At 68.0% G+C, this 112,797-nt stretch carries 106 protein-coding genes and 1 pseudogene (1 of these 107 only partly in view); 49 read left to right on the forward strand and 58 right to left on the reverse strand.

Annotated features, from left to right (window positions below; genetic code table 11):
* From oxlT to ASF34_RS07935, 5 genes and pseudogenes are all read left to right on the forward strand, one after another.
* A partial coding sequence (gene oxlT / locus ASF34_RS07920) for an oxalate/formate MFS antiporter (protein WP_244478937.1) occupies window positions 1-1,022 on the forward strand: 1,022 nt, incomplete at both ends.
* An 82-nt stretch (window positions 1,023-1,104) separates the two neighbouring features.
* A pseudogene (locus tag ASF34_RS23415) lies at window positions 1,105-1,326 on the forward strand (oxalate/formate MFS antiporter); the annotation flags it as partial.
* 3 nt (window positions 1,327-1,329) lie between these two features.
* On the forward strand, window positions 1,330-2,106 hold the full coding sequence (locus tag ASF34_RS07925; RefSeq protein ID WP_018045824.1) for a fumarylacetoacetate hydrolase family protein: 777 nt from the start codon (window positions 1,330-1,332) through the stop codon (window positions 2,104-2,106).
* 48 nt (window positions 2,107-2,154) lie between these two features.
* Complete coding sequence (locus tag ASF34_RS07930) at window positions 2,155-3,165, forward strand: ketopantoate reductase family protein (RefSeq protein WP_056160415.1); 1,011 nt, start codon at window positions 2,155-2,157, stop codon at window positions 3,163-3,165.
* Between the two features lie 116 nt (window positions 3,166-3,281).
* Window positions 3,282-4,820, forward strand: coding sequence for an acyl--CoA ligase (locus tag ASF34_RS07935; RefSeq protein ID WP_056160417.1), 1,539 nt, complete (start codon window positions 3,282-3,284; stop codon window positions 4,818-4,820).
* Between the two features lie 132 nt (window positions 4,821-4,952).
* Here ASF34_RS07935 and ASF34_RS07940 read toward each other — a convergent pair whose 3' ends face one another.
* Window positions 4,953-6,101, reverse strand: coding sequence for a sensor histidine kinase (locus ASF34_RS07940; protein WP_056148540.1), 1,149 nt, complete (start codon window positions 6,099-6,101; stop codon window positions 4,953-4,955).
* A gap of 335 nt (window positions 6,102-6,436) precedes the next feature.
* Here ASF34_RS07940 and ASF34_RS07945 point away from each other — a divergent pair, with 335 nt between their 5' ends.
* Window positions 6,437-6,745 (forward strand): hypothetical protein, encoded by a 309-nt coding sequence (locus ASF34_RS07945; protein WP_018045828.1) that lies wholly within the window; start codon window positions 6,437-6,439, stop codon window positions 6,743-6,745.
* On the opposite strand, the gene ASF34_RS07950 is transcribed toward ASF34_RS07945, so the two are convergent.
* From ASF34_RS07950 to ASF34_RS07970, 5 genes are all read right to left on the reverse strand, one after another.
* The gene (locus tag ASF34_RS07950; RefSeq protein ID WP_244478963.1) at window positions 6,746-8,605 is read right to left on the reverse strand and encodes a potassium transporter Kup; all 1,860 of its coding nucleotides are present in this window, start codon (window positions 8,603-8,605) and stop codon (window positions 6,746-6,748) included.
* A gap of 373 nt (window positions 8,606-8,978) precedes the next feature.
* Window positions 8,979-9,662 carry a dethiobiotin synthase gene (bioD, locus tag ASF34_RS07955; protein ID WP_056160421.1) on the reverse strand — a complete coding sequence of 228 codons (684 nt, stop codon included), beginning with the start codon at window positions 9,660-9,662 and terminating at the stop codon, window positions 8,979-8,981.
* Window positions 9,659-10,432 carry a ferredoxin--NADP reductase gene (locus ASF34_RS07960; protein ID WP_018045831.1) on the reverse strand — a complete coding sequence of 258 codons (774 nt, stop codon included), beginning with the start codon at window positions 10,430-10,432 and terminating at the stop codon, window positions 9,659-9,661. Before ASF34_RS07960 ends, bioD begins: the two co-directional genes overlap by 4 nt.
* Before the next feature lie 345 nt (window positions 10,433-10,777).
* A complete protein-coding gene (locus ASF34_RS07965) occupies window positions 10,778-12,463 on the reverse strand; it encodes a methyl-accepting chemotaxis protein (RefSeq protein ID WP_244478938.1) in 1,686 nt (561 codons plus the stop codon).
* 572 nt (window positions 12,464-13,035) lie between these two features.
* Window positions 13,036-13,971 (reverse strand): ring-cleaving dioxygenase, encoded by a 936-nt coding sequence (locus ASF34_RS07970; RefSeq protein WP_056160424.1) that lies wholly within the window; start codon window positions 13,969-13,971, stop codon window positions 13,036-13,038.
* Window positions 13,972-14,125: 154 nt separating this feature from the next.
* On the opposite strand from ASF34_RS07970, the gene ASF34_RS07975 reads away from it, so the two are divergent.
* Window positions 14,126-14,749 carry an FMN-dependent NADH-azoreductase gene (locus ASF34_RS07975; protein WP_056160426.1) on the forward strand — a complete coding sequence of 208 codons (624 nt, stop codon included), beginning with the start codon at window positions 14,126-14,128 and terminating at the stop codon, window positions 14,747-14,749.
* Window positions 14,750-14,759: 10 nt separating this feature from the next.
* Here ASF34_RS07975 and ASF34_RS07980 read toward each other — a convergent pair whose 3' ends face one another.
* The 4 genes from ASF34_RS07980 to secB form a co-directional block, all read right to left on the reverse strand.
* Window positions 14,760-15,356: a HupE/UreJ family protein gene (locus tag ASF34_RS07980; RefSeq protein ID WP_026176273.1), complete on the reverse strand. Its 597-nt coding sequence runs from the start codon at window positions 15,354-15,356 to the stop codon at window positions 14,760-14,762.
* A 280-nt stretch (window positions 15,357-15,636) separates the two neighbouring features.
* Entirely contained in the window at window positions 15,637-17,175 is a 1,539-nt protein-coding gene (hisS, locus tag ASF34_RS07985) for a histidine--tRNA ligase (RefSeq protein ID WP_056160428.1), read from the reverse strand.
* Between the two features lie 99 nt (window positions 17,176-17,274).
* Window positions 17,275-17,760, reverse strand: a complete 486-nt coding sequence (locus ASF34_RS07990; protein WP_056160430.1) for a DUF3429 domain-containing protein — start codon at window positions 17,758-17,760, stop codon at window positions 17,275-17,277.
* Window positions 17,761-17,960: 200 nt separating this feature from the next.
* The gene (gene secB, locus ASF34_RS07995) at window positions 17,961-18,470 is read right to left on the reverse strand and encodes a protein-export chaperone SecB (protein ID WP_018045838.1); all 510 of its coding nucleotides are present in this window, start codon (window positions 18,468-18,470) and stop codon (window positions 17,961-17,963) included.
* A 437-nt stretch (window positions 18,471-18,907) separates the two neighbouring features.
* Here secB and ASF34_RS08000 point away from each other — a divergent pair, with 437 nt between their 5' ends.
* The 5 genes from ASF34_RS08000 (at window position 18,908) to mnmE (ending at window position 24,672) form a co-directional block, all read left to right on the forward strand.
* The gene (locus ASF34_RS08000; protein ID WP_056160432.1) at window positions 18,908-19,633 is read left to right on the forward strand and encodes a Tim44/TimA family putative adaptor protein; all 726 of its coding nucleotides are present in this window, start codon (window positions 18,908-18,910) and stop codon (window positions 19,631-19,633) included.
* Between the two features lie 16 nt (window positions 19,634-19,649).
* Entirely contained in the window at window positions 19,650-20,840 is a 1,191-nt protein-coding gene (gene mltA / locus ASF34_RS08005; RefSeq protein WP_026176274.1) for an MltA domain-containing protein, read from the forward strand.
* Entirely contained in the window at window positions 20,837-21,505 is a 669-nt protein-coding gene (locus ASF34_RS08010) for a Smr/MutS family protein (protein WP_056160434.1), read from the forward strand. The genes mltA and ASF34_RS08010 overlap by 4 nt, the downstream gene beginning before the upstream one ends.
* 267 nt (window positions 21,506-21,772) lie before the next feature.
* The gene (rho, locus tag ASF34_RS08015; protein WP_056160436.1) at window positions 21,773-23,116 is read left to right on the forward strand and encodes a transcription termination factor Rho; all 1,344 of its coding nucleotides are present in this window, start codon (window positions 21,773-21,775) and stop codon (window positions 23,114-23,116) included.
* 248 nt (window positions 23,117-23,364) lie between these two features.
* Entirely contained in the window at window positions 23,365-24,672 is a 1,308-nt protein-coding gene (gene mnmE, locus ASF34_RS08020; RefSeq protein ID WP_056161127.1) for a tRNA uridine-5-carboxymethylaminomethyl(34) synthesis GTPase MnmE, read from the forward strand.
* A gap of 103 nt (window positions 24,673-24,775) precedes the next feature.
* Here mnmE and ASF34_RS08025 read toward each other — a convergent pair whose 3' ends face one another.
* The 7 genes from ASF34_RS08025 to leuS all read right to left on the reverse strand — a co-directional run bounded on the left by ASF34_RS08025 (window position 24,776) and on the right by leuS (window position 33,620).
* Complete coding sequence (locus ASF34_RS08025; RefSeq protein WP_018045844.1) at window positions 24,776-25,669, reverse strand: ParB/RepB/Spo0J family partition protein; 894 nt, start codon at window positions 25,667-25,669, stop codon at window positions 24,776-24,778.
* A gap of 54 nt (window positions 25,670-25,723) precedes the next feature.
* Window positions 25,724-26,566, reverse strand: coding sequence for a ParA family protein (locus ASF34_RS08030; protein WP_018045845.1), 843 nt, complete (start codon window positions 26,564-26,566; stop codon window positions 25,724-25,726).
* The gene (gene rsmG / locus ASF34_RS08035; protein ID WP_156465670.1) at window positions 26,563-27,204 is read right to left on the reverse strand and encodes a 16S rRNA (guanine(527)-N(7))-methyltransferase RsmG; all 642 of its coding nucleotides are present in this window, start codon (window positions 27,202-27,204) and stop codon (window positions 26,563-26,565) included. Before rsmG ends, ASF34_RS08030 begins: the two co-directional genes overlap by 4 nt.
* Window positions 27,194-29,083, reverse strand: coding sequence for a tRNA uridine-5-carboxymethylaminomethyl(34) synthesis enzyme MnmG (mnmG, locus tag ASF34_RS08040; protein WP_056160442.1), 1,890 nt, complete (start codon window positions 29,081-29,083; stop codon window positions 27,194-27,196). The genes rsmG and mnmG overlap by 11 nt, the downstream gene beginning before the upstream one ends.
* Window positions 29,084-29,243: 160 nt before the next feature.
* Complete coding sequence (gene holA, locus ASF34_RS08045; RefSeq protein WP_056160444.1) at window positions 29,244-30,275, reverse strand: DNA polymerase III subunit delta; 1,032 nt, start codon at window positions 30,273-30,275, stop codon at window positions 29,244-29,246.
* Window positions 30,272-30,757 carry an LPS assembly lipoprotein LptE gene (gene lptE / locus ASF34_RS08050; RefSeq protein WP_443136532.1) on the reverse strand — a complete coding sequence of 162 codons (486 nt, stop codon included), beginning with the start codon at window positions 30,755-30,757 and terminating at the stop codon, window positions 30,272-30,274. Before lptE ends, holA begins: the two co-directional genes overlap by 4 nt.
* 271 nt (window positions 30,758-31,028) lie before the next feature.
* Window positions 31,029-33,620 (reverse strand): leucine--tRNA ligase, encoded by a 2,592-nt coding sequence (leuS, locus tag ASF34_RS08055; protein WP_056160445.1) that lies wholly within the window; start codon window positions 33,618-33,620, stop codon window positions 31,029-31,031.
* A gap of 193 nt (window positions 33,621-33,813) precedes the next feature.
* Here leuS and ASF34_RS08060 point away from each other — a divergent pair, with 193 nt between their 5' ends.
* Entirely contained in the window at window positions 33,814-34,533 is a 720-nt protein-coding gene (locus tag ASF34_RS08060; RefSeq protein ID WP_018045851.1) for a YggS family pyridoxal phosphate-dependent enzyme, read from the forward strand.
* Window positions 34,534-34,585: 52 nt separating this feature from the next.
* Here the strand turns inward: ASF34_RS08060 and ASF34_RS08065 are convergent, their stop codons facing one another.
* Entirely contained in the window at window positions 34,586-37,477 is a 2,892-nt protein-coding gene (locus tag ASF34_RS08065; protein ID WP_156465694.1) for a phosphoenolpyruvate carboxylase, read from the reverse strand.
* A gap of 502 nt (window positions 37,478-37,979) precedes the next feature.
* Here ASF34_RS08065 and ASF34_RS08070 point away from each other — a divergent pair.
* Both ASF34_RS08070 and ASF34_RS08075 read left to right on the forward strand, forming a co-directional pair.
* On the forward strand, window positions 37,980-38,648 hold the full coding sequence (locus ASF34_RS08070; RefSeq protein WP_056160447.1) for a hypothetical protein: 669 nt from the start codon (window positions 37,980-37,982) through the stop codon (window positions 38,646-38,648).
* 25 nt (window positions 38,649-38,673) lie between these two features.
* Entirely contained in the window at window positions 38,674-39,102 is a 429-nt protein-coding gene (locus ASF34_RS08075) for a cupin domain-containing protein (RefSeq protein WP_056160449.1), read from the forward strand.
* Between the two features lie 138 nt (window positions 39,103-39,240).
* Here ASF34_RS08075 and ASF34_RS08080 read toward each other — a convergent pair whose 3' ends face one another.
* The 3 genes from ASF34_RS08080 to ASF34_RS08090 form a co-directional block, all read right to left on the reverse strand.
* On the reverse strand, window positions 39,241-40,545 hold the full coding sequence (locus ASF34_RS08080) for an HlyC/CorC family transporter (protein WP_056160451.1): 1,305 nt from the start codon (window positions 40,543-40,545) through the stop codon (window positions 39,241-39,243).
* Window positions 40,546-40,745: 200 nt separating this feature from the next.
* Window positions 40,746-41,864: a 3-dehydroquinate synthase gene (gene aroB / locus ASF34_RS08085; protein WP_056148616.1), complete on the reverse strand. Its 1,119-nt coding sequence runs from the start codon at window positions 41,862-41,864 to the stop codon at window positions 40,746-40,748.
* Complete coding sequence (locus ASF34_RS08090; RefSeq protein ID WP_018045857.1) at window positions 41,861-42,484, reverse strand: shikimate kinase; 624 nt, start codon at window positions 42,482-42,484, stop codon at window positions 41,861-41,863. The genes aroB and ASF34_RS08090 overlap by 4 nt, the downstream gene beginning before the upstream one ends.
* Window positions 42,485-42,805: 321 nt before the next feature.
* Between ASF34_RS08090 and ASF34_RS08095 the strand changes: the two genes are divergently transcribed.
* Window positions 42,806-42,958, forward strand: a complete 153-nt coding sequence (locus ASF34_RS08095; protein ID WP_018045858.1) for a hypothetical protein — start codon at window positions 42,806-42,808, stop codon at window positions 42,956-42,958.
* Window positions 42,959-42,981: 23 nt separating this feature from the next.
* The gene (locus ASF34_RS08100; RefSeq protein WP_373321267.1) at window positions 42,982-43,950 is read left to right on the forward strand and encodes a site-specific tyrosine recombinase XerD; all 969 of its coding nucleotides are present in this window, start codon (window positions 42,982-42,984) and stop codon (window positions 43,948-43,950) included.
* 29 nt (window positions 43,951-43,979) lie between these two features.
* Here ASF34_RS08100 and ASF34_RS08105 read toward each other — a convergent pair whose 3' ends face one another.
* The 3 genes from ASF34_RS08105 to ASF34_RS08115 form a co-directional block, all read right to left on the reverse strand.
* Entirely contained in the window at window positions 43,980-45,011 is a 1,032-nt protein-coding gene (locus ASF34_RS08105; RefSeq protein WP_056160453.1) for a helix-turn-helix domain-containing protein, read from the reverse strand.
* A gap of 368 nt (window positions 45,012-45,379) precedes the next feature.
* Window positions 45,380-46,546 (reverse strand): AI-2E family transporter, encoded by a 1,167-nt coding sequence (locus tag ASF34_RS08110; protein WP_056160455.1) that lies wholly within the window; start codon window positions 46,544-46,546, stop codon window positions 45,380-45,382.
* Between the two features lie 136 nt (window positions 46,547-46,682).
* A complete protein-coding gene (locus ASF34_RS08115) occupies window positions 46,683-47,174 on the reverse strand; it encodes a molybdenum cofactor biosynthesis protein MoaE (protein ID WP_018045862.1) in 492 nt (163 codons plus the stop codon).
* A 225-nt stretch (window positions 47,175-47,399) separates the two neighbouring features.
* Between ASF34_RS08115 and ASF34_RS08120 the strand changes: the two genes are divergently transcribed.
* Both ASF34_RS08120 and ASF34_RS08125 read left to right on the forward strand, forming a co-directional pair.
* Entirely contained in the window at window positions 47,400-48,419 is a 1,020-nt protein-coding gene (locus ASF34_RS08120; protein WP_056160457.1) for a gamma carbonic anhydrase family protein, read from the forward strand.
* A 124-nt stretch (window positions 48,420-48,543) separates the two neighbouring features.
* Window positions 48,544-49,416: a DUF3108 domain-containing protein gene (locus ASF34_RS08125; protein ID WP_056160459.1), complete on the forward strand. Its 873-nt coding sequence runs from the start codon at window positions 48,544-48,546 to the stop codon at window positions 49,414-49,416.
* Window positions 49,417-49,543: 127 nt separating this feature from the next.
* On the opposite strand, the gene ASF34_RS08130 is transcribed toward ASF34_RS08125, so the two are convergent.
* The 4 genes from ASF34_RS08130 to ASF34_RS08145 form a co-directional block, all read right to left on the reverse strand.
* Window positions 49,544-50,113 (reverse strand): pyridoxamine 5'-phosphate oxidase family protein, encoded by a 570-nt coding sequence (locus tag ASF34_RS08130; RefSeq protein ID WP_056160461.1) that lies wholly within the window; start codon window positions 50,111-50,113, stop codon window positions 49,544-49,546.
* A gap of 19 nt (window positions 50,114-50,132) precedes the next feature.
* Window positions 50,133-50,495, reverse strand: coding sequence for a helix-turn-helix domain-containing protein (locus ASF34_RS08135; RefSeq protein WP_056160463.1), 363 nt, complete (start codon window positions 50,493-50,495; stop codon window positions 50,133-50,135).
* Window positions 50,465-50,746 carry a BrnT family toxin gene (locus ASF34_RS08140; RefSeq protein WP_056160464.1) on the reverse strand — a complete coding sequence of 94 codons (282 nt, stop codon included), beginning with the start codon at window positions 50,744-50,746 and terminating at the stop codon, window positions 50,465-50,467. The genes ASF34_RS08135 and ASF34_RS08140 overlap by 31 nt, the downstream gene beginning before the upstream one ends.
* Before the next feature lie 149 nt (window positions 50,747-50,895).
* A complete protein-coding gene (locus tag ASF34_RS08145) occupies window positions 50,896-51,513 on the reverse strand; it encodes a TetR/AcrR family transcriptional regulator (RefSeq protein ID WP_056148659.1) in 618 nt (205 codons plus the stop codon).
* 184 nt (window positions 51,514-51,697) lie between these two features.
* Between ASF34_RS08145 and ASF34_RS08150 the strand changes: the two genes are divergently transcribed.
* Window positions 51,698-55,123 (forward strand): acyl-[ACP]--phospholipid O-acyltransferase, encoded by a 3,426-nt coding sequence (locus ASF34_RS08150; protein WP_056161130.1) that lies wholly within the window; start codon window positions 51,698-51,700, stop codon window positions 55,121-55,123.
* On the opposite strand, the gene ASF34_RS08155 is transcribed toward ASF34_RS08150, so the two are convergent.
* Together ASF34_RS08155 and ASF34_RS08160 are read right to left on the reverse strand one after the other, a co-directional pair.
* Window positions 55,060-56,295: an aminotransferase class I/II-fold pyridoxal phosphate-dependent enzyme gene (locus ASF34_RS08155; RefSeq protein WP_056160466.1), complete on the reverse strand. Its 1,236-nt coding sequence runs from the start codon at window positions 56,293-56,295 to the stop codon at window positions 55,060-55,062. The genes ASF34_RS08150 and ASF34_RS08155 overlap by 64 nt on opposite strands.
* Window positions 56,296-56,345: 50 nt before the next feature.
* Window positions 56,346-57,911 carry a hypothetical protein gene (locus ASF34_RS08160; protein ID WP_244478939.1) on the reverse strand — a complete coding sequence of 522 codons (1,566 nt, stop codon included), beginning with the start codon at window positions 57,909-57,911 and terminating at the stop codon, window positions 56,346-56,348.
* A 145-nt stretch (window positions 57,912-58,056) separates the two neighbouring features.
* On the opposite strand from ASF34_RS08160, the gene ASF34_RS08165 reads away from it, so the two are divergent.
* The 3 genes from ASF34_RS08165 to ASF34_RS08175 all read left to right on the forward strand — a co-directional run bounded on the left by ASF34_RS08165 (window position 58,057) and on the right by ASF34_RS08175 (window position 60,708).
* A complete protein-coding gene (locus tag ASF34_RS08165; protein WP_056160468.1) occupies window positions 58,057-59,325 on the forward strand; it encodes an adenosylmethionine--8-amino-7-oxononanoate transaminase in 1,269 nt (422 codons plus the stop codon).
* 81 nt (window positions 59,326-59,406) lie between these two features.
* Entirely contained in the window at window positions 59,407-59,796 is a 390-nt protein-coding gene (locus ASF34_RS08170; protein ID WP_056148853.1) for a response regulator, read from the forward strand.
* A 357-nt stretch (window positions 59,797-60,153) separates the two neighbouring features.
* Window positions 60,154-60,708, forward strand: a complete 555-nt coding sequence (locus ASF34_RS08175; protein ID WP_051074442.1) for a MarR family winged helix-turn-helix transcriptional regulator — start codon at window positions 60,154-60,156, stop codon at window positions 60,706-60,708.
* A gap of 66 nt (window positions 60,709-60,774) precedes the next feature.
* Here the strand turns inward: ASF34_RS08175 and ASF34_RS08180 are convergent, their stop codons facing one another.
* Window positions 60,775-60,975, reverse strand: coding sequence for a hypothetical protein (locus ASF34_RS08180; protein ID WP_244478941.1), 201 nt, complete (start codon window positions 60,973-60,975; stop codon window positions 60,775-60,777).
* A 181-nt stretch (window positions 60,976-61,156) separates the two neighbouring features.
* Window positions 61,157-61,423 carry a hypothetical protein gene (locus ASF34_RS08185; protein WP_018045876.1) on the reverse strand — a complete coding sequence of 89 codons (267 nt, stop codon included), beginning with the start codon at window positions 61,421-61,423 and terminating at the stop codon, window positions 61,157-61,159.
* 436 nt (window positions 61,424-61,859) lie between these two features.
* On the opposite strand from ASF34_RS08185, the gene ileS reads away from it, so the two are divergent.
* The 5 genes from ileS (at window position 61,860) to ASF34_RS08210 (ending at window position 69,219) form a co-directional block, all read left to right on the forward strand.
* Complete coding sequence (ileS, locus tag ASF34_RS08190) at window positions 61,860-64,844, forward strand: isoleucine--tRNA ligase (RefSeq protein WP_056160470.1); 2,985 nt, start codon at window positions 61,860-61,862, stop codon at window positions 64,842-64,844.
* Window positions 64,845-64,906: 62 nt separating this feature from the next.
* Entirely contained in the window at window positions 64,907-65,407 is a 501-nt protein-coding gene (gene lspA, locus ASF34_RS08195; protein WP_056160472.1) for a signal peptidase II, read from the forward strand.
* A 215-nt stretch (window positions 65,408-65,622) separates the two neighbouring features.
* Window positions 65,623-66,252 (forward strand): hypothetical protein, encoded by a 630-nt coding sequence (locus ASF34_RS08200; protein WP_018045879.1) that lies wholly within the window; start codon window positions 65,623-65,625, stop codon window positions 66,250-66,252.
* A 215-nt stretch (window positions 66,253-66,467) separates the two neighbouring features.
* Window positions 66,468-67,853 (forward strand): M16 family metallopeptidase, encoded by a 1,386-nt coding sequence (locus ASF34_RS08205; RefSeq protein ID WP_018045880.1) that lies wholly within the window; start codon window positions 66,468-66,470, stop codon window positions 67,851-67,853.
* A 64-nt stretch (window positions 67,854-67,917) separates the two neighbouring features.
* Window positions 67,918-69,219: a M16 family metallopeptidase gene (locus ASF34_RS08210; protein WP_056148857.1), complete on the forward strand. Its 1,302-nt coding sequence runs from the start codon at window positions 67,918-67,920 to the stop codon at window positions 69,217-69,219.
* Between the two features lie 36 nt (window positions 69,220-69,255).
* On the opposite strand, the gene ASF34_RS08215 is transcribed toward ASF34_RS08210, so the two are convergent.
* Window positions 69,256-69,681 (reverse strand): MarR family winged helix-turn-helix transcriptional regulator, encoded by a 426-nt coding sequence (locus tag ASF34_RS08215; RefSeq protein ID WP_056160474.1) that lies wholly within the window; start codon window positions 69,679-69,681, stop codon window positions 69,256-69,258.
* Window positions 69,682-69,838: 157 nt separating this feature from the next.
* Here ASF34_RS08215 and ASF34_RS08220 point away from each other — a divergent pair, with 157 nt between their 5' ends.
* Window positions 69,839-71,161 carry an MFS transporter gene (locus tag ASF34_RS08220; RefSeq protein ID WP_056160476.1) on the forward strand — a complete coding sequence of 441 codons (1,323 nt, stop codon included), beginning with the start codon at window positions 69,839-69,841 and terminating at the stop codon, window positions 71,159-71,161.
* A gap of 11 nt (window positions 71,162-71,172) precedes the next feature.
* Here ASF34_RS08220 and ASF34_RS08225 read toward each other — a convergent pair whose 3' ends face one another.
* Window positions 71,173-71,709, reverse strand: coding sequence for a L,D-transpeptidase family protein (locus ASF34_RS08225; protein ID WP_056161134.1), 537 nt, complete (start codon window positions 71,707-71,709; stop codon window positions 71,173-71,175).
* Between the two features lie 271 nt (window positions 71,710-71,980).
* Between ASF34_RS08225 and ASF34_RS08230 the strand changes: the two genes are divergently transcribed.
* Window positions 71,981-72,667: a response regulator transcription factor gene (locus ASF34_RS08230; protein WP_018045885.1), complete on the forward strand. Its 687-nt coding sequence runs from the start codon at window positions 71,981-71,983 to the stop codon at window positions 72,665-72,667.
* Between the two features lie 3 nt (window positions 72,668-72,670).
* Here ASF34_RS08230 and ASF34_RS08235 read toward each other — a convergent pair whose 3' ends face one another.
* Window positions 72,671-72,892 carry a hypothetical protein gene (locus ASF34_RS08235; protein ID WP_018045886.1) on the reverse strand — a complete coding sequence of 74 codons (222 nt, stop codon included), beginning with the start codon at window positions 72,890-72,892 and terminating at the stop codon, window positions 72,671-72,673.
* Between the two features lie 176 nt (window positions 72,893-73,068).
* On the opposite strand from ASF34_RS08235, the gene ASF34_RS08240 reads away from it, so the two are divergent.
* The 5 genes from ASF34_RS08240 (at window position 73,069) to ASF34_RS08260 (ending at window position 76,903) form a co-directional block, all read left to right on the forward strand.
* Window positions 73,069-73,521, forward strand: coding sequence for a cyclic nucleotide-binding domain-containing protein (locus ASF34_RS08240; RefSeq protein WP_056148680.1), 453 nt, complete (start codon window positions 73,069-73,071; stop codon window positions 73,519-73,521).
* A 96-nt stretch (window positions 73,522-73,617) separates the two neighbouring features.
* Window positions 73,618-73,881, forward strand: coding sequence for a YARHG domain-containing protein (locus ASF34_RS08245; RefSeq protein WP_056160477.1), 264 nt, complete (start codon window positions 73,618-73,620; stop codon window positions 73,879-73,881).
* A gap of 88 nt (window positions 73,882-73,969) precedes the next feature.
* A complete protein-coding gene (dapD, locus tag ASF34_RS08250; protein ID WP_056160479.1) occupies window positions 73,970-74,812 on the forward strand; it encodes a 2,3,4,5-tetrahydropyridine-2,6-dicarboxylate N-succinyltransferase in 843 nt (280 codons plus the stop codon).
* A 173-nt stretch (window positions 74,813-74,985) separates the two neighbouring features.
* The gene (locus ASF34_RS08255; protein WP_018045890.1) at window positions 74,986-75,867 is read left to right on the forward strand and encodes an alpha/beta fold hydrolase; all 882 of its coding nucleotides are present in this window, start codon (window positions 74,986-74,988) and stop codon (window positions 75,865-75,867) included.
* Between the two features lie 145 nt (window positions 75,868-76,012).
* Entirely contained in the window at window positions 76,013-76,903 is an 891-nt protein-coding gene (locus ASF34_RS08260; protein ID WP_056160481.1) for an acid phosphatase, read from the forward strand.
* A 175-nt stretch (window positions 76,904-77,078) separates the two neighbouring features.
* Here the strand turns inward: ASF34_RS08260 and ASF34_RS08265 are convergent, their stop codons facing one another.
* Together ASF34_RS08265 and ASF34_RS08270 are read right to left on the reverse strand one after the other, a co-directional pair.
* The gene (locus ASF34_RS08265; RefSeq protein ID WP_018045892.1) at window positions 77,079-77,822 is read right to left on the reverse strand and encodes a TerC family protein; all 744 of its coding nucleotides are present in this window, start codon (window positions 77,820-77,822) and stop codon (window positions 77,079-77,081) included.
* A gap of 45 nt (window positions 77,823-77,867) precedes the next feature.
* Window positions 77,868-78,782: a lipid kinase gene (locus ASF34_RS08270; RefSeq protein ID WP_056161136.1), complete on the reverse strand. Its 915-nt coding sequence runs from the start codon at window positions 78,780-78,782 to the stop codon at window positions 77,868-77,870.
* Between the two features lie 647 nt (window positions 78,783-79,429).
* Between ASF34_RS08270 and ASF34_RS08275 the strand changes: the two genes are divergently transcribed.
* From ASF34_RS08275 to ASF34_RS08290, 4 genes are all read left to right on the forward strand, one after another.
* Window positions 79,430-80,233, forward strand: a complete 804-nt coding sequence (locus ASF34_RS08275) for a hypothetical protein (protein WP_244478942.1) — start codon at window positions 79,430-79,432, stop codon at window positions 80,231-80,233.
* A gap of 15 nt (window positions 80,234-80,248) precedes the next feature.
* Window positions 80,249-81,697 carry a hypothetical protein gene (locus ASF34_RS08280; RefSeq protein ID WP_056160485.1) on the forward strand — a complete coding sequence of 483 codons (1,449 nt, stop codon included), beginning with the start codon at window positions 80,249-80,251 and terminating at the stop codon, window positions 81,695-81,697.
* Between the two features lie 76 nt (window positions 81,698-81,773).
* A complete protein-coding gene (locus ASF34_RS08285) occupies window positions 81,774-82,766 on the forward strand; it encodes an SPFH domain-containing protein (RefSeq protein ID WP_018045896.1) in 993 nt (330 codons plus the stop codon).
* On the forward strand, window positions 82,763-83,197 hold the full coding sequence (locus ASF34_RS08290; protein WP_056148690.1) for an NfeD family protein: 435 nt from the start codon (window positions 82,763-82,765) through the stop codon (window positions 83,195-83,197). The genes ASF34_RS08285 and ASF34_RS08290 overlap by 4 nt, the downstream gene beginning before the upstream one ends.
* Window positions 83,198-83,251: 54 nt before the next feature.
* Here the strand turns inward: ASF34_RS08290 and ASF34_RS08295 are convergent, their stop codons facing one another.
* Window positions 83,252-83,674, reverse strand: a complete 423-nt coding sequence (locus ASF34_RS08295) for an organic hydroperoxide resistance protein (RefSeq protein ID WP_056148692.1) — start codon at window positions 83,672-83,674, stop codon at window positions 83,252-83,254.
* Window positions 83,675-83,964: 290 nt separating this feature from the next.
* On the opposite strand from ASF34_RS08295, the gene ASF34_RS08300 reads away from it, so the two are divergent.
* On the forward strand, window positions 83,965-84,477 hold the full coding sequence (locus tag ASF34_RS08300) for a MarR family winged helix-turn-helix transcriptional regulator (protein ID WP_018045899.1): 513 nt from the start codon (window positions 83,965-83,967) through the stop codon (window positions 84,475-84,477).
* Window positions 84,478-84,641: 164 nt separating this feature from the next.
* Here ASF34_RS08300 and ASF34_RS08305 read toward each other — a convergent pair whose 3' ends face one another.
* Window positions 84,642-85,010, reverse strand: coding sequence for a c-type cytochrome (locus ASF34_RS08305; RefSeq protein WP_018045900.1), 369 nt, complete (start codon window positions 85,008-85,010; stop codon window positions 84,642-84,644).
* A 303-nt stretch (window positions 85,011-85,313) separates the two neighbouring features.
* Here ASF34_RS08305 and ASF34_RS08310 point away from each other — a divergent pair, with 303 nt between their 5' ends.
* Window positions 85,314-86,747 (forward strand): FAD-linked oxidase C-terminal domain-containing protein, encoded by a 1,434-nt coding sequence (locus ASF34_RS08310; RefSeq protein ID WP_056160487.1) that lies wholly within the window; start codon window positions 85,314-85,316, stop codon window positions 86,745-86,747.
* A 106-nt stretch (window positions 86,748-86,853) separates the two neighbouring features.
* The gene (locus ASF34_RS08315; RefSeq protein ID WP_026176297.1) at window positions 86,854-87,141 is read left to right on the forward strand and encodes a hypothetical protein; all 288 of its coding nucleotides are present in this window, start codon (window positions 86,854-86,856) and stop codon (window positions 87,139-87,141) included.
* On the opposite strand, the gene ASF34_RS08320 is transcribed toward ASF34_RS08315, so the two are convergent.
* From ASF34_RS08320 to ASF34_RS08340, 5 genes are all read right to left on the reverse strand, one after another.
* A complete protein-coding gene (locus ASF34_RS08320) occupies window positions 87,135-87,875 on the reverse strand; it encodes a spermidine synthase (RefSeq protein WP_056160490.1) in 741 nt (246 codons plus the stop codon). The two genes, ASF34_RS08315 and ASF34_RS08320, sit on opposite strands and share 7 nt — an antisense overlap.
* Before the next feature lie 26 nt (window positions 87,876-87,901).
* A complete protein-coding gene (locus ASF34_RS08325; protein ID WP_056160491.1) occupies window positions 87,902-88,747 on the reverse strand; it encodes a 23S rRNA (adenine(2030)-N(6))-methyltransferase RlmJ in 846 nt (281 codons plus the stop codon).
* An 18-nt stretch (window positions 88,748-88,765) separates the two neighbouring features.
* Complete coding sequence (locus ASF34_RS08330; RefSeq protein ID WP_018045905.1) at window positions 88,766-89,425, reverse strand: ribonuclease T2 family protein; 660 nt, start codon at window positions 89,423-89,425, stop codon at window positions 88,766-88,768.
* Window positions 89,422-89,889, reverse strand: a complete 468-nt coding sequence (locus ASF34_RS08335; RefSeq protein WP_056160493.1) for a hypothetical protein — start codon at window positions 89,887-89,889, stop codon at window positions 89,422-89,424. Before ASF34_RS08335 ends, ASF34_RS08330 begins: the two co-directional genes overlap by 4 nt.
* Window positions 89,890-90,017: 128 nt before the next feature.
* Window positions 90,018-91,064, reverse strand: coding sequence for an extensin-like domain-containing protein (locus ASF34_RS08340; protein ID WP_056160495.1), 1,047 nt, complete (start codon window positions 91,062-91,064; stop codon window positions 90,018-90,020).
* Window positions 91,065-91,253: 189 nt separating this feature from the next.
* On the opposite strand from ASF34_RS08340, the gene ASF34_RS08345 reads away from it, so the two are divergent.
* Window positions 91,254-92,015, forward strand: a complete 762-nt coding sequence (locus ASF34_RS08345; protein ID WP_056161139.1) for a methyltransferase — start codon at window positions 91,254-91,256, stop codon at window positions 92,013-92,015.
* A gap of 186 nt (window positions 92,016-92,201) precedes the next feature.
* On the opposite strand, the gene ASF34_RS08350 is transcribed toward ASF34_RS08345, so the two are convergent.
* From ASF34_RS08350 to metX, 4 genes are all read right to left on the reverse strand, one after another.
* The gene (locus ASF34_RS08350) at window positions 92,202-92,462 is read right to left on the reverse strand and encodes a hypothetical protein (RefSeq protein ID WP_018045910.1); all 261 of its coding nucleotides are present in this window, start codon (window positions 92,460-92,462) and stop codon (window positions 92,202-92,204) included.
* Window positions 92,463-92,705: 243 nt separating this feature from the next.
* A complete protein-coding gene (locus ASF34_RS08355; RefSeq protein ID WP_244478943.1) occupies window positions 92,706-93,932 on the reverse strand; it encodes an adenylate/guanylate cyclase domain-containing protein in 1,227 nt (408 codons plus the stop codon).
* A 185-nt stretch (window positions 93,933-94,117) separates the two neighbouring features.
* A complete protein-coding gene (gene metW / locus ASF34_RS08360) occupies window positions 94,118-94,801 on the reverse strand; it encodes a methionine biosynthesis protein MetW (RefSeq protein ID WP_051074443.1) in 684 nt (227 codons plus the stop codon).
* A gap of 5 nt (window positions 94,802-94,806) precedes the next feature.
* A complete protein-coding gene (gene metX / locus ASF34_RS08365) occupies window positions 94,807-96,015 on the reverse strand; it encodes a homoserine O-acetyltransferase MetX (RefSeq protein ID WP_018045913.1) in 1,209 nt (402 codons plus the stop codon).
* Between the two features lie 303 nt (window positions 96,016-96,318).
* On the opposite strand from metX, the gene ASF34_RS08370 reads away from it, so the two are divergent.
* The 3 genes from ASF34_RS08370 (at window position 96,319) to ASF34_RS08380 (ending at window position 99,446) form a co-directional block, all read left to right on the forward strand.
* The gene (locus ASF34_RS08370) at window positions 96,319-97,182 is read left to right on the forward strand and encodes a chorismate mutase (protein WP_056160498.1); all 864 of its coding nucleotides are present in this window, start codon (window positions 96,319-96,321) and stop codon (window positions 97,180-97,182) included.
* A gap of 190 nt (window positions 97,183-97,372) precedes the next feature.
* Window positions 97,373-98,494, forward strand: a complete 1,122-nt coding sequence (locus ASF34_RS08375; protein WP_056160500.1) for a pyridoxal phosphate-dependent aminotransferase — start codon at window positions 97,373-97,375, stop codon at window positions 98,492-98,494.
* Window positions 98,487-99,446, forward strand: a complete 960-nt coding sequence (locus ASF34_RS08380; protein WP_056160501.1) for a prephenate/arogenate dehydrogenase family protein — start codon at window positions 98,487-98,489, stop codon at window positions 99,444-99,446. Before ASF34_RS08375 ends, ASF34_RS08380 begins: the two co-directional genes overlap by 8 nt.
* A gap of 248 nt (window positions 99,447-99,694) precedes the next feature.
* Here the strand turns inward: ASF34_RS08380 and ASF34_RS08385 are convergent, their stop codons facing one another.
* The 10 genes from ASF34_RS08385 to ASF34_RS08430 all read right to left on the reverse strand — a co-directional run bounded on the left by ASF34_RS08385 (window position 99,695) and on the right by ASF34_RS08430 (window position 109,839).
* The gene (locus ASF34_RS08385) at window positions 99,695-100,792 is read right to left on the reverse strand and encodes a DUF2125 domain-containing protein (RefSeq protein WP_056160503.1); all 1,098 of its coding nucleotides are present in this window, start codon (window positions 100,790-100,792) and stop codon (window positions 99,695-99,697) included.
* 105 nt (window positions 100,793-100,897) lie between these two features.
* Entirely contained in the window at window positions 100,898-101,281 is a 384-nt protein-coding gene (locus ASF34_RS08390) for a hypothetical protein (protein ID WP_051074345.1), read from the reverse strand.
* A 199-nt stretch (window positions 101,282-101,480) separates the two neighbouring features.
* Complete coding sequence (locus tag ASF34_RS08395) at window positions 101,481-102,260, reverse strand: lysophospholipid acyltransferase family protein (RefSeq protein ID WP_056160505.1); 780 nt, start codon at window positions 102,258-102,260, stop codon at window positions 101,481-101,483.
* Window positions 102,261-102,332: 72 nt separating this feature from the next.
* The gene (gene ggt, locus ASF34_RS08400) at window positions 102,333-104,069 is read right to left on the reverse strand and encodes a gamma-glutamyltransferase (RefSeq protein WP_056160507.1); all 1,737 of its coding nucleotides are present in this window, start codon (window positions 104,067-104,069) and stop codon (window positions 102,333-102,335) included.
* Window positions 104,070-104,150: 81 nt separating this feature from the next.
* A complete protein-coding gene (locus ASF34_RS08405; protein ID WP_056160509.1) occupies window positions 104,151-104,633 on the reverse strand; it encodes a hypothetical protein in 483 nt (160 codons plus the stop codon).
* Window positions 104,634-104,642: 9 nt separating this feature from the next.
* On the reverse strand, window positions 104,643-105,929 hold the full coding sequence (rlmN, locus tag ASF34_RS08410; protein WP_056160511.1) for a 23S rRNA (adenine(2503)-C(2))-methyltransferase RlmN: 1,287 nt from the start codon (window positions 105,927-105,929) through the stop codon (window positions 104,643-104,645).
* Between the two features lie 94 nt (window positions 105,930-106,023).
* Window positions 106,024-106,443, reverse strand: coding sequence for a hypothetical protein (locus ASF34_RS08415; RefSeq protein WP_018045923.1), 420 nt, complete (start codon window positions 106,441-106,443; stop codon window positions 106,024-106,026).
* A 115-nt stretch (window positions 106,444-106,558) separates the two neighbouring features.
* Window positions 106,559-107,248 (reverse strand): uracil-DNA glycosylase, encoded by a 690-nt coding sequence (locus ASF34_RS08420; protein WP_018045924.1) that lies wholly within the window; start codon window positions 107,246-107,248, stop codon window positions 106,559-106,561.
* Complete coding sequence (locus ASF34_RS08425; protein ID WP_056160513.1) at window positions 107,245-108,765, reverse strand: bifunctional metallophosphatase/5'-nucleotidase; 1,521 nt, start codon at window positions 108,763-108,765, stop codon at window positions 107,245-107,247. Before ASF34_RS08425 ends, ASF34_RS08420 begins: the two co-directional genes overlap by 4 nt.
* A 120-nt stretch (window positions 108,766-108,885) precedes the next feature.
* Window positions 108,886-109,839 carry a class I SAM-dependent methyltransferase gene (locus tag ASF34_RS08430; protein WP_056160515.1) on the reverse strand — a complete coding sequence of 318 codons (954 nt, stop codon included), beginning with the start codon at window positions 109,837-109,839 and terminating at the stop codon, window positions 108,886-108,888.
* Between the two features lie 127 nt (window positions 109,840-109,966).
* Between ASF34_RS08430 and hemH the strand changes: the two genes are divergently transcribed.
* The 3 genes from hemH to hisG form a co-directional block, all read left to right on the forward strand.
* Window positions 109,967-111,049: a ferrochelatase gene (gene hemH / locus ASF34_RS08435; protein ID WP_056160517.1), complete on the forward strand. Its 1,083-nt coding sequence runs from the start codon at window positions 109,967-109,969 to the stop codon at window positions 111,047-111,049.
* A gap of 98 nt (window positions 111,050-111,147) precedes the next feature.
* Window positions 111,148-112,302, forward strand: a complete 1,155-nt coding sequence (locus tag ASF34_RS08440) for an ATP phosphoribosyltransferase regulatory subunit (RefSeq protein WP_056160519.1) — start codon at window positions 111,148-111,150, stop codon at window positions 112,300-112,302.
* Window positions 112,295-112,797, forward strand: partial view of an ATP phosphoribosyltransferase gene (gene hisG / locus ASF34_RS08445; RefSeq protein ID WP_056160521.1) — the 5' end (the start) only. The gene runs 517 nt beyond the window's last position; the window shows 503 of its 1,020 coding nt (coding positions 1-503); it begins with the start codon at window positions 112,295-112,297; its stop codon lies off the right edge, out of view. Before ASF34_RS08440 ends, hisG begins: the two co-directional genes overlap by 8 nt.

The raw sequence follows: 112,797 nt of genomic DNA on the forward strand, positions 1-112,797 counted from the left end.
CGCTGGGGTCAGCTGGTGATCGGCGTGATCTGCATGGTGATGATCGCCAACCTGCAATACGGCTGGACGTTCTTCGTCCCCGACATCCAGAAGAAGTTCGGCTTCGACCGGGCGGCGATCCAGTGGGCCTTCACCCTGTTCGTGCTGTTCGAGACCTGGCTGGTCCCGATCGAGGGCTGGTTCGTGGACAAGTACGGCCCGCGCGTGGTCGTGCTGTTCGGCGGCGCGCTSTGCGGCATCGGCTGGGTCATCAACTCCTACGCCGCCTCGCTCAACATGTTCTATCTCGGCCAGGTCGTGGCCGGCATCGGCGCCGGCGCCGTCTACGGCACCTGCGTCGGCTCGGCCCTGAAGTGGTTCCCCGACAAGCGCGGGCTCGCCGCCGGCATCATCGCCGCCGGCTTCGGCGCCGGCTCCGCCCTGACCGTCGCCCCGATCCAGTGGATGATCGCCGACCACGGCTTCCAGGCCGCCTTCTTCAACTTCGGCATCGGCCAGGGCCTCGTCGTCTGCGCGCTSGCCTTCTTCTTCACCTCGCCCAAGAAAGGCCAGGTCCCGGAGGTCGTCGCCAACGCCAACATCATCCAGACCCGGCGCAACTACACCCCCGGCGAAGTCGCCCGCCAGCCGATCTTCTGGCTCATGTACTTCATGTTCGTCATCGTCGGCGCCGGCGGCCTGATGATCACCGCCAACCTCAAGCCCATCGCCTCCGAYATCGGCGTCGACAAGGTGCCCGTCACCATCATGGGCATCACCATGGTGGCCATCACCTTCGCGGCCACCATCGACCGCGTCCTCAACGGCCTCACCCGCCCSTTCTTCGGATGGGTCTCCGACAAGATCGGCCGCGAGAACACCATGTTCATCGCCTTCGCCATGGAAGGCTTCGGCATCTACATGCTCTACCTCTGGGGCCACGATCCCCTGTGGTTCGTCCTGCTCTCAGGGTTCGTGTTCTTCGCCTGGGGCGAGATCTACTCCCTCTTCCCCTCCACCTGCACCGACACCTTCGGCACCAANCCCCTGTGGTTCGTCCTGCTCTCAGGGTTCGTGTTCTTCGCCTGGGGCGAGATCTACTCCCTCTTCCCCTCCACCTGCACCGACACCTTCGGCACCAARTTCGCCGCCACCAATGCCGGCCTGCTCTACACCGCCAAGGGCACCGCCGCGCTCCTGGTCCCGGTYGCCAACTACCTCCAGCAGGCCACAAACAGCTGGGACGGCGTCTTCCTCGTCGCCGCAGGCGCCAACATCCTCGCATCCCTCCTCGCCATCGTGCTGCTGAAGCCCTGGCGTGCCCGTATCGTTGCCCGGAGCATCTGAACCATGGCCCGCTGGATCGGATACACCCACGACGGACGCGCCGGTTTCGGCCGCCTCGACGGAGAGCAGGTCACTGTCCACGAGGGCGACCTGTTCGACGCGCCCCGGGCGACGGGAGAGATCCTGCCCCTCGCCGAGGTGGTCCTCGACCTGCCCTGCCGGCCGAGCAAGGTCATCGCCCTGTGGAACAACTTCTCCGCCATGGCCGAGAAGCAGGGGCTGACCCCGCCCGTCGCCCCGCTGTTCCTCTTGAAGCCGGCCAACACCTATCGCCCGAGCGGCGCCGAGATCGCGGTGCCGGATTGCGCCGGTCGTATCCTGTTCGAGGGCGAGCTCGGCATCGTCATCGGCAAGGTCGCGGGCCGGAGCGCGCGCGACCTCACACCGGACGAGGCGGCCGGCCACATCTTCGGTTATACATGCGTGAACGACGTGACCGCGCTGGAAATCCTGAAGGCCGATCCGAGCTTCGCCCAATGGACGCGCTCCAAGGGACTGGACGGGTTCGGTCCCTTCGGCCCGGCCATCGCCACCGATCTCGACCCCGAGGCGCTCTCGGTGAAGGTGCGGGTGAACGGGCGCGAGCGCCAGACCTATCCCCTCTCGGACATGATCTTCCGCCCGCACGAGATCGTCGCCATGATCTCGCGGGGCATGACGCTGGAGCCCGGCGACGTCATCGCCTGCGGCACCTCCAACGGTTCCGGCCCGATCCCGAAAGGCGCCACCGTCGAGGTGGAGATCGAGGGGATCGGAATCCTGTCGAACCGCTTCTCCTGAGCCGTACAGACCAGACCGACACGACATCCGGACAATGAGGATACCAGCATGAGCATCGCGATCGTCGGCGCAGGCGCCATCGGCGGATTTCTGGGGGTTCGCCTCGCGAATATCGGCGAGGACGTCACCTTCATCGCACGCGGGGCCAATCTCGATGCCATCCGCTCCAACGGCATGCGCCTGATCGAGGAGAACGGCTCCGAGATCCACGTGAAGAACCTCACGGCCACCAAGTCCATGGAGGAGGCCGGCGTCCACGACGTGGTGCTTCTCACCGTGAAGGCGCATCAGGTTGGGCCGATCGCGGCCGACCTGCACCACCTCATCGGCCCCGACACCATCGTCGTGACCATGCAGAACGGCATCCCTTGGTGGTATTTTTCGGGTGGCCATGGCGGCGAACTCGCCGGGACGCACCTGGAAACCGCCGATCCGGGCCGGCTCATCGCGGAGTATCTGGACCCGAAGCATGTGATCGGCTCGGTGGTCTATCCGGCGGCCGTCCTCACCGAACCCGGCGTGGTCCAGGTGATCGAGGGCCACCGTTTCGGTCTCGGTGAACTCGACGGCTCCATGAGCCCGCGGGTCCAGGCCCTGGCGCAGCTCCTGATCAAGGCGGGCTTCCGCGCGCCCGTCACCAGCGACATCCGCGCGGAGATCTGGCTCAAGCTCTGGGGCAACCTCAGCTTCAACCCGATCTCGGCGCTCTCGCACGCCACCCTGGTGGATATCTGCCAGTTCCCGGAGACGCGGGCGCTCGCCACCGACATGATGCGCGAGGCGGAGACCATCGCGAACAAGCTCGGCATCACGTTCAAGCTCGGGATCGAGCGGCGCATCGCCGGGGCCGAGAAGGTCGGCGCGCACAAGACCTCGATGCTGCAGGACGTGGAGGCCGGGCGGCCGATCGAACTCGAAGCCCTCGTCGGCTCGATCATCGAACTCGGTCGCCTCACCGACACCCCGACCCCGCATATCGGCACCGTCTATGCCCTGATGCGGCTGCTGTCCCAGAGCCTCGAACGGGCGCAGGGGCGCCTGTCCATCGCGACGGCCTGACCACCGTTCCCCGGCGGTCGCCCGCGACCGCCGGTCCGCATGAACATGTGCCGCTCCCCATGCGGCGGACCGCCTTCTCCTCCCCGAAGGCAACTGACGATGAGGACACAGCTACCATGGCCGAGACCGCAACCACCCTGCACGCCCTGATCCAGGCGGGCGCCGACGAGGCCACCGCCCTGTCGAGCCCCGGCGGCGTTCCCCTGACCTTCGGGGCCCTGCGGGCGCTCACGGAGAGCACCATCGCTTCCCTCAACGCGCAGGGCATCGGCCGTGGCGACCGGGTCGCCATCGTGCTCGACAACGGCCCGGAAATGGCCGCCGCCTTCATCGCCATCGCGGCGGGCACCACCTCGGCGCCGCTGAACCCCGCCTACAAGGCAGACGAGTTCGAATTCTACCTGACCGATCTCAACGCCAAGCTGCTGGTGGCGGCAGAGGGCTCGCAGAGCCCGGCGGTGGCGGTGGCCGAGAAGCTCGGCGTGCCGGTGGTGCGCCTGACCCCGACGCCCGAGCAGGGCGCGGGCAGCTTCACCCTCGCCTTTTCCGCATCATCCGACGCCACGCCGGCAAGCCAGGGCGGCCCGGCTCATCCCGACGATATCGGCCTCGTTCTCCACACGTCGGGCACCACGTCGCGTCCGAAGATCGTCCCGCTGAAACAGTCGAACGTCTGCGCCTCGGCCCGCAACATCCGCACCACCCTCGCCTTCACGGCCGAGGATCGCGGCCTCAACATCATGCCGCTGTTCCACATCCACGGCCTGATCGCCGGCATCCTGGCGCCGCTCTCGGCGGGCGGGCAGGTCTGCTGCACGCCCGGCTTCAACGCCCTGAAGTTCTTCGGCTGGATGGGGGAGGTCCGCCCGACCTGGTACACAGCGGTGCCGACGATGCATCAGGCGATCCTGGGCCGCGCCGCCCGCAACAAGGAGGTCATCGCCGCCAACCCGCTGCGCTTCATCCGCTCCTCTTCCTCCTCCATGCCGCCGCAGGTGATGAAGGAGATCGAGGAGGTGTTCGGCGCGCCGCTGCTGGAAGCCTACGGCATGACCGAGGCCGCCCACCAGATGGCCTCGAACCCGCTGCCGCCCCGGCCGCATTATGCCGGCTCGGTGGGCCTCGCCGCCGGCCCCGAGATCGCCATCGTCGACCATGACGGCGAGCCCCTGCCCGCCGGCGAGACCGGCGAGATCGTGATCCGCGGCGACAACGTGATGACCGGCTACGAGAACAACGAGAAGGCCAATGCCGAAGCCTTCACCAAGCAGGGCTGGTTCCGCACCGGCGACCAGGGCACGCTGACCCCGGAGGGCTACCTTTCGATCACCGGGCGCCTGAAGGAGATCATCAACCGCGGCGGCGAGAAGATCTCCCCGCGCGAGGTGGACGAGATCCTGATGGATCACCCGGCCGTGTCCCAGTGCATCACCTTCGCGATGCCGCACGACAAACTCGGTGAGGACGTGGTGGCGGCCATCGTCCTGCGCGAGGGCCACGACGCCCTGTCGGAGAAGGAGCTGCGCGGCTTCGCCTCGGAGCGCCTCGCACCCTTCAAGGTGCCGGCCAAGATCATCTTCCTCGAGGAGATCCCGAAGGGCGCCACCGGCAAGCTCCAGCGCATCGGCCTCGCCCAGAAACTCGGCCTGGCGTGACAGCGGGGGCATTCGCGCCCACACTGGGAACGACGTCCTCGGAAAGGAGATCCGGGGACGGCCTTGCCTCACATGGCCCGTTTCCATTGATCGTAACGGCGCTTCGAGTGGACGGGCGTCGTTCGCGTTCCGCTATGAGGGCAGGAGCATCCTCAGCGAGAAATGCGCGCCCTTCACGTCGGGCGCCACGGTGAGCGGGCCGCCGAGCTGGCGGCCGAGATTGTTGATGATGCGCATGCCGAGGCTCGTACTCCGGGCCTGGGTCGGGTCGAACCCGTCCGGCAGGCCGGCGCCATCGTCGGCGACGCCGATGACGAGGCCCCCCTCCTCATGCGGACGGGCGGTGACCCGGATCTCACCCTCGCCGTCGGGATAGGCGTATTTGATCGCGTTGGTGACGAGCTCGTTGACGAAGAGCCCGAGCGGAATCGCGAGATCGGCCGGAATGTCGAGACGGACCGCCTCGCAGCGAATGACGTTGCGCCGGGCGCTCTCCTGAAGCTTGCCGCAGAGCGCTTCCAGGAAGCCCGAGACATCGATGGCACCGAGGGTCGGCTGGCGCCAGAGCTGATCGTGGACCGCAGCCACGGCCTCGACGCGGGTGCGCGCATCGACCAGGGCCTCCCTCACCTTCTCGTCGTCAGAGCCGCGAGCCTGGAGGGCCAGGAACCCGGCGACCACCGCGAGGCTGTTCTTGACCCGGTGGCTCATCTCGCGGGAGAGGAGGTCCTGCCGTTCCAGCGCCGCCTTCAGCCGCGCCTCGCCGCGCTGACGCTCGATGGCGCCGCCGAGGAGATTGGCGAAGCCCTGCATGAAGGCGATGTCCGCCTCCTCGAACTTGCCCTCGCGGGTGTCGTCCACTTCGAGCACACCGTAATGCCCGTCGCGGTTGGCGATGAGCACGTTGATGGCCCGCTTGATGCCGTGGTCGGCCATGATCTGCGGCGTGCGAAACCGGGTTTCCACCTGAAGGTGATTGGAGATCACCGGCTGGCCGGTCTTGAGGGCAAAGCCCGCCGGGGACGCGAGATCGGCCCCTATGATGGCCTTGCCGACGACATCGTCCTTCCAGCCCACACCGGCGCAGATCAGCAGGCAATCCTGCTCTCTGGAATATTCCAGCGCCTTGCAGAACTGGGCCTTCATGCCTTCCGCGCAGAGCTCGACGGCACGATGCAGCAGGGGCAGCAGCTCGGTGGCACGCAGGGCCTCGACGCCGAAATCCGAGAGCAGGGCCTGCTGACGCAGACGCAAGGCCAGGGCGGGTGAGACGTCGGTCATGGAAAATGGTCCTGCGACCGGCTGGATAGATGAGAAGGACGCCGTCTGCGTCTGTGCGGTGCCGGGAGGCCGGATGCAAGGGTGACGAGCGCAACGTGCCTGAGGACGGCGCGGGGCGGACCGGATCGGCGGCGACGCTCCAGCAACAGCCCACGCGGGAGGAGAATATCAGGGGCGGACGATAGATTATATAATAAGTACTTATAATGAAAAACACTACAAAACGCGTCATTGACTTGAGATTATTGCATGATCGCGAAGCTTTCGCTATTCCCCGGCAAGCCGGAGGCGAAGGATCGGCGGATCAGCCGGCGTGATCGGGGTAAGGATACGAGATGATCGACGAGAGAGCTGCCCGTGCCGTCCTCGTGGCGACGACGCTCCTGGCATCCGCCCCGGCACAGGCCCTGTCGATGAACGACCCGCTCACGGAATGGAGCAAGGGCACGGCCATGGACCGCATGCAGATCGCCTCGCGTCTCGGCAAGTCGTTCAACGGCGTCAGTGAGAGCTTCACCGCCGGCTACTTCCTGAAATGCATCGATGACGTGGCCGCCTACGGCAACGCCAAGGCCGCCAGGATCGAGGACGCGATGCGCGAATGCGTGGCCGCGCGGATGCCGCGCAGCCCGGACGCCGAATAGTCAGATCTCGATCTCGGTGCCGACCTCCACGAGCTGGCGAGTGGGGATGCAGAACTGCGCGCCGGTGGTCTCGGCGTTGCGCAGGAGGAAGGCGAAGATGGTCTCACGCCATGTCGCCATGCCCCGGTCGTCGCTCTTCGGGATGATGGTCTCGTGGCCGATGAAGATCGTCAGGTCGTCGAGAAACTCCTTCGGCAGGGTCCCGCATTCGACGGCGCATCGCAGTCCGTCGGGAATCGAGGCGTCCTCCATGAAGCCGTAATGCAGGACGAGGCGGAAGATATCGGGGGTGATCTCGGTCACCTCGGCGCGCTCGGTCCGAGGCACGCTCGGCGCCTCCTCGTAGAGCGCGGTGACGAGCAGGATGCGCTTGTGCAGGGCATGGCTGCGCTCGACGAAGCGCGACAGGTGGAGCGGAATGCCGCTCGTCGCCGAGGACAGGAAGGCGGCGTTGCCCGGCAGGGTGATCGGCGGCGCGCGGCGCAGTTGCTCGATGAACTCCGCCTCGGGCTGCCGCAACGACGCGCGGGCCTCCTCCACCAGGAGGTTGCCCTTGCGCCAGGTGAGCATCAGGAAGGCGACGAAGCCGGCCAGCACCAGGGGAAACCAGCCGCCCTCGAACAGCTTCACGCTGTTGGCGCCGAGGAAGACGAGATCGATGGCGAGGAAGAAGCCGTTGACCGCGAAGACCGCGACGGGGTTGTAGCCCCATTTCAACGCCACCAGGGCGGCGAGCAGGGTGGTGATCGCCATGAGCGACGACACGGCGATGCCATAGGCGCCGGCCAGCTTGTCGGAGGAGCCGAAGGTGAGGACGGCCGTAAGAGTCGCGGCCGCCATCAGCCAGTTGATCACCGGCACGTAGATCTGCCCGCGCTCCTCGCGCGCCGTGTGGATCACCCGCATGGGCGGCAGGAAGCCGAGCTGGATCGATTGCTGGGTGAGCGAGAACACGCCCGACACGATGGCCTGCGAGGCGATGACGGTGGCCAGCGTCGCGAGAGCGATCAGCGGGTAATAGGCCCAGTCCGGGCTGAGGCGGTAGAACGGGTTCTCGATCGCGTCGGGCTCCACCAGCAGCAGGCCGCCCAGGCCAAAATAGTGGATGACGAGGGCCGGCAGGACGAGGCCGAACCAGGCGATGCGGATGGGTCTGGCGCCGAAATGGCCGAGATCGGCATACATCGCCTCGCCGCCGGTGACGGCGAGGAAGGCCGCGCCCAGCATGGCGAAGCTCACGTGCCAGCCGGCATGGACCAAGAAATCCACCGCGCGCCAGGGGTTGAGGGCACCCAGGATCTGAGGCGCGTGCCAGATGCCACCGAGGCCAAGGAGCGCCAGGACGACGAACCACGCCACCATCACCGGGCCGAAGATGCGGCCGATAAAGGCGACCCCCTTGCTCTGCACCAGAAACAGCCCGACTAGGATGGCGATGGTGATGGGCAGGACGGCATGGTCGAGGCCGGGGGCCGCCACCTTGAGCCCCTCCACCGCACTCAGGACCGAGATGGCCGGGGTGATCGCGCCGTCGCCGTAGAGCAGGGCAGCGCCGACGAGGCCGACCACGAGGAGCACGGCCTGACGCGTGCCGGGCCTGGCATGACGGGCGCCGAGCAGTGCCAGCATGGCGACGATGCCGCCCTCGCCCCTGTTGTCGGCACGCAGGATCAGCACCGCGTATTTCAGCGAGACGATGAGGATCAGGGCCCAGAAGATCAGCGACACCGCACCGACCACGGCGATGGCCTGGGGCGGGCCGCCGCCGGAGGCCGCCCGCACGGCTTCCTTGAAGGCGTAGAGCGGGCTGGTGCCGATATCGCCATAGACGATGCCGAGCGCCCCGAGGAGAAGAGGCAGGCCGGCGCGCGGAGGATCCGCGCGCTCCGCCGAAGCCCCATGGGCGGATACGTGTTGGGCCAAAGGGGCGTTTCCTTCCACGGGCAGCCCGGATGCGCTCGGGTCACCGCCTGACCGAACCTAGCGGTGGCGGCTCCACCGTCCAGGGAGGGATTTCATGAGTCACGGAGAGGTGAGGAAGCCTTGCCCCCTCGCACATATGACGCCTGCCATATCGGCAACAGAGATCGGCAAAGGTGAGACCGAACTCCGTACAACGTCTTGGCGATGAACGCCTTGTTCGATCGTCACGATCGGCGGGAATTCCAGATTTTTAGGAGACGTCGATGGCCGGGTTCGTCATCGAGGTTTCTCTCGCTGCGTGTCGTAAGGCCTAGACCAGCCGCGCCAAGGCCTCCGGGCATTCGCCGTCGCGGGCGATGCAGTGGACCGGAGCCGGTACATGACGGGCGATGGCGGCCGCGACCGTCTCTGGCGACGTCGGCGCGCCGAGGCTTTCGCAGACCACGACACCGAGCAGCGTCTGCCCGTGACAGCGCAGGGTCTCCGCCGCGGTGAGCGCGTGGCTGATCGCCCCGAGATAGCTGCCGGAGACGAGGATCGTCGGCAGGGCCAGGGCCCTGAGCCAGTCGAGACCGGTCGCTGCCGCCGTCACCGGGCTCATCAGGCCGCCGACGCCCTCGAAGACGAGGATCGTCTCCGGATCCGCATCCTGGATCCGGTCCTCGCACCAGCCGACGAGGTCGCAGAGGTGCAGGCTCCGCCCTTCGCACGCGGCGGCGAGATCGGGGCCGAGCGGTGCGAGAAAGCGCCAGGGCGAGCAGGCCTCCACCGTCTCGGGCGTCACCGGCAATCCCTGGGCTTCCAGAAGGATCGCCGTGTCGCTCTCGCGAAACGACGGTTCGCCGAAAGGCGGCACACCGCTCGCCAGCGGCTTCAGGGTCGAAACGTCGTTTCCCCGGCGGCGCAGGGCGCGCGTCAGGGAAGCGGTGACGTAGGTCTTGCCGATCTCGGTCCCGGCGCCGGCGACGAAGACGGCGCGGGCACGCGTGCTCACTTCTCGACGAAGGCCTTCTCGATGACGTAGTGGCCGGCCTCGCCGTGATTGCCCTCCTCGTAGCCCCCATCGGTGAGGAGCTGGCGGGTGTCGCGGATCATGTCCGGCGAGCCGCACAGCATGAAGCGGTCGTTCTCGACGGACATCGGCGGCAGACCGATATCCTCGAACAGCTTGCCGGAGGTCATCAGGTCGGTGATCCGGCCTCGGTTGCGGAAGGGCTCACGGGTGACGGTGGGGTAATAGATCAGGCCGGCAGAGATGACCTCGCCGAGGAACTCGTGATTCGGCAGGTCCTGCGTGATCGTCTCGCCATAGGCGAGCTCGGAGACCTGGCGGCAGCCATGGACGAGGACGACCTTCTCGAAACGCTCGTAGGTCTCCGGGTCCTTGATGATCGACATGAACGGCGCCAGGCCCGTGCCGGTGCCGAGAAGGTAGAGGTTCTTGCCCGGCAGGAGGTTGTCGAGCACCAGAGTGCCGGTGGGCTTCTTGCCGACCATGATCGGATCGCCGACCTTGAGGTGCTGCAGCCGCGAGGTGAGCGGGCCGTTCTCGACCTTGATCGAGAAGAACTCGAGTTCCTCCTCGTAATTGGCCGAGACCACGCTGTAGGCGCGAAGGAGGGGCCGGCCCTCGACTTCGATGCCCATCATCACGAACTCGCCGTTGCGGAAGCGGAACGCGGGATCGCGGGTCGTGCGGAAGGAGAACAGCGTGTCGGTCCAATGGTGGACGCTCAACACACGCTCCTCGTTGAACTTGCTCATCGACGGGTCCGTCTCAAACTTCGCTTGCGAATCTCGGCTTTCAGCCGGGTCTTCTCGCACCTGCGGCGCGCCCGTCAAGGCATAGCAGGCGCGCAGGCAGCGAAACCGCCAACTGTCTGGAATCGCTCTGACTTGAGGCATCGCCGCCATGGGGGATGCGACCTCGTGCCGATTCAGGCTCGTGACGATGCGGCAAGAAACGCAGGATGTGGGGTTCGGCGCACATTCCGGCGAGCGTCCGCCGGGATGGAACGGTCGGGGGCCGGCCAGGGTGACGCCGCCCGCCTCAACGCGAGGCGGGCGGCGCTCATGGCTCCTGACGGGACAGGTGCGATGGGCTTCGGCTCAGGCGGCGCGGACCGTGTGGAGGAACTTCTGCACCTCCAAGCTCAGGCGTTCGGCCTGCCGTGCCAGTTCCGACGAGGCGGAGAACACCTGGCCGGCGCTGGCGCCGGTTTCCTGCGCCGCTCGGGCGACGCCGGTGATGTTGGCGCTGACCTCGCCGGTGCCGATGGAGGCTTGCGCCACCGAGCCCGCGATCTCCCGGGTCGCGGCACCCTGCTGCGAGACCGATGCGGAGATGACGGCGGCCGTCTCGTCGATCCCGTGGATCGTCGAGGAGATCCCGTCGATGGCGCTGGTCGCCTGGCGGGTCGAGGATTGGATCGCCGCGATCTTCGCGGAGATTTCCGTCGTCGCCTTGGCGGTCTGGTTGGCGAGTTCCTTCACCTCCGAGGCGACCACCGCGAAGCCCCGGCCCGCCTCTCCGGCCCGCGCCGCCTCGATCGTCGCATTGAGAGCGAGGAGGTTTGTCTGGCCGGCGAGGTTGGAGATGAGGTTCACGACGTCGCCGATGCTGGCGGCGACTTCACGGAGCTCCGCGACCGCAAGTGCGGTCTGCTCCGCCTCGCGGACGGCGGCGGCCGTCATCTCCGCCGAACGTGCGACCTGTCGGCCGATCTCCGCCACAGAGGCACCGAGCTCCTCGGCCGAACCGGCCACGGCGGTGACGTTGGCCGAGGCTTCCTCCGCTGCCGTCAGGACCGCGCTGGACTGCGCCGACGTCTCCTCGGCGGAGGCCGTCAGCTGCGAGGCCGTGGCCTGCATCTCGGTGGCCGCCGCGGACACCATGCTCACGATCCCACCGACCGCCGCCTCGAACTCGTCGGCCAGGGTATGCATGCCGACCTTGCGTTCCGCCTCCGCGGCGAGGCGCAGGCGCTCGGTTTCGATCTCGAGGGCGCGGTTGCGGATCATGCCGTCCTTGAACACCTGCACCGCGCCCGCCATGGCACCGAGTTCGTCCGTGCGTGTCCGGTCCGGGATCGAGACTTCGACATCGCCAGCGGCGAGCCGGTTCATCGCTTCCGTCATTCCGCGGATCGGACGGGCGACCGTCAGCATGGAGAAGAGGGCCGACCCGCCCTGAAGGAGGATCGCCACGGCTCCGATCACGAGGCCCAGCACGCTGGCGGTTTCCACGGCGCCCATCGACGACAGCCGCGCCTCGTCCGTGAAGCGCTGAGCATTGGACAGCGATTGTTCGATGGCGAGGAGCGCCTTCCTGCGGGCGCCATTCCGCTGTTCCCCCGCCACCGCCAGGGCCGCCTCGTCGATCCTCTTGCGACCCTGGTCGTACGTGATGGTGGCCGCCGACTTGAGGGCGAGTTCCGTGAACTGCGCCAGTCCGGCATCAATGTCCTTGAGGACGTCGGGCTTGAGGGCGATACGGATCGGTGCCTTGAGTCCCTCATGGGCTGAATCGAAGCTCGTCCGGATCCGGCCGACAGCCTCCTTGTAGGTCTCCTCCGCTTCGGACAGGCGCGCGTCGCGGACGGCGACCTGGATCTGGGACAAGGCGAGCTGCGCGTTCTTGATGCCGTCGAGGATCGTCTGCTCCCGACTGACGGCTTCGATCGATTGAGTGATCCTTTGGTTGCCCAGCCACTGGTTGGCGACCAATCCAACCGCCAGTAGAATTCCGAGACCTGAGAACAATCCCAACTTCTTTGCGATCGATAACTTCGACATCGTTCAGCCTGGATTTCGATAGGACGGGAGGGTGTCGGGGGCCTGTTTACTGCTCTTGCCGACGGGAGGTTTCGCCTCCGTTGTCCATTATCACGAATACAAACTAAACATTCGTTAATTGGAATCGATTTCGAGTGAAAACTACATTCAATAGTGTAATCTGCAAGACTTAAGCTATATTCTAGTCCAATTCTCTTCCTGTCCGAATCCCGGCTCCACCCTCTTCAGAATCAGCCGCTATAGGGGAGTAAGATCGCATCGCTAGCATGGTGCAGTTGTCTGGGGGTGGGCACGATCACCGGCAGAGCCGGCCCGATCTACCTGCCAGGGGCTGCATGCAGACGAGGGGATCATCGCCCATCGGGGCGATGCTTTCCTTTGGAATGCAGCGGGCGCGTCGAATGGCCCGTTCGCGGCTTCGTTCGAGCGACATCGCGCCGACGAGGCAGGTGATGGCGGCAGGTGATGGCGGCCCGAGCGCCCGCCTCCCGTTCCATCGGCCGCTCCGCCGCAGCCGATCCGGGTCGGCGCTCGTCATCTCGTGAAACCTGCCTGGTCCGGTGACCTTGCGATCACAGGGGCTTCAGACCCGCTTCGATCTCGGCGCGACGACCTTCGAGGAAGGGCGGCAGGGACAAGCGCTCGCCCAAAGTCTCCAATGGCTCGTCGGCGGTGAAGCCGGGACCGTCGGTTGCGATCTCGAACAGGATGCCGTTGGGTTCGCGAAAATAGAGGCTGCGGAAGTAATAGCGGTCCACCGGCCCGCTGGAAGGCATGCGGCGCTGCTTCAGCCGGTCGGCCCAACTGCCGTAATCCGCATCGGGGATGCGGAAGGCGACGTGGTGGACCGCCCCTGCTCCCTGCCGCGCGGGCGGCAGGCCGGGTTCTTCCAAGAGGTGGAGCTCGGCCCCCGCGCCCCCCTCGCCCATCTGCCAGACGCGAACCTCGCCCTCCGGCATGTCATAGCTCCGGGCGTGGCTCATGCCGAGCACCTCGGCGAGCACGGCCTCCGTCGCCCCGATCCGCGCGAGGCTGAGGCGGATCGGTCCGAGGCCCCGGATCTGGCGCTCCACCGGCACCGGGCCGGCGGGCCAGGGATGGGCGTCGCCTGCGCCGCCGTCATCCACCAGCATCAGGCGCTGGCCCTCCGCATCCTCGAAATCCAAGGTGAGGCGGCCGTCGCGCAGGATAGGCTCCTCGTGGCTCACCCCCTCGCGGGCCAGATGCTCGTGCCACCAGGCGATCGTCCCCTCGCCCGAGACGCGGAACGCCGTCCGGACGATACTGTCGGTGCCGCGGCGCTCGGGGGGCGCCGGCCAGTCGAAGAACGTCACGTCGGTGCCGGGCGCGGCGATGCCGTCGGCGTAGAACAGGTGGTAGGCCGAGACGTCGTCCTGGTTCACCGTCTTTTTCACGAGCCTCAGCCCGAGAATCCGCGTGTAGAAGGCCGCGTTGTCGGCGGCGCGCGCGGTGATGGCGGTGAGGTGGTGAAGTCCGGTGAGGTGCATCGGCCTGTCCTGCGAATGACGATGTCCCGCTGAGATGGGTCGTCCGTCCACGGAATGCGATGGCCGCCCGGATCATCCGGGAAAGCAACCCGACGCTGGACCGGAGCGGGAGGCGCGATACATCCCTCCGCTCACCGCCATTGGAGCCCTGCGCATGCCCCATCTGCTCTACGTCGAAGCGTCACCGCGCAAGGAGCGCTCGGCGTCGATCGAAGTCGCCCGCGCCTTCCTGGACGCCTGGGGAGAGACGCATCCGGAGGGTACGGTGGACGTGCTCGACGTCTGGAACACACCGCTTCCGGATTTCGACGGGGAGGCGCTGGCCGGCAAATACGCGGCGCTGGCGGGTGACGTCCTGAGCCCGGCGCAGGAGGAGGCCTGGGTCGCCATCCGCGCCCTGGCGGCCAGGTTCCAGGCCGCCGACCTGATCCTGTTCGCGGTGCCGATGTGGAACTACACCATCCCCTACAAGCTCAAGCACCTGTTCGATCTGGTCTCCCAGAAGGACCTGCTCTTCACCTTCGACGAGCGCGGCCAGAACGGAATGCTCGAGGCGAAGGCGGTCGTCGTCAATGCGCGGGGCGTCGCCATCGGCGAGGATTTCCCCGCCGAGATCTACGATCACCAATCGACCTATATGGCGACCTGGCTGCGCATGGTCGGCATCACCGATGTCCACCAGATCGCGGTGGAGAAGGGTCTGATGGGAGCCGATCTCGACCGGCAATCCCGCGAGCAGGCCCGCGCCGAGGCCGGAGCCCTGGCGCGAACGCTGTAGGGCCCCGGCTTCAGAAAGCGCCGGCCAGGAGACCGAGGCCGGCGGCGGCGAAAGCGGCGCCGGCGACACGCAGGGCCGGACGCCCATTCCCCTCACCGAGACGCCCCATGCCGAGGCCGAGACCGAGGCCCGCGGCGTGAAGCAGGGCGGTGGCGGCCACGAAGCCGGCGCCATAGGCGAGACCGGAGGCCGCCTCCGGCATCTCGGCGCCGTGCGCATGGCCATGGAACACCGCAAAGACACCCACGAGGGCCATGGCCGCCGCGACCGGCATCGTCAGCCGCAGGGCGACGGCGGCACCGAGCACGGCCACGGACAGGGCGATGGCGGTCTCCACATGCGGGAGCGCCACGCCGGCCGCGCCGAGAGCGCCGCCCACCATCATCATGCCGATGAACGACAGCGGGACGAGGACCATCGCCCGGCCGCCGACCTGCGCGGCGACGAGGCCCACCGCCACCATGGCGAGCATGTGGTCGAGACCGGTCAGGGGATGCAGGAACCCATGGGCGAGGCCCGACGCATCGCCCTGCCCGGTATGGGCGAGGGCAGGACCGGCCATGAGACCGAGCGCCAGACCCGGCAGAATTCGAACGCAGCTTCTCATTCCCGCTCTCCCCGAAGCCCTAGAGGCCGTCACCCGCCCTGAATGCCGGACGTGACCGGTCCTGGCAACGGTCGTGCCGACGATGGCAAGGCCCTTCTTCCGTGGGTTCCGGCTCGCTTCCCGTTTTGGTCCAAGCGGCCAGGAAAGACAGAGGGATAGCGAGCTCGGCACGGCCTGTCCCATCGCAGCGACGGGGCGGATAACCCCGCCCCTTTCCCGGCCACCTGCAGCGAAGCGGAAGGTCGCCGGGAACGAGCGCAAAGATCGGGCGAAGCCGTCCTCAGAAATGCCGCGCCAGCACCTCGCGGACGCGCTCGACCATCTCGTCTTCCTTCACCGAGAACTGGGCCGGGCGCGCCGCCTTCCATTCGGCGTTGCTGGCGATGGCACCCGCCGCCTTGGCGCCCTCGATCAGATCCTTGACCTGCACTTCGCCCGCCTCGCGCTCGTTGGAGCCCTGGATGATCGCGCAGGGGCTGCCGCGCCTGTCGGCGTATTTCATCTGCGCCTTCATGCCCGAGCCGCCGAGATAGAGTTCGGCGCGGATGCCGGCCTCACGCAGGCGCGCCACGAGGCGCTGGTAATCAGCGATGTTGTCGCGGTCGAGGACCAGCACCACCACCGGACCGGGCTTCGCGGTGCCTTCGAGAAGCGGGCTTCCGGTCAGCTGCAGCGCCGAGAACAGCCGCGATACGCCGATGGAGAAGCCGGTCGCCGGCACGGGCTCCGCGCGGAAGCGCCCGACGAGGCCGTCATAGCGGCCGCCGCCCGCCACCGACCCGAAGCGCACGGTCTGGCCGTCTTCGTTGGTGACGGGGAAGGTCAGCTCGGCCTCGTAGACCGGGCCGGTATAGTATTCGAGGCCGCGCACCACCGAGGGGTCGGCCCGGATGCGGTCGTGGCCATAGCCCGCCGCCGCACAGAGCCGCATGATGGCGTGCAGTTCGGCGATGCCCTCGCGGCCGGTCTCGGACGAGCCGACCACCTCGCTCCAGGAGCCGAAGAACTGCTCCCAGAACGCCATCCGGTCGCCCTCTGCGTCGGGAGCGGCCTGGAACGAGACGTAGGCGAGGATCCGCTCGATGGCGTCGGGCGCGAGGCCCGCGCCCTTTGCGAAATCACCGCTCTCGTCCTTGCGGCCCTCGCCGAGGAGTTGGCGCACGCCCTCGACGCCGAGGCGGTCGAGCTTGTCGATGGCGCGCAGTACGGTGAGGCGCTGCCCGGCCTTGTCCTCGCCTGAGAGGCCGATGGCCTCCATGACGCCGTCGAGCACCTTCCGGTTGTTGACCTTGATGACGTACTGGCCCGACAGGCCGAGTTTTTCGAGCGTGTCGGCCATCAGCATGCAGATCTCGGCATCCGCCGCGACGGAGCCCGCGCCGACGATGTCGGCATCGCATTGCATGAACTGGCGGAAGCGGCCCGGGCCCGGCTTCTCGTTGCGGAAGACGTAGCCGGCGCGGAAGCTGCGATAGGGTTTGGGGATCGCGTCGAAATGCTCGGCCACGTGGCGGGCGAGCGGCGCGGTGAGATCGTAGCGAAGGGACAGCCAGGATTCGTCGTCGTCCTGGAACGAGAACACGCCCTCGTTCGGGCGGTCGAGATCGGGCAGGAACTTGCCGAGGGACTCGGTGTATTCGACGAAGGGGGTCTCCAGCGCCTCGAACCCGTAGAGCTCGAAGCTCTGGCGGATCGTCTCCAGCATCCGGTGCTGCGCGGCGATCTCGTCGGCGCGGCGGTCCACGAAGCCGCGCGGCAGGCGCGCCTTCAGCGTGTCGGCCTTCGTGGAATCGGCCTTCTTGGGATCGGCCTTGGCCATGGTGTCTTCGCTTTGCGTTCGGTCTGTCGGTGTCAGCCGGGCTCTATCCCGCGCGCTCCCGAGCGGCAAGCGCGTCGGGCGTGGCAAGGGATGTCGTCGTCAGAGCTTCAGGGCCAGCAGGGCGCACAGGCTGAGGATGGCGATGGGAATCTGCGTCGGGCGCAGGCGTGCGAAGTAGAGCGGCGCCTCCCCGGTGCGGGCGGCGATGGGATCGAGGATCGCCACGGTGGTGAAGCCGGCAATCAGGAGGGCGAGGGCCACCACCGTCAGGCCGAGGGACGCGGAGACCAGGGCGACGAAGCCGAGGCCGAACAGGCCGAGCATGGTGGCGATCTGGATGAAGGTGGGGCCGCCCTCGGTGCGGAAGCTGACGCCGCGCCGCACGCCCGACAGGAACAGCAGGATGGCGCAGCCCCAGAGGATGGTGAGGTAGAGGATCGCATCCCCGAGATCGTCGCGCCGCCACCAAGCCAGTGCCGCGCCGATGGTAAAGGGCAGCATCGGGCCGTAACCGAAGACGATGCCGAGCCAGGGCACGGCACGGGGTTCGCTCACGGTGAACGTACGCTTGTCGTCCCGACCCATTCCGTCACCGCTTCTCGCTGTGCTTCGCCGGGCAACCCTCCCACCGGAGCGGGGTTCCGGCATGCAGTGCGCATCGATCGGCGTCGGAGTCCAAGCGCGGCTGTTTTCACGTGCAACACGCAGCTCGCATCCCGAAACGGAAAACGCCCCGGCGCGCAAAGCGGCCGAGGCGTTTCCGGGATCGACGATGTCTCGCCGAATCAGGAAGCCAGCGGTCCGGTCTGCCCGGCCTGCTGGTTCTGGGCCTCGAAGGCCTTCTGGCGGTAGAGGCCGACGAAATCGATCGGGTCGATATACAGGGGCGGGAAGCCGCCGTTGCGCACGGCCTCGGCGATGATCTGGCGCGCGAAGGGGAAGAGCAGGCGCGGGCACTCGATCATCACGGCCGGATGCAGCTGATCCTGCGGGATGTTGCGCATGCGGAAGATGCCGGCATAGTTCAACTCGAAGGCGAACAGCACTTCGTTGTTGATCTTGGCATCGCCTTCCAGGGTCAGCTCGACCTCGAAATCGGCCTCGGCCAACTGCTTGGCATTGACGTTGACCTGAATGTTGATCTGCGGGCCGCTTTCCTGCGGCTGGAGCGAGCGCGGCGCGTTCGGGTTCTCGAAGGAGAGATCCTTGGCGTATTGCGCCAGGGCGTTGATGGCGGGCGACTGGTCTTCGGCGGGAGCCGCGCCGTTGCCGTTCGGTGCCGGGGTGTCGGCCATGGCGTTCTCGTCCTCTTTCGCGGGGTCTTTCGGGGCACCTCGGCGATCCGCTGCGCGGCGTATCGTCTGATCGTCGCAGGGCCGGGTCCGAGCGACAGCGCGCTAACACGATGGGCCACCTCGGACAAGACGAGCGGCGGGAGCAGGCGAGGCGCGAGTGCTGGGAGTTCGGCCCGTGAAACGAAGCCGTCTCCGAACTCGGCGATCCGCACTTGACCCTGAACCCTCCGGCATGGCCACTCCTTGGCTGGATACGGCGCGCGGCGAGTCCCATATGCGGGCTGAGATCGTGGGTCGCGTCCTCCTCATCCAGGGCGGGGTCCTTGGATTCTCCGGCTCGATCCTTGCGCGGCGCTCCGATAAAGAGCGTAGCGGTGGGATTTTCGGGAGCCCCCCTCGAACACACATATCGTGCGACGGCCACGATCGGATCAGTGATGCAGGATTCCTTCGATTTGACGACCCTGATCTTCTTGGCGCTCGCGGTGTTCGTCATCTGGCGGCTCCGGTCGGTGCTCGGGCAGAAGACCGGAACCGAGCGCTCGCCGTTCAAGCCGGTGGACCGGAGCCGCAATCCGCCGCCGGCGCGGTCGGACGGCGACAACGTGGTGCGCCTGCCGGGCACGGACCGCGGCCAGCCGCAGACCGATTCGGCACCCGCCGCAATTGCCGAGGTCCGTGACTGGCGTGGCATCGCCGAGCCCGGCTCGGCCGTCGCCCAGGGGCTCGAAGCCATCGTCCAGGCGGAGCCGGGCTTCGACCCCCGTGCCTTCGTGGAAGGCGCCAAGGGCGCCTATGAAGCCATCGTGATCGCCTTCGCCAAGGGCGACCGCAAGCCCCTCCGTAGCCTGCTCTCGCGGGAGGTCTGCGACGGGTTCGAGCGCGAGATCACCGCCCGGGAATCGCGCCGTGAGACGGTCGAGACCACCTTCGTCTCCCTCGACAAGGCGGAGATCGTCGCCGTGGACGTCCGCAATAAGGTGGCGCAGGTGACGGTGCGGTTCCTCTCACACCTCATCACCGCCACCCGCAACGCCGAAGGTCAGGTCATCGACGGCAATGCCGAGGCCGTGGCCGAAGTGCCGGATGTCTGGACCTTCGCCCGTACGCTGGGCAGCCGCGATCCGAACTGGCAGCTGGTGGCCACGGAAGCCGGCGCCTGAGGATCCAGGGTTTGTCGTGAGTGGGTTTTTCAATCGGGCGTCCGTCGTCGCCCTGGCTCTCGTCGCTGGCTGTCACCCCGGCCCGGTCGCTGTCGCGGCCGGGCCGCTTCGCGTGGGAGGGGCGATCCTGGAGCCGGTGGACCTCGCGACGCTGCCGGGATTTCCCGGCCCCGACCCGGTCGCCTCCCTCGACGCGTTCCGCCGGACCTGCGCCGCCCCCCCGGTGGAAATCGCCTCGACCGTCGCCGGCTCGGCGGAAGATCTCGCCGCCGCCTGCAGCCGTGCCGCGTCGGTCGAGCCTCAGGAGGCCGGGGCCTTCTTCACGCGGAATTTCGATGCCTATCGCATCGTGAGGCCGGGCGAGGCGGGTGGTCCGCCGCGCCGGACGGGCTTCCTCACCGGCTATTTCGAGCCTGAACTCACCGGCGCCCTCGTCGCCGGCCCAGGCTTCACCACCCCTGCTCTCGCCCGGCCGGACGATCTTGTGAGCCTCGCCCCCGGCGAGACGAAGCCCGGCCTCGACCCGGCCTTGCGGGCGGCACGGGCGACGGGGACCGGGTTCGAGCCCTATCCCGACCGTGCGTCCATCGAGGCGGGCGGGATCGGGGAGCGGGCCCGGCCGCTCCTCTACCTGCGCGACCCGGTCGACCTCTTCGTGCTCCAGGTCCAGGGTTCGGGACGCGTGCGCCTTCCCGATGGGCGAGCCGTGCGCGTGCTCTATGACGGTCGCAACGGCCGTCCCTACACCTCGGTGGCCAAGCTCATCGTCCAGGCGGGACACCTGCCTCTCGAAGGCCTAACGCTGGCCCGCTGGACCGGCTGGCTCCGCGCCCATCCGGCCCTCGCCAAGCCGTTGATGCAGTCCAACGCTTCCTACATCTTCTTCCGCCTCGCCGAGGTGGAGGATCCCAGCCTCGGTCCTCCCGGAGCGGCCGGCACACCTCTGACGCCGGGCCGCAGCCTCGCGGTCGATTCCGCCCTGTGGCGCTATGGAACGCCGTTCTGGCTCGAAGGTCGGATCGCGGGGGAGGATGCGCCGGGGCGTCTCGTGGTCGCCGCCGATACCGGCTCGGCCATCGTCGGTCCGGCGCGGGGAGACCTCTATCTCGGCACGGGCGAAGCGGCAGGGATCGCCGCCGGCAACCTGCGCGATGCAGTCGGTTTCGTGGTCCTGCTGCCCAAGCCGCGTATGGCGCCCGTTCCATGAGGTTCCCGCGCAGACCCCGCGGCTTGTCGGGCGAGGATGCGTTCCTCTGGGGCGAGATCGCGCGGCTGATCACCCCGCTGCGCGGCCGTACCGTGCCGATCGCCAAGACGCCGATTGCCAAGGCTCCGGCCACCGGGAATCCCCCTCCTCCGAGAAAAAAGCCGGAAGCGCCGGGGCTCGCCGCCAAACCCGTGACGAAGCCAGTCACGGAGAGGCCAGCCTTGCCCGGCGGCGTGAAGGCCCCGGTGAAATGCATCGTGAAGCCGATCCCCGCGCCCTCCCCCGTCGCGGCCCCGGCGACCGTCGTCACGGCGCCGCCTCTGCCCGGTCTCGAACGCAAGGCGCGCCTCGCCCTGCGGCGCGGATCGCTCAAGGTCGAGGCGCGGATCGACCTTCACGGAATGTATCAGGCCGAGGCTCACGGCGCCCTGGTCGGCTTCCTCATGCGCTGCCGCTCGGCGGGCCACGCCCATGTCCTCGTCGTCACCGGCAAGGGGGGTGGGTCGGGCTATGACGAGGCGTTCTCGGAGCGCGGCGTCCTGCGCCGTCAGGTTCCTCATTGGCTGCGCTCGCCGGAACTACGCAGCATCGTCATCGGCTTCGAGGAGGCGGCACGCCACCACGGCGGCGCGGGCGCGCTCTATGTGCGTCTGAGGCGTCGCTGAGGCGTCGGTCCCCACCGCGTCCCGCCAAGGCCCCGGTCGGCTCGTCATTCGCTCGCGCGAGTGGGACTTGAGCCGGATGCGAAAACGCGATATGCGGGAAGTCCCTCCTTTTACGCCGTGTTGCATCCGAGAGCCACAGGCTCCCTCAAGACGATGCGCGGAGCCGGTCTTTACCGACGCTTCGACATAGGTGCCGACAAGGCATCCGGCGCTTCTCCGACTGTCCCGCCCGATCAACCCTCGTCCATCGTCGGTTCTCATTCTCCCATGACGTCACAGAACGATTCCCTCAATCCCGTTGATCCGCCGGCCGAGGTCGGATTGGTCGCCGCCGATCTCGGTCAGCACCGTGAGGTCAAGCTTCAGGATCTGAAGTCGAAGACCCCCACCGACCTGATCGCCTTCGCCGAGGAAGTCGAGGTCGAGAACGCCTCCACCATGCGCAAGCAGGAGCTGATGTTCTCCATCCTGAAGCAGCTCGCTGCCAAGGAGGTCGAGATCATCGGCGCCGGCACGGTGGAAGTGCTGCAGGATGGGTTCGGCTTCCTTCGCTCTTCGGAATCGAACTACCTGCCGGGCCCCGACGACATCTATATTTCACCCACTCAGATCCGCCGTTTCGGCCTGCGGACCGGCGATACCGTCGAGGGACCGATCCGCGGTCCCAAGGACGGTGAACGCTACTTCGCCCTGCTCAAGGTGAACACGATCAACTTCGAGAACCCGGAGAAGATCAAGCACAAGGTCCATTTCGACAATCTGACGCCGCTGTTTCCGACCCAGCGCTTCAAGCTCGAACTCGATGCGCCGCCGAAGAAGGACTTCAGCCCGCGCATCATCGACATCGTGGCCCCCATCGGTAAGGGCCAGCGCGCCCTGATCGTGGCGCCGCCGCGCACCGGCAAGACCGTGCTGATGCAGAACATCGCGCAGTCCATCACCATCAACCACCCGGAATGCTACCTCATCGTGCTGCTCATCGACGAGCGCCCCGAGGAAGTCACCGACATGATTCGCTCGGTGAAGGGCGAGGTCATCGCCTCTACCTTCGACGAGCCCGCCACCCGCCACGTTCAGGTCGCCGAAATGGTGATCGAGAAGGCCAAGCGCCTCGTGGAGCATGGCCGGGACGTGGTCATCCTGCTCGATTCGATCACCCGCCTCGGCCGCGCCTACAACACCGTGGTGCCGTCTTCCGGCAAGGTGCTCACCGGCGGTGTCGACGCCAACGCGCTCCAGCGCCCCAAGCGCTTCTTCGGCGCGGCGCGCAACATCGAGGAAGGCGGCTCGCTCTCGATCATCGCCACCGCCCTCATCGACACCGGCTCGCGCATGGACGAGGTGATCTTCGAGGAGTTCAAGGGCACCGGCAACTCCGAGATCATTCTCGACCGCAAGGTCTCGGACAAGCGGATCTTCCCGGCCATCGACATCACCCGCTCGGGCACCCGCAAGGAAGAGCTCCTGATCCCGCCGGATTCGCTCAAGAAGACCTACGTGCTGCGCCGCATCCTCAACCCGATGGGCGTCACCGACGCGATCGAGTTCCTCATGGACAAGCTGCGCCAGACCAAGAGCAACAACGACTTCTTCGATTCCATGAACACCTGAGAACGGTCCTCCCTCCAGCTCGGACGCCCGTCGATAGACGACGGGTGTTCCCGGGCGAGGGAGGATGCTTGTTCTCGACCTCGTGTCATCTCCTGCCGGGACCTTGGAGAGAGGTCGATCGCGGAGAACACAACATCAAGGGCGGCGAATGATGTTTTCCGCCGGAAAGCACTCGATTTGCCGACTAATGTAGTCGTCGAGTGGGGGGTACTCTCCCCGCTTCATCCAGACTTGGCAGCATGTCGGCCATGAGCGACGGCACTACGATCTTCGCGCCGGCAAGCGGCTTCGGCCGGGCCGCTGTTGCCGTGATCCGCATCAGCGGTCCGGCTTCCTCGTTTCTCCTTGGGGCGATGGCCGGGCGCCTGCCGCCGCCCCGACGGTTGTCGCTCCGCACGCTGCGCGACCCTGCAAGCGGCGACGTACTCGACTTCGCCCTCATCGTTTGGATGCCAGGACCCGCCACGTTCACCGGCGAGGACATGGCCGAACTCCACCTCCATGGCGGCCTCGCCGTTCGGTCCGCCGTCATGGCCTCCCTCGCAGCACAGGCCGGATGCCGCCTCGCCGAACCGGGGGCCTTCAGCCGCCGCGCAGTGGAGAACGGGCGGATGGATCTCACCGCCGCCGAGGGCGCAGCAGACCTGATCGACGCGGAAACCGATTCCCAACGGCGCCAGGCCCTGCGCCAACTCGACGGCGTCCTTGGTCGCAAGGTCACCGATTGGCGGGACCGACTGATCGATCTCCTGGCCGGAGCCGAGGCCGCTCTCGATTTCTCCGATGAAGGCGATGTCGACGAAGCGGCGCTCGACGCTGCGCTGCATGTGAAGGCCCGCGCGATCCGCGACGAGATCGACGTGGCTCTTGCCGATGCCCGGCGGGGAGAGCGCCTGAGGGAAGGTTTCGTGGTGGTGCTGTCCGGCCCGCCGAATGCTGGCAAATCGACCCTGCTCAACGCCCTGAGCCGACGCGATGCCGCCATCGTCTCGGCGATTCCCGGCACGACGCGCGATCTCATCGAAATCCGCTGCGATCTCGGCGGATTGCCAGTCATCATCGTCGATACGGCGGGACTGCGTGACACCGCCGATCCCGTGGAATCCGAAGGCATTCGCCGCACCCGCAAGCGGATGGAGCAGGCCGACCTCGTCCTCGCTCTCCGCGCCAGCGACAATTCGAACGATGAAGCGCTCCCCCTACCCGACCGCAGCATTCTCGTGTGCACGAAAGCGGATCTCGGAAGCGATGGGGGCAGCGACATAGCGGTCTCGGCGCTGACCGGGCAGGGCATCGATCGCCTGCTCGACCTCATTGAGGCACGGGCGGAGGCCGCCCTCGGCGGTGGCGATGCCCTCGTCACCCGCGAACGCCACCGCGACGGGCTGACCCGCTGCCGCGGTCACCTAGACAGGGTATTGTCGGGCCCTGCCCTTCCGGAACTCCTGGCCGAGGATCTACGCCTCGCCGTTCGCGCCCTGGGCGAGGTTGCCGGCCGGGTTGGCGTTGAGGACATGCTCGACCGCCTGTTCTCAGGATTCTGTATCGGCAAATAAGGATACGGACAGACCGAGCCGGGATTCCTTTTCCGTCCGAAATCGCCTTGTGCCGATGCGTCAAGCGTTCCGCGAAGGTGTGGATGACGGTGCCGAATGAGCTTCACGCTCCATCGGATACCTCGAACCGCTTGCATAAGGCATCGAGTTCCTCCGCCGTCTCGTAGCGGATGCGGATCTCGCCACTGGCCTGACCCTTGGCCTTCAGGGAGACCGAGACGCCGAGCGCGCGAGCCATGGCCTGTTCGAGGCTGCGCACCTGAATATCGCGCTCGGGCTTGCGAGGGCGTCCTGGGCGGGGTGCGTCGCCCTCCGGCACTTCCGCCGAAGCGAGGGCCTCGACCTCACGCACGGACAGGCCCTCTGTGACGATGCGCCGGGCGACCCCTTCCGGGTCCCTCACCGCGAGCAAGGCGCGGGCATGACCGGCCGTGATCTCGCCCGCGACGACCCGGTCTTGGATCGCGCTGGATAATTGCAATAGCCGAAGGGTGTTGGCGAGATGGCTGCGGCTCTTGCCGATGATCTCGGCGAGCTCCGTCTGGCTATAGCGGAATTCGCTCATCAGCCGCTCGTAACCGGCCGCCTCTTCGATGGCGTTGAGGTCGCTGCGCTGGACGTTCTCGAGAATGGCGTATTCGAGGGACGTGCGGTCGTCGATTTCGACGACGACGATGGGGGCTTCGTGCAAACCGGCGCGCTGCGCCGCGCGCCAGCGGCGCTCACCGGCGACGATCTCGAAAGTATCCGGAACGCCCGCAAGCGCCCGCACGACGATGGGTTGGATGATGCCGCGCAGCTTGATGGACGCGGCGAGTTCGTCCAGTTCGGCATCATGGAAGCGTCGGCGCGGATTGCGTGGGTTGGGACGGAGAAACTCGACGGCGACCTTACGCTGTGCCTGCGGTTTGCCCGCATCGCCGTTGTCGTCACCGAAGTCACCGATCAGGGCCGCAAGCCCACGCCCGAGCCGGGGCCGCGCCACATCATCCGCCATCGCCACCTGCTTCAACTCCGATACGCTACGCATTTACAGGAAAGAACGAGAGACCTAGGCCGCGACCGGCAGCCGGCCTTCGCGCTGGATCACCTCCGAAGCCAGGCGCAGATAGGCCTGCGAGCCGGCGCATTTCAGGTCGTAGAGCAATACCGGCTTGCCATGCGACGGGGCCTCCGACACACGCACGTTCCGGGGAATCGTGGTCTCGTAGACCTTATCGCCAAGAAAGCTCCGCACGTCGGCGGCGACCTGGTTCGAGAGGTTGTTGCGCGGATCCACCATGGTCAGCACCACACCCTGGATCGTCAGCCGGGGGTTCAACGCCGTGCGTACCTGCTCCACGGTACGCAGAAGCTGGCTCAATCCTTCGAGGGCGAAGAACTCGCATTGCATCGGCACGAGCACCGCATCGGCGGCCGCGAGGGCATTGATCGTCAGCAAGTTCAGCGACGGCGGGCAATCGATCAGGACATAGGTGACGCCCTCCGTCGCACCGGCCTTGCCGATATCGCTCATGGCGTTGCGGAGGCGATGGGCGCGGTCCGATGAGCTCGCCATCTCGAGTTCGAGGCCGAGCAGATCCATCGTGGAGGGGGCGAGCAGCAGGCGAGGCACGGCGGTGGGCACCACGGCCTGAGCCAGGGACGAGTCCCCGGCGAGCACATGATAGGTCGAAACCTTGCGCGAGCGACGATCGATGCCGAGTCCCGTGGAGGCGTTGCCCTGCGGATCGAGGTCGATCACCAGCACGCGTTCGCCAATGGCAGCGAGGGCGGTACCGAGGTTGATGGCCGTCGTCGTCTTGCCGACGCCGCCCTTCTGGTTGGCCAAGGCGAGGATGCGTAGCGGCCGCTCGGGCACTGCCCTGGAGGCGGAAGAGGGTTCGATGGTCATGAATCCACGCGGGAGAGGGCGGTGACGCGGACGATCCGCGCTTCCGACTCAGTACGGCTCGTCACCAGATCGTAAACGAATCTCCACCGTTGCGCTGCAGCGGTCAATTCCGCTTGTGCATCACGGCCCTTCGGAAACAGGGCGGTGGTGCCGGTTGTCAACAGCGGTTCGGTCCAGTCGAGCAGCTGGTGAAGCGGGGCCAGGGCGCGGGCGCAGACGACATCGATTCCGAGGTGCTCGGCAACCGAGTCTTCGATGCGAAGGTTACGCACCCGCGCCGGGGCTTTCGTGAGGCGCGCAGCCTCAGTGAGGAAGGCACATTTGCGCGCATTGCTTTCGATCAGATCGACCTGAAAGCCAGGCCGTTCGCGCCCCGCGATGGCGAGGATGAGGCCGGGAATGCCCGCACCCGAACCGAGATCGAGCCATGTGGTGGCGGTCGGAGCCAGATCGAGGAGCTGCAGTGCATCGGCGATATGGCGGGTCCAGACCTCCGCGAGGGTCGCCGGTCCCACGAGATTCTTGACGCTCTGCCAGCGGCGGAGTTGCTCGACATAGATGTCCAGCGCGTCGGCTGTTTCACGTGAAACATTCGCTTGCGCGAGAACCCGAGCCCGGTCGTCCTGCTTAGCGGCCATGAACGGTCGCCAGGCTGGAGCGGTCGGCACGGCGGGCATGAGCCGCGAGGAGGGTAAGGGCGGCGGGGGTCACCCCCTCGATTCGCGCCGCCTGCCCCAGCGTGCCTGGTCGGACGGCTTCGAGCTTGGCCTGCATCTCATTGGACAGCCCGGGGATCGCCGCATAGTCGAGCTTGATCGGTAGGGCCACGGCCTCGTCTCGCCGAAGAGCCGCGATATCAGCACTCTGCCGGTCGAGATAGACCGCATAGGTCGCATCCGTCCGCAGGCGGTCCGCCACGCGGGGGGACACGCTCCGTAACTCGGGCCACACCTCGGCGAGACGGTCCCAGCCGATCTCGGGATAGGACAGCAATTGGTAGGCGCTGCGGCGTATGCCGTCCTGATTGAGGGCGATGCCGTGCCGTGCCGCCGCCGCCGGTGTCACGCTGAGGCCGTCGAGTCGTGCTTTCGCTGCTTCGAGTTCGCCCTGGGAGTGGGCAAAATGCTCTGCCCTCACCGAGCCGACACAGCCGAGGGCAGCGCCGCGTGGGGTCAGGCGCTCGTCGGCATTGTCCACGCGGAGAGACAACCGATATTCCGAGCGCGACGTGAACATGCGGTAGGGCTCACTGACCCCATGGGTCACGAGATCGTCGATCATCACGCCGAGATACGATTCCGCCCGGTCGAAACTGGCGAGGGGCGATCCGCCCGCGAGACGGGCCGCATTGATGCCGGCCACCAGCCCCTGCCCCGCCGCTTCTTCGTAACCGGTGGTGCCGTTGATCTGCCCCGCGAGAAAAAGGCCGGGCAGGCGCTTGGCTTGAAGGCCGGTGTCGAGTTCGCGCGGGTCGACGTAATCGTATTCGATGGCGTAGCCCGAACGCACGATCGCTGCATGTTCGAGGCCGGGAATCAGGGCGATCAAATCGCGCTGCACGCTCTCCGGCAAGGCGGTCGAAATCCCGTTGGGATATACTGTCGGGTCGTCGAGCCCCTCCGGCTCCAGGAAGATCTGGTGCCCCTCACGATCTCCGAAACGCACTACTTTGTCCTCGATGGATGGACAATAGCGCGGACCACGGCTGCTGATCCCACCCGAATACATCGGGGAGCGGTGGAGATTGGCGCGGATGAGATCGTGTACGGCACGGGTGGTGCGGGTGATTCCGCATTGGATCTGGGGCGTGGTGATCCGATCCGTAAGCGTCGAGAACGGCACGGGATCGTCGTCCGCCGACTGCATCTCGAGCTCGGACCAGTCGATGGTGCGGCCATCGAGGCGGGCAGGGGTACCGGTCTTGAGCCGCCCCAGGGCAAAGCCCAGCCGGTCCAGGGTCTGAGCGAGGCCGACGGACGGCCCCTCCCCTACACGCCCGGCGGGGATCTGCACCTCGCCCATATGGATCAGTCCGCGCAAGAACGTGCCGGTGGTCAATACGACCGCCGGGCAGGCCAGGGTTCGGCCGTCTGCCAGGATCACGCCTGCCACCCGTGCGGCGTCGACGAGGATATCCGCGACCTCCCCCTCCACCACCACGAGATTGGCGGTCTCGGCCACCGCCTCCTGCATCGCCCGAGCGTAGAGCTTACGGTCGGCCTGTGTGCGGGGGCCTCGCACGGCGGGACCCTTGCGCCGGTTAAGCAGACGAAACTGGATACCGGCCGCATCGGCGACCCGGCCCATCAATCCGTCGAGGGCGTCGACCTCACGGACGAGATGTCCCTTACCAAGACCGCCGATGGCCGGGTTGCACGACATCGCGCCGATCGTGGAGGCCGAGTGAGTGACCAGGGCGGTGCGGGCTCCGGTGCGGGCGGCGGCGGCGGCCGCTTCCACGCCGGCATGGCCGCCGCCGACCACGACCACGTCGAAAGAGGAGCTCGTCTGGGACATAGGGTGATTAGGCGCGACCGGAGCGAGTCGTCAACGAGGAGAGCGACGACCATCGACGTTCCATCGCATCCGATTTTCGCGATGGACCTCCCGAAACTCGGATCCGCCTCTGACGAGCGATGGGACATGGGCGGGCAAGCGCGCGCAGGATGGCAGATTATCAGCCGCGCCGACGGGCGGCCTCTGTCGCGATGCGCAGAAGCGTCGCCGAAGCATGCGCATGGGCGAGGTCGGGCTGGGCGCGGCGGCAGGCGAGCACGGCCTCTTGGAGCAGCTGAACCGCATGGCGGAGGGCGACGGGAGACCAGCGCCCTAGCTGGGCCTCGACGATGGCCTTGCGGCGAAAATGCAGGCCGCGCCAATTGCCCACCATCATGCTCGGACTTTGCCCCTCCCCCGTGATCCGCGTGGAGAGGAGTGTCAGGGCATGGCGCAGGGCCGAGCCGAGCATCATCGACGGGTCCATACCCTCGTGGCGGAAGCGGCGATAATCCCGCTCGACCTCTTCACCGCGACCGACGAAGGCGGCATCGATCAGCGTATTGAGGACGCTGCCAGCGACGTCGCTGATCACGGCCTCCACATCGTCCAAGGTGATCTCGGTCTGGCCCCTGGCATAGAGCGCCAGTTTCTCGATCTCGGACAGGCTCGCCCGCCGGTCTCCGCCCAGACTCATCGCCACGACATCGCGCGCCTCACGGGCGATGCGCTGGCCATTCTCCTGGAGGGTGCGGTCGATGAGCTCGGCCAAGGCTCGTTCGTCATCGGCGTAGCAGGGCAGGGCAAGCGCCCGAGTCGACTTTTCGCAGAGCGTCCGTAGGGGCGCGCTCTTGGCGAGGTCTCCCGCCTCCACCACGATGCGTGCACCGGAGATCTCGGCCTTAAGCGCCGCATCCACCGCCGGAGCGTAGTTGCGGCTTCCTGGCCTTACCCAAATGCTGCGCTGGCCGCCGAACAGGCCAACCGTGCCGGCTTCGTCCACGAGGCGTCCCGCATCGGACGCGAGGACATCGCCGTCGATCTTGACCAGGGCGAAGGGGTCGGACGGATCGGTGACGAAACTCTCGGCCAGACGCTTGGCTCGTTCGAAAACGAGGCCGGTATCCGGCCCGTAGACGAGGATGACAGCGATCTGCGACGCCGGTCCGCGCCGCAGCAGCGCCTCGATATCGCCAGCCTTGACGGCGGTCAGGGCTTGGTCACCAGAACGGAAGCGATCCGCGTCTTGATCTGATCGGCCAGGGTCTTGGCCAGACGGATCTCAGCATCGCGGGCCGCACGCAGGGAGGCGAAGCGCTGGATCGAGCGATCGTAGGTGGTCGTGGCCACCGCCACACCCTCGGTGATGATCTTCGCTCCGTCCAGGGATTCGAGGGAGAAGCGGATGGTCCCCACAAGGGTGCCTGCTTCGGCGCGTCCGGTCTGAGATGACACGATGGGGGTCTTCACCGACTCGCTGCCCTGCATCTTCAGGCGGTAGCGTTTCGGAGACGGCTGGCCCGAACCGTCGAGATCGAAGATGAGTTCGCTGCGCAGGTAATGGCCGAGCCGCTCCTGGCCCGCGGCCGTGGAGACGTCGTCCACCTGTACCGAGGCAAGGAGGGCGGCCATGGGCTCGCCGGACGCGGTCGGTCCATAGAGCGGACGAAAGCAGGCCGACAGGTTGACGGCCATGAGGGAGACCAACGCGACCTTCACCGCGCGGGACCGTACCACCTGTCTCTGCCCATGCATCATCATCGCAGCAATGCTCTCCGTCCGGTCTCGCTCTTTACGGCGATCCCGCCCCTTGCGTCACCTGTATAAGCGGCAAGCTTTACGATTCCTCTGCGGCGGGACGATGGTCGTCGCTCCTCCTCCTACCATTCCCCCGCATCCTGAAATGCGGTGGCCGCTGGGCCTCCTGAGGATGAAGCGCCGGGCCGGCAAGAGAGGCTCGATGCTCTCACACCACGAGATTGACGATTCGCCCGGGCACCACGATGACCTTGCGGGGGAGACGGCCTTCGAGTGCCTTCTGCACCGCCTCATTGGCGAGGACGAGAGCTTCCACTGTCGCGGTATCGGCCGTGCGCGGCACCGTGACATCCGCACGCTTCTTCCCGTTGAGCTGAACGGGGAGGGTGATCTCGTCCTCCACCAGCAGGGCATGATCGACCACCGGCCATGCGGCCTGAGCGACCAGTCCCTGCCGTCCGAGGGCCGACCAGCATTCCTCGGCCAGATGCGGCATCATCGGCGCAACCAGCTGCGTGAGGATGCCCGCCGCTTCCGTCGCCGCATCGCGCGAAACCGTAGCCGTGCGGACCGCCTCATCGAGAGCGTTCGACAGCGTGTAGATATGGGCGACGCAACGGTTGAATCGCAGGCGCTCCACATCCTCTTCCACCGCGGCGAGAGCCTTGTGGGCGGCCTTGCGAAGCGCAGCGTCCGACGCTCCGCTCGCTGCCGGCACGCCCACAGCGAGAGAGACCAGGCGCCAGACCCGCTGAACGAAGCGGGCCGCGCCCTGGACGCCATCCTCCGTCCAGATCACGTCACGCTCGGGCGGCGAATCGGACAGCATGAACCAGCGAGCCGTATCGGCGCCGTAGCTCGCGATGATGTCGTCCGGGTCCACCACGTTCTTCTTGGACTTCGACATCTTTTCGATGGAGCCGATCGAGATCGGTGCATCTGTTTTCACGTGAAACGCCTGCCGCCCGCCGCCCTCGGCGGTGATGCGGATATCGGCGGGCTGAACCCATGCGCCCGCTGCGTCCTTGTAGGTCTCGTGGACCACCATCCCCTGCGTGAAGAGCCCGGCAAAAGGCTCGGAAACCCCGGACCAGCCCGTCGCCTGCATCGCTCGCGTGAAGAAGCGGGCATAGAGCAGGTGCAGGATCGCGTGTTCGATACCGCCGATATACTGGTCCACGGCCAGCCAGTGATCCACCGCCGAACGGTCGGTCGGCGCGTCCTGCAGCCAGGGAGCGGTGAAGCGGGCGTAGTACCAGGACGAATCGACGAAGGTGTCCATCGTGTCGGTCTCACGCCGGGCCGCAGCGCCGCAACGCGGGCAGGGCACGTTGCGCCAGGCATGATCACGCTCCAGCGGATTGCCGGGGGTATCGAAGGAGACCTCGTCGGGCAGCTTCACCGGAAGGTCGGCGACCGGGACGGAGACCGGCCCGCAGGCATCGCAATGGATGATCGGGATCGGACAACCCCAGTAGCGCTGGCGCGAGACGCCCCAGTCTCGCAGACGGAACTGGACCTTGCGCGCCGCCACCGCCTCCCCGTCTAGGATCTCGGCCTCAAGCCGGTTCGCCACGGCGTGGAAGGCCTCGTCCGTCGTCATGTCGTCGAGGAAGCGCGAATTGATCATGCGGCCATCGCCGTCATAGGCGGTGTCGGTGACGACGAAGCTCGCCGCGTCCTGCCCTTCCGGACAGACGACGGGCGTATTGCCGAGGCCGTATTTGTTCGAGAAGTCGAGGTCGCGCTGGTCGTGGGCGGGGCAGCCGAACACGGCGCCGGTGCCGTAATCCATCAGGACGAAATTCGCCACGTAGACGGGCAGCAGCCAGGACGGGTCGAGGGGGTGGCGCACCCGCAACCCCGTGTCGAAGCCGAGCTTCTCCGCCGTGTCGATCGCGGCCTGCGCCGTGCCGGTGCGACGGCATTCCTCGATGAAGGTCTGGAGTTCGGGACGCGCGGCGGCCACGGACGCCGCGACCGGGTGGTCGGCGGCAATGGCCAGGAACTTCGCGCCGAACAGGGTGTCGGGACGGGTCGTGTAGACCTTGATCTCGCCGTCACGCGAATCGAAGGCGAAGCGGACCTCCAGCCCTTCCGAGCGGCCGATCCAGTTCTTCTGCATGACCCTGACCTTCTCCGGCCAACGCTCCAGGCCGTCGAGTGCGTCGTAGAGATCCTGCGCGAAATCGGTGATCTTGAAGAACCACTGGGTCAGCTCGCGCTGCTCCACCAGCGCGCCCGAGCGCCAGCCGCGCCCGTCGATGACCTGCTCGTTGGCCAGCACGGTATGGTCCACCGGGTCCCAGTTCACCTTGGCCGTGCGGCGGGTGACGAGTCCCTTGTCGAGGAAGTCGAGGAACATACGCTGCTGGTGCTTGTAGTAGTCGGGATCGCAGGTGGCGATCTCCCGGCTCCAGTCCAGTGACAGGCCCATGCTCTGCAACTGGCCGCGCATGGTGGCGATGTTGGCGTAGGTCCAGTCGCGCGGGTTGACCTTGCGCTCCATCGCCGCGTTCTCGGCCGGCAGGCCGAAGGCGTCCCAGCCCATAGGGTGCAGCACCGCGAAGCCCTTGGCGCGCTTGTAGCGGGCCACCACGTCGCCCATGGCGTAGTTGCGGACGTGGCCCATATGAATGCGCCCCGACGGGTAGGGGAACATCTCGAGCACGTAGTATTTCGGGCGCGGGTCGTCGTTCTTCGTGGCGTAGATACCCTGGGCGGCCCAGGCCTCCTGCCAGCGCGGCTCGGCATCCTTGGCGTTGTAGCGCTCTGGAACGGGCATGGGGGAGGAAGTCATGGTGCGGGCTCTGACTACGGCCAGGACGGCCTGGCGAGGCGCCTCACGCGGCGCCGGAACGGTTGGATGCCGGACTAACACGGCTTGTTTGCCGGTCAACAGAGCCGTCACCGGTGGAGCCCGGCGCTTGCGGCCGGCGTTGCGGATGATAGGTCAGGCGTAACCCGCCCCCCTCCTTCGCCCGCGAGACATCATGCCCGACTCCACCGCGCCGAGATACGCCCATCCTGACGCCGCCGCCGTCGTCGCCGGGCTTAAGGCCGTGCGCGATAAGATCGTCCAGGCGGCTCAGGATTCCGAGCGGGACCCGGCCACGATCTCGCTGGTGGCGGTCTCGAAGCTCATCGATGCGGACGGCATCGTCCCGGCTCTCGAGGCAGGGCATAGGGTTTTCGGCGAGAACTACGTTCAGGAATCGAAGGCGAAGTGGCCGGCTTTGCGCGAGCGCTTTCCCGACGTGGAGCTTCATCTCGTCGGGCCGCTCCAATCGAACAAGGCCCGCGAGGCGGTGGAATTGTTCGATGTGATCCATGGCCTCGACCGGCTGTCACTGGCGGCGGCCCTGGCCAAGGAGATCGAGCGCACGGGGCGCACGCCGAAGCTGCTCGTCCAGGTCAATACCGGTGACGAGCCGCAGAAGGCCGGGGTCTCGCCCTCGCAGGTGGACGTCCTCCTCAGCGAGTGTCGTGAGACCCATGGTCTGGCGATCAACGGGCTCATGTGCATCCCGCCGGCCGAAGCCCCGCCATCGGCGCATTTCGCCCTCCTGGCCCGCATCGCCGAGCGCCACAACCTGCCCATCCTCTCCATGGGCATGAGCGCGGATTACCCGGCGGCGATCCAGATGGGCGCCACCCATATCCGCGTCGGCACAGCGATCTTCGGGGAGCGCCCCCGCGCCGCAGGGGCCTGAGCGACACCGCTTGTCCCGGGGCCGCGCAGCGGAACCCGGGATCCACGGTGCCCTACCCGAACGCTCCCACCTCGTGCTGGATCATGCCCGACAGCTCGCGGACGCGGGCGAAGGACTGGCGGATCGGGCCGAAGATCGTCTTGTGCTCTGACTCATAGGTGCCGACATCGCGCGGTCCGGCGGGCTCGCCGAAATTGAGGCCGAGGGTCGGGTCCGGCGTGATCGGGAAGATCTCGTCGAGCATGGCGAGGCAGCCGTCGATGTCGAGGCGCAGGAAGCGCTCGATCAGCTGCTCGCGGGTGATGCCCGATTGGGGGCGGAAGCCGGGAATGTGCACGGCCAGGAACCAGATCCGGTGGATCAGGGCGAGGCGCAGGGCGTGGAGCATCGTCAGCCTCACCGACATCTTGCCGAGGTCCGGGGCGGCGGATTGCAAACTCAGCCAGTCGCTGGTGAGGCGACCGAACAGGCGGCGAAGGTCGGGGGCGAGGCGCAGACGGTCGAGGGCGGTGGCGATGACGAGAAGTTCGTCGCGCCGGTCGTCGCGCTGCGTGCGCCGTGCCCGTTCCAGCCACATGGCCGGGTCGAGCGTATCGATATAGGCGCGCAGCACATCGAGGTCGCCCACCGCCGAGGCATGCTGGGCAAGGCGGAACGCGCGCGAGAACCGGACCGAATCACGGCGCATGTCGCGGAACAGATCCGGCGCGCGGCTCGCCGCCCGGCCGAGGCCGTGGAGCGAATTCGCGAGGTACCCCAGTTGGTGCAGGATCGCGTTGTTGGGGATCGCCCGCATCTGGCGGGGATGGGTGATCATGCTGGGGCCGCCGCTATCGGTCTGGCGGGCCACCGGACGCGAGCCGGTGCGGTCGAGGAGGCTAGGGCCGAACGTGCCCAGCAATGCGGCGTAGCCAGGGTCGTCCACCAGGGCTTCCATGTCCTGGCGGGCGACGGTGAAGAACTCGGCGGCGAAATCCGCCTCGCCATAGATCGGGTCGTCGGTCTCGTCGGCGCCCGGCGCGTCGGACAGGACATAGTCGGCGAAGGAATCGTCGTCGGCGATGTCGAAGGCGAAGAGGTGCTCGGCGATCCGCTCCACCGTGGCGCGGGCGAGCGCTTGCGTGCCGAACATCAGGTAACCGTCCGAGCCCTGGAAGCTGGATTCCAGCCGCACCTTGATGCCGGCCTTGCGGTTCCGGTGCCGCGAATCCTCCGGCGCGAGATAGGCGAGGCGGTCCCGCAGGGAGGTCGGATGGGCGCCGCGGCCGATCGATTCGCCGTGGGTATCGAAGATCGCGAGTTCGATGCCGGACAGGCCGTTCTGCGTCATCAGGTCGGTGATGCGCAGGCGCAGGCGCTCGATCCAGAAACTCGCGGCGAGCTGGCCGACATAGCGGCCCGAATCCGAGTAGCCGAACTGCACCGTCAGGCGACCGATGCGCTTGAGATAGGCGCGCCAATGCGGGTTGCGCAGGGCATCGTCGAGGACGCGGATGCCCTGTTCCAGGGCACTCGCCGTCTCGAACAGCGGCGTGATCTCGACCTTGTCGCTGATCCCGTAATGCCGGGCGAGCCAGAGGGCGGCGAGAAGGGTGTAGCCGGTCTCCGTCTCGGCGATGAGGAAGCGCACCGGATGGGTGCCGTCCACGTGCTTCAGGATCTGCGCGATGGTCATCATCAAGCGCGCGGCCGAGGCACGCTCGGCGGCGAGCGCGCCGAAATCCACGGCCACCGGATGCACGTCGTTGAGGAGGGCGTGGATGGTGGCGAGATGCGAGCGCCGCTGCGCCGCGTCCGTCGGCTCCCCTTCGAGGTCGATGACCCGGCGCACGGCGTTGTGGATCTGGCTGGCGTTGAGCCGGAAATGCGGCAGGGCGTTCGACAGGCCGTGTGTCGCGATGCCGGAGCGCAGGAGAGCGATGGCGCGCTTGTCCTCGTCGCTCTCGACGCCGCCCAGGGCTCCGGCGAGGCCCGCCAGGAGCGGCCCGGAATCGGTCTGGGCGCGCTCCCGCTCGATGATGAGCGCCAGGGCGAAGCGGTGCACCGCCTCCAGGGTAGGCTTGGTCCCGAGGCGCGGGGCGACGGCGAGTTGCCGGTTCACGGCCGCCAGCGCGCCCTGCGTCAGGTCCCGCACCACATTGGTGGCCGGCACGTTCGGCAGGTGGCGCATCACCCGGTCGAGCTGCATGCGCTTCGATTCCAGGCGGTAGCGCAGGGTGTCCCACCAGCCGATATCGGTGCGCCCGTCCGTGTCGCAGCCGACCCAGGAGGCGAGGGCGAAGGGCTTGAGCACCAGCTCCGTCCAGCGGTCGGGCCAGCGCGCGCGGGCCGCATCGAGCAGGGCTGCGTTGAAGCTGTCCAGGGCCGCGCGGCCGTGATTGGCCGCGAGGCAGGCCTGCTCGAACTCGTCGTCCAGGCTGATCTTCGCATCCGGCCGGGTCGAGAGGGCGGCGGCCTTCTCCATCAGGGGCCGGCGCGCCGCCTCGCTGTCCTGGGACGCGGCCTCGGCGATGAGGGCCGCCACGGCCTTCGGCATGCCGAAGGTCGGGTGGGCGGTGAACACCACGGCGAATCCGGTACGGCCCACGAGATCGCGGAAGGTCTCGAAATCCCCTGTGCCTTTCGGGATCGCCGCCACGAGGCGCGCCGGCATCGTGCTGTCTGCCGATGCCTGCGCGTCCCGGTCCAGCCCGACATAGCCGCGCAGGCGCTCGGCCCGGGCTACCAGGGATTGTGTGCGTAACCGGGTGAACAGGCCGTCGAGGTCGTCCTCGTCGATCTCGTCGCGGTCGAAGCGGCGGGTGATCGCGAGCGTCACCGCCAGGACGGGATTACGGAACGGATCCTCGCTCGACCGTTCGCGAGAATCCTCGATGAGGGCGATGAGATCCTGTTCCAGCTTGCCGGGATCGGGCACCGTATTGGCTGGGCTGCGGTCAAGCATGCGCATCGATCGACCTTGTCTGGACAGAAGAAAGAGGACGGCCCCGAAGCCGAGTCGCCTTAGAACAGGTTGGGCGTCGCGCCGGCGACAATGCGTGCATGACGACCCGTCATCCACCGATGGATCGCTTTGCGAGCCGGCGCCACCACCGTGCAAGGCCAATCCGTCCGCATGGTTTCGGCTCCGCGTTCCCTCGGCGCAAGGGGCCGAAACGAGACGCAAGGACCGTTCCGGCCAGGGCGACCCGGGCGGCAATGCCTGCCTCTGTGCGAAAGCACTCCTGTGGCGCGCCACAAGTGGATGCAAGCCGGCCCTCGCTGGGGTAACCCTCTCAGCCATGCAGATCTCTTCGATCCCGTCCTGTCCTTCCGGCAACCCGAACTCCGCGTTTCGGCCTTGGAGGATGCGGACTGGGAGTCGCCTGGCGCTGGTCTCCTGCGTTGCTCTTTTATGCGTGATGCTGGGAGTCTCCCCCGGTTTCACACAAGAGGACGCCGCGCCATTGGGCGAGGCCGAGGCTCCGGTTCCCAAGCCTAAGCCGAAACCAAAGCCCAAGCCCAAACCGAAACCCGTCGCCAAGCCAGCCGAGGCGTCCGATGCTCCTCAGGCCGCGCCCCTGCCGACGCCGGCGGCCAATCTCGCTCCCGTGAAACTGCCCGAGCTCATCGTGGTCTGCGACAACGGCCAGGGTGCGTTCTACGAGGGCCAAGGCGCCGTCTCGCTCTGGGTGACGCGGAGCGGCACGATCACCGTCGACAACCCGCTTCGCCCCCTGACGCCGGAGGCTACCCGCGTGCTGCAGGTCGTCCTCGGCAACAAGGCCGCCACCGCCTTCGGCCCCGATCTCCTGGCCCTGCGCCGGGGCGGCAGCCCCGCAGCCCTGGAGGCGACGATAGGCGGCCCGGTCCGCTGGGACGAGCAGCTCACGGTGCTGCCGGATTTCCTCAACATCGTCTCGGAGGCCGGCGAAGTCCTGGCGCGCCTCGATCATCGCCGCTGCGGCGATGCCCCGGAAGTGAAGGCGGCGCCCGTCGCCAAGGCGAAGCCCAAGCCCGTCGCCAAATCACCGCGCCCGCCCAAGGCCTCCGCCGCCGAGGGAGCTGGGCGGGGGGAGGGCGCGGCTCCTCGCGGCCTTCAATTGCCTCAAGGCGCCCTTCCGGCCGGCCAATAACGATAGCGAGACGAGGGAGGACGACATGAAGGCCGCCGAGGTGATCGCCAAGCTGGGGCTTCAACCCCACCCGGAGGGCGGCCATTATCGCGAAACGTTTCGCGATCCGACGGAGGTCGATGGCCGTTCGGTGGGCAGCGCGATCTACTACCTGCTCGATCTCGGCGAGACCTCGGAATGGCATCGGGTCGATGCCTCCGAGATCTGGTTCTGGCATGCCGGCGCACCGATGGTGATCACCACGAGTCCGAACGGTCACGATGCGACCGCCACCTATCTCGGTCCCGACCTAGCCCATGGCCAGCAACCTCAGGTCGTGGTGCCGGCGGGGCATTGGCAGACCGCAACGAGCCTCGGATCGTGGACCTTGGTGAGTTGCACCGTCTCCCCGGCCTTCCGGTTCGAAGGGTTCGAGATGGCGCCTCCGGGCTGGCGGCCGGTGCCGCGCGGCTGAGGGAGGCGCGTTTCTCCGTTCGCTTTGCCGGGGGCCTAGAGCTGCGCCCGACCCACGTTGGGTCGGGGCACATCTCCAGGCCTTTGTTGTGCCGCGCTCTTTTTCGCCGAACCGGTATCCACTTCGGCGGAGAGCGCTCTAGCCCTCGATCTCGTCCTTCTTCGCGATCATCGGCACGAGCGGGGTGATCCGCAGGGCGGTGATGCGGTTCTTCGCCTTGCGCAGGACCTGAAACCGGAAGCCGTGGAAGTTGAAGGCGGTGCCGGTATCGGGGATCGCCCGCGCCTCGTGGATGACGAGGCCGGCGATGGTCGTCGCCTCTTCGTCGGGCAGGTTCCAGTCCATGGCGCGGTTGAGATCGCGGATGGCGACGGAGCCGTCGGCATTCACCGAGCCGTCCCCCTGGGGACGCACCCCGGAGACCGCGACGTCGTGCTCGTCGGCGATGTCGCCGACGATCTCCTCCAGGATGTCCTCCAGGGTCACGAGCCCCATGACCTCGCCGTACTCGTCGACGACGAGGGCGAAATGGGTCTTCTTGGTGAGGAAGGCCTTGAGCTGGTCGCGCAGGCTGGTCGTATCGGGCACGAACCAGGTCTCGAGGGCCAGGGCCTCGACCTTGAGACCGGAGGCGTCGCCTCCGGCGGCGTCGAGCGCGCGCAACAGGTCCTTGGCGTGGAGCACGCCGATGATGTTCTCGGAGGTGCCGCGCCAGAGCGGCATGCGGGTGTAGGGCGAGGACAGCACCTCCCGCACGATCTCCTCCGAGGGGAGATCGGCATTGATGGTGCGCATCTTTGTGCGGTGCACCATGACCTCGGAGACGGACAACTCGTGAAGGTCGAGCAGGCCGCCGAGCATGTCGCGCTCGGCCTTGGCGACGCCGCCCTCGCGGTGGAGCAGGGCGACCTGTCCGCGAATTTCCTCGGTGGGCGAGAGGATCGACTGGTGCTGCCCGATGCTGATGCCGAAGGGGCGCAGCATCAGTCGCACCACCTTCTCGATCGCGATGGCCGCCGGGCCGAGGAGCGCCACCGCGAAGGCGACGGGCCGCGCCATCACCAGGGCGGCCTGGTCCGGCTTGTTGATGGCGAGGGTTTTGGGCAGCACCTCGGCGAAGACGATGACGAGGACCGACATCACGCCGGTGGCGTAGAGCACCCCGCTCTTGCCGAAGATCGTGGTCAGCACGCTGGTGGTGAAGGCGGAGGCGCCGATGGCGACGATGTTGTAGCCGATCAGCATGGCGCCGATGAACCGCTCGCGCGAGGCGAGGATGCGGTTGACGACGCGTGCCCGCAGGTCGCCGCTATCTTCCAGGGAGAGCATCCGCGCCCGCGACGCCGCGGTGAAGGCGGTCTCGGCGCCTGCGAAGAAGGCCGAGAGCAGCAGCGACATCACCACGATGCTCGCGGCGAGCCAGAGGTCGGTATGCGTGTCCATCAGGCCGTCGTCGCATCAAGCCGTGCCACACCGGCACGGTGCCGGTCTTGGCGAGCCCCTCTCATATACCAACCCGCGACCGAAGCGATGCCGTGGCACCGGATCTTGAGCCGACAGGTCGGCATGGCCGCTCCCGATCCCAGCCGCCTGGAGACAGGTGGTGTCCCCGAAGCGAGGTCAGGGCAAGGGAGGCGATCCAGTCACGCCCCGCGTAACTCGTCTTGGAGAAAAGCCTTCACCTCGGCGCGGTCGATGCCCGGTGCGATGAAGCTCTGGCCGATCCCGCGGGCGAGGATGAAGGTCAGGGCGCCGTCGCGGACCTTCTTGTCCTGGGCCATGGCGTCGAGGATGGCGTCGGCGCCCCCGCATCCGCCGGGGACGGCCTGGAGCCGGGTGGGCAGGCCGGCGAGCGCCAGATGGTTGGCCACGCGGCCGGCATCCTGACCGGGGCAGAGGCCGAGGCGAGCCGAGAAGCGGAAGGCCAGCGCCAGGCCGATGGCGACGCCCTCGCCATGGACGAGGCGGGCGGATTCGTAGCCGGTGAGCCGTTCCAGGGCATGGCCGAAGGTGTGGCCTAGGTTGAGCAGGGCGCGCTCGCCATCCTCGCGCTCGTCGCGCACCACGACACCGGCCTTGGCCCGGCAGCAGATCGCCACCGCCTCGTCACGCTCCGGGCCGCCGGAGAAGATGCCGGCCCAGTTGGCCTCGCACCAGTCGAAGAAGCCCGCATCGGCGATGAGGCCGTATTTCGCCACCTCGGCGTAGCCGGCGCGCATCTCGCGCTCGGACAGGGTGTCGAGGGTGGCGGTATCGGCCAGGACCAGGCGCGGCTGATGGAAGGCGCCGATGAGGTTCTTGCCGAGGGGCGAGTTGATGCCGGTCTTGCCGCCCACCGAGGAATCGACCTGCGAGAGCAGGGTCGTGGGTGCCTGGACGAAGCGGACGCCGCGCCGGAGCGTCGCCGCCGCGAAGCCCGCGAGATCGCCGACCACGCCGCCGCCGAGGGCCACCACGAGGTCGTTGCGCTCGATCCGGTGGGCGAGGAGCCCGTCGCAGACCTGGGCGTAGACCGCATAGCTCTTCGAGGCCTCGCCCGGCGCGACGGTGACGAGGCCGGAGCGCAGGCCCGCCGCCTCCAGGCTCTCGCGAAGGCGTTCGCCATAGAGCGCCGACACCGTCTCGTCGGTGACGATGGCGGCGGCTTTGGCGCCGAGGGCGGCCACGCGGACGCCGGCCTCGGCGAGGAGGCCGCGGCCGATATGGATGTCGTAGTCCCGGCCCTGGTCGAGGGGGACGTGGACCGTCTGTCCGTCACTCACTGCGCGGCGACGCCTTGGTTCGAGGGGCCGTTGAGATAGGCATCGAGAGCTTCCATCACGTCCTCCACCACGCGGTCGTGCGAGACGTCGCGCGAGGGGATCATCACGTCGGCACTGCCATAGACGGGATGCCGGATCTCCATCAATTGCCGCATCGTCTCCTCCGGGTCGTCGGTCTGGAGCAGGGGGCGATTGCCGCGCTTGCGGACGCGGCGCATCAGCACGTCGAGCTCCGCCTTCAGCCAGACCGAGACGCCGCCTTGCGCGATCCGCGCCCGGGTCGCCTCGCGCATGAAGGCGCCTCCACCGGTGGCCAGCACCAGCGGCCCTTCGCGGATGAGCCGGGCGATGACGCGCTCCTCTCCCTCACGAAAGCTCGGCTCGCCGTAGATGGCGAAGATGTCCGGGATCGTGAGATGGGCCGCCGCTTCGATCTCGTTGTCGGCATCCTTGAACATCAGCCCGAGGCGCGTCGCCAGGCGCCGCCCCACCGTGCTCTTGCCGGCGCCCATGAGACCGACGAGCACGATCGAGCGCGCGCCGAGGGCACGGCGGAGCCTGACTTCGATGGGATCGGCGGCGATGTCGCCTCCCGATGGCTCGGTCTCGGTCTCGGTCATTGTTAAAATCTTGATACACGTCTTCACGCGATCCTAGCGCGTTTCATCCGCCGGGCGAAGCGAGGCCGTAAGGCGCGACGCGATTCTTCCCGGGTCGGGTTTCTTTCGGGCAGGTTTCCTCCTCCCGCGAAGCCTCCCGGACCGGTGAGGCCGATCGCCGCTCGGCAGCCATGAATCCCTTGCGGCGCTCCGTGTGGCTCCGAAGTCCTTGCCATCGCGCGCCCGGCATGGTGCAAACCCTTGGCTTGGCTGCTCAATGATCTGCTGGCCGACCGACGCCGTTCATTTTCGCAGAGTTCCCTCCGACCGAGGTTCGTCCGAGTGCCGACCCTGTTTCGTTTTCTCGCCACGCTCGCCATCCTCGGTGGACTGGTCTTCGCGGGCATGTTCTCGCTCGCCACCTTCGTTCAGCCCACGCCTCGGGAAATGAGCGTCAGCATTCCCTCGGCGAAGCTGCAGCCGCCCGGCCGGTGACGGGGTCGGAGAAGGCTGACGAGGTGACTGGTGACGTGGCGGGCGCCGAAGGTCCGGACCTCATCGTCGCCTATCTCGAAATGCTGTCAGCCGAGCGTGGCGCCGCCGCCAACACGCTCGCCGCCTATCGCCGCGACCTCGACCATTACCTCGCGGCCCTGTCCGCCTCGGGACGTGATCCGCTCGATACCGATGCGGGCGAGGTCCGCGCCTATCTGGCGGATCTCGAGACCCAGGGACTGAAGGCCTCCTCCGCCGCGCGCCGGCTGTCCTGCATTCGCGGCTTCCACAAGTTCCTGTACGCCGAAGGCCTCGCCGAGACCGATCCGAGCGCGCCGGTGGGCGGCCCGCGCAGGGGGCGCACCCTGCCCAAGGTGCTGTCGGTGACCGAGGTCGACGACCTTTTGCGCACCGCCCGCGAGCGGGCCGTGGCGACGCCGGCCGAGGAGACGCCGGGCGAGCGGCGACGCGCGGTCCGGATGCTGTGTCTGCTGGAAACCCTCTACGCCACCGGCCTGCGCGTCTCGGAACTCGTCGCCCTGCCGCGCGCGGCCGCCACCACGAAGCAGCGCTACCTCGTGGTGAAGGGCAAGGGCGGGCGCGAGCGGCTGGTGCCGCTCACCGATCTCGCGCGCGCCGCCATGCGCGAGCACCTGACTCATCTCACCGGCGACGGTCCCTTCCTGTTCCCCTCCGACAGCGAGAGCGGTCACCTGACCCGGCAGGCTTTCGCCCGCGACCTCAAGATTGCGGCGGCGGCGGCCGGGATCCGCGAGGACCGCGTGAGTCCGCACGTGTTGCGCCACGCCTTCGCCAGCCATCTCCTGCAGAACGGGGCCGATCTCAGGATCGTGCAGGAGCTCCTGGGCCATGCCGACATCTCGACGACCCAGATCTACACGCATGTCCTCGACGAGCGCCTGAAGAGCATGGTCCGCGATCTCCACCCCCTCATGGACGACCCGGCCGAATCCGGTACAGCGCCCGCCTGAACGGGCCACCGCGCCGTTCCGGCCATGTTTCATCCGGCGATCTGCCTCCCCTTGCTGACCGCGATCGTCGCCCCATCCATGAGCGAGAACACGATACCTGCGCTGCGCAGAGCGCCGATCACCTGATTGCGGTTGGCGACCGAGACGGAGGCAATGGAGCCTTCGAGCCGCCGGATCGTCGAAAGCGACACTCCCGAAGCTCCGCTCAGATCCGCCATCGACCAGTCGAGCAATGCGCGCGCCGCACGGACATGACCGGATTCGAGGTGCTGTTCGAGGCCGAGCCGAAGGCGTCCGGAGGGTCTGATCCGCAACTGGATCGGGCCGATCAGTTGAGTCCAGCTTTCGATATGCCCCGCATCGTTCAGCACGGGAACCAAGAGAAGGCGGTATCTCACGGTGTCGCCGTTCGCCAGCCTGAGGTCCGGCAGGAGGTATGAGGCGTGATTGGACGCGTACATCCCCCCGATACGCGCCGACCATGGCACGCCCTCGGCCTTTACGAACGGTCGTGTGGGGTCCTGCAGGAGCTCGCTCTCGGGAAGGCCGACGAGGTCGAGCCATTTCTGCGAGAATTTTATGAATGGAAATGTGTACGCCGTCGACGTGAAGGCCCGGACGGAATGAAAGATCGCCTGGTCTCGCTGCCGCTGTGCTGCCTCGGCGCGGGCCAGCATGGCAGGATCGCTGATGTCGGCGAGGATGCCATGCGCGCTCAAGGGCCGGCCATTGGGCGTGGTCGTTACCTCCACGCGGCTCATGACAGTACAGATTCCTGAATCCGGCCGGACGATGCGGAAGATCGAGGGCGGTACCGTTTCCGATTGCCTGACCAGGTCGGGTTCCATGGTCGGAGGGCAATCGTCCGGATGAATGAGCCGGAACAGAAGCGTGTAATCGGGCCTGATGAGGCCATTGGGAAGCCCTAGGATCGGATAGAGTCCGGGCGACCAGAAATGAGTGTTGTCGACGAAATCCCAGTGCCAATGACCGACGTTGCCAAAATGTTTGATCTGGCTTGGAACGTCATACCAAAGGTTTCTCGGTATCCCACCATTCATTGTTAAACCGCGAGCTCACGACAATCGTCGGAGCTACGGCCCAGCCGAGGGGAACGACGACCTGAAACAACAGATACCTAACTTTTGATATGATCGCAATATTTCTCGAAGAACTATCCTCATCGCAACGTGAGATTGCAGGATGATCGTCGGTGTTATTGATCGGTGTTTCCAAGCCTCCCGGTGGAGACGCCTCGATCTCGATCACGGATCTCCGACGCTGCTTTACGATTATTGAACGAGGGCGATCTTTTGAATGACGATGGCCATTTAAGACAGCAATGCGAATGCCATGGCGGACCGTTGTTCCATCCGCCCCGCTTCGACGTCTCGGCTGTTGTCGTCAGGCCGTTCGGACAGCGTCGCGTTTACACATCCGCCTCCTCGTCGAGCGTGTCCTCGATATAGACCTGTTCCAGCAAGACCTTGATGACCGCCATCAGCGGCAGCGCGAGGGCGATGCCCCAAAGGCCGAACAGCACACCGAGCACGAGCTGGCCGGCGAAGATGGTGGCCGGCGGGATGTCCAAAGCCCGCTTCTGGATGAAGGGCGTCAGCCCGTAGCTCTCCAGGCATTGTACCACGAGGTAGACACCGAAGGCGCCGAGCGCCGCATTGGTGCCGGAGGCGAGGCCCGCCAGCACGATGATGACGCCGGCGATCAGCGGGCCGATCGTGGGGATGAAGGCGAGGAGTCCCGCCTGCAGGCCGAGGATGAGGGCACCTCCGATACCGAGGAAGCTCAAACCCGCCCAGATGCAGACGAAGATCACCGCCATGGTGATGAGCTGGCCGAACAGCCAATGCCGCAGCGTCTCGCCCATGCCGTCGAGGAGAGCGGTGGCGCGGGGACGGTAACGGGGCGGTACGAACCGGACGGCGCCGTCACGGTAGCTGGCGGGATCGGCCGCGCAGGCGAGGCCGAGGAACACGATCACCAGGACGTTGCCCAGCGCGCTGAACAGCCCGGTGACGACGGCGGCCGCCGGTCCGAGCATGCTGCCGGCATCCGAGAGGAGGGAACCGGGGCTCTTGATCGCCCCCGAGGCGAGGCCGCCGAGGCCCCCGGCCTTCTTCTCCTTGTCGGTCTCGGTGTCCTTGGCTTTGTCGGGGCCCTGATCGCCCGACGTCGGCTCCGGTGCGGAGAAGGCCGGCAGATCGATCCCGTATTCCTTCAGGCGGTCACGGACAGACCCGGCCTGTTTCGTGACGGTCTGGCCGAGTTCCCTGCCCTGCTGCACCACCGTCGCCCCGCCGAAGGCGAGGAAGCCGAGGGTGAGCCCGCCGAGGATCAGGCTGACGATGGTGAGCCGGAGCCCGCGACCGAGCCCGATCACCTGGCCGAGCAAGCGCGTCAGCCCATCGAGGAAGACCCCGAGCAGGATTCCCGCGAAGATCAGGAGCAGGGTCGAGGCGGCGGTCCAGGCGAGGATCAGCAGGGCGATGAACGCCACCACCGCGATTCCCGAGGCCGCCGGCGACCAGTTGGCGGGGTGCGGACCCGGCTCGTCCTTGATCGGCGTACCCTGCTGCATCTGCCCGTCCCCTCGCGCGGTCTACCGAAGCGCGGTGCGAACGGGCGCGCGAAACCCGTCACAGGCAAGGGGCGAACGGGCTGAGGCGCGCCCTCCTCTGTGGACGGACCGGAGGCGAATCGCCGCCGGTCCGACCTCACGCCCAGCGTGACGCGGCCTCGTCGTCGGCGCCCGTGGCTTCGACCCAGCCCCCCATGGTGCCGTCGGCCAGATGCTCGCGCTTCCAGAACGGGGCCTTCGTCTTGAGATAGTCCATGAGGAAGCTCGCCGCCTCGAAAGCGGCCACGCGGTGACTTGCCGCCGTCACCACGAGAACGATGCCGTCGCCCGGCGCGACGAGGCCGTGTCGGTGGATCACCCGCACCGCCTGGAGCGGCCAGCGGTCCTGCGCCGCCTCCACCACCCGGCCGATCTCCGCCTCGGCCATGCCGGGATAGTGTTCGAGTTCGAGTCCGGTCAGGCGCCCGCCCTCGTCGCGGCACAGGCCGGTGAAGGTGACGATCGCCCCGGTCCTGCCTTGAAGCGTACCGCTCAGCGCGGCCATCTCGGCGGCCACGTCGAAGGGCGCGCTCTGGATGCTGATCGCGGCTGCGCCCCGATCGTTCGCCGTCGTCTCGCCTGCTGACATCCGTCGATTCCTTGACGCATCGGCGCGAAAGCCCTCGCGACCGGGTTTGATCCCCCTTAAGGGATGCGCGACATTGCAAAGTCCGCGCGGTGGTTCCACGCTGTCGCGCGTCGTTCCGGCAACACCATTCCGGCGTCCGGCCTTACCACTCGACCGGCATGGGTTCCATGCCCCGCCGGTCCCATAGCCGGTCCACGCCATCGGCTTCGAAGGAATTCCCCTCGCGTGACGCCTGAGTTGATCCTGCCCCATGACGGCGTCCTGCCGGTCTTCTCGGCCCGTCCGGTCTGGTGCGGGCGCGGAAGCACGGTCATCGGCGCCGCGACGATCGGTGCCCAGGCCTGGCTCGGCGACGACAGCGTGATCCGTGCCGACGGCGAGGCGGTGACCGTCGGTGAGCGCTTCTGGCTCGGCCATCGCTCGACGCTCCACATCGCCACCGATTCGCATCCCACCCTCGTCGGTGACCGGGTGACGGTGGGCCGCAACGCCGTGGTCCATGCCTGCACGGTGGGGTCCGACGTGGTGATAGAGGACGACGTCATCGTCCTCGACGGCGCCACCGTGGAGGACGGAGTGCTCATCGAGGCCGGGGCCACCGTCTTCCCGCGCTCGCACCTCGCCGCGGGCTTCGCCTATGCCGGCAGCCCGGCGAAACCCCAGCGTCCCGTCACCGCAGCCGAGATCGCCGAGCGGGCCGAGCGCGTGCGCGAGGCCACGGGGGATACCCCGTCGCCCGTCGCCGGCGACGAGATCGACGTCGATCCGAGTGTCTACGTCGCCAGCACCGCGCGCCTGCGCGGCCGCATCGCCCTCGGCGCTGGGTCGAGCGTATTGTTCTCCTGCGACCTGCATGCGGAGGTCGGCCCCATCCTCGTCGGCGCCGACACCAATATCCAGGACAACACCGTCATCCGAGCGCGGGCCGAGGGCGTCGTCATCGGTCGCGACACCACGATCGCGCACAACGTGCGGATGGCCGATTGCCGGATCGGCGCGCGCAGCCTCATCGGCATCGGCTGCGTGCTCGCCCCCGGCACCGTGGTGGCCGACGACGCGTTGCTCGCCGGCGGCTCCACCACCGATCCGGGCCAGCTCCTCGAGAGCGGCCATCTCTGGGGCGGCCGCCCCGCCCGCATCCTCGGCCCCCTCGACGCGGACAAGCGCGCGATGATGACCCGCATCGTCGCCGGCTATTGCGAGCATGGGCGGGTGTATCGGCAGATGGAGACGGGTGAGAACTGAAGGGAAGCGCAAAGCGCGCCTGCCGTCCGGTTCTCGAATGCGACGATCACCCGGCAGGTGCCGGTCCGCACCAGCACACGTGGCGGCATCTCTTAAGGGATGACGGCATGCAGGAGGGCAGCGCATGGTCGCCTCGTCCAATGATGCTTGGGAGACGCGCTCCATTGCGGTGATCGGCGCAGCGCTTCTGGCCCTCGCCGTGCCGGCCCCCGCTTCGGCCGCCCCCGAGCCTCAACGCTTCTCCATCACCTATCGCCTGTCGTTCCTCGACCTTCCCGTCGGCGAGGCCACCCTCGCCGTCGATCAGGCGGGTGGGCGCTATGCCTACGATCTGAAGGCGGGCCTGCGCGGCCTTGTCGGTGTCTTCTTCGAGGGATCGGGGACGGCGTCGGCATCGGGGGAACGGTCGCGGAGCGGAGCGCTCACCGGCACGTTCCGATCCGAGAGTCTCTATGGACGAAAGCCGGTCCGGGTCTCCATGGTTCTGTCGGGCGGACGCGCGCATGACGAGAGCGTGGAGCCGCCTCCGACTCCGACGCCCGACCGGATCCCGGTGGCGCCGCAGGACAAGGTGGGTGTCGTCGATCCCCTGACCATGCTGGCGATCCCTTTCGGCGCGGCGCCCCTCGACGTCGCCCTCTGCGAGCGCCGCATCCCGGTCTTCAACGGGGTGGCCCGGGCGGATATCGTTCTATCGCGCGGGGTGCTGGTGACGGTCCAGGAAGGCCCCTATCGCGGCCCGGCCCTCGATTGCCGGGCGCGCTGGGTGCCGATTTCGGGCCACCGCCCCAATGGCAGCAGCGTGCGCCGCATGGCCGAGAACGACGACATCCGCGTACGGCTCGCCCCCGTTCCGGGCGGCGCGATGCTGTTGCCGCTCACGATCTCCCTGGCCACCGGCTGGGGGCAGGCGGGGATCGAGGCGACGCAATGGGGTGCGCCGCTCAAGGCCGACGGACGCGGCGCGGTGAAGGTCCACCTGCCCAACGCCCGCTGAGACGACGGACGCTTTGCGTCTTCCTGCGCCCGCCCCCGTCTCGCCTTCCGCTGGCGCTCCAGCCGGCCGGGGGAGGGGAGGGAATGCGAGGAGACGGTGCGCGAGCCGGGATTGACGCCGCGCGATATTAGCCCGCCACGTCCTCGTCGGCGAACAGCCCCGTGGGCAGTCCGTCCATGCTGCGGGCGTTCTTCTGGCGACGATAGGCGTCGAGTTCGGCCTCCGTCTTGGCCTCGGCCCAGCGGTCGAGGGTGGGACGCTCCTCGCGGTAATCGAACACGGGCAGGCCGAAGCCGCAGGAGGTCTGCACGAGATCGATGACGAGACGCACCATCTGACGCGCTCCGGGCGGCTCCTGTCCGTCATACGCGCCTGCCAGCAGACCGGCATAGGCGTCGCTGCCGCGCGCCAAAACCTCTCCGTGCCCGTAGAGCCGCAGGATCGTCGGCGCGCCTTCGAAGGCGCAGAACATCACCGTCAGCCGTCCATCCGCGCGCAGATGCGCAGCGGTCTCGTTGCCGCTTCCGGTACGGTCGAGATAGACGATGGTGTTCGGGTCGATGATCCGGAACGTATCGGTGCCGCGCGGCGAGAGGTTGATCCGCGTGCCCTCCGCCGCCGAGGCGGTGAAGACGATATGCTGGCGCGCGATGAAATCGAGGTGGCGCTGTTCGAGGGCCGGAAACTGCTTGGCCATGAATGTCTTTCTCGCTGCGCTACGCCGCCTCGGAACGTCCCGCCATGATCGCGCGCAGGGCTGCTTCGGGCTCGCGATCCAGGATGTTGAGAAGAGTGCGGACGTAGGGCGGGATCATGGTGCGGCCCTGTTCCCAGTTCTTGAGGGTCGCCAGAGGTGCGCCGATCACCTCGGCGAAGGTCGCCTGCGTCATGCCGAGGCGCTCGCGGATCATCCGAGGAGGCAGCACGATGGCCGCGCCATCAAGGTGGGAGGGATCGTCCGGGTCGAACCCGTCCTCGATCACATAGCGGCGGATATCCTCTTCGGTGGTCGCGTCCAATCTGGCGCGATCGACCGTGACGGGACGTTTCAAGGCTTCTTCAAGTGTGATCTTTGCCATTCCGCGCGCTCCTTGCGGTTCGCTGGCCAAGCCGTGATGATCCATCGCGTATCGCCACGATCAGTGTCGACAACCGTGACGAAAACCTCGTTCATCTGTCCGATGGCGATCATACGAACTTCTCCGTAATCCTGCCGCGTGTCCGTCTTCACGAGGACGGGGCCCGCAAAGATCGTGACGGCGTCGGCGAAATCGATGCCGCGTTCCGCCAAAACCTTGCCCTGCTTGCTCGGATCCCAATCGAAGTTCATCCTGGGCTTCACGTCCCCGGAAAGCCCTCTGCCCGCCTCCGCAGCCGAAGAGAGGGTGATTCCGCGGGAGTTTCGCGAGAGACAGATATACGCTGCCAGCGCCCCTCAGTGTAGGAAACGCCGGGTTCCCTTGCTGCGACACGCGGTTCCTAGGGCCGCAGGAACCGCCCGACCAGCAGCCGCGCCAGGTCGCGCGGCGGCTCTGGGGTCAGGACGGCGAGCTTGTTGGAGGTGGACAGGGAGGCGAGCCCGTGAAGGCCGGCCCAGAGGGTCGCCACCGCCTGCCGTCTCTCGCTCGCATCCGGGATCAGAGGTTCGAGCACCCCGTCGACGAGGTCGGTCGCCTGGGCGAGGGCGGCGGCGTACCAGTCGGGAAAGGTCGAGTCCGGTGCCAGGGAATGTTCGAAGACGAGGCTCCAGACCTGAGGGTCCGAGGCCACGAAGGCGAGATAGGCATCGGCGAGGGCAAGGGCGTTGTCGCGCGGACCGGCGTCGGGACGGATCGCGCCGGTGAGGGCCGCGTGCAGGCGCTCCAGGGTCCGGGCGTTGACCCGCATCACCACAGCATCGAGATCGCCGACACCATTGTAGATCGAGTTCGGAGCGTAGCCGATCACCGAGGCGAGCCGGCGCATGCCGAGGCCGCGCAGGCCCTCCCTGCGGACCAGCCCCTCTGCCGCCTTGGTCACCAGAGCCTCGAATTCCTCGCGGTTATGCTCGCCTCGTGGGCCGGTGCCCCGCCGTGCCGGTTTCGTTGCCTTCGCCACGCCATCCCCGCCATCGCGTGCCGCCCGGCACCTCGCCGACCCATAGATTGCACGCCGTACAAAATCAACGTTGCCGCCTTCAACAACGGCAGTTATTTTGCACAACGTTCAAAAATCGCGGCCGTGCCGGATTTGACGGTTCGTTACAGGGTGGGCAGTCATGGTCCGCCCCGAGGAGACCCTGATGTTTCGTACCTTGATGACGACCCGCCGGTTCGCGCCCCTGTTCTGGTGCCAATTCTTCTCGGCATTCAACGACAATTTCCTGAAGAACGCCCTGGTCTTCCTGATCCTGTTCAAGGTCGCGGGCGCCGGGGGAGAGGCCGCCCATCCGGGCATCCTGGTGACCCTGGCCGGCGCCGTCTTCATCGGCCCGTTCTTCATCCTGTCGGGTCTCGGGGGCGAACTCGCCGACCGCTACGACAAGGCACTCATCGCCAAACGCCTCAAATTCGCGGAGATCTTCGCCGCCGCCGCCGCCGCGATCGGCTTCTTCCTCCACTCGGTGCCGATCCTGTTCGTGGCGCTCGGCCTGTTCGGCACGGTGGCGGCCCTGTTCGGCCCGATCAAGTACGGCATCCTGCCCGACCACCTGAAGCGCAACGAGCTGACGGCGGGCAACGCACTGGTCGAGGCGGCGACCTTCCTGGCCATCCTGCTCGGGACCATCGTGGCCGGCTTCGCCAGCGCGCTCGGCGGCGATGCCCTGGCCTTCAGCGCCCTGATCATGGTGTTCGCGATCCTGTGCTGGCTTTCGGCCCGACAGATTCCCTCCACCGGCGAGGCAGCGCCGACGCTCAGAATCGATCCCAACGTCGCCCGCTCCACCGTGGCCCTGCTGCGTGACCTCTACGCCGATACCCGGCTGTGGCGCGGCTCGCTCATCGTCAGCTGGTTCTGGCTGGTGGGTGCCGTGGTGCTCGCCCTACTGCCGGTGCTGGTGCGCGAGAGCCTGAACGGCTCGGAGACGGTGGTCACCCTGCTGCTCGCGATCTTCTCGGTGGGCATCGCCGTCGGTTCGGCCCTGGCCTCCTGGCTCGCCAGCGGACGCATCGTCCTGCTGCCGACGCCGATCGGCGCGCTGTTCATGGGCTTGTTCGCCCTCGACCTCGCCTGGACCGTCTCGCACCTGCCGCCGGTCTCCGGCGAGGTGATGGGGGCCGGCGCCTTCCTCTCCACCGGGACGGGCCTTCGCGTGGCGGCGTCCTTCGCCGGCCTCGCCATCGCGGGCGGCCTCTACATCGTGCCCTCCTTCGCCGCCGTGCAGGCCTGGACCGACAAGGACAAGCGCGCCCGCGTCATCGGCGCGGTGAATGTCCTGACCGCCGCCTTCATGGTCACCGGAGCGCTGGGGCTCGCCGCTCTGCAGGGCGCGGGCTGGTCGATGGCCTCGCTCCTCACCCTCATCGGCGTCGCCAACCTCGCCGCCGGCGTGATCGTGCTGAAGGTGATGCCCACGAGCGCCTTCCGCGACTTCCTCTCGATCCTGTTCCGCGCCTTCTACCGGCTCGAAGTGCGGGGTCTCGAGAATGTCGAGAAGGCCGGCCCCAACGCCATCATCGCCCTCAACCACGTCTCGTTTCTGGATGCACCGCTGGCCCTCTCGCTCCTCGACAAGGAGCCGGTCTTCGCCGTCGACCACGGCATCGCGCAGCGCTGGTGGGTGAAGCCCTTCCTGCGGGTGACCAAGGCGATGCCGCTGGACCCGACCCGGCCGCTGGCAACCCGCACGCTCATCAATGCCGTGAAGAACGGCGAAACGCTGATCATCTTCCCCGAAGGCCGCCTCACCGTCACGGGCAGCCTGATGAAGGTCTATGACGGCGCCGGCCTCATCGCCGAGAAATCCGGGGCGAAGGTGGTTCCGGTGAAGATCGAGGGGCTGGAGAAGACCGCCTTCTCGCGCCTCTCCCGCAATCAGGTCCGCCGTCGCTGGTGGCCGAAGGTCATCGTCACGGTGATGTCGCCGGTGGCGCTTACCGTCGACCCCGCGCTCAAGGGCAAGAACCGGCGGCGCGCGGCTGGAGCGGCGCTGTACGACATCATGTCCGATCTCGTCTTCGACACCGCCTTCATCGACCGCAGCGTGATGAGCGCCCTGATCCAGGCGGGGGCCGACCATGGCTGGCGCCGCACGGCGCTGGAGGACCCGGTCACGGGCACGCTCAGCTATTCGCGCCTCGTCATGGGCGCCAACATCCTGGGCCGGAAGCTGATGCCGCTCGCCGCCGAGGGCAAGGCCATCGGGCTGATGCTGCCCAATGCCAACGGCGCGGCGGTGACGTTCTTCGCCCTGGCGAGCGCAGGGCGCGTGCCGGCGATGATCAACTTCTCCGCCGGCCCCGCCAACGTCCTCTCGGCCTGCTCGGCGGCGGAGGTCGGCACCATCCTCACCTCTCGCGCCTTCATCGAGAAGGGCCGCCTCGGCGGCCTGATCGAGGCCATCCAGGGCAAGGTGAAGCTCGTCTACCTTGAGGACGTGCGCGCCAGCGTCACCACCGGCGACAAGATCCGCGGCTTCCTCAGCCCCCGCAAACCCCTCGTGGCGCGACGCGGCGACGATCCGGCGGCGATCCTATTCACGTCGGGCTCGGAAGGCACGCCCAAGGGCGTGGTACTCGCCCATCGCTGCATGCTCGCGAACACCGCCCAGGTCGCGGCCCGCATCGATTTCGGGCCGACCGACAAGGTCTTCAACGTGCTGCCGGTGTTCCACGCCTTCGGACTGACGGCGGGCCTGATCCTGCCCCTGGTCTCCGGCGTGCCGGTCTATCTCTACCCGTCGCCGCTGCATTACCGGATCGTGCCGGAACTCATCTACGGCTCGAACGCCACCGTCCTGTTCGGCACCGACACCTTCCTCTCCGGCTACGCCAAGACGGCCCATTCCTACGACCTGCGCTCGCTCCGCTACGTGGTGGCCGGCGCCGAGGCGGTGAAGCAGGCAACCCGGACGACGTGGAGCGAGAAGTTCGGCCTGCGCATTCTCGAAGGCTACGGCGTTACCGAATGCGGGCCGGTGGTCGCCCTCAACACGCCGATGTTCAACCGCTTCGGCACCGTCGGCCGGCTCCTGCCGGGAATCGAGTCCCGGCTCGAACCGGTGCCCGGCATCGAGGAAGGCGGCCGTCTCTCGGTGAAGGGCCCGAACGTGATGCTCGGCTATCTCAGGGCGGAGAAGCCCGGCGTGCTCGAGGCACCGCCCGACGGCTGGCACGATACCGGCGACATCGTCGCCATCGACGCGGAAGGGTTCGTTACGATCAAGGGCCGCGCCAAGCGCTTCGCCAAGATCGCCGGCGAGATGGTGTCGCTGGCCGGCATCGAGGCCATCGCGGGCGAACTCTGGCCGGATACGCCGAGTGCGGTGGCGGCGGTGCCGGATGCGCGCAAGGGCGAGCGGCTGATCCTGTTCACGGAGCGCAAGGACGCCACCCGCCCCGCTTATCAGGCCTTCGCCAAGACCAAGGGCGCCACCGAGATCGCCATCCCGGCCGAAGTGGTGGTCCTGGACAAGCTGCCGATGCTGGGCACCGGTAAGGTGGATCAGGTCGGCGTGGTCAAGCTGGCGCGCGAGCGGGCCGGCGGCGAGTCCACCGCTGCGGCGTAGGTCTCGCGAACCCTCTCCCGCAAAGGGGGGAGGGTTCGTGGCCATTGTCCCAGCACCGCCTCGGCCAACCCATCCACCTGTGCCTCCGTATGCGCGGCGGAGAACGCCACACGCAGCCGCGCCGTCCCGGCCGGGACTGTGGGCGGGCGGATGGCGACCACGAGATAGCCCTGCTCCTCCAGAGCGGCCGAAAGGCCGAGCGCGGCGTCCGCTTCGCCGATGAGGATGGGGACGATGGGGCTCTGCGCCCCGGGTAGGCCGAGTTGCGCGGTGAAGCGCCGGGCGAGGGCGAGCGGACGCGCGGCGTAATCCGGCTCGGCCTCGACGATGTCGAGGGCGGCCAGTGCGGCAGCGGCCGAGGCCGGGGGAAGCCCGGTGGTGTAGACGAAGCTGCGGGCGCGGCTCGTCATCAGATCGACCACGGCGCGAGAGGCGCAGAGATAGCCGCCATAGGAGCCGAGCGTTTTCGACAGAGTGCCCATTTCGAGGGGCGCCCGCGCGTCCTTCCCGATGACGCCGAGGCCGTGGGCGTCGTCCACCAGGGTCCAGGCATCGTGCGCGTCGGCGAGATGCAGGATGTCGGCGATCGGACCCCGGTCGCCGTCCATGCTGTAGACGCGTTCCGTGAGGATCAGCGCATGCTGGTGGCGGGAGCGGTGCTTGGTCAGGAGCGCTTCGAGATCGCCGAGGTCGTTATGGGCGAACCGCAGCACCTTCGCGCCGGAGAGCCGCGCCCCGGCCCAGAGACAGGAATGGCCGAGCGCGTCCACGAGGATCAGGTCGCGCGGGCCGGCGAGCCCGGAGACGATGCCGAGATTGGCGAGATAGCCGCTGCCGAAAACCAGGGCCGCTTCCGTCCCCTTATGGGTGGCGAGGCGCTCTTCCAGGGCGGCGAGGGGCGGGTGGCTGCCGGTGACGAGACGGGAGGCACCGGCCCCCGTCCCGTAAAGGGCGGTCGCGGCCTGAGCCGCCGCGATGACGCGCGGATCCTGCGACAGGCCGAGATAATCGTTGCAGGAGAACGAGACGAGGCTGCGCCCCTGTCGCGTCGCCGCCGCCTGCGGGCCGCGCATGGTGGGAACGAGGTGCCGGCGCAGGGAGGTCTCGTCGAGGCGGGCGAGATGGTCTCGGGCGAACGCTTCGAGGCTGGTGGTGCGGTCGGGGTCGGACATGGGAGCGGGAAGGAAGCCCGCACCATCGCGATGTCAAGCACGCGCCATGGTCACTTTCGGGACCGGCGCCCCTCGATGCGGTAGAGCGCGAATCGCCCGGATGCCGCCAGGGGCACGAGGAAGCCCGGCATCGGGTTCGGAGCCGAGGGGCCGACGACGTAGAGGTAGTCGAAATCCTTGGTCCAGGCGCGGGTATAATCCGGCGCGTCCAGACGGGGCCGGCCCTCGGCGATGTCGCGCAGGATCACCATCGCCGTCGGGCCGCCATAGGGGACGGCCAGATGGCGGTAGCCATCGATCACCGTCACCGGCTGCTTGCCGATGGAGGTGAACAGCGTCGGCACGAACGCATCCGCATAGGCGACGGCCAGCGTCGCCGCGTTGTAGATCGGATAATCGGAGAGGTCGCCGAGGGGGGCGTCCTCTCCGCTGCCGCTATGGCCCACGAGCACGCGGGAACCAGGCTTCAACTGCCCGAAGGACGCGACGAGCGCCGCATACTCGCTCCGGTAGAGCGCCGCGACGGTGAGGGCGGAGGCGAGGTTCGCCAGGGTCACGCCCAGGACGGCCGCAGCGGCAAGTCGTCCCCAGGCCCGGCTCGGTGGCGACACCACGATGAAGCCGGGAACGATGAGAAGCGCTGCCACCGTCACCCGGAGATCGACGAAGGACGTGTCGAACAGGCGCGTGGGCAGGACGACGAAGAGCGCCGCGAGGCCGGCCGCCAGCCAGCCCCCGGATTGAATCGGCCGGACCGCGCCTCGCATCGCGGCGGACCCGATGAGGCCGACGAGGATCACCGTGCCGCCGGTGGAGAGCCAAAGATCGTAGCCGTTCAGCGTGGCGAACGCCATCAAGAGCTTGGTCCGACCGTTCCAGGCGGTCCCCTCCTGGCCGACGGCGCCCCCCGTCGCCTTCATGACCCCGAAGGCGACGAGCGCCGGCAGGGCGAGGGTGAGGAAGCGCGCCATCGTCGTCGGCAGGGCGGGCTTTCGGGTCCGGGCACGCCAGAGCTCGTGAATGCCGAGGGTGAAACCGTAAAGGCCGAGCGCGAACAGATGGGCGCCGAACAGCAGGGCCACGAAGAGAGTGTGAAGCGCGAGCCGGAGCGGCCAGGCCCGGTCCTGCAGGACGATCCAGCAGGCGATCCCCCACAGCGCGATGCCGAGGGCGAACTGGAAGTTCACGAAACCCCAGGCGAAGGGAACGCTGTAGAGCACCAGCAACGCGAGGAACCCGCTCACCTGAAAGCGGCGCTTCACGGCGAGCTCGATAGCGATGGCCCCTGTGATCGTGAGGATCTGGCTCGCCAGCAGGAACAGCCGGGTCGCGAGTTCGACGCTCGTGATCCGCGCGACGAGCGGGACGACGAGATCCATGGCGAGGTTGGGATAGAGCGCCCAGGTCACCCGGTAGAAGGGGTGCGCCTGCGGGGTTCCGTCCCGCACGAGGATGTACATGCGGGCGAGGTGGTTGGGATAATCCACCATCGCCGGGATCGGCATCGTCAGCACCGGGAGCAAGGCGATGACGAACAGGAGAGCGAACAGCGCCACGGTCGGCGGCGACGTGCCCCAAAGCCGGCCGGGGATGAGTTCGGGTCTCTCGGCAGGCACAGGACAGTCCCGGACAACGAGATCCCTCCGGAGGGCCGGTCGATGGCCTGGAGGGCAGGGTCGCAGACCATGCCTCCGACGGCTTTAAGATCGGGTTGCAGTTCGCTCCCTTGACCGTTCGGCCGCGCACGCTCATCCCGCACGAATGCCTACGGATGCGAAAAACTCTCTCTGGCGGCCCTATACGCAGATGCGGACCGCGGCGCCGCCCCTCGAGGCCGTGCGCACCTCGGGCTCGCGGATCCTGCTCGCCGACGGGCGCGAACTCATCGACGGCATCGCCTCGTGGTGGACCGCGGTCCATGGCTACAACCATCCGCATATCCGTGCGGCGGTGGCGGCTCAGCTCGAGGCCATGCCCCATGTGATGTTCGGGGGGCTCACCCATGCGCCGGCCGAGCGCCTGGCGTCCCGCCTCGCCGCCCTGGCGCCGGGCGACCTCGACCACGTGTTCTTCACCGATTCCGGATCGGTGGCGGTGGAAGTGGCGCTCAAGATGGCCGCGCAGATGTGGCTCAACCGCGGCATCGCCGGACGCAGCCGGTTCCTCGCGTTCCGCGGCGGCTACCATGGCGACACGATGGGAGCGATGTCGGTCTGCGACCCGGAGGAGGGCATGCATCGGCGCTTCGGCGCCTACTTGCCGACTCAAGTCTTCTGCGATCTTCCGCGCGACGACGCCACGGCCGACGCCCTCGACCGTGCCTTGGCCGAGCATGGCGATACCCTCGCGGCGATCATCGTCGAGCCCCTGGTCCAGGGGGCGGGAGGCATGGTGATGCACGCCCCCGAGACCCTGGCACGGGTGGCGCGGGCGGCCGAGCGGCACGGCCTGCCCCTCATCGCCGACGAGATCTTCACCGGTTTCGGCCGAACCGGCACCCTGTTCGCCTGCGAGCAGGCCGGGATCGTGCCCGACATCCTCTGCCTGTCGAAGGCACTCACCGGCGGCACCATGGCGCTGGCCGCGACGATCGCGCGGCGTCCGGTCTTCGAGGCCTTCCTGTCCGACGATCCCTCGGCGGCGCTGATGCACGGCCCGACTTTCATGGCCAATCCCCTCGCCTGCGCTGCCGCCAATGCCAGCCTCGACCTGTTCGAGACCGAGCCGCGTCTGGAACAGGCACGGGCCATCGAGATCCGCTTGGCAGAGGGACTCTCCGGCCTGCGCGGTCTCCCCGGCATCGCCGACATCCGCGTTCTGGGCGCCATCGGCGTCGTGCAGTTCGCGCGCGCACCCGATCTCGCTGCGCTCAAGGCGCGCTTCGTGGAGCAGGGGGTCTGGGTCCGCCCCTTCGGCGACATCGTCTACCTGACGCCGGCCCTGACCATCGAGCCGGACGATCTCGACCGTTTATGCGAAGCCGTGGCCCACGTGGTTCGGACATCGGCCGACACCGAGGCAGGGCCCTGAAATCTGTCCGCTCCCACCCTGCAACCTGAACGGATGTTTATCGTTGGATCAAGTTGGGTCAAACGGTGAAGGGTGGGCATCGTGGTGAATGAGACGACGCGCTCGGACGACGACAGGCCGGTGATCCTCCTCGTCGAGGATGAAGCCCTGACGATCATGGACCTCGGGGATGTCCTCGAGGACGGCGGCTACGAGACGGTGCAATGCGCCTCCGCGGAGCGGGCGCTGGGTATCTTACAGGCCCGCACGGATATCCGCGGGCTGATCACGGACGTGGAACTGTCGGGCAAGGTCAACGGGTTCGATCTCGCCAACGCGGTGTCGGAGGCACGGCCGACCCTGCCGATCGTCATCGTCTCGGGCCGTGCCGCCCCCGACCCGGAGCGGATTCCCGCAGGTGCCCGCTTCATTTCCCGTCCCTGCACCGGAGAAGATATCCTCCAGCAGATCCAGAGCCTGATCCCCTGCTGAGACGCCGGACGACAGTCCAGAACCGGTCGTCGGCCTGGTTTCGGCCGGCGAAGATCGCTTTGCCTGGAGGAACATCTCTTCGCCGGCTGTTGGTTTCCTCGCGAATTTGAGCCGACTGTCATCTCAGCTTCACGAGCCGGACGCCATCTGCACGCACATGGTCCGCCTCCTTCGCCGGGATCTCAAACGGCGGCTCGGGAACGCGGCCTCCTGCGGGTGTGGAGTCGGGCGGCGATGGTTTCGGCTGAAGAGCGAGGGGCGGTATCGTCCGGCAAGGCCATATCATCGGGCAAGTCCGAGTTGGCCAAGTCCGAGTTGGGCAAGACCGACAAAGCCGGCAGGGACACCGAACAGACGATGGGCAAGTCCGACAAACGTATTCGCCCCCCCGGCTCGAAGAGCGTCGGCTGGGCCCTGGTCCAGGCGGCGCGGCTGCACCGCTCTCGGGTGGGGGATCGTCTCGCCGCCCTCGACCTGTTCGCCGGACAGGAACAGGTGGTTCAGGCTTTGGCGGTCGCCGGCACGATGACCATGGGCGATCTCGCCGCCACCCTTCGGGTCCGGCCGCCCACGGCCTCGAAGACGATCTCGCGCCTTGCGGCCCTCGGCTTCGTCGAGCGGCGCGCAGAGGCCGGGGATGGCCGCATCGTCCGCGTGCGACTCACCGATGCGGGCCTCGCCAAGGCGGAAGCCATCGAGCGCCTCTGGGACGAGGTCGAAGCGGAGATGCTCGATGGGTTCGACGGCAAGGAGCGACGCCGCCTGCGCAAGCTCCTGCGCAAGGCCGCCCGCAACCTCGCCGACGTCTCGGGTGTGACCGGCCACGAAGTCGATGGCGACGCCGATATCGAGAACGACGAGGACGAGCCCGATGCGCTGGTCGTGCCGATCCAGAGCGATCGCCTCGACTGAGACTCGGCGGCTCCTACCCTCGGCAGGCGAATCGGGGACATGTCCGCCGCGACGCAAGGTCCGCTGTCAGATCTTCCGGGCTATACCCGAATGGGCATGGACGCCCTGCTTGCGTTTGGGCGCGCGTCGTTGCTTCCGGCGCTCCAGCCGGAGAGCGAGGCGCCCGGCCAGCCGGTCGATCAAGATAAGGATGCCGCTGACGATAATGGCGAGGGCGCAGGCACTCCCGATCAGGATGCCGATCACGCCCGGCGTCGGGATCACCATGAGACAGACGAGCCCGAAAAGGGCCGTCAGGGGAACCCATTTTGCCATGACGCGGACGGCCCTTCGGTATCACAGGACCGAAGCTGTCACACCCGCATAAAGACAAACTTAAACTGATGAGCTTCGTTTCGAGCAGGACCGCCGGCCCTCCCGGTCGCGGGAGGGCCGGTCAGGGTGCGCCTCAGCGGTGGTGACGGTGACGGTAATGGCGACGCGAGTTCATGCGCGTCCGGTAAGCGCGACGGCCCGGATCGATCCCGAGAGCGCCGTTGACCGTCCCGACCGCGCCGCCGACGGCGCCGCCCACGATGCCGCCGATCGGTCCGCCGACCCGGTCACCCTCGGCCGCGCCGCGGCGGACGCCACCGGGCAGGCCCTGGGCTTCTGCCGCGCCCGACAGGGCGAAAGCGGACAGGACGAGGGTGGCGGCAAGCAATGCCTTCTTCATGACGGGATTTCCTCTTCGTCTTTTCGAATCCCGGCCGCGGTCTTGCGGCCGGATCGACCTTCAGCGTCCGGATCTGCACCGCTCCCGACCGGGATGGCGCGCCGTCACGCATAGGCTGATAACGGCCGAGCTTCCAAAAGGTGGCATCGAATCCCGATCGGCCCTGGCCGACACGTGACCGGCTGGACGATGCGGGAGGATGATCGCCTCGCGGCTGCTGGTTTCTGCCGTGCGGCACTGCTAGAAGCCGGAAATGCGCGTTCTCGACGTCCCGCGCGGCCTGAGCCGCCTTCGAATTACGAGCCCGGCCTCCGCCTGACGGCCGCTGCGGCGGCCCGAGCGGGAGCCGGGAGGGCGGCCGCGCCGCCACCGTTCGCCGACATCGGCCAGACGCCGACCGTCCTGAAGATCAGCGCACCGTTTCGCAGAAGACCCCATGACCGATTCGACAGCCCCCGACGCCGGCCTGCCCACCCGCGACTATTCGCAGACCCTGTTCCTGCCCAAGACCGAGTTCCCCATGCGGGCCGGCCTGCCGGTGCGCGAGCCCCTCCTCCTGGAGCGCTGGGCCGCCATCGACCTCTACGGCCGTATCAGGGTGAAGGCCGCCGGACGCCCGAAATTCGTGCTCCACGATGGTCCGCCCTACGCCAACGGCAACATCCATATCGGCACGGCGCTCAACAAGATCCTGAAGGACGTCATCGTCCGCTCCCAGGGCGCGCTCGGCTACGACGCCAATTACGTGCCGGGCTGGGACTGCCACGGCCTGCCGATCGAGTGGAAGATCGAGGAGCAGTACCGCGCCAAGGGCCGCAACAAGGACGACGTACCGGTCCTCGAATTCCGCCAGGAGTGCAGGGCCTTCGCCGGCCAGTGGCTCGATACGCAGCGGACCGAGTTCAAGCGCCTCGGCGTCACCGGCGACTGGGACCACCCCTACGCGACCATGACCTTCCCGGCGGAGGCCACGATCGCGCGCGAACTCATGACCTTCTCCATGACCGGCCAGCTCTATCGCGGCTCGAAGCCGGTGATGTGGTCGGTGGTGGAGAAGACCGCTTTGGCGGAAGCCGAGGTCGAGTACGAGGATCATGTCAGCGACACGATCTTCGCGGCGTTCCGGATCACCGCTGGGGCACCGGATGATCTGGCCGCTTCGCGCATCGTGATCTGGACGACCACGCCCTGGACCATGCCGGGCAACCGTGCCGTGGCCTATTCGAAGCGGGTGGCCTACGGCCTCTACCGCGTCACCGCGGCGGCCGAGGACAATTGGGCCAAGACCGGCGACACCTACCTCCTCGCCGATACCCTGGCCGCCGGGGTCTTCGCCTCGGCCCGCGTGGAGGCGTTCGAGCGTGTCCGTGACGTGTCGGCCTCAGAGCTTGCCGGCCTGACCCTCTCGCATCCGCTCGCTGGCCACACCGCCGGCTACGACTTCCAGGTTCCGCTTCTCGAGGGCGACCACGTCACCGACGAGGCCGGCACCGGCTTCGTCCATACGGCGCCGGGCCATGGCCGCGAAGATTTCGAGGTGTGGATGGCCAATGGCCGCGCGCTCACCCATCGCGGCATCGACACCCGCATCCCCTACACCGTCGATGCCGATGGGGCGCTCACCGAGGAGGCCCCCGGTTTCACGGGAAAACTCGTCCTGACGCCGAAGGGCGACAAGGGCGACGCCAACAAGGCGGTGATCGCCGCCCTGACGGAGGCCGGCACCCTGGTGGCGCGCGGCACGCTCAAGCACAGCTACCCGCACTCCTGGCGCTCGAAGAAGCCGGTGATCTTCCGCAACACGCCGCAATGGTTCATCGCGCTGGACAAGCCGGTGGAGTCCCTCGGTGAGAGGACGCTGCGCGAGGTGGCGCTCACATCCATCGACGAGACGCGGTGGGTACCGTCACAGGGCAAGAACCGCATCAACGGCATGGTCGCCAATCGGCCCGACTGGGTGGTGTCGCGCCAGCGCGCCTGGGGCGTGCCGATCACCGTCTTCGTGAAGAAGGGCACCAGCGAGGTCCTGCGCGACGAGGCCGTGAATGCCCGCATCGCCGAAGCCTTCCTGGCCGAAGGCGCCGACGCCTGGTTCACCGACCGGGACGGCGCCCGCTTCCTCGCGCCGGATCACGACCCGGCGGAATTCGAGAAGGTGACCGACGTCCTCGACGTCTGGTTCGATTCGGGCTCGACCCACGCTTTCGTTCTCGACGACCCAGACCAGTTCCCCGGCCTCTCCGGCGTGGTGCGCAAACGCGACGGCGGCCGGGACACGGTGATGTATCTCGAAGGCTCCGACCAGCATCGCGGCTGGTTCCAGTCGTCGCTTCTGGAATCCGCCGGCACACGGGGACGCGCGCCCTACGACATCGTGCTCACCCACGGGTTCGTCCTCGACCCCAAGGGTCTGAAGATGTCGAAGTCGAAGGGCAACGTCGTCGCGCCGCAGAGCGTCATCAAGGATTCGGGCGCCGACATCCTGCGCCTCTGGGTGGCGGCCTCCGATTACGCCGACGACCTGCGCATCGGCCCGGAGATCATCAAGACCTTCGCCGAGACCTACCGCAAGCTGCGCAATTCGCTGCGCTGGATGCTCGGCTCGCTGGCGCATTTCGAGGCGGGCGAACCCGTGCCCCATGCCGACTTGCCCGAGCTGGAGCGGCTGATCCTGCATCGCCTCTGCGAACTCGACGGCGAGATCCGCGAGGCCTACGCCACTTTCGACACCAAGCGGGTGGTGGCGCTCCTCAACGGCTTCATGACCGGCGATCTCTCGGCTTTCTATTTCGACGTGAGGAAAGACGCGCTCTACTGCGACCCGATCTCCTCGCAGGTCCGGCGCGCCGCGCTGCAGGTCATCGACGAGACCTTCCGCCGGGTGACGATCTGGCTCGCCCCCGTCCTCGCCTTCACGGCGGAGGAAGCCTGGCTCGACCGTTACCCATCGGATGTCGGCTCGGTCCATCTCGAGACGCTGCCCGAGACTCCCGCCTCCTGGCGAAATGCCGCCCTCGCGGAGCGCTGGCAGAAGATCCGCCGGGTGCGCCGCGTGGTCACCGGCGCCCTGGAGATCGAGCGCGCGGCCAAGCGCATCGGCGCCAGCCTCGAGGCGGCACCGACCGTCTTCGTCTCCGATTCCGATCTGCTCTCCGCCCTCGACGGGATCGATTTCTCGGAAGTCTGCATCACCTCCGGCATCACGATCGTCGACGGGGAGGGGCCGGACGAGGCCTTCCGCATCGATGAGGTGCGCGGCGTGGCGGTGGTCTCCGGACCGGCCAAGGGCCGCAAATGTGCCCGGTCGTGGCGCGTCTCCGAGACGGTCGGCTCCGATCCCGATTACCCGGACGTGACACCCCGCGACGCCCAGGCGCTGCGGGAATGGGACGCGCTGCACGCCGCGTCGGGCGTGGCGTGAACGCTTCGCGATCCGACACGGGCCTCCCCTCCCCCCACTCGGGGGGAGGGGAAGGCGCCGGCATGCCCCCCTTCCGCCTCGGCCTCGTCATCCTCCTCGCCACCCTCGTCCTCGATCAGGCCTCCAAGCTCTGGCTCTATTTCGGCACCGATCTGGTGCTGACGCAGCCGTGGCATCTGACCGCCTTCGCGGATGTCGTCGTCGTCTGGAATCGCGGCATCTCCTATGGCCTGTTCCAGCAGGAGGGCGGCCTAGGCCGCTGGATCCTGGTGGCGGTGTCCGTGGCGGCATCGATCGGGATGATCGCCTGGATGCGTCGCGCCTCGTCGTCGCTTCTGGCGGCTGCCCTCGGGCTCATCGCGGGCGGGGCGATCGGCAACGCCATCGACCGGGCAGCCTACGGCGCGGTGTTCGACTTCGTCCACCTCCATGCGGGCGCATGGTCCTGGTACGTGTTCAACATCGCCGACGCGGCCATCGTCGCCGGTGTCGTCGGCCTCCTCATCGACAGTCTGATCCCGGTCCGGCACCCTCGGGACGAAGCCCCTCCGGGCGGCCCCTGAAGATTCGTGCGGCTGTGATCCGTAAACCACATTGCGGATCGTTGTGGCCGGGAGGCTGGTGCGCTGCGGTCAAGGCGCCATACGTTCGCCTGAAACCGCCGTCAGGCCACGAGGGCAAGACCGGCATCGACCGACACCGACACGCGCCAGCACGTTCCGGGCAGGCACGCATTCGAGCTGGCGCACTCTGCGGGCCGGCGCAATTTGGGGGCAGCATGATCGGGCATCGCGGGTTCATTCTCGGCTTTACCGGACTTCTCGCGGCGAGCGGCGCCCAGGCGCAGCAGGGCGTGTTCATGCGCGACACCCTGAGCAGCATCGGCCTGATCGAGCCCGAGAAGCCGGCCATCACCTATCGTGAGCGGGCGCCCCTGGTGATGCCGCCCAAGCTCGACGGCAAGGCGTTGCCGCCGCCGCGTGCCGCCACTGCCACGCCGCAATGGCCCAAGGATCCCGAGATCGTCCAGCGCGACCGTGAACTCGCCGACGCGAAGAAGCCGATCTCCCGCGGAGCGCAGGGGCGGATGAACGACAACAACATGACGCTTTCGCTCGACGAGATGCGCGGCGGCCGACGCGCCGATGCCAGCGTGCGCACCGAGCCGGGCCGTCCCGAGAGCGACGGCGCCTCGTCTTCGATCTGGAGCCCCTTCGACATCTTCGGCAAGCGTGAGGACAAGGCCCAGCCCATTCTCGCCGAGCCCGATCGCGATACCCTCACCGACCCGCCGAACGGGTACCGCAAGGCCCCGAAGGCGGTCGCCCGCAACAACAGCGACCCCATCAACAATCCCTCGCGCGAGCGTGAGGAAGCCGATCCGGGTGCCTACATCCGGGGTCGCTAGCCGAGTTCCGCGAGGAGCCCGCGGACGGTCCCGTCGCTCGTAGTGGAGATGGCCCCGTCCCGCTGGATCCCGCACCCACCCCCGGCGCCCGAAGGGTATCGGTACGGGATTTGCCCTGACCTCGGCCTGCGGATTCGTGGCATCCGAGGCGTCCGCTAGGGGCATTGCGTTCATGACGGGCGGTCACGCATGGCCGACGTATCAAGGAAAAGACGATGCATCTGTTGCGGAAGGATACGCCCGGGTTCTCGCTCAACCGCCGCTACGGCCATGCCGGCCGGGCCGAGGCCGCGCCGTTCGGGCGGTCCGAGGCCGGTGGCCCCGAAGTCTCCGCCTTCGCCCTCGATAACGGCCTCGATGTCGTCGTGGTGCCCGATCACCGCGCGCCGGTGGTGACGCACATGGTGTGGTACCGCAACGGTTCGGCCGACGATCCGATCGGGCAGTCCGGCATCGCGCATTTTCTCGAACACCTGATGTTCAAGGGCACGGAGAAGCATCCGGTCGGCGCCTTCTCACAGGCCGTGTCCGGCCTCGGCGGCCAGGAGAACGCCTTCACCTCCTACGATTACACTGCCTATTTCCAGCGCGTCGCCCGCGACCATCTCAAGACCATGATGGAGTTCGAGGCCGACCGCATGACCGGTCTCGTCCTCGAGGATGCCGTGGTGGCGCCGGAGCGCGACGTGGTGCTGGAAGAGCGCCGCATGCGGGTGGAGACCGACCCCTCGGCCCAGCTCTCCGAGGCCATGGCCGCCTCGCTGTTCGTGCATCACCCCTACGGCACGCCGATCATCGGCTGGATGCACGAAATCGAGGATCTCAACCGCACCCACGCCCTCGACTATTACAACCGCTTCTACACCCCTGAGAACGCCATCCTGGTCGTGGCCGGCGACGTGACGCCCGACGAGGTCCGGCGGCTCGCCGACGACACCTACGGGCTCGTGACGCCGCGCGGCGCCCGGCCGGTGCGGGTGCGCGCCAAGGAGCCCGAGCCCCGCGCGCTCCGCCGCCTCAGCGTCGTCGATCCGAAGGTGGAACAGCCGACCCTGCAGCGGCTCTATCTCACCCCCTCCTGCATGACCGCCCGCGACGGCGAGTGCCACGCCCTGGAACTGCTGGCCGAGGTGATGGGCGGCGGCTCCACGTCCTTCCTCTACCGCAAGCTGGTGATGGAGCTCGGCGTCGCCGTGAATGCCGGCGCCTGGTACATGGGCTCGGCCATCGACGACACGCGCTTCTCGGTCTACGCCATCCCCGCCGAGGGCGTGAGCCTGGAGCGCCTGGAGGACGAGGTCGACCGCGTCCTGCGCCGCGTCCCCTCCGAGGCCCTGGGTCCGGAGGCCATCGAACGGGCCAAGACCCGGCTCGTCGCCGAGACGGTCTATTCCTCCGACAGCCAGTCGTCGCTGGCCCGTATCTACGGCTCGGCGCTCGCCATCGGCGAGAGCATCGAGGAGGTCCGCCGCTGGCCCTCCGACATCGAGGGCGTGACGCGGGATCGCCTCGCCGCCGTCGCCGAGCGCTACCTGATCCCCGCCCGCTCCGTCACCGGATACCTGACCAAGACGCGCGATCCCGACGCCGCCGTTGCGTGAGGCGACCCTCACGCACGATCCCGCTGATCCCGGCCCGGGCGCCCAGAAGAAGAATGAGGTTCTCATGAACTCGGTCGAAGCCAATCTGGTCGATACCACCGCCCGCAGCGCGAACGCCCCCACGCTGGCGCTTCCGGTGGCCGCCGCCGCCGGCATCGAGGCCTGGCACGTGGAATCGCCCGTGGTGCCGATGATCGCCCTCGCCTTCACCTTCGAGGGGGGGGCGGCTCAGGATCCCGAAGGCAAGGGCGGCGTGGCGCAGATGCTGGCGCGCCTCCTCGACGAGGGTGCCGGCGACCTCTCCTCCGACGCCTTTCAGGAGCGTCTGGCCGCGCGGGCCATCGAATTGTCGTTCCATGCCGGCGCCGACGCGGTAGGCGGCTCCCTCAAGATGCTGGTCAAGCACGCCGACGAGGCCATCGACCTCCTCGCACTGGCGCTCGCCAAGCCGCGCTTCGATCCCGACGCCATCGAGCGCGTGCGCGCCCAGACGCTGGCCGGCCTGCGCTACCAGCAGAACGATCCGGGCGTGATGGCTTCACGCCGCTTCTTCGCCGAAGCCTATGCCGGCCATCCCTATGCCCGTCCCTCGTCCGGCACGCCGGAGAGCATCGCGGCCATCACCCGCGACGACCTCGTGGCGATGCACCGGCGGATCATCGGCCGCGGCGGTCTGAAAGTGGCGGCCGTCGGCGCCATCGATGCCGACCGTCTGGCCGATGCCCTCAACCGCGCCTTCGGTGTCCTCGACGAGGCCGGACCGCTGAACGCCGTGCCGCAGACCCAGGTCGGCCAGCTCGGGCGCCGCGTCGTCGTCGATATCGACGTGCCGCAATCGGTCCTGCGCTTCGGCATGGGCGGCGTGCCGTGGAAGGACCCGGATTTCATCCCCGCCTATGTGCTCAACCACATCCTCGGCGGCGGCTCCTTCACCTCGCGCCTGTTCCAGGAAGTGCGCGAGAAGCGTGGGCTGGCCTATTCGGTCGGCACCTCCCTCGTCAGCCACCGCGCCAGCGCCATGACCTGGGGCTACACCGCCACCAAGAACGAGCGCGTCGGCGAAGCCCTGTCGGTGATCGGCGACGAGATTGGCCGGCTCATCAGCGACGGCCCGTCCGACGAGGAGCTTCAGAAAGCCAAGGATTACCTCACCGGCTCCTATGCGCTCGGCTTCGACACCTCGACCAAGATCGCGCACCAGCTCGTGCAGATCTCCTTCGAGGGGCTGGGGATGGATTACTTCGCCCGCCGCAACGAGATGGTGACGAACGTGACCCAGGCGGACATCCGCCGCGCCGGTGCCCGCACCTTCGCCGACGGCAAGATGCTGGTGGTGGCCGCGGGACGCCCCACGGATTTCCTTTAGGATTCGGACGCGCCATTGGGTCCCAGCGACACCCAATCAGACCGACAGGGCGAGCCGCTCGGCCGCCCGGCGCAGGTCGTCCGCCGGCACCGCTCCGTAGCGTTCCTCGAACGTCCGTTGTGCCCGCTCCCAGAAAGGCCGCGCCTCCTCGACGCGTTTTTGGCCGGCCTCCGTGAGGGTGAGTGAGCGCGTGCGGCCGTCCCGTCCCGGACCGGCGACGATGAGACCGTCCCGGGTGAGCGGATGCAGGGCACGGCCCATCGTGGTGCGGTCCATCACCATGATGTCGGCAAAGCCGTTGATGGAGATCGGCCCGACACGGCCGAGACCGCGCAACAGACCGTACTGGCTGGTGCGCAGGCCGGTCGGCGCGAGATGCTGGTCGTAATGCTGAGTCAGCCGGCGCGACGCCTGGCGAAGGGCGAGGCAGTGGCACGGTGACACCGGTGCCGGACGGTCCATCGCGAAAAGTCCTCGAGGAATGGGTCACGGGGTCTGCGGACGACGCGCTTGTGTAAAGCGTGCATATGCGCCTAAGCAAGGGTCGACCGCGTCGCGGTGCCGGGTATGCCCGCCCGGTGATCCCACCGAACCACCATGCGGAACCCGAAGAGGCCGTATGACCATCACCGCTCCCTTCGGGTCGTTGTCGAACGCCGTTGCCGCGCCGCTTGCCCGCCGCAACGTCCATTACGGCTGGGTCGTCGCCGGCGTCACCTTCCTCACCATGCTGGTGACGGCCGGCGCCGTTGGCGCACCGGGCGTGCTGATCCTGCCGTTGCAGAAGGAGTTCGGCTGGGACACGGCGACGATCTCCTCGGCGCTGGCCGTGCGCTTCGTCCTGTTCGGATTGATGGGGCCTTTCGCGGCCCAGCTGATGAACCGCTACGGCCCGCGCCGCATCGTGCTCCTGGCGCTTCTGCTCATCGTCGGGGGGCTCCTCACCTCCCTGTTCATGAGCGAGGTCTGGCAGCTGGTCATGCTCTGGGGCGTCGTCGTCGGCATCGGCACGGGGCTCACCGCCCTGGTGCTCGGCGCCACCATCGCGACCCGCTGGTTCTCGCGCTCGCGCGGCCTCGTGGTCGGTCTCCTCACCGCCAGTTCGGCCACCGGCCAGCTCATCGTGCTGCCGCTCCTCGCCGCCCTCACCGAACATCTCGGCTGGCGCGCCGCACTCCTGGTGATCTGCGGGCTGCTGCTCACGGCGGGGCTCGCCGTCACGGCGCTGTTGCGGGACCGGCCGGAGGACATGGATCTGGCCCCCTACGGCGAGACCGCCGTCACCGGTACCGCTCCGCCGCCGGTCGTGAGCGGCTCCGCCTTCGGAGCCCTGGCGGAGGCGTCGCGCACGGGTGTGTTCTGGGTGCTCTTCGCCACGTTCTTCATCTGCGGGGCCAGCACCAACGGGCTGATCCAGACCCACTTCATCCCCCTCTGCGCCGATTACGGCATCGGCCCGGTCCAGGGGGCGAGCGTGCTGGCGGCGATGGGCGTGTTCGACTTCATCGGCACGGTGGCGTCGGGCTGGCTCTCCGACCGCTACGACAACCGCTGGCTCCTGTTCTGGTATTACGGCCTGCGCGGCCTCTCGCTGATGTTCCTGCCGTTCTCCGACTTCTCCTTCGTCGGCCTGTCTGTCTTCGCCGCTTTCTATGGGCTCGACTGGATCGCCACGGTGCCGCCCACCGTGCGGCTCACCGCCGCCCGGTTCGGGCGCGAAAAGGCGAACCTCGTCTTCGGCTGGGTGTTCGCGGGCCACCAGCTCGGGGCCGCCACCATCGCCTACGGCGCCGGCCTGTCGCGCACCGCCCTGTCGAGCTACCTGCCGGCCTTCTTCGCCGCCGGCGCCCTGTGCATCCTCGCCGCCATCCTCGTCCTGACCCTGTCCCGTCCGGGAGACCAGCGGGACGCATCGCCCGCCGCCCTGCCGGTCCGGGGGTAGGGATGCACGGGTCACAGGATCTGCAGCCGGGTGTGCGGCCCGAGGCGCCGCAGCAACCGGACCAGATCTGGGCGCCTGACCGCGACGCAGCCCTCCGTCGGCAGGTATCCCGCCCGTGCCACATGGAGGAAGATCGCCGAGCCGCGCCCCGGCCGGATCGGCTGGCGGTTGTAGTCGAGATCGACGACGAGGTCGTAGAGACCGTCCTCCCGCCACATCCGCTCCGCGCTGACACCGGGGGCGGGCAGGACGATCGGCCGGTTGTAGCGCCGGTCGCGCGGGTCGTCGCACCAGCCGTCGTTCTGTCGCGTCCGGCGTAGAGCCAGCGCGGTGCGGGGGCGTGCCCCGAAATGGTCCGGGCGATAGGCCCCGGCCCGCAGGCGGAAGACGCCCCGCGGGGACAGGCCGTCCCCTTCGCGCTTGACCTGACCGATGCCGGAGCGGCCGAGCGCGCAGGGAATGACCGCATTGGCGGCGAGAATCTGCCCGCGGGTGGGATCACTCACCAGCCGGCGGACGCGGATGCGAGAGAGGGTCAAACGGATCATGTCGGCCTTATCGACCGGACAGACCGGCCCGAGCCAGCCCATTCCTGAGGCGGCGATGCGCGACGACGGCACCCATGCGAAACTTTTTCGGGGGTCGAACCGTCACGGACGTGCATACTCCGCCTCCGGCGCGCCCTCGTTCAAGGTTCTGACATAAACCCGCCATCACTCTGCTGTGTAGGCTCGCGGCCGACGAAGCGGTCGTCTCTCAAGTTTTCGGGATCGGCCCGTCCGGGCACATCCCTGTTGCGTGTGAAAGTATCCCCGGCCGATGTCGACCACCCATCGCCTTCTCGTCTGCGACGACGACGAGTCCCTGCGCGAAACCTTGATCGAACAACTCGACCTGTACGAGGAGTTCGTCACCGTCAGCGCGGAGGACGGGAAATCCGCCCTCGCCCGCGTGGCCGAGGACCGGATCGATCTCGCGATCATGGATGTCGGCCTGCCGGACATGGACGGGCGCGAAGCGGTGCGGACCATGCGCCGCAACGGTTATCGCGGCCCGGTCATCATGCTGAGCGCGCAGGATTCGGAAGAAGACACGGTGGAGGGCCTGGAAGCGGGCGCCAACGATTATGTCGCCAAGCCGTTCAAGTTCGCGGTGCTCCTCGCGCGCATCCGCGCGCATCTGCGCAGCCACGAGGCCAGCGAGGACGCCGTCTTCCAGATTGGCCCCTACACCTTCCGCCCCGGCGCCAAGCTCCTCATCTGTGAGCGTGGCTCGAAGCTGAAGCTCACCGAGAAGGAGACGGCGATCCTGCGCTTCCTCTACCGCGCCGGCCGCGAGGTGGTGGGCCGCGACACGTTGCTGGCCGAGGTCTGGGGCTACAACGCGCAGGTCACCACGCATACGCTGGAGACCCACATCTACCGCCTGCGCCAGAAGATCGAGCCGAACCCGGCCGTCACCGCCATCCTCGTCACCGAAGGCGGCGGCTACAAGTTGCTGCCCTGAGGATCAGGCGGCCGCATTCGGCGCATCACCGCCGGATGTGTGGAAGGCGGCGATTTCCCGAATCAGGTCGCGTTGCTGCTCGATGACGAGATCGGACAAGATTTCGTCGTCGTTCCCATCGATGACCGACAGCAGGCGGATATCCGGATATCGGCCCTCGAAGAAGACGAGGACCTCGGATTGCGCATAGGGATCGTTCGGATCCAGGCAGAAGTGATTGGACACCGGAATTTCCGTCTTCATCGCCCTCGGGAGACGCGTCTATCCACCGGTTTCATGACATCCGTTTGATCGACGCTCCGTCCCTGCGCGGGCGCGGCGCCGGATTTCCCCCCTCGCCCGCCTTCGGCTAAGGCTAGCTCCTCTGGAGGGACGCCTCCGTCTTGAGGGAGCGGACGGCATTGGGGCTCGACGACGACATCGCGATCCTGGCGGCGGCCCCCCTGTTCAGCTTCATGGCGCGGGACGCCCTGAGGCTCCTCTCCTTTGCCGCTGAGCGTCGCAGCCTGACGCCGGGGGACGTGCTGTTCGCCCGCAACGAGCGCAGCGATGGCGGATACGTCGTCATGTCCGGAACGGTCGAACTGGCGCCGCGTGGCGCCGGTGCGGAACCCGTCAGGGTCGGCCGCTCCGCCCTGATCGGGCAGATGGCGCTGTTCCTGCGCGGCGAGCGCCCCACCGATGCCCATGCCGTCACGGCGGCGGAGGTCGTCCGCATCACGCCCACGCTGATGCGCCGAGTGCTCGAGGAATTTCCCGATGCGGCCGAGGCGATCCATGCCGCCCTTCATGACGACCTCGGTACGTTGATCGAGGATCTCGACGGCGTGCGCGCCAGGATCGACGCCATCTGACATCGTATCGTCCTCTCGCCGGACGCACGATCTGGCAAAACCTGCCGGGACGGGCCAAAAGTCTTCCGTCCCTCAACACTCTTCCGGGAAGTGCTCATGCGCGCCGCCGTGATTCTCTGCCTCGCTCTCCTGCCCGCCGCCCCAGCCCTGGCGGCATCCCCCTGCGAGGAACTCTGGGGCGAGCGCAACGCGGTCTATGCGGAGGCCGGCTACTGCTTCAAGACGCAGCGGGCGATCTCGGCCTTCGGCAACGTCAATTGCCGCTTCTCCGACATCCGCGACGTCCCGCTCTCCGCCCGCGACCGGGCGAAGGTCGGCGAGATCGTGCGGGAAGAAAGCCGTAACGGCTGCCGCGAGTGAGCCCACGCCTCGCCTGAAGCCCCGAGGTGACAGGCCGGGCCGCCTTTTGTAAGCACGGCCCTTCCCCCTCACCGACCGGAACGCCACCATGTCCCACGCCGATCTCTCCACCACCATCGAGACCGCTTGGGAGGAGCGTGCCAGCATCGACGTCTCGACCAAGGGCGCCGTGCGCGACGCCGTGGACGAGGCCCTCGATCTCCTCGATTCCGGCAAGGCCCGCGTGGCGGAGAAGGTCGGCGAGGAATGGCAGGTCAACCAGTGGCTCAAGAAGGCGGTGCTGCTGTCCTTCCGCCTCAACGACATGGAGATCATCCATGGCGGACCCGATGGCGCCAATTGGTGGGACAAGGTGCCCTCGAAGTTCGAGGGCTGGAAGAAGAAGCATTTTCGCGAGGCCGGCTTCCGGGCCGTGCCCGGCTGCTTCGTGCGGCGCGGCTCCTACATCGCGCCCGGCGCCGTGCTGATGCCCTCCTTCATCAATCTCGGCGCCCATGTGGGTGAGGGCACGATGGTGGATACCTGGGTGACGATCGGCTCCTGCGCGCAGGTGGGGAAGAACTGCCACATCTCCGGCGGTGCCGGCATCGCCGGAGTGCTCGAGCCGCTCCAGGCCAACCCGGTCATCATCGAGGACAATTGCTTCATCGGCGCCCGCGCCGAGGTGGCCGAGGGCGTGATCGTCGGTGAGGGCAGCGTGCTCTCCATGGGCGTCTATATCGGCGCCTCCACGAAGATCATCGACCGGTCCACGGGGGAGGTCATGTACGGCCGCGTGCCGCCCTATTCGGTGGTGGTCTCGGGCACGACGCCCGGCAAGGACCTGCCCGACGGTACGCCCGGCCCCGGCCTCTACTGCGCCGTCATCGTCAAGCACGTCGATGCCGGCACCCGCTCCAAGACCGCCATCAACGAGCTGCTTCGGACCTGAGACGCGCTCGCATGCGATTCGGATCGGCACTCTCCTCTTTCCCGTCGCGGAAAGAGGAGGGGCGGGCGCTCCTCATCGGCCCTGGCGCGACACAGGGCCGACCTGTGCGGCAGCGACCGGCGCGTTAGATCTTCCGTCCGATACAGACCGTCCCGGATGAGGCGTTGCCAGCGATGATCGAGCCTGCCCACTCCACCCGTGGCTTTCAGCTCGACGTGCTGGAGCGCAAGGTCCCGACTCCCTGCGACATCGTCGGGAGCGGCCCGGCGGCCCTACTCCTGCCGGCCCTGTCGTCGATCTCGGCACGAGCGGAGATGCGGCCCCTCGCCAAGATTCTGGGCCACGACTACCGTTGCCTCATTCCCGACTGGCCCGGCTTCGGCAACCATCCGCGGTCCCGCATCGCCATGGAGCCGGAGACCTTCCACGCCTTCATGGATTCCCTGCTCGCGGCATTGCCCGGCCCCTACGCCATCGGCATCGCGGCGGGTCATGCGGGGCCCTATCTCGTGGCGGCCGCACGGCGGCATCCGGGTGTGTTCGACCGGCTCGTCCTCATTGCACCCACCTGGCGTGGGCCGCTGCCCACCGCTCTGGGCGACTCGCGCCGCGGCTGGCTCTCGGGCATCCGCAAGGCCATCGAACTTCCGCTGCTGGGCGAGGCGCTCTACCGCATCAACATCAGTCCTCCGATCATCGGCCGGATGATGCGCGCGCATGTCTATGCCGATCCGGACCACGTCACGCCCGGCATCATCGCCGACAAACACGCCGTGACGCTCCAGCCGGGGGGCCGTTTCGGCACGGCGGCCTTCGTCACCGGAGGGCTCGATCCGTTCAAGGTCCGCAAGGACTTTCTCGCCCTGATCGAGGCGGACGGACTTCCGCCGATCCTGGTTTTGCGTCCGGAGCGTGCGCCCCGCCGGTCCGGCGCCGAGATGGACGCTCTCATCGCCGCCGGCCATGTGGCCAAGGCTTCGGTTCCGGGGGCCTTGAGTCCGCATGAGGAATATCCGGGAGAGGTCGCCGCCGCGATCCTCGCCGGCATCCGATAGGGGTCTCGTGCGCGGACCTGCGGGCAAACCTGTTACGGATCGACGAAATGTCATGCGCTCAGGGTGCCATACGAGTGTCGTTCAGGAACCCTATGGCTCCCCTATCGCTTGCCATTCCCGACGCATTTCACCCTGAGCCGCCGCCATGTATTCTTTGTTTCCCGCTCTCGCGTCGCTCGCCTTCACGTCCTGCGCCCTGATGGCGGCTCCTGCCTTGGCGCAGGCACCCGCGCCGAACACGGCCGACAGCAAAGCCACGAGCGGAAAGCCTCGTTCGGCGCCGGCCGTCGCCACGACGCCGTTGACGCCGGAGATGCCGGCACGCGCGCCCTATCTGTCCGACGCCACCGCGCCCGATACGGTCGCGATCCTGCCCCCGCCGCCGCGGGGACAATCGGCGGCGGAGACGGCGGACAAGACCATCTTCGCAGGGACCCGCGCCCTGAAGGGCAGCGCGCGCTGGGAACTCGCCACGGCGGATGTGGCGGACGGCCCCTCGGCCATCCTCGATGATTTCGCCTGCGTGCTCGGCCGCAAAATCGATCAGTCCCGCTCCCCGGCACTAATGACCCTGCTCGAACGCACCCGCCTCGATATCGGCCGGGCCACCCGCCCGCTCAAGGAGCATTACCGTCGCCTGCGGCCCTTCGTCGGCAACGAGGCCGAGATCTGCGTGGCGCGCACCCGCGAGCTCGGCGATGCCTTCAGCTTCCCGTCCAGCCATGCGACGCAAGGGTGGGCCTACGCGTCCATCCTCGCCGCACTGGTGCCGGAGAAAGCGACGCAGTTCTTCGTCCGCGGCAAGGCCTACGGCGAGAACCGCATCGTCTGCGGCGTGCATTGGGCCAGCGACGTGGAAGCCGGCCGGACGACGGCAAGCGTCGTCGTCAGCGCGCTCCAGGGCGATCCGGGCTTCCGCGCGGATCTCGAAAAGGCACGGGCGGAGATCGGCAAGAACCTGTCGCAGGAAGGCTCGCCGCCGGACGCGGCGATCTGTGCCCGCGAGACCTCGGCCCTGCGCGAACCCATCCTGTAGACGGCTACGGGGGCGCGGCGGCGGCCGAGCCCCTGAGCGCGGGTCACGCCGGGCGCGCCCCGACACACCCGCCAAGCCCCTTCGATCTTGCCAAAACGAAGAAAAGCCCGACCGTTGATCCCGGTCGGGCCTTTCTTCGTTTTCCCGTGAAACGGAAGGAAAGGGGCTTACGCCCTTACCCCGCCGTCGTCTTGTTCCGTCTCCGGCGTCGGGCGAGGAGATTGAGAGCCTCGACGCCGGCCGAGAAGGCCATGGCGGTGTAGATGTAGCCCTTCGGCACGTGGGCGCCGAAACCTTCCGCGATCAGCGTCATGCCGATCATGATGAGGAAGCCGAGCGCCAGCATCACCACGGTGGGGTTGGCGTCGATGAAGCGCGCCAGCGGGTCGGCTGCCAGCAGCATGACGGTGACGGCAGTGATGACGGCGATCACCATGATCGGCACGTGATCGGTCATGCCCACCGCCGTGATGATGCTGTCGATGGAAAAGACGAGGTCGAGGACCAGGATCTGCCCGACGGCGGCGGCGAAGCTCAGCACCACCGGGGAGGACGCATCCTCGTGGCCGTCATCGGGATCGACGGTCTCGTGGATCTCCTTCGTCGCCTTCCACAAGAGGAACAGGCCGCCGCCGATGAGGATCATGTCCCGCCAGGAGAAGGCCTTGCCGAAGATCTCGAAGACCGGCTGCGTCAGGTGGACGATGTAGGCGACGGTGCCGAGCAGGCCGAGACGCAGGACCAGCGCGAGGCCGATGCCGATGCGGCGGGCCTTGGTCTGCTGATGGGCCGGCAGCTTGTTGGTGAGGATCGAGATGAAGATCAGATTGTCGATGCCGAGCACCACCTCCATCACGATGAGGGTGGCGAGCGCCACCCAGGCGGTCGGGTCTGCGGCGAGTTGAAGAAGGGAATCCACGGGGAGAGAACCTCGAACGTCGTCAGGTCGGAAAGCGGCTGAAGATCAGGATGCGGCGGGGATGATGCCGGGGCGGTCTGCGGGTTCCGGCGCATAGATCCGGATGGCCTTCGGCACGACCTTGAAATGGGCCGGCGTGTAGGTGGAGAGCTCCCCGTCGGTGTTCACCGGCCGAGGCTTCTTCGTCTTCACCACAATCTCGGTGGTGTTGAAGGCGCGCACGTCGGCGGCCTTGCCCTGGGTGCCCCGACGGAGGGCCGGCAGCAGCGCTATGAGCCGCCACCAATGCGTGACCTCCAGGCTGTAGAAATCGAGCTTGCCGTCATCGACCGTGGCGGTCTCCTCTACGGTCATCCCGCCGCCGTAATGGCGGCCGTTGCCCACCGAGACCTGGATCGTGGTGATGGTCTCGGTCAGCCCGTCATGTTCGAGATAGACCGTGAAGGGACGCACCCGCCGCAGGACGCGCAGGGCGGCGATGGCATAACCGAGCGTGCCCCACTTCTTCTTCGATTCCGCGGTGAGGTCACCAGCGAGGTCGGCCGAAAATCCGATGCTCGCCACGTTGAAATAGTAGCGGCCGTTGACCCGGCCGAGATCCACCGCCTGGGGCTTGGCCGTGCCGATGAGCTCTGCCGCCTCCACCGGGTCGGTGGGAAGGCCGAGGGAGCGGGCGAGGTCGTTGGCGGTGCCGAGCGGCAGGATGCCCAGCGGCAGGCCGGTCTCGACCAGGGCCGGCGCGGCCGAGTTCATGGTGCCGTCGCCGCCGCCGAGGATGACGAGATCGCACTCCTTCGCATGGCGCTTGATCACCGCCGTGCAATCGGGATCGCCCGGCGGCTCGAACGGCTCGATGCCGGCGGTACGTAAGGCATCCCGCACGGCGTCGAGGGAGAACGAGCCGTTCCGGGCGTTCGGGTTGACGAGGAGAAGTGCCCGGCGGGCGGAGGCGGCGCTCACGAGGCGCCCTCCGGGAAGGGGCATCTCGAGATGCCGCATGAGATCATCGCAACAACCACGTGTTTCAGAACCCCCCGGTGCGTTCGCGCCGCGTCAGCGCAAAGGCAGAGAAGGAGTCCGACATCGCGGCCGACGCCTCGGCCGCCAGAGGGGCCCGGACCCGTCAAGCTCTCCAGAGGTGGGCGCTTCCACGCCGATGGCAAGAGGCAATATTCTGGAGGCGGGCCGGTTGCGGTAAGATGGCCACGCGCAACCTCGGTGGACGCCGATCGCAGATGGCTGGGAACAGCGGGCATAGCGCGGGGAACGGTGCCCGATCGAAACCGCCTGGCAATGCCGTGTGCTAAGCAGGTCTAGCAAAAGTGGTCACCGGTTTTGCGTCCCAGAACCTGCAACACTCCAAAGGCCTAGGCGAGGTGAAGCGTTGGTGTTCCAACGCGAACCCGCACAGGTCTCGTGCGTCGACGCGACCCCGTCGCGAACGGCCCGCCTCGACGCGGGCAACCGAACGCCCGACCTTGACGTTTCCTTCCGGCCGGACGCTGTCATGCGGTCGTGCCCACCCTCCACGTCGCTCGCGACAGCGGTGAGATGCCATGCGCTACGGATTGTTCTCCACTTGCTCGGCGGCCCTCCTCGGGGCTTTGATGTCCACTGGTAGCGCCGGGGCACAGGGCCGTCCGGCCTGGGTCGATCCTCCTGCCAAGGCCGATACGAAGCCCGAACCGAAGGGCGACGCGAAGCCCGCCTCCCCCCAGGTCGTGCAGGAGGCACCCCAGGCGAGCCCGGCCCAGGCGGCGAAACCCGAGACCACGCCGAGTGCCGCCTCCGTCGCGGAGAGGAGCGCGGAGGCACCGCGGCGGTCCCGTCGCGGCAACCGCCACGCCGAGTCCGGGATCAGGCATTCCCCCCGCCGCCTCTCGCAGGTTCCGCCGAACGCCCTCCCCCTCACCGTCTCCCCGGGCGCACCGTCCCCGAGCATGGCGATGGCCTCCGAGGACCGCTTTCCCGAATGGGCGCGCAAGGCCCAGAGGCTGAACGAGGAGTATCTCGACGCGATCTCCCAGCCCGGCGACGGCATGGTCGCCGCCGCACCGCGTTTCTATGCCGAGTCCGTGCGCTTCCACGGTCGCACCCTGTCGCTGGCCGCGGTGATGGCGGAGAAGCGCCGCTTCGTCCGACGCTGGCCGGACCGCCGCTACGTGCTGCAGGACGGGTCCCCGCGCACGGCCTGCAGCGTCGGCACGAGCAGTTGCATCGTGCGCTCCACCTTCGATTTCCGGGCGGCGAATCCGAGGAACGGTGCCCGCTCGCAGGGCGTGGCGGAACTGACCTTGGAAATCTCCTTCGCCGGACCGCGCCCGGTGATCGTATCCGAGTCGAGCCGTGTTCTGCGCCGCTTCGCACCGGGACCGCTGAGCGCCGCCGCATCGACACGGCCCGGTGCCTGAGACACAGTCGAACCGATGATCGCGACCGCAGCCAAGACACGCGCGACGAACACGTCACGCGCATCCGACAAGACATCCCCGACAACGGTGTCCGACGAGGCCGAAGCTTCGACCATCGTCGACGCGCGTGCGGCACGGCAATCGGTCCGGTCGATGATCGAAGCGGAGATCCGCCGCCAGGACGCGTTTCCGGTGGCTCGCCGGACGCTGCAGCTCCTGGCCGAGGCCGTGGTCGAGCCCGCCGCCGAGCCGCCCTTCTACAGGGTCGTCGATCGCACCGGGGCACCGCGACAGGGTGAGACCGGCCCACTGACCCTGGAGGACCTGTTCGCCGAGTTGCGGGAGCGCCATGGCGCTCTCTTCGTGCCGGTGCCGCCGAAACCCGTGGTGGAGGCGCCGCCCGAGCCCACGGCGTCGGACGACATCAAGGCGGCGACGGCGCGGTTCGTGGAATCGCAGTCGGAACGAGCACGCTCGGTGATGGCCCGCTCGGTCGCCAGGGGAAGGTCGGCCGCGGCCACCGTCTCGGCGAGTCTGGCGGGCACGCTGAGCACCATCCGTCACTCCCTGGCGGATCGCCCCACCGGCGGGCAGGGCTCGAGCCCGCAACCGAGCTTGCGCGAACGCGGCATGCGCATCGGTGCCTCGTTCGGCGACAGGGCCCGCGAGACGGTCGCCATCGCCCGTGAGCGTCTCTCGGGCCTCGCCGCCGGGGATGGCGCGGCCTCTCCCTCGGCAACGCCGGTCCAGGGAGGGCAACCGGCCCGCTGGCCCGGGCTCGTCGCCCGCGCCGGCGACCGGCTGCGCCGCCTTGGCCGGGATGACGGTACGATCCTGACCCGGCCGGGCACGCTCGTCGCAGGCGTGGGCCTGCTCGGCTGCCTCGCCCTCGTCCTGCTTCTCACCCATGGCGGCGGGGACGACAGGCCGGCCTCTACCCCCGATGCGGAGGCTCCCCGGCAGGAGGCGAAGGCGCAGGATCCGGCCCAGGCGACACCGCCGCCCCAGTCCCAGCCGGCGCAGAACCGGCCCTCCACCATGGCCAATCCGCGCGAAACGGTGTCCCCGACGGCGCCCCCCGGCATTCCCGCCGAGGAGCCGAGCCCACCCTCGGCGGAGGAGAGCCGGACGAAGCCGGCGGAGCCGTCCAACGCCATCACCGGCAAGACGGAGGTGATCGACACCGCGACCCTGCGCGTCGGCGGCAAGCTCGTGCGCCTGTTCGGGGTCGAATGGGTCCGCGGCGGACAGCCGGAGGAACTGACGCGCTACCTCGCGGGGCGCCCGGTGACCTGCCAGCCCGTGGCCGGAAGTGCCGCCTATCTCTGCGCGGTGGAAGGCCGCGACCTGTCGGAAGTCGTGCTCTTCAACGGCGGAGGCCGCGCCTCATCGGAAGCCACCCCCGATCTCGTCGCCGCCGAGGACCGTGCGCGGACGGAGCGTCTGGGGGTCTGGGCACGCTGACGCGAGGACGATTCACCTTGCATAGGGGCAGACGCTCGGCCTCAATGTCCCTTCCGAAAAGGCAGTGGGGACAGGCATGGATCTCTCGATCGGGTTGAGCGTGGTGGCGGTGGCGCTCGTCGTTCTCGTGGTCGTCACCCTCGCCATCGGCATCAACATCATCCCGCAGGGCCACGTCTACACGGTGGAGCGGTTCGGCCGGTACTCCCGCACCCTCGAATCCGGGCTCGGCCTCATCGCCCCCTATATCGAGCGGATCGGCCGGCGCGTGAACGTCATGGAACAGGTCATCGAGGTACCGAGCCAGGAGGCCTTCACCCGCGACAATGCGGGGGTGAAGATCGACGCGGTGGTGTTCTACCAAGTCCTCGACGCGGCCAAGGCCTCCTACGAGATCTCGAATCTCGAAACCGCGATGATGACGCTGACGATGACCAACATCCGCACCGTCGTCGGCTCGATGGACCTCGACCAGCTGCTGTCCCACCGCGACGAGATCAACGAACGCCTGCTCCATGTCATGGATGCGGCCTCCTCGCCCTGGGGAGTGAAGATGACCCGGATCGAGATCAAGGACATCCTGCCCCCCGCCGATCTCGCCGGCGCCATGGCGCGCCAGATGAAGGCCGAGCGCGAGAAGCGCGCCTCCGTCCTCGAAGCCGAGGGCCATCGTCAGGCCGATATCCTGCGCGCGGAAGGCCGCAAGCAATCCGCCATCCTCGAAGCCGAAGGGCGGCGCGAGGCCGCGTTCCGCGATGCGGAGGGTCGTGAACGCAGCGCCGAGGCCGAGGCCCGCGCCACGAGCCTCATCAGCGAGGCCATTTCACAAGGCGACCTCGCGGCGGCGAACTTCCTGGTGGCCGAGAAATACGTGGACGCGATCAAGGCGCTGGCCACCGCGCCCAACCAGCGGGTGGTGGTGGTGCCGATCGAGGCGGCGTCCCTCGCCGGTACCCTCGGTGGCATTGCCGAGATCACCCGCGGTGTGTTCGGCGAGGGCGCGACGCAGCAGAGAAAGAGTTCCGGCCTGCCGCCGAAGGTCGGCCCGAGCGGGGGAGGGGCCGCGTGATCGTCGATGGCGTGACGGCGCTGGGGCCGGTCTGGACCTGGATCCTGATCGGGCTGGTCCTAATGGGAGCGGAACTCGCGATTTCGGGCGTGTTCCTGGTCTGGCTCGGCACGGCGGCCATGGTTACGGGGCTCGAAGTCGCCGTGGTGCCGATGCCGTGGCAGGCGCAGATCGTCCTGTTCGCCGTACTGTCGGTGGGACTCGTCGTGCTCGCGCAGAAGCGGATGACCGGGCGTCCCAACAGCCTCAACCGGGGCGCGCAGGGCCTGATCGGCCGGGAATTCCACCTCGACGCCGCGATCGCGAACGGGCTCGGACGGATCAGGGTCAATGACACGCTGTGGCGCGTCTCCGGTCCCGATGCACCGGCCGGTACACGCATCCGGGTCACCGGGATCGACGGAACCGTGCTCACCGTGACGACGGCCTGACGGAAGCAGGATACCGGAGGGGCGGAGGCCCCTCCGGCTTCGTGACGAGCGCGTTCAGGCGACGCTGATATCGACCTGGATGTTGCCGCGGGTGGCGTGGGAATAGGGGCACACCACATCGGCGCGCTTCACCAGATCCTCGGCCTTGTCCCGCTCGATGCCCGGCAGGGTGGCCTTCAGGGTGACGACGAGACCGAAGCCCTCGCCGTCGTCACGCGGGCCGATGCCGACGGAGGACTCGACCTTGGCGTCCTCGGGGATCTTCACCTTGTCCTTGGCGGCCACGAACTTGATCGCGCCGAGGAAGCAGGCGGCATAACCCGTGGCGAAGAGCTGCTCGGGATTGGTGCCGTTGCCGCCACCGCCGCCCAGTTCCTTCGGCGTCACCAGGGTGACGTCGACGGCCTTGTCGTCGGTGGAGGCGGAGCCTTCACGGCCGCCGGTGGCATGGGCGTGAGCGGTGTAGAGTGCCTTCATGGTCGGTCATCCTGCTTGATATCGAAGGGGGTCGCGTCGAGGAAAGATGGTCTCACAGAAGAACGGGGAAACCCGTCCAGCGGAGGGAAACGTCCGCCATCACGAGATCCGGCCGAAGACCGAAACCGGATTGTGCGCAACTGATATTCCGTATCGCATCAAACCGGATTGCGCGCAACCATGATGCGGGAATCCCGTGAACGCTGGTGACCATTCCGCATTATCAATTAGATAAGGTGGTTGGGCCGGACCCGACACCGGACGCGACCAACATGAGGGAGGCCCCAGGAATGGCAGGCCGACGTATCACGCAAGCAGATGCCATCGACGACGTCGTGACCCCGGGTCGGGGCGTCGACGGTCAGCTGTGCTTTGCGGTCTATTCGGCGGCCCACGCCTTCGGTCGAGCCTACCGGGCGCTCCTGTCCGCCCACGACCTCACCTATCCGCAATACCTGGTCCTTCTCGTCCTCTGGGAACAGGAAGGGCTGACGGTGAAAGAGATCGGAACCCAGCTGTTCCTGGATTCCGGAACGCTCACGCCTCTGCTGAAGCGGCTGGAGGCGTCGGGCCATGTCCGCCGGGCCCGCGACCGGGCCGACGAGCGCCAGGTCAGCATCTTCCTGACGCCAAAGGGGCGCGAGCTCGAGGGACGGATGGATTGCGTCCCCGGTCTCGCGGGAGCCCTGACCGGGATGTCGGAAGACGGACGCCGAGCGCTCCTCGACTCTCTGGTGATGCTGCGGGGAGCGCTCCACGACAACGTAGCCGGCGCCAACGAGGAATCTCCGACCTCCAAGTAACCGTTTCCAGGGAACCGTCACCCGGCGGCTTTGATCACGCAAAAGGCCGCCCCTGAGCGAACAGGGGCGGCCTCCATCGATGGGACGCTGCCGTTTCCAAAGGCTCGAAGCCGCGACCGCCGTGATCGGCTACGACTCCGGTCCCTCAGGACGTGGACTTGAGATCAGGACTTGGACTTGAGATAGGCGATGAGGTCGGCGATCTTCTTGTCGTCCTTGAGGCCCGGATAGACCATCTTGGTGCCGGGCACCTTGGCCTTGGGATCCTTGAGCCATTCCTTCAGGTTCGCATCATCCCAGGTGATCCCGGAATTCTTCAGGGCAGCCGAGAAGCTGTAGCCGTCATGGCCCTCACCGGCCTTCTCGCCGTAGACGCCCTTGAGGCTCGGACCGACGCCGTTCTTCTCGAAGTTGTGGCAGGCCTTGCAGGCCGAGAACACTTTCTCGCCGGCTGCCGCGTCGCCGGCTTCCTGGGCCTGTGCGGAGAGCGGAAGCATCAGAGCGAGCGCGGCGCCGAGGATGAGGTGACGCATTGTATTTTTTCCTCCGTTGGGCGGCATGAGCCAGCCGAGCTTATGGCAGAGCTTTTGGTTTTAGAACAGATCGAGACTGGGAACGTTCCAAACTCGCCTTAGGGTCCGTGCGGCGAAACGAAGCCCGAAACCGGCCTTTCCGCCCTCCGGAAACGTCGACGCATCCGATCCTGATGCATCGAAACCGGTTATCGTTTAGATATCTTCCAATTCCATTGTCCTGAACGGTTCACGGCTCGTTTTTAGTCCTTCCAAGCTGAGCGGTGGCTGAAGACAGGTCGATGCGTCGAGGAGCGCCCGCCCATGTCGATCGCCTTTCCCGTGCCCGACCCCGACATTCTCGCCCGCCGCGAGACGATCATCGCCGGCCTGCGGCCGCTCGTCGCGGCCGAGGCGTTGATCGTCACCGAGGACGAGCGCCGCGCTTTTGAGACCGACGGCCTGACCGCCTATCGCAAGATGCCGCTGGCCGTGGTCCTGCCCTCGACCACCGCCGAGGTCTCCGCCGTGATGGCCTATTGCCACGCCAACGGCGTGCGGGTTGTGGCGCGCGGCGCCGGCACTTCCCTCGCCGGCGGGGCGATCGCCCAGGAGGACGCGATCATCCTCGGTGTCGCCAAGATGACCCGCGTCCTCGACGTGGATTTCGAGAACCGCGTCGCTCGGGTCGAATCGGGCCTGACCAACCTCGCCATTTCGGGCGCCGTCAGCCACGAAGGGTTCTTCTACGCGCCCGACCCGTCGAGCCAGCTCGCCTGCACCATCGCGGGCAACATCGCGATGAATTCGGGCGGCGCGCATTGCCTGAAATACGGCGTGACCACGAACAACCTTCTGGGCGTCACCCTGGTGATGAACGATGGCACCGTGGCCGAGATCGGCGGGGCGCATCTCGACAGCGCCGGCTACGACCTCCTCGGCCTGATCTGCGGCTCGGAGGGTCAGCTCGGCATCGTCACCGAGGCGACGGTGCGTATCCTGCGCGCGGCCGAGGGCGCGCGCCCGGCCCTGGTGGGCTTCTCCTCGGTGGAGGATGCGGGCGCCTGCACCGCCGCCATCATCGCCGCCGGCATCATCCCCGTGGCCATGGAGTACATGGACCGTGAGGCGATCCTCATCACCGAGGATTTTGCCCAAGCCGGATATCCGCGCGACGCCGAAGCGATGCTGATCATCGAGGTCGAAGGCTCGGACGAGGAGTGCGAGGCGATGCTGGCCCGGATCGAGGCCATCGCCCGCGACTACCGGCCCACCAGCATCCGCGTCTCGAAATCCGAAGCCGAGAGCGCCGCGATCTGGAAGGGGCGCAAATCCGCCTTCGGCGCCACGGGCCGCATCTCGGATTACATCTGCATGGACGGCACGATCCCCACCGGGCAATTGCCGCTGGTGCTGGAGCGCATCGGCGCGATCTGCGCCGACAAGGGCCTTCGCGTCGCCAACGTGTTCCATGCAGGCGACGGCAACCTCCATCCCCTCATCCTGTTCGACATCAACACGCCGGGCGAATTGCAGAAGGCGGAGGCCGCGGGCGACGAGATTCTGAAGCTCTGCGTCGAGGTCGGCGGCTGCCTCACCGGCGAGCATGGTGTCGGCATCGAGAAGCGCGAGCTCATGCGCTTCCAGTACGCGCAGGTCGATCTCGACCAGCAGATGCGGGTCCGCAACGTGTTCGACCCGAAATGGCTCATGAACCCCGCCAAGGTGTTCCCGCTGGAGGGACGCGTCGCCGCCTGAGGCCAGCGCGCCGCGCAACGCGGTTTCTCGCCATCCCGCCGAACCGTGCCCGGAACGCTAAGCTCCGGGCCGGTGTTTCCTCCCAGCACAATCGTGGAGGATGATCATGCGCATCGTTGCAACGCTCTCGGCCCTGGCGCTGCTCACCGTGGCGAGCACGGGAGCGGCCGAAGCCAAAGGCTGCATCAAGGGCGCGATCATCGGCGGCCTCGCCGGGCATTACCTCGCCGAGCGCGGCGTGGTGGGCGCGGTGGCGGGCTGCATCGGCGGTCGCTATCTCGCCAATCGCCGCGCCAAGCAGCAGCGCGAGATCGAGTACGGCTCGCGGGTGCAGCAGCGTGGAGCCGGCTACGCACCGAACCAGGCCTATCCGCGTCGGTCTTACAATTACTGAGATCGATCCGGCCGGGGCGGGCCGGCGACGGAGCTACCCGTTCCGCGGGCCGCCTCGGTTTGTACGTTCGTCCTCACGGCGATCCAGAGCACGTGCCGACGCCCGCCGGGATGGGCGGGATAGCGGTGTTCCTCGACATCGAAGCCGAAGCGCCGAAGCCGCTTCTTGAACCGGCGGTCCGGCCCCCCGGACCAGACGGCCAGAATGCCACCCGGTCGCAGGGCATAATGCGCCCGCTTGAGGCCCCAGCCATCGTAGAGGCGGTCGTTTTCCCTGCGCGTCAGGCCCTTGGGGCCATTGTCGACGTCGAGGAGGATGGCATCGTACTGAGCCTGTCCCGACTGGATGAGGCGGTTCACGTCGGCCTCGATCAGGCTCACGCGCGGATCGTCGAGGCTCCCGGTGAAGAGATGGGCAAGTGGTCCGCTCGCCCAGGCGATGACCGCCGGCATCAACTCGGCCACGACGACTTCCGCCTTCGGGCCGAGGGCGTCGAGGGCGGCACGCAGGGTGAACCCCATTCCGAGCCCGCCGATGAGGATCCTCGGCGCCGGGTTTCCCCCGAGCCGCGCGCAGGTGACCGTGGCCAGGGCACGCTCCGAATCGCGGTGCCGGTCGTTCATCAGTTCGGCCGTGCCGACCATGATCGAGTAGGCATCGTCGTAGCGGACGAGACGCATCGTCTCGACGCTGCCCGGAATGGCGGCGCTGGCGATGGGAATCGCGGAATTCATCGATGGGACGACCTTCACGACAGGATTCAAGCCTCGACGCCGAACGCATCGCAGCGGAACGCCCCGTAATCGCCCCGCGCCAGCCGTTCGGCCAGGGCGGGCAGGAACAGGGCCGCCTCGTCGGCAAGACGCCAGGGCGGGTTGATGACGATGAGGCCGTTGCCGTTGAGACGGTTCGGATAGGGCTCCGAGATCATCAGGTCGATGCGCAAAGCGGGCCGGGAGAGCGAGCGGTCGAGCTCCGCCACCATGCGGTCAATGAGTGCGACGTCCTTGATCGGATACCAGCCGAGATAGATGCCCGTCGGCCATTTCGCCACAGCCTTGGCCAGAGCCGCACCGAGCCGGTCGACCTCACCGAGTTCTTCGTAAGGCGGGTCGATCAGCACGACGCCCCGCCGCTCGGGGGGCGGGATCAGCGCGTGGAGGGCGGTCCACCCGTCGAGATGCATCACCTTGGTGCGCGGATCCTGGTTGTAGCGCTCGCGCAGGATCTCGGCATCGGCCGGGTGCAATTCGACGAAGACGCCCTGGTCGCCGGGCCGTAGAAATTCGCGGATGATCGCCGGCGAGCCGGGATAGATAGTCGCCCCATGGCGCGCCTGGGTGGCGGCGACGGCCGCGCGATAGGGGGTGAACAGCGCCTCCACCTCGTCGGGGAAGGGCGTATCGAGGCGGCCCCAGCCATCGTGCCACTCACCCGTCCGCCCCGCCTCGTCACCGGTCAGGTCGTAGAAACCGAGGCCCGCATGGGTATCGATGGCACGAAAGCCCGTGGGCTTGGCCTGGAGATGATGGAGCACGCGCGTCAGCACGAGGTGCTTGAGCACGTCGGCGAAATTACCGGCGTGGAAGGCGTGCCTGTAGTTCATGGGCGCAGGTTCCTGGCCTCACCGGCTCGCGTCGACGGCGATCTCGCCCGCACGGCAATTCTGCCGCGCCACTTCGGGGCAGGGCGCGAAGCCGCGCAGATCCTTGGTGAAGCAGATCCGCACCTCCTGCAACTCTCCCCGGGTGCAGGTGACCGACATCATGTCCGGGCGCAGGCCGCGATTGGCGGCCACGAACTGGCGGGCGATGTCGACGGGGGCGATGCGCGTGTCGGAATCGGGCTTCACGAAGCCGGCCGGGATGGTCACCGCCTCCCGCGCCTGGGCGGCGGCCTTGAAATACGACATCGGATCGAGGCCCGAACAGGTGCCGTGCTTGCGCCACTCGTGGCGGGCGAGCCCCTCGCTCGGATAGACCTCGCCGGCAACATCCATGGCCTGGCGGGTGGGAGAGCGTTCCACGGAGGAGCAGTCGGACGGGTAGCCCCGCGTATATTGCGGCCACAACCCATGGACGACGAAGCCGAGGCCGCGACCCGGCCGGCACTGGCCGTCGGCGTCACGCCGTCCGGCCGTCTCGCAATAGGTCGGCGACCAGGACAGGGCCAGCACATAGAAATCGAACTCGCCGGGCGTGCCGCCGCGTCCATAGCCCTGCGCCTGCGCGGTTCCGGCGAAAGCCGTCAGCGCCAGTCCGGCGAGCGCGGCGACTCGTCTCACGGACGGGCTTCGCGGCAGGCCGTGGCGTAGGCATAGGCGAGGTTGCGGTCGAGGCCGTGGACGCAGAACTCCACGCCCCAGGTCACGCCGATGAAGCCGAGGCCCTCGCGGACGGAATAATCGACCTTGCGCTTGATCCCGTCCGACGTGGTCGCCACCGCGCTGCAGAAGCGGCGGGGATAGGTGTCGAGGCCCCAGGGGCGCCAGGCCGTCCGCTCGATCCGGTCATAGCCGACGATGGTGAGGCTCGAGTTCCAGAACTTCGCCTCCTTCTCGGCGAACTGGCTCGACATCTGTTCCAGCACCGAGGAATCCTGGCAGCCCGGAATCTGCCCGTCGAAGGGAAACTCACGTTCCTCGGCGGGGGTGATCTCCTCGCGGCCCGAGCGGGCGAAGGCGGGTTGGAGGCTACCCGCGAGGACGAGGCCGAGGGCCAGGGCGGTGACGAGGAAATTCGGGCGCATGCCGGCGTCTTTTCGCTGGAGTCCGTTCATCCGCGGACGATGGCGTCTGTCCGGGCGGTGTCAAGCGCAAGAGGCCGGGCGGCATCGCTTTCATTCCGGCCTGGGGCGACCGGAACACAGTCCGGCCCTCAGTAGATCGGGTCCGACAGGCCCGGGGCGGCGAGGGAGAGCGGCTCGTCCGAGAAGCCCGGCGCCGGTTCGGCATAGGTCGGCGCGGAGGCCAGACGCGAGGTCTGCGGGCGCGGTACCGGCCGGGCCGCTGGCGTGGAGGCATAGGCGGAAGGCGCCCGATTCGACGGGGCGGCAGCGGACAGGGCGGGGGAGGGCGCGCGGGCGACCTGCGGGCTCGTCCTGGCCGGGCTCCGGTTAGAGGACATCGGTGCCACGCCGTAGGGATCGTCCTCCTCGACATCGAGGGGGGCCTGGGGCGGGGCGGGCTGGCGCTCCACCGGGCGCGGGCGCGAGACCGGCCGGGGCACGCCGTCGGCGCCGAGCTGCGGCGTGAACTTCAGCAGCGGCTGGCAGATGCGCTTGAGGCCGCGCGGGTCGTGGCGGGCGAGATCCACGTGGATATGGTCGTAGTGGAACACGTTGGAGCCGGGGGCGAGCACGGTGGAGAAGCGTGCGCAGGCGCCGATGAACACCTCGCGCAGAAAACCCTGCTCGGCCTCGGTGCCGCGCCAGCCGCCCTTCACGGTGATGACGTAGCCGTCGGCGAGCTTGAACGACATGATGTCGACGGCATTGCCGAACGAATGCTCCGAGAGCTTGGCGCCGGCCTGGTTGTTGCGGCCGCGGCAGGCATAGGAGCCGGCGTTGATCTCGGCCACGGGCTGGCCGAAATACAGGTTGGCGGCGGGCTGGATCGTATCCGCCAGCCATGCCTCGGCCTCGGCCAGGGCCGGGCAGGCCAGCGTCATCCGCTGTTTCAGGGCGACCGAGCCCTTGCCGAGACGGGTGATCCGATAGGGCTGCAGCATGCCGCAGACGCCCGGACCGGCGATCTCCTTCACCGGTGTCACGAACTCGGTGGTCTCCACAAGCCGCTTGGCGTTGCAGGCCTGTTCGGTCTGGTCGCGCCAGGCCTCGCGGCTCTCGAACGGGCTGCGTCCACAGCCGGTGAGACCTGCGCCGATAAGTCCGAGAACGGAAAACGCGAGTACGCTACGCCACATGTCGGAACAATGGGCAGCTTTTCGTAAAGCGTTCGTCAACGATGCCGAGTGATCGCTCACCTGTGTATGAGTGTGGACGGCCGAGGCTTCCCGCTTGCGCGGCCGGAAGCGCAAGTCGCGCCGGGACGCTTGAGCGCGCCCCGCGCCCGGTCTATCGCAGCCTCACCGATGATCCCGCCGACGGCACCGATGCGTCCCTGGAAACAGGCTGTGGCCCGGGCCTTCGACGGGGCGGACGATTACGATGCCGCCGGAATCATCCAGGCGGAGGTCGCCGGGCGGCTGGCGCAGCGCATCGCCGCCCTGCCCCTTCCCCCGTCGCCACACATTCTCGAGATCGGCTGCGGCACCGCCTTCCTCACGCGGGCCGTCCTCGCTCATGTGACGCCCGGCCTGATGGTGGCATCGGATCTGTCCCCCGCCATGATCCGCCGGGCGCGCGAGCGCATGCAGCATCGGCCGGATTTGGCGTTTCTCGTCATGGACGGCGAGCGGCCCTGCCTGGCGCCGGGCTTCGACCTGATCTGTTCGAGCCTGGCGGCGCAATGGTTCGAGGATCTGGAGAGCGCGCTCGGCCGCCTCGCCGGCCTGCTGGCTCCCGGCGGGTTCCTCGCGGTGACGACCTTGGCCTCGGGCACGTTCCGCGAATGGCACGCGGCGCATGACGCTATCGGCCATCGCCCCGCCACACCGTCCTATCCGACGGCGGAGGCCCTGGCCCGGCTCCGATTCTCCGGCTGCACGAGCAACGTGTTCCTGGAGCCGGTCGTCGAGACACATGCCGACGGCCGGGCCTTCCTCCGCTCGCTTCGCACCATCGGGGCGGGAACGCCGGGCGTCGTCCGTCCCCTGTCGCCCGGCGCGTTGCGGACGGTGATCAGGCAGTTCGAGAGGGGAGGGGCGGCGATCACGTACGAGGTCGCCACCCTGGAGATCCGACGCGATCCCTGACATGGAAACGGCGGGGCTCTCGCCCCGCCGCACTGCGTTCCGGTCTCGGAGAACGCTCCGACCCTACGAGGCCAGGAAGACGCTCGCGGTGCCGACGATCGTCCAGATCAGGCCGCCCGCGAAGGCACCGATCATGGCGTAGGAAAAGCCCTTCAAAACCATGTCCGTCCCTTTCGTCTCAAGCGATCAGCAGCGGTTTCCGCCCGAGGTCTGACCGTATTGCTGGACCGGGAAATTCTGCTGGTTGGCATTGCCCTCGGCGGCCGAGCTCATCGGGCAGCCGAGATAGGCGGGCGGGCGGCTGACCTCCCTGAGGGAGCCCGTCTCGGTGACGTCATAGGGCGAGAAAGCGGTGTAGCGCGAGGGGCGCTCGAACGCCGTTGCAGAAGAGATCGAAGCAGCGCCAAGCACAAGAGCGGTAGCAACGGCGGCGATACGGTTCATCATAGCGTTTTACAAATTCCTTTACAGTGCGGACCAGATGTTTGGCCCGCTTCGCTCTGTATGAAACTGATATAGGAAGTCTCTTTCCTCCATGACGTGCCACGCCACACGAACCATGCGGGATTAAGAGTGCCTCACAAAACTCCCGGTCACCATCGGTTCTCGCTCACGGCACGACGATGCAGCGGGAGTTTTGTGAGAGACACTCAGTGACGAGCCTGCCGATGGCATCGGACCGGATACGATTCAGCGCGCGACGGCGTAGAGCCGGGGCCCGGAAGCCTCGCTCACCGTCCCGGCCGAGATCCAGTTGAGACCGCTCGCGCCCGAGCCGGTAAGGAGATCGCGAAAATCCTCCGAGATGGCGATCGGGAGGTCCACGGCCTTGGCCCGTGCCTCGATGCGGGCGAGGGTGTTCATCGCCGGGCCGAGCACGGTGAATTCCGCGCGATGACCGTCGTCGAACACGCCGACGAGGACGTCGCCGGCATGCAGCGCGATGGTGACGCGCAACGAGGGAAGGCCTTTCTCCGCGAGGCGCCGGTTGAGGGCCGCCAGCCGCAGCTGGACCGCCTCGGCACAGGTGAAGGCCGCGCGCGCCTGCGCCTGGGGAGGGCCGACGAGGAACTGGGCCAGCACCCCGTCGCCGATATACTTGTCGACGATGCCGCCGCGTTCCGTCACGGCCCGGTGCGTCAGGGCGCGCATCTCCATGAGGACCTCCACCACCTGCTGGGGAGGCCGTGTCCGCGTCAGCGCGGAGAAGCCGCGGATGTCGAGGGCGAACAGGCAGGCATGACGCTCCTGGACCTCGCCCGGACCGCCGCCCTGCGCCAGATCCTCGGCGACGGCGGCCGGCACGAAGCGGGTGAGGATCAGGCGCTCCCGCTCCAGCCGGAACGTCGCCGCCACCGCCCAGGTCAGCCGCCGCACGCCGTCGAGGACCACGAGGCTGGCGACCATGAAGGTGAGAAGCCCCGGCACCTCCTCGTCGAGGGTGACGTGGGGTCCCAGATGATGGCTCTCGGGCGAGAGATAGACGAACAGGATGGCGCCGCCCCACCCCGCCGTCACCAGACCGGCGAAGAGGCACGTGTGCCAGACGCGCATGGTGAGCGCGGTCTGCAGCAGGATCAGGAAGGCCGGGATCCGGCTCACCGCGGCGGCTGCCTCCTCCGTGTCGGCGGCGCCCAGAAACATGTGCTCGACGAGGACGTAGATCGCGACGCTGGCATTGAGGAGGGTCGAGCCCCAGCCGAGCCACCCTCGGCTCGGGCCCACGGGGATGCCGGTACCCGGTGCCGTTCGCAGGCTGAGCAGCGCCAGGAGGATCGAGGCCCCGGCATAGACCGACAGGACGATCCAGTGTCCCAGCCCGTGGATCGATCCGTCATAGGTCTGCGCGGTGGCGAGCAGGACCAGGACGATGAGCAACTGCAGGGCGAAGGACCGGCCGCTCGATGCCTGCTGCAAATGCGTGATCGTCGGCGAACGCGGTTCTTCCCCGTTTGCCCGGTCTCGATCCCCGGTTCTCAATAGGCTGTCTCCTCCTGCCCTATCGGCCGCCCCTCATGCCGGATGCAGCCCATGCAGGCCATCGGTGGAGATTGCCGCATGCCGGGCACCGGCTTTCGGGAGGGGTATGCGCCCGGATCGCCTCAGTTGGCGTCGGACGGCGTTCCGTCGCCGCGCCGCAGGAGGAACACCCCCTGCGCGCCGAACAGGTTCCAGACCCACCACGGCATGGAGATCCGCATCGGCCGGCCGCGCGCGTTGAGCGCCGTGGCCTTCTCGATCTCGGCCCCCACGGTCCGGCACAGGCCGACGAAGTCGCGGATGGTGCAATGGTGGATGTTCTGGGTCTCGTACCACTCCTCCGGCATCAACTCGGTCACCGGCATCCGCCCCCGGAAGGCGAGTTCCGAGCGGACCCGCCAATGGCCGAAATTCGGGAACGAGATCACCACCTGCCGGCCGATGCGCAGCAGGTGTTCCAGCACGATGCGCGGGTTGCGCGTCGCCTGGATGGTCTGGGACAAGACCACCACGTCGAAGGCGTCGTCGGGGTAATTGGCGAGATCGGTGTCGGCGTCGCCCTGGATCACCGGCAGGCCGCGCGCCAGGCAGGCGTTGACGCCCTCGCGGGAGAGCTCGATGCCGCGCCCGTCGACGCCGCGCCGGTCGCGCAGCAGCGCGAGCAGGGTTCCGTCGCCGCAGCCGATATCGAGGACGCGGGCGCTCGGCGGCACGAGACCGAGCACGACGAGATGGTCGACGCGGGCGCCGTCGCTGCGCGGCAGCGTGTCGGTCGTGCTCCAGGGGGCGAGGGCCACGCGACTCACCGACGTCACAAGCCCCTCGCCCGGGCCGCGGCGTCGATGAAGCCCTTGGCGGCGTTGAACATCACCGGCTCGTCGAGGAGGAAGGCGTCGTGACCCTTGTCGCTCTCGACCTCGACGAAGGCGACCGAGGCCGAGGCCGCGTTCAGCGCATGCACGATGGCGCGGGAATCCGCCGTGGGAAACAGCCAATCGGAGGTGAAGGACATCACGCAGAACCGCGTCCGGGTGTTGCGGAAGGCGTTGGCGAGCACGCCGCCATGGTCGGCCGCAAGGTCGAAATAATCCATGGCGCGGGTCAGGTAGAGGTAGGCGTTGGCGTCGAACCGCTCGACGAAGCTCAGGCCCTGGTGGCGCAGGTAGCTCTCGATCTGGAAATCGGCGTTGAACGAGAAGGTCGGCGCGGACCCGCCCTGGAAGCGGCGGCCGAACTTGCGGTGCAAGGCCGGCTCGGAGAGATAGGTGATGTGGGCGCCCATCCGCGCCACGCCGAGGCCCTTGGCGGGGCGCGTGCCGGCTTCGAGGTAGCGTCCTTCCGCCCAGGCCGGGTCGGCCATGATCGCCTGACGGCCGACCTCGTGGAAGGCGATGTTCTGGGCCGAATGCCGGGCGCCGGTGGCGATGGGCATCGCGGCGAAAACCCGGTCGGGATAGAGCGCCGCCCATTGCAGCACCTGCATGCCGCCCATGGATCCGCCGACGCAGAGGAACAGGTCGCGGATGCCGAGACGGTCGAGGAGCATCGCCTGACCCCGCACCATGTCGCGGATCGTCACCAGCGGAAAGTCGAGGCCGTAGGGCTTGCCCGTGGCGGGATCGGTGGAGGCCGGACCCGTGGAGCCCATGCAGGACCCGATCACGTTCGAGCAGATGACAAAATAGCGGTCGGTATCGATGGGCTTGCCCGGTCCCACCAGGGTCTCCCACCAGCCGCGCTTACCCGTCACCGGATGGGTGTGGGCGAAATGCTGGTCCCCGGTGAGCGCATGGCAGATCAGCACCGCGTTCGACCGGTCGGCGTTGAGGGTGCCGGCCGTCTGGTAGGCGATCCGGAAAGGCGCGAGATCGACGCCGGCATCCATTGCGAGCGGTTCGTCGAGGGCGAACGAGGCCACCGGGCTTCGCGGATCGAGGGAGGGCGGCGCATCCGTCGGGATGCCGTCCTGGCGGATGTTCCCCTCGTCGGGCCTTGCGAGACTGTCGAGCGACATGGTCATCAGGCGTCTTCGCGCGTTGTTCGCCGATTCGCTTTCGCGGTGATGCGAGGGGGGCGGCCGGTCGCCACCCCATCGACGCGTCGCGAAGGTCCATCCCCATCGGTGCCCGGCCCAGCCGGACGACATGTGGGCGTAATGTGCGTATGCACGGGCGTCAACGAAAGGGGCCGCGCGCGAGAAGGTCACAACCGGTGCTCTGGTCCTCGGGCTTCGGGAAACGTAGACACGATCGGCCGTCTCCCTCATGCGGGGTCGGCAAGATCCATACCCGATCCATACCCGCCGCCGGACGCGACAGCCCGCATGCGCTTCACCACGAGACCCGCACCGCCCCTCGACAATCTCGCCGAGCTGCGCGCCGAGATCGACCGGATCGACGCGGAGATGCATGCCCTGCTGATCCAGCGCGGCTCGATCATCGACCGGCTCATCGCGGTCAAGCGCACCTCGGCCAGCGGCTCGGCCTTCCGGCCCGGCCGCGAGGCCTCGATGATGCGGCGCGTGGCCGAGCGCCATCGCGGGCTCCTCCCCCTCGACACCGTGGAGGGGATATGGCGGGTCATCATCGCCACCTTCACCTGGGTCCAGGCCCCGTTCAGCGTCCATGCGGACGTGTCCGGCGGCGACGCGCCGATGCGCGACTCGGCGCGATTCCATTTCGGATTCACGGTGCCCTACCGGCCGCATCCCACCTGCGCGGCGGTGGTCGAGGCCGTGGCCGCCTCGCGCGGCGATCTCGGCATCTTCCGCCTCGACCCCGAAGGTGCCGCGCCGCCGAGCCCGGAGGCGCCCTGGTGGGAGGGTCTCGTCGGCGAGGGGCGGCCCAAGGTGATCGCGCGGCTGCCCTTCATCGAGCGGCCGACCCATCCCGCCGGCACGCCGGTCTTTGTGGTGGCCAACCCCCTCGACGATCCGGCCGCCGCCCAGCGCGACTGGGTGCTCCATGCGGCCCGGCTCGAGAGCTGGACGCCCGAGAGCGCCCGTGCCCTGCAGGACCTCTACGGCGAGGTGGTGGCGCGCGCGGCCGTCACGGACGGTCACCGCCTTCTCATCGCCGTGCCGGGCGGGGTCGGCGGCCGGCAGTTGCGGGAGACCCTGGAACGGGCCGGCGCGAGGGTGGAAAGCCTCGACGAGATCGGCAGCCACGCCGCCCGGTTCCGGGTGTGACGCCGAAGCAGGTTCAGCAAAAGTGGTCATCGGTTTTGCGTTCCAAAACCTGCGACACGTCAGAGGCCTCAGCGAGGTGAAGCGTTGGCTTGCCAATGCGAACCTGCTTAGGCGGGAGAGAGGCGGTTCACTCGTCAAGGCGGGCAAGCTGCGTTAGACGGGCAGCCTGAACTCCAGCCGGCCCGCGCTCATGTCCTCCGCTCCCTCCGTGTCCCGTCCCGTCCCCCGCCCCGGAATCCTCGCCATCGAGGCCTATGTGCCCGGCAAGAGCGGCGCCCCCGGCGCGGTGAAGGTCCATAAGCTCTCCTCCAACGAGACGCCCCTCGGCCCGAGCCCGCTGGCCATCGAGGCCATGCGCGAAGAGGCGTTCCGCCTCGCCCTCTATCCGGACGGCAATTCGACCCGCCTGCGCGAGGCCATCGCCTTCCGCTACGGGCTCGATCCCGCTCGCATCGTCTGCGGCGCCGGCTCGGACGAGCTCCTGTCCTTCCTCGCCTACGCCTATCTCTCCGAGGGCGACGAGGGGATCTTCACCGAGCACGGCTTCCTGGTCTACCGCATCGCCATCCTGGCCGCCGGCGGCACGCCCGTGGTGGTGCCCGAGCGCGATCTGCACGCCGATGTCGACGCGATCCTCGCCGCCGTCACGCCGCGCACGAGGATCGTCTACCTCGCCAATCCCAACAACCCGACCGGCACCTACCTGCCCTTCGCCGAGATCCGGCGCCTGCATGCGGGCCTGCCGCCGAACGTCCTCCTCGTCCTCGACGGAGCCTATGCCGAGTACGTGCGGACGAACGATTACAGCGCCGGCCTCGAACTCGTTCTCGAGGCCGAGAACGTGGTGATGACCCGCACTTTCTCGAAGATCCACGGCCTCGCGGCCTTGCGGATCGGCTGGATGGTGGGCCCGGCGGGGGTGATCGATGCGGTGAACCGCATCCGCGGCCCGTTCAACCTGTCGGGCAGCGCCATCGCGGCCGGGGCGGCGGCCATCGCCGACGAGGCCCATGTAGCGGCTGCGGTCGCTCATAACGAGACGTGGCTCGCCTGGATGACCGAGGTCGTCTCCTCGCTGGGCCTCGTGGTCACCCCAAGCGTCGCGAATTTCATCCTCGTCCATTTTCCCGACGAGCCGAATCGGAGCGCCGCCGAGGCCGACGCTTATCTGTCCGCGCGCGGAATCATCGTGCGGCGGGTGACCTCCTACGGCCTGCCGGACGCCCTGCGCGTGACCATCGGCGGCGAGGAGGCCAACCGCGCCTTCGTCACGGCGCTCACCGCCTTCGTGAAGGACGGCATCCGTGCCTGAGGCGAACCCCGTCTGCGAGCGCCTCGCCATCGTCGGCCTCGGGCTGATCGGCTCCTCCATCGCGCGGGGCGCGCGGCAATACGGGCTGGCGCGGAGCATCGTCGCCATCGATCGCGACCCGGCCGTGATCGAGCGTGTGCGGGCCCTCGGCCTCGCCGACGAGGCGACGGGCGAGGCCGGGGCCGTCGCGGGCGCCGACCTCGTCATCCTGTGCGTGCCGGTGGGGGCGGTGGGGGCCGTCGCCGAGGCGATGGCGCCGCATCTGAAACCCGGTGCCATCCTGTCCGATGTCGGTTCGGTGAAAGCCTCGGTGGTCGCCGCCGTCTCGCCCCATCTACCCGAGGGCGTTCGTTTCGTGCCGGCTCATCCCGTGGCGGGCACCGAATATTCCGGACCCGATGCCGGCTTCTCGACCCTGTTCTCGGGCCGCTGGTGCATCCTCACCCCGCCGGAGGGCACCGACGAGGCCGCCACCGCACAGGTCCAGGCCTTCTGGGAGGGGCTCGGCGCCATCGTCGAGAGCATGACGCCGGAGCATCACGACCTCGTGCTCGCCATCACCAGCCACGTGCCGCATCTCATCGCCTACAACATCGTCGGCACGGCCGCCGATCTCGAAGCGGTGACGCAATCCGAGGTCATCAAGTTCTCGGCCGGCGGATTTCGCGATTTCACCCGCATCGCCGCCTCAGACCCGACCATGTGGCGGGACGTGTTCCTCACCAACAAGGACGCGGTGCTGGAGATGCTCGGCCGTTTCAACGAGGATCTGGCGGCCCTCGCCCGCGCCATTCGCTGGGGCGACGGCGATGCGCTGTTCGAACTGTTCACCCGCACCCGTGCCATCCGCCGGGGCATCGTCGCCCTCGGGCAGGAGACGGCGGAAGCGGATTTCGGCCGCAGCCGCACCCCGCCGGAACCGGCGAAGGACGAACCGGTCTCGGGGCGGTAGGGTCTCGCAAGATGAACTAGTGGGCTGGTTTGCCGTCGCCCCCGAGCAAAGACGTCCGTTCTCTGACCGACGACCTCATCCTGAGGCGCCGCGTAGCGGCCTCGAGGGAGGGTTCCAGTAGCCACTGCGCGAACTGGAGCCCTCCTTCGAGGCCTCCGCTTCGCTCCGGCACCTCAGGATGAGGTCGTGCAGGCATGAATGTCTCCTGCTGAACCATCACGGCTCATGTACTTGGGTCGAACGGCCTCTCAGTACAGTGGTGGCACCTGGACGTTGGGGATCGGGAACGGACCCAGCATCAGGCGGCCGTCCGTGAGGCGCAGGGGCGGCATCGCCTTGAGGGACGGATCTCCCGCTGCCGCCGGCGTGGCGGCCGCTTCGGCGTCCTGGCGGCGACTTCCGCCACCGAGCAGCTTGCCGACCAGCCCTCCGATCAGGGCACCCTTCTCGGCCCCGAAACGCTGGCCCATGACCTGCCCGACCAGGGCCTCCACCCCGGCGGCGCGGATATCGATCTGTCCGGCGGGACGGTGCTCGTCGTCGAGGGTGATCTTACCCTGGGCCTGGAGGCGGCGGTCGCCCTTGGCCAGGGAGAGCAGGGCGATGTCGAGGCTGCCGCCGGCCCGGCGCCAGGCTTCGAGCTCGCGCGCCACCTGTCCCGTCCGGATGACGGCCGCCTGATTCACCGTGGCATCCAACGCCATATCGACGGGGGCGGTGTTGCCGAGGAGAGGATCGAGGGACGGCACGTTCGCCTGCGTCAGCCGCAGGCTGGTATCGACGGCACCCTCGGTGGCGAAACGGGCGGGGGTCGGCCGGGCGTGAAATTCGAGGTGCTTGGCCGCCACGTCGATGGGCTGCGGTCCGGCATTCGTCACGCTGACCTTCGGCCCATCCACCGCCAGGGAGGCCCGCGTGAACCCGTCGGACGTGCCGTGGAAACTCGCCTCCAGGGAGGTCCAGGTGGCGTCGGCGACGAGGCCGTCCTGTTCCACGTGGAACGGCCCGCTCGCCTGCAGGATGCCCTGGCGCGGCTGATAGACCTGAACCACCGCGGTCAACGGTCCGAGGGTGAAGCGGCTGTCCGCCCGCGAGAAGGCGAGGGAGGCGCAGCGCAGTTCGATCCGGAAGGGATAGCCAGTGATGGTGCGGTCGGCGCAGGTCCAGTTGCGCCCGGCCGAGGCCTCGCGGGCGATCCAGGCATCCATCTCGGACCCGGCCTTGCCGCGAATCCAGAACCAACCCGCGCTCCAGATCAGGACAACGGCGAGGAAGAGAATGTAGGGCAGGAACAGGCCGGTCCGCGATGGCCGTTTCCTGGCCGTCAAATCCGGTGCCTGCGCCATCGTCCACTCGCCTCGATCTCGAAGCCCCGTCGCCGTCGACGGGGTATCCTTCGTGACTGAGCTTTGGCGGGTCTCAACGCGGCGAAAGCATGGCCGCCCGCCGATTCAGGCGGCGACGCTCGTGATCTGGTCCATAGGCCGATCCACATGGAGATCGGCGACGATCTCGCACCGCTCGGCCTCATCCTCGGCCAGGCGGTGGACATGCATCTCCGTGGCGCCGCCATGGCGCGCACGGGCGATCCAGTTGCGGGTGAGCCGCTCGCGCGGGCTCGATCCGGCCGCGGCCACGGCGATGAGTTCGCCGATCCCGGCGGAGTCCCGCCGCACGGCCATCACCACCGCCTCGCCCATGTCGTCGAGTTCGAGCTCGGCCAGTTCATGGATGCCGACGACGTAACGGCGGCCGGACCGGCCGCGCCAAGCGCTCAGCACCAGGGCAGGAGTTCCACGCAGGCTGGCCGTCGTCCTGAGACGTACTTCGCGCATGGGTGGATCTCCTGATCAGAGGATGGGCCTCGGTGAAAGCCGTGTTCCGCGCCTTGCGGGGCGAGAACAAACGCGGCTTTTCCGTTCGCCCTTTGTTCCAGAGTAATCTTAACAATTTCCTTCCGTCAAGAGTCGCGCTTTCGCTCCCCGCAAGGTGCCTCCGACCGGCTTATCCACAGCCTGTGGATAGACTGAGCGCTCACGCGGTCCTGGATTGTTCTGCGACGGCACCGGTCCCGGGCACGGCATGACCGCGTGCCGCCAGATCCGCCCGGCCGGATGCCAGCAGGGCATCGGAGGCGGCTTCGATCCGCGTCTGCATCTCCTCCAGGAACGCCGTGCGGTCGAGGCCGGGGGCGATGGGGGCGAGGAACTCGATCACCGTGGTGCCGGGGCGGCGGGTCAGTTGGCGGCGCGGCCAGTAGAGACCGCTGTTGAGGGCGACGGGCAGGCAGGGCACGCCGAGCGCCGCGTACAGATGGGTGATGCCGAGCTTGTAGGCAGGGGGCGAACCCGGCGCCTTGCGGGTGCCCTCGGGGAAAATGATGAGTTGGCGCCCGTCGCGGATGGCGCGGGCCGCCGCCTCGTTCATCGCCGCCATGGCGCGGGTGCCCTTGGAGCGGTCGATGGCGACCATGCCGGAACGGGACAGGAACCAGCCGAAGAGCGGAATCCAGAGCAGCTCGCGCTTGAGGATATAGGCGAAATCCGGGAAGGCGGTGACGAGGGCCAGGGTCTCGAGGGCGGATTGGTGCTTGGACGCCACCAGCAGCGCGCCGGGGGGGCGGTGGTGCAACCCCCTGAGCTCCACGCGCACGCCCCCGACCACGCGCAGCAGCCACAGGCTCACCTTGGCCCAGAACCGGGCGACACGGATGCAGGCCCGCTCCGAGACGAGGGCGGGCAAGCCGCCGATCGCGATGAGGGCGGTGGCGAGGTAGAAGACGATGTTGAAGGCGATGGAGCGAAGGATATGCATCGGAAACCCGGAATGATGCCCTTCCTGTAGCGCGCGCCGTCCCGCCGCACCATCCGCCGGACCCGAACCGCCCTATTCGCCCTCGGCCAGGGTTCCGCGCTGGCGCGTGTCGGCGGCCCCGGCCACGAGCCCGTCACCCGTCATCACCGAATTGGCCGAGCCCGAACTCGACCCCACCCGCACCGCGTGTCCCTTCGCCCGGAGCAGGGCGAGGGTGTCCGGCGAGAGCCCGTCCTCGGCGAACAGCACGTCGGGCCGCCATTGGTGATGGATGCGCGGGGCGGTGACGGCCTCGGCGAGGTTCATGCGGAAATCGATGACGTTGACGATCACCTGCAGCACCGTGGAGATGATGCGGCTGCCGCCCGGACTTCCGGTGACGAGGACGAGGCGCCCGTCCTTGAGCACGATGGCCGGGGTCATCGAGGAGAGCGGCCGGGCGCCCGGCGCCACCGCATTGGCTGGGCCGCCCACGAGGCCATAGGCGTTGACGCTCCCGGTCTTGGCGGAAAAATCGTCCATCTCGTTGTTGAGGAGGACGCCGGTCCCCTCCGCCACGAGGCCGAGCCCGTAGGAGAAGTTGAGGGTCGTGGTGGTGGAGACGGCGTTCCCGGCGCGGTCCACCACGGAATAGTGGGTGGTCTGGTCGGATTCGTAAGGCAGCGGGTCGCCGGCCTTCACCGCCTCGGCCGGGCGGGCGCGAGCGGGGTCGATGGCGGCGCGCAGGGTCGCGGCATAAGCCTTGGCGGTGAGGCCCCGCACCGGCACCTCCGAGCGGGACGGATCGCCGAGCCAGGTGGCGCGGTCGGCATAGGCCGGCTTCATCGCCTCGGCGAGGATGTGGAGGGCCTGGGCGCTGCCCGCGCCCATCGCGGCCAGGTCGAACCCTTCGAGGATGTTGAGGATCTCGATGAGATGGACGCCGCCGGAACTCGGCGGCGGCATCGAGACGATCTCGTAGCCGCGGTAGGTGCCGCGAATGGGCTGGCGGATCGCGGGGCGATAGGCGGCGAGATCGGCAGGCGTCAGCACTCCGCCCACGCGTCTTGCCGCCGCCGCGATCCGCTCCGCGATCGGGCCGGTATGGAACGCATCGGGTCCATGCTCGGCGATGGCCGCGAGGGTCGCGGCGAGATCGGGCTGGACCAGGGTCTCGCCCCGCTGGAGCGGACGCCCGTCGCGGAAGAACACGGCCCGGCTCGAAGGCCAGCGCCCGAGGCGGTCGGCGGCGCGGGGCAGCGAATCGGCGAGCCCGCCCTCAACGGGAATCCCATCCCTGGCCAAAGCCCTGGCCGGGGCAATGAGATCGGCGAGGGTGAAGCGGCCCGACCCGTAGAGGCGGTGAGCCTCGGCCAATCCGCGCACGGAGCCTGGGACGCCGACGGCCTTGCCGGTGCGGATGGATGCGCCGCGATCGGGCTGCCCGTCGGGGGCGAGGAACATGTCCGCCGTCGCCGCGGCGGGTGCCGTCTCGCGAAAATCGATGGCCACGGTCTCGCCGGTGCCGGCGAGGCGAACGAGCATGAACCCGCCGCCGCCGAGATTGCCCGCCTGCGGCAGCGTCACCGCGAGGGCGAAGCCCACCGCCACGGCGGCATCGACGGCATTGCCCCCGCCTTTCAGGATCGCGACACCGACGCGGGTCGCCAGGGCGTCCTGCGATGAGACCATGCCGTGGGTCCCGAGGACGGGGAGGATGCGGGCGTCGTCGGAGGGGATCGGCGGCAGTTCCGGGGCCGCCTGGGCGAGGGCCGGTCCAGACAGCATCGTGAGAAGCGCCAGGGCGAGGCTGAAGCGATGTCCGGTCATGCCCAATCCGTCATGCGAGGCTCTCCCACGGCATCCTGCGCCGATGCCCGTCGCAGCCAACGCAGCGGCAGCGGTGCCCGTTCAGGCCCCCACGGGCCGGTCGCGTATGGCGATCCAGCCATAGACCAGCCCGGCGGCCGCTCCGGCAAGGAAAAGCAGGGCGGTCCCCCGTCCCTCGACGGCGAGGTTGTGGGCGGCGAGGGAGGCGGGCGCGCCCCGCATCAGCCACGGCACGAGGGCGGTGGCGAGCCCCGTGCCGACAGCATAGACCGGAGCGCTGCGCAGGTTCATCGCCTCGCCGATGAGCGCCATGGCGAGGGGCGGCAGCACCAGCAGGACGAACCCGGCGCGGGCGATGCCGGAGGCAAGGAGAAGCAGCGCGTCGGGACCGATCCCGGAGGCGAGGTCGGTCATCCCCTGCAGGAAGCCGAACAGGCCGAGCCGGGTCAGCGCCTCGCTGGAGACCGGATCGACCAGGATGGCAAGGACGAGCACCAGGGCCCCACAGGGAATGGCGAGGCACAAGGCGAGGCTCGCCCAGATCAGGCGGCCGAGGAACCGCATGGGACGCGCTCAGCCTTCGTCGTCATCGGCCCCGGCATAAACGCCCTCGGCGCCGATCCCGTCTTCCAGCATCATCCGGGCGCGGGCGCGCAGCTTCTCGGTCTCGCTCTTGAGCTGGCCGCAGGCGGCGAGGATGTCGCGGCCGCGAGGCGTCCGCACCGGCGAGGCGTAGCCGGCCTCATAGACGATCTCGGAGAATTGCTCGATCCGCTCCCAGTCGGAGCATTCGTAGATGCTGCCGGGCCAGGGGTTGAACGGGATCAGGTTGATCTTGGCCGGGATGCCCTTGAGCAGCCGCACCAGTTCGCGTGCATCCGCATCGGAATCGTTGACGCCCTTCAGCATCACGTATTCGAAGGTGATGCGGCGGGCATTGTTGAGGCCGGGATAGTGGCGGCAGGCCGCGAGCAATTCGGCTAGGGGGTATTTGCGATTCAGCGGCACCAGGGTGTCGCGCAGGTCGTCGCGCACCGCGTGGAGCGAGATCGCCAGCATCGCGTGGGCCTCCTCACCGAGCCGCTGCATCTGCGGCACGACGCCGGAGGTCGAGACGGTGATGCGCCGACGGGAGAGGCCGAGGCCCTCCTGGTCGGACATCACGCCCACCGAATCGATGACGTTGTCGATGTTGTAGAGGGGTTCGCCCATGCCCATGAAGACGATGTTGGTGACGGCGCGGCGGGTCTCGTCCTCGCCGGCGGCCACCGGGTTCTGGCCGACCCAGTCGTTCAGCCGGTCGCGGGCCACCACCACCTGCGCGGTGATCTCGGCGGCGGTCAGGTTGCGCACGAGGCGCTGCGTGCCCGTGTGGCAGAAGCTGCAGGTGAGGGTGCAGCCGACCTGGGACGAGACGCAGAGGGTGCCGCGCCCACGGCCGGGAATGTAGACGCACTCGATCTCGGCGCCGCGATTGTGGTCGTGCTTGCCGGTGGGCGCCATGCGCAGCAGCCACTTGCGCGTGCCGTCGCGGGAAACCTGCTCGGTGACGACCTCGGGCCGCTCCAAGGTGTAGGCCCGCGCCAGATCGGCCTTGAGTCCCTTGCCGACATTGGTCATCTGGTCGAAGTCGGTGGCGCCGCGCGCGTTGAGCCAGTGCCAGAGCTGGCCCGAGCGCATGCGCTGCTCGCGCTCCGACACGCCGATGGCGGCAAGGCGACCCTTCAATTCCTCGCGGGTGAGGCCGATGAGGGACGAGCGGCCCGGCGGAACGGCGTCCGGCTGGAACTCGGGAAGCTTCTCGATTGCGGCCACGACGTTGACGTCGCGACCGGCGGTGTCGAACGACGCCGTCGCCATGGATCTCTAACCTTCGGACTTGGAACGAATCCGATATAGGCGATCCCGCACCGGAACGCGAATGCGTCCCGATGCGTGGACGGAATGGCGGGGTCTACTGAGCCGGTTTGGGCTCGACCGGAGGTTTCGCTTCGGCGGGTGGGGAGGCTGCACCCATGGGAAGCAGCACGTTCTTCACGACATTGCCCTCGGGGCCATATTCGCCGGCGACGGCTAGGCAAGCCTGCTCCCGGTTCAACTGCATCTGATTCGACATCAGCGCGAAGATCGTCTGGACCTTGCCGCCGAAGGGACCGCGCGGGCCGACATCGGCGGCGCTGACATTCTGCTTCTGGAGCAGGGCATCGAATTGTTCGACGCCGATCTGGTAGCCGCAGACATTGGCCGCGGCGAAGATGTAGGCGGCGAATTCCAGGGCACGGGGCGGAGGCGCGTTGCGGATCTGAGCCTGTGCAAGGGTCGGTGCGAGCAGGCCGGCCGCAAGGCACAGGCTGAGAACGGGTTTCAGGCGCATGGACGGCGTTTCCTCGGAAGCGTTCTTGGGGCGGCGCGGATTCTTACGTTCCGCTTATGCTGCCCATCCGAGATAGACCGCCGGGCCGTCCTGTCAAAGCGACCGTTTCACCGCGTCAACCGAGCGACCAGTCGATGGGGGAAAGGCCCCGGCCCGCCAGCCAGGCATTGGCCTCGTCGAAGGGCCGCGTGCCCGAAAAATCCCGCAGGCGGTTGAGGGGAGAGGGATGCCCGGTCTCGATCACCCCGCATCGCTCTCGGTCGATGAGGGCCGCCCGCGCGCGGGCCTGCGCCCCCCAGAGCAGGAAGATCGCGGGCGTCGGACGGGCCGAGACGGCCTTCACGGCGTCGTCGGTGAGGGCGGACCAGCCGTAGCGCAGATGCGCGCCGGACTTGCCGGCCTCCACGGTGAGGGCCGAGTTCAGGAGCAGCACGCCCCGTCTCGCCCAGGGCGTGAGATCGCCGCTCGCCATCGTGCCCGGCAGTTCGGCGAGGATCACCTTGAGAGAGGCCGGAAGCCGGCGGGGGCCGACATAGGAGAAGGCGAGGCCGTTGGCATCGCCGGTCGTCGGGTAGGGGTCCTGCCCGAGGATGACGGCCTTCACCGCTTCCAGCGGCGTCAGCGTGAGGGCACGGAAGACCGCATCGGGGGAGGGCAGGACGCTCGCCCCTTGCGCAATCCGCTCGTCGACGCGCGCACAGACGGCATCCGCCGCCCCATTGGAGAAGAAGGGCAGCGTCAGCCAGGACGAGCCCGTGGCGCGGAACTCGTCGAGGGCCAGGCTCAGCGAGCCGCGCGCCGTCACCGGATCACGATCCGGCCGCCATCGGGGACGGAGAGCGGGTCATGCCGGGCGATATAGGCCATGACCTCGTTGGCGACGAGCTTGCCGTCCGTGGCGCCGATGAGGGTGCGCCCGTCGGCGAGGAGGCCGTAGCCGTTGCCACCATCGTAGAGGAAATTGTTGGAGGCCACCGTATAGGTCCGCGTCTCGTCGAGGGGCTGTCCGTCCACGAGGATGGACTGAATCCGGTGTCCCGCATTCGCCCCCGGATCGACGGTGACGACGAGACCCGAGACCTGCGGGAAACGACCCGCCGGGCGGCCGAGATCGGCAAGGGCCGATTCCAGCAGGGTCCGCACCTGGGCGCCCGTCAGCGAGACCAGAACCGTGGTGTTGCCGAAGGGAAGCTCGGTGAGGATGTCGCGCCGGGTCAGCACGGTACCGGCCGGATAGAGCCGGTTGCCGCGAATGCCGCCGCCATTGGTGATGGCGATCTCCGCCCCCGTGGCCGCGCGCAGCGCATCGCCGACGAGGTTGCCGAAACTGCCTTCGCGGAGGCGCACGGTCGAGATGCGGCTGTCGAGGGGCGCGCTGATCGTCCCCACCGGCACGTCGAGTTCCTTCGCCAGCCGAGCCTCGAGCCGCTGCGTCACGGCGAGGGTCTCGGGATCGGGCGTGACGTCGGCGGTGTCGTGGATGCGGAAGGTCGGGTGCCAGGACAGGGTCCGGGTCTTGCCCGTTCCCTTCGCCGTCACGGCGACATCGATGGCGGTGACGTAGCGGGCGTCGAAACTCGATTCGGCCAGGAGGCTGCGGCCGTCATACTGCACGATGAGGTCGTGGTCGTGGCCCGAGAGCAGGATGTCGACGATCCGCGCCGCCACGATCGCCTCGTCGGTGACGCGGGCCGTATGGCAGACGCCGACGATGAGCTCGGCCCCCTCGTCGCGAAGGGCCTGGGCCGCCGCGCGCAGCGTCTCGATCTCGGGACCGAAGACGAGATCGCCGGATTGCGATTTTTCCGGCGTGCTGGCGAGGGTGATGCCGACGAGGCCGACCCGGATCCCGCCGAGCGTCACCACCATCCTGTCGCGGAGACCCGCGAGGGGCTTGCCGTCCGCACCGCGCAGGTTGGCGGCGAAGACCGGGAAGGCCGCCTCGCCCATGCGCTGGGCGAAGATGGTGGGGCCGAAATCGAATTCGTGGTTGCCCGGCACGAACACGTCGGGCGGTGCGATGTTGAGAAGCTCGACGATATGCGCGCCGCGGTCGAACCCCGACATCAGCGAGGGGGAGAGGGTGTCACCGGCATGGGCGTAGAGCACCGGCACGCCGCGCGCCCGCTCGGACTTCACCACCGCGTTGAGCCGGGCGAAGCCGCCGCGACCGTCGACCTCGGACATCAGGTAGATGTCGTTGACGAGGAGGAGCGTGAAAGTCGGTTCGATCTCCCCGGCACCGGCGGGCGCGGCCAAACCTGCCGCGAGCCCCGCCCCGAGACCGAGGCTCAGGGTCTGACGACGGGTAGGACGAGGCATCGCGACAGGTCTCCGAAGGGCCGGGCGATCGAGATTCCGGCTAGAGCCAGTGTGGACGCGATCGATGAAGCCGATGCAACATCGGCCCTCGCGTTCCGGCGTCAGGCCCGAACGCGGACCTCAGCGAGAGGCGAAACCGTCGCGCACCGCCTTGGCGTTACGGCGGAGCATCGGCCAGATCCAGGCGCCGGAGACGAGATAGGCGGCGGCCGGCGTGCCCTTGAGCTCGACGACGAGACGCTCGGCGAGACCGGGATTGGCGAGTTCGCCCACGGGGGCATCGGTCTTGCGGTAGACCACGGTGGTGTCCTCGCGCCAATATTCGGGATGTGGGACGAGGCCGGCCCGGCGGGCGTTGAGGTCGAAGGTCTCGCGCACGAAGCCGTGGACATGGGCGAAGTGGAAACGCTCGTGGGGCGGCTTGCCGGTGGCGGCCATGTTGGGCACCGCCGCGTAGATGACGCCGTCGGGCTTCAGCCAGCGCGACAGGCGCTCCATCACCACGGCCGGATCGCGCAGGTGCTCGAACACGTGATGGGTCGAGATCACGTCGAAATGTCCGGCGGGGAAGCGTCCGTCGTCGGCGTCGTCCAGAACGTCGACCTTGTGATGCTCGCGGGCATAGGCGGCATAGTCGCGGCCGGGCTCGATGCCGATGGCCTCGCAGCCCTTGGCGCGGGCCGCGGCCAGGAACTCGCCGGAGCCCGAGCCGAAATCGAGAACCCGCGCGCCGGGCTTCAGCTTCGGCGCCAGCAGGTCGGCGCGGAAGGTCGCCTCGCGGGCCGAGCGGTTGAGGTGGTGGCGCGGCGGTCCGCCGGCGAAGGCGAGCTGGTAATCGGCCCGGTAGGCATGGGCGTAATAATGCGCCAGTTCGTCCGGCGTCGGCATCGGGTCGGTGCGAATCAGGCCGCACTGCACGCAGGCGACGGATTTCAGCGTCTTCAGCCGCCGGTCGGTCTCGGCCACCGTCACCGTCTCGGCCGATCCGCACAGATTGCAGACCGTCGGTCCCCCCTTATAGGGGTAGCCGGTGAACGGCATGAAGTGGTTGAAGAAGTACCGGGGAGACGGCATGTCGCGCCTTCATTGACGAGATGGTCGCTGGCAGGTCTCGTGCTCTAGATAGATATGCTGCGCCAGACAACTGCGCCACGAAGACCGCTTTGACAAACCGCGCCCTGCCGGGGCGCTCGGGAACCCGATGAACGAACGCGTCGAACCGACGTCCCTCAAGGACATCAAGCCGTTGCAGACCAGCTCCTCCGCGACCGCCAGCCTGCCCTCCGACCACCCGCCCGTGCGCTGGGGCCGGGTCGGCGTGCTCCTGATGAACCTCGGCACGCCGGAGGGCACGAGCTATTGGCCCATGCGCCGCTATCTCAAGGAGTTCCTGTCCGACCGGCGCGTCATCGAGGTGCCGCGTCTGATCTGGTGGCCCATCCTCAACCTCATCATCCTCACGAAGCGTCCCGGCCCGAAGGGTCGGGATTATGCCAGCGTGTGGAACAACGAGCGCAACGAGGGTCCGCTCAAGACCATCACCCGCGGGCAGTCCGAGCGACTGCAGGCGGCGATGGGCGATTCCGTCGTGGTCGACTGGGCCATGCGCTACGGCAAGCCGGAAGTGTCCCTGCGCATCCAGGCGCTGCTCGACCAGGGCTGCGACCGCATCCTGCTGGTGCCGCTCTACCCGCAATATGCCGCCGCCACCTCGGCCACCGCCTGCGACCAGGCCTTCAAGGCGCTGATGCAGATGCGCTGGCAGCCGACCGTCCGAGTCTCGGCGCCGTATCACGACGACCCCGTCTATATCGAGGCCATGGCCACCTCGATCCGCGAGGGCCTCGCCAAGCTCGATTTCGAGCCGGAGGTGATCCTCACCTCGTTCCACGGGGTGCCGAAGAGCTACCTCCTCAAGGGCGATCCCTACCATTGTCAGTGCGTGAAGACGGGCCGCCTCATCCGCGAGGCCCTGGGCTTCTCGACGGAACGGATGCGCACGACCTTCCAGTCGCGCTTCGGCAACGAGGAATGGCTCAAGCCCTATACCGACGAGACCGTGCAGACCCTCGCCAAATCCGGCGTGAAGCGCATGGCCATCGTGGCACCGGGCTTCACCGCCGACTGCCTCGAGACCCTGGAGGAGCTCGACGGCGAGAACCGCCATTATTTCGAGGACAATGGCGGCGAGCGCTTCGCCTACATCCCCTGCCTCAACGACAGCGATCTCGGGATGAAGGTGATCGAGAACGTGGTCCGCCGCGAGCTTCAGGGCTGGCTCTGAAAAGCCGCAGGATCCGTTCGTCGAGAGCGGATGCGGTTGATGGTCGCCAAGACCGGACGCGGTTGATAAAGGACGCGGCATCAGGCGGCGGGTGAACCATGACGAGACCGGAGGCAGTCGATCCGATCGACACCGTGCGAGCGGATGAGGGAACGCGGCTCCTCGCGCATTTCTCGCAAGGCGGCTACGGCCCGGTGACGCCCGCCGTGCTGCAGCCGGTGGAGCCGTTCCTCGAACTCTCCGGCGAGGACATTCGCCGGCGCATCTTCGTGACGCAGGACGCGGCGGGCGCGGAACTCTGCCTGCGGCCGGAATTCACCATTCCGGTCTGCCGCCAGCATCTGGCGCGGGGCGTGGGCGCCAGCGCCGATTACAGCTATCTCGGCCCGGTCTTCCGGCTCGGTTCCGGCGAGGCGGAGGAGTTCCTCCAGGCCGGCATCGAATCCCTCGGCCGCACCGACATCCCGGCGGCGGACGCCGAAGTGCTCGGCCTCGCCCTCGAAGGCCTCGACCTGCTCGGAGCCGGTGAGGTCTCGGTGAGGCTCGGCGACATGGGCGTCATCGACGCCCTGCTCGACGGGCTCGGCGTACCGCCCGCCGCCAAGCGGCGGACGTTGCGGGCACTCGCGGCGGGCCGCTCGCTGGACGACGTCACCACCGTCGCGAGCGTGGAAGACCCGCATGCCGGGTTGCTGGCGGCGATCCAGGGCCAGGATCCCAAGGGCGTGCGCGCCTTCGTCGAGGACGTGTTGTCCATCGCCGGTATCTCCCGCGTAGGCGGACGCAGCGCCGGCGAGATCGCGGAACGCTTCCTCGCCAAGGCCTCGGCACGGGCCAATGGCGGCGCCGGGCTCAACGCCGAGAACCGCGCCGTCGTCGAGCGCTACCGCGCCATTTCGGGCGATCCGGATCAGGCCGCCAACTCCATGCGGGAGCTCGCCGCCTCGGCGGGCATCACCTACGCGCCGCTGGAGGCCGCCCTCTCCCTGTTCGAGGAGCGGACCGGCTTCATCGCCGCGCGCGGTCTCGACGTGGAGCGGTTCCGGTTTTCAGGGAGCTTCGCCCGCAACCTCGATTATTATACCGGCTTCATCTTCGAGGTGACGCGGGGGCAGGGGACAGCTCCCCTCGTCGGCGGCGGCCGCTACGACGGCCTGCTCCAGCATCTGGGCAGCCCCACGCCGATCCCGGCCGTGGGCTGCGCCGTCTGGCTGTCCCGTGTCCTCACGTCGGAAGGATCGTCCCGTGGCTGAGACCGTTCCGACTTCCCAGGCTTCGCAAGGCGCGGTCGACGGCCCCCTCGTCCTCGCCGTCCCGTCGAAAGGCCGCCTGCAGGAGAACGCCTCCGCGTTTTTCGCGCGGGCGGGATTGAAACTCGCCCAAGGGGCGGGCGCCCGCGACTATCGCGGCAAGCTCGTCGGCGTGCCGGATGTGGAGGTGCGCTACCTCTCGGCTTCCGAGATCGCCAACCAGCTCGCCAGCGGCAGCGCCCATCTTGGCGTCACCGGTGAGGATCTGATCCGCGAGAGCCTTCCCGACGCGCGGGGCCAGGTCGAGTTGCTGACGCCGCTCGGCTTCGGGCAGGCCACCGTCGTCGTCGCGGTGCCGCAGGCCTGGATCGACGTCCGCGCCATGACCGATCTCGACGAGGTCGCGGCCGAACTCCGCATCCGCCAAGGGCGCCGCCTGCGCATCGCCACGAAATACGTGAACCTGACCCGGCGGTTCTTCGCCGAGCACGGGGTCGC

It is taken from the genome of Methylobacterium sp. Leaf106, from assembly GCF_001422895.1.
GTDB classification, from domain to species: Bacteria; Pseudomonadota; Alphaproteobacteria; order Rhizobiales; family Beijerinckiaceae; genus Methylobacterium; species Methylobacterium bullatum.

Excerpts from the sequence above, each read along its gene's own strand:
- ASF34_RS08180 (WP_244478941.1), bottom strand. The coding sequence starts at position 60,975 with ATGGTGATCCCGACGCCGGGCGTGATCGGCATCCTGATCGGGAGTGCC.
- ASF34_RS08140 (WP_056160464.1), bottom strand. The coding sequence starts at position 50,746 with ATGAACTTCGATTGGGATCCGAGCAAGCAGGGCAAGGTTTTGGCGGAA.
- ASF34_RS08110 (WP_056160455.1), bottom strand. The coding sequence starts at position 46,546 with ATGCAGCAGGGTACGCCGATCAAGGACGAGCCGGGTCCGCACCCCGCC.
- ASF34_RS07970 (WP_056160424.1), bottom strand. The coding sequence starts at position 13,971 with ATGCACCTCACCGGACTTCACCACCTCACCGCCATCACCGCGCGCGCC.
- ASF34_RS08285 (WP_018045896.1), top strand. The coding sequence starts at position 81,774 with ATGGATCTCTCGATCGGGTTGAGCGTGGTGGCGGTGGCGCTCGTCGTT.
- ASF34_RS08090 (WP_018045857.1), bottom strand. The coding sequence starts at position 42,484 with ATGACCGAGACCGAGACCGAGCCATCGGGAGGCGACATCGCCGCCGAT.
- ASF34_RS08125 (WP_056160459.1), top strand. The coding sequence starts at position 48,544 with ATGGTCGCCTCGTCCAATGATGCTTGGGAGACGCGCTCCATTGCGGTG.
- ASF34_RS08010 (WP_056160434.1), top strand. The coding sequence starts at position 20,837 with ATGAGGTTCCCGCGCAGACCCCGCGGCTTGTCGGGCGAGGATGCGTTC.
- ASF34_RS08275 (WP_244478942.1), top strand. The coding sequence starts at position 79,430 with ATGTCCACTGGTAGCGCCGGGGCACAGGGCCGTCCGGCCTGGGTCGAT.
- ASF34_RS08340 (WP_056160495.1), bottom strand. The coding sequence starts at position 91,064 with ATGTGGCGTAGCGTACTCGCGTTTTCCGTTCTCGGACTTATCGGCGCA.
- ASF34_RS08245 (WP_056160477.1), top strand. The coding sequence starts at position 73,618 with ATGCGCGCCGCCGTGATTCTCTGCCTCGCTCTCCTGCCCGCCGCCCCA.
- ASF34_RS07975 (WP_056160426.1), top strand. The coding sequence starts at position 14,126 with ATGCCCCATCTGCTCTACGTCGAAGCGTCACCGCGCAAGGAGCGCTCG.
- ASF34_RS08415 (WP_018045923.1), bottom strand. The coding sequence starts at position 106,443 with ATGCGCCTGAAACCCGTTCTCAGCCTGTGCCTTGCGGCCGGCCTGCTC.
- secB (WP_018045838.1), bottom strand. The coding sequence starts at position 18,470 with ATGGCCGACACCCCGGCACCGAACGGCAACGGCGCGGCTCCCGCCGAA.
- metX (WP_018045913.1), bottom strand. The coding sequence starts at position 96,015 with ATGACCATGTCGCTCGACAGTCTCGCAAGGCCCGACGAGGGGAACATC.
- ASF34_RS08260 (WP_056160481.1), top strand. The coding sequence starts at position 76,013 with ATGTATTCTTTGTTTCCCGCTCTCGCGTCGCTCGCCTTCACGTCCTGC.
- ASF34_RS08215 (WP_056160474.1), bottom strand. The coding sequence starts at position 69,681 with ATGGACCGTCCGGCACCGGTGTCACCGTGCCACTGCCTCGCCCTTCGC.
- ASF34_RS08345 (WP_056161139.1), top strand. The coding sequence starts at position 91,254 with ATGCGTCCCTGGAAACAGGCTGTGGCCCGGGCCTTCGACGGGGCGGAC.
- ASF34_RS08230 (WP_018045885.1), top strand. The coding sequence starts at position 71,981 with ATGTCGACCACCCATCGCCTTCTCGTCTGCGACGACGACGAGTCCCTG.
- ASF34_RS08155 (WP_056160466.1), bottom strand. The coding sequence starts at position 56,295 with ATGTCCGACCCCGACCGCACCACCAGCCTCGAAGCGTTCGCCCGAGAC.
- ASF34_RS08350 (WP_018045910.1), bottom strand. The coding sequence starts at position 92,462 with ATGATGAACCGTATCGCCGCCGTTGCTACCGCTCTTGTGCTTGGCGCT.
- ASF34_RS08150 (WP_056161130.1), top strand. The coding sequence starts at position 51,698 with ATGTTTCGTACCTTGATGACGACCCGCCGGTTCGCGCCCCTGTTCTGG.
- ASF34_RS08165 (WP_056160468.1), top strand. The coding sequence starts at position 58,057 with ATGCCTACGGATGCGAAAAACTCTCTCTGGCGGCCCTATACGCAGATG.
- ASF34_RS08200 (WP_018045879.1), top strand. The coding sequence starts at position 65,623 with ATGATCGGGCATCGCGGGTTCATTCTCGGCTTTACCGGACTTCTCGCG.
- ASF34_RS08295 (WP_056148692.1), bottom strand. The coding sequence starts at position 83,674 with ATGAAGGCACTCTACACCGCTCACGCCCATGCCACCGGCGGCCGTGAA.
- ASF34_RS07965 (WP_244478938.1), bottom strand. The coding sequence starts at position 12,463 with ATGTCGAAGTTATCGATCGCAAAGAAGTTGGGATTGTTCTCAGGTCTC.
- ASF34_RS08310 (WP_056160487.1), top strand. The coding sequence starts at position 85,314 with ATGTCGATCGCCTTTCCCGTGCCCGACCCCGACATTCTCGCCCGCCGC.
- ASF34_RS08280 (WP_056160485.1), top strand. The coding sequence starts at position 80,249 with ATGATCGCGACCGCAGCCAAGACACGCGCGACGAACACGTCACGCGCA.
- ASF34_RS08430 (WP_056160515.1), bottom strand. The coding sequence starts at position 109,839 with ATGCCGTCTCCCCGGTACTTCTTCAACCACTTCATGCCGTTCACCGGC.
- ASF34_RS08130 (WP_056160461.1), bottom strand. The coding sequence starts at position 50,113 with ATGGCCAAGCAGTTTCCGGCCCTCGAACAGCGCCACCTCGATTTCATC.
- hemH (WP_056160517.1), top strand. The coding sequence starts at position 109,967 with ATGAACGAACGCGTCGAACCGACGTCCCTCAAGGACATCAAGCCGTTG.
- ASF34_RS08000 (WP_056160432.1), top strand. The coding sequence starts at position 18,908 with ATGCAGGATTCCTTCGATTTGACGACCCTGATCTTCTTGGCGCTCGCG.
- ASF34_RS08305 (WP_018045900.1), bottom strand. The coding sequence starts at position 85,010 with ATGCGTCACCTCATCCTCGGCGCCGCGCTCGCTCTGATGCTTCCGCTC.
- ASF34_RS08300 (WP_018045899.1), top strand. The coding sequence starts at position 83,965 with ATGGCAGGCCGACGTATCACGCAAGCAGATGCCATCGACGACGTCGTG.
- ASF34_RS08225 (WP_056161134.1), bottom strand. The coding sequence starts at position 71,709 with ATGATCCGTTTGACCCTCTCTCGCATCCGCGTCCGCCGGCTGGTGAGT.
- rlmN (WP_056160511.1), bottom strand. The coding sequence starts at position 105,929 with ATGGCGACGGCGTCGTTCGACACCGCCGGTCGCGACGTCAACGTCGTG.
- ASF34_RS08115 (WP_018045862.1), bottom strand. The coding sequence starts at position 47,174 with ATGTCAGCAGGCGAGACGACGGCGAACGATCGGGGCGCAGCCGCGATC.
- ileS (WP_056160470.1), top strand. The coding sequence starts at position 61,860 with ATGACCGATTCGACAGCCCCCGACGCCGGCCTGCCCACCCGCGACTAT.
- leuS (WP_056160445.1), bottom strand. The coding sequence starts at position 33,620 with ATGACTTCCTCCCCCATGCCCGTTCCAGAGCGCTACAACGCCAAGGAT.
- ASF34_RS08185 (WP_018045876.1), bottom strand. The coding sequence starts at position 61,423 with ATGAAGAAGGCATTGCTTGCCGCCACCCTCGTCCTGTCCGCTTTCGCC.
- ASF34_RS07940 (WP_056148540.1), bottom strand. The coding sequence starts at position 6,101 with ATGACCGACGTCTCACCCGCCCTGGCCTTGCGTCTGCGTCAGCAGGCC.
- ASF34_RS08065 (WP_156465694.1), bottom strand. The coding sequence starts at position 37,477 with ATGCTTGACCGCAGCCCAGCCAATACGGTGCCCGATCCCGGCAAGCTG.
- ASF34_RS08370 (WP_056160498.1), top strand. The coding sequence starts at position 96,319 with ATGCGCTTCACCACGAGACCCGCACCGCCCCTCGACAATCTCGCCGAG.
- ASF34_RS08210 (WP_056148857.1), top strand. The coding sequence starts at position 67,918 with ATGAACTCGGTCGAAGCCAATCTGGTCGATACCACCGCCCGCAGCGCG.
- dapD (WP_056160479.1), top strand. The coding sequence starts at position 73,970 with ATGTCCCACGCCGATCTCTCCACCACCATCGAGACCGCTTGGGAGGAG.
- ASF34_RS07925 (WP_018045824.1), top strand. The coding sequence starts at position 1,330 with ATGGCCCGCTGGATCGGATACACCCACGACGGACGCGCCGGTTTCGGC.
- ASF34_RS08425 (WP_056160513.1), bottom strand. The coding sequence starts at position 108,765 with ATGCCTCGTCCTACCCGTCGTCAGACCCTGAGCCTCGGTCTCGGGGCG.
- ASF34_RS08385 (WP_056160503.1), bottom strand. The coding sequence starts at position 100,792 with ATGGCGCAGGCACCGGATTTGACGGCCAGGAAACGGCCATCGCGGACC.
- lspA (WP_056160472.1), top strand. The coding sequence starts at position 64,907 with ATGCCCCCCTTCCGCCTCGGCCTCGTCATCCTCCTCGCCACCCTCGTC.
- ASF34_RS07935 (WP_056160417.1), top strand. The coding sequence starts at position 3,282 with ATGGCCGAGACCGCAACCACCCTGCACGCCCTGATCCAGGCGGGCGCC.
- ASF34_RS07980 (WP_026176273.1), bottom strand. The coding sequence starts at position 15,356 with ATGAGAAGCTGCGTTCGAATTCTGCCGGGTCTGGCGCTCGGTCTCATG.
- ASF34_RS08060 (WP_018045851.1), top strand. The coding sequence starts at position 33,814 with ATGCCCGACTCCACCGCGCCGAGATACGCCCATCCTGACGCCGCCGCC.
- ASF34_RS08220 (WP_056160476.1), top strand. The coding sequence starts at position 69,839 with ATGACCATCACCGCTCCCTTCGGGTCGTTGTCGAACGCCGTTGCCGCG.
- ASF34_RS08440 (WP_056160519.1), top strand. The coding sequence starts at position 111,148 with ATGACGAGACCGGAGGCAGTCGATCCGATCGACACCGTGCGAGCGGAT.
- ggt (WP_056160507.1), bottom strand. The coding sequence starts at position 104,069 with ATGACCGGACATCGCTTCAGCCTCGCCCTGGCGCTTCTCACGATGCTG.
- ASF34_RS08320 (WP_056160490.1), bottom strand. The coding sequence starts at position 87,875 with ATGAATTCCGCGATTCCCATCGCCAGCGCCGCCATTCCGGGCAGCGTC.
- rsmG (WP_156465670.1), bottom strand. The coding sequence starts at position 27,204 with ATGGCCGCTAAGCAGGACGACCGGGCTCGGGTTCTCGCGCAAGCGAAT.
- hisS (WP_056160428.1), bottom strand. The coding sequence starts at position 17,175 with ATGGCCAAGGCCGATCCCAAGAAGGCCGATTCCACGAAGGCCGACACG.
- ASF34_RS08175 (WP_051074442.1), top strand. The coding sequence starts at position 60,154 with ATGGGCAAGTCCGACAAACGTATTCGCCCCCCCGGCTCGAAGAGCGTC.
- ASF34_RS08375 (WP_056160500.1), top strand. The coding sequence starts at position 97,373 with ATGTCCTCCGCTCCCTCCGTGTCCCGTCCCGTCCCCCGCCCCGGAATC.
- ASF34_RS08135 (WP_056160463.1), bottom strand. The coding sequence starts at position 50,495 with ATGGCAAAGATCACACTTGAAGAAGCCTTGAAACGTCCCGTCACGGTC.
- ASF34_RS08080 (WP_056160451.1), bottom strand. The coding sequence starts at position 40,545 with ATGGACACGCATACCGACCTCTGGCTCGCCGCGAGCATCGTGGTGATG.
- ASF34_RS07930 (WP_056160415.1), top strand. The coding sequence starts at position 2,155 with ATGAGCATCGCGATCGTCGGCGCAGGCGCCATCGGCGGATTTCTGGGG.
- rho (WP_056160436.1), top strand. The coding sequence starts at position 21,773 with ATGACGTCACAGAACGATTCCCTCAATCCCGTTGATCCGCCGGCCGAG.
- ASF34_RS07990 (WP_056160430.1), bottom strand. The coding sequence starts at position 17,760 with ATGGGTCGGGACGACAAGCGTACGTTCACCGTGAGCGAACCCCGTGCC.
- ASF34_RS08325 (WP_056160491.1), bottom strand. The coding sequence starts at position 88,747 with ATGAACTACAGGCACGCCTTCCACGCCGGTAATTTCGCCGACGTGCTC.
- mnmG (WP_056160442.1), bottom strand. The coding sequence starts at position 29,083 with ATGTCCCAGACGAGCTCCTCTTTCGACGTGGTCGTGGTCGGCGGCGGC.
- ASF34_RS07945 (WP_018045828.1), top strand. The coding sequence starts at position 6,437 with ATGATCGACGAGAGAGCTGCCCGTGCCGTCCTCGTGGCGACGACGCTC.
- ASF34_RS08255 (WP_018045890.1), top strand. The coding sequence starts at position 74,986 with ATGATCGAGCCTGCCCACTCCACCCGTGGCTTTCAGCTCGACGTGCTG.
- ASF34_RS08395 (WP_056160505.1), bottom strand. The coding sequence starts at position 102,260 with ATGCATATCCTTCGCTCCATCGCCTTCAACATCGTCTTCTACCTCGCC.
- ASF34_RS08315 (WP_026176297.1), top strand. The coding sequence starts at position 86,854 with ATGCGCATCGTTGCAACGCTCTCGGCCCTGGCGCTGCTCACCGTGGCG.
- ASF34_RS08025 (WP_018045844.1), bottom strand. The coding sequence starts at position 25,669 with ATGGCGGATGATGTGGCGCGGCCCCGGCTCGGGCGTGGGCTTGCGGCC.
- ASF34_RS08405 (WP_056160509.1), bottom strand. The coding sequence starts at position 104,633 with ATGCGGTTCCTCGGCCGCCTGATCTGGGCGAGCCTCGCCTTGTGCCTC.
- ASF34_RS08335 (WP_056160493.1), bottom strand. The coding sequence starts at position 89,889 with ATGCGCCCGAATTTCCTCGTCACCGCCCTGGCCCTCGGCCTCGTCCTC.
- ASF34_RS08205 (WP_018045880.1), top strand. The coding sequence starts at position 66,468 with ATGCATCTGTTGCGGAAGGATACGCCCGGGTTCTCGCTCAACCGCCGC.
- ASF34_RS07960 (WP_018045831.1), bottom strand. The coding sequence starts at position 10,432 with ATGAGCAAGTTCAACGAGGAGCGTGTGTTGAGCGTCCACCATTGGACC.
- ASF34_RS08030 (WP_018045845.1), bottom strand. The coding sequence starts at position 26,566 with ATGACCATCGAACCCTCTTCCGCCTCCAGGGCAGTGCCCGAGCGGCCG.
- lptE (WP_443136532.1), bottom strand. The coding sequence starts at position 30,757 with ATGGCCGTCAACCTGTCGGCCTGCTTTCGTCCGCTCTATGGACCGACC.
- ASF34_RS08390 (WP_051074345.1), bottom strand. The coding sequence starts at position 101,281 with ATGCGCGAAGTACGTCTCAGGACGACGGCCAGCCTGCGTGGAACTCCT.
- ASF34_RS08075 (WP_056160449.1), top strand. The coding sequence starts at position 38,674 with ATGAAGGCCGCCGAGGTGATCGCCAAGCTGGGGCTTCAACCCCACCCG.
- mnmE (WP_056161127.1), top strand. The coding sequence starts at position 23,365 with ATGAGCGACGGCACTACGATCTTCGCGCCGGCAAGCGGCTTCGGCCGG.
- ASF34_RS08105 (WP_056160453.1), bottom strand. The coding sequence starts at position 45,011 with ATGAATGGTGGGATACCGAGAAACCTTTGGTATGACGTTCCAAGCCAG.